This window comes from Mycobacteroides immunogenum (assembly GCF_001605725.1).
GTDB lineage: Bacteria > Actinomycetota > Actinomycetes > Mycobacteriales > Mycobacteriaceae > Mycobacterium > Mycobacterium immunogenum.
Genome location: NZ_CP011530.1, coordinates 5,178,722 through 5,291,454, shown reverse-complemented (window position 1 = coordinate 5,291,454; position 112,733 = coordinate 5,178,722). Strand labels below are relative to the sequence as shown.

The 112,733-nt window shown below is 63.7% G+C and carries 117 protein-coding genes, 2 pseudogenes and 1 riboswitch (2 of these 120 running past the window's edge); of the genes and pseudogenes, 75 read left to right on the top strand and 44 right to left on the bottom strand.

What is annotated here, in order from left to right; translation table 11 throughout:
* The 8 genes in view from ABG82_RS26180 to ABG82_RS26145 are tightly spaced (at most 23 nt apart) and all read left to right on the top strand, a layout consistent with a single transcriptional unit that may run on beyond the window.
* Positions 1-55 carry the 3' portion of a LuxE/PaaK family acyltransferase gene (locus ABG82_RS26180; RefSeq protein ID WP_043080251.1) on the top strand. It extends 1,103 nt beyond the left edge of the window, so 55 of the gene's 1,158 nt are visible here — the last part of the coding sequence; its start codon lies off the left edge, out of view; the stop codon is at positions 53-55.
* On the top strand, positions 55-456 hold the full coding sequence (locus tag ABG82_RS26175) for an iron-sulfur cluster assembly scaffold protein (protein WP_043080250.1): 402 nt from the start codon (positions 55-57) through the stop codon (positions 454-456). Before ABG82_RS26180 ends, ABG82_RS26175 begins: the two co-directional genes overlap by 1 nt.
* Positions 431-1,621, top strand: a complete 1,191-nt coding sequence (locus tag ABG82_RS26170; RefSeq protein WP_043080249.1) for a cysteine desulfurase family protein — start codon at positions 431-433, stop codon at positions 1,619-1,621. The genes ABG82_RS26175 and ABG82_RS26170 overlap by 26 nt, the downstream gene beginning before the upstream one ends.
* Entirely contained in the window at positions 1,618-2,724 is a 1,107-nt protein-coding gene (locus tag ABG82_RS26165; RefSeq protein ID WP_043080248.1) for an ABC transporter permease, read from the top strand. The genes ABG82_RS26170 and ABG82_RS26165 overlap by 4 nt, the downstream gene beginning before the upstream one ends.
* Positions 2,725-2,729: 5 nt before the next feature.
* Positions 2,730-3,443, top strand: a complete 714-nt coding sequence (locus ABG82_RS26160; RefSeq protein WP_043080274.1) for an ABC transporter ATP-binding protein — start codon at positions 2,730-2,732, stop codon at positions 3,441-3,443.
* A complete protein-coding gene (locus ABG82_RS26155; RefSeq protein WP_043080247.1) occupies positions 3,440-3,745 on the top strand; it encodes an acyl carrier protein in 306 nt (101 codons plus the stop codon). Before ABG82_RS26160 ends, ABG82_RS26155 begins: the two co-directional genes overlap by 4 nt.
* A 23-nt stretch (positions 3,746-3,768) precedes the next feature.
* A complete protein-coding gene (locus ABG82_RS26150; RefSeq protein ID WP_043080273.1) occupies positions 3,769-5,406 on the top strand; it encodes an AMP-binding protein in 1,638 nt (545 codons plus the stop codon).
* A gap of 10 nt (positions 5,407-5,416) precedes the next feature.
* Positions 5,417-6,490, top strand: coding sequence for a flavin-containing monooxygenase (locus ABG82_RS26145; protein WP_043080272.1), 1,074 nt, complete (start codon positions 5,417-5,419; stop codon positions 6,488-6,490).
* Here ABG82_RS26145 and ABG82_RS26140 read toward each other — a convergent pair.
* On the bottom strand, positions 6,451-7,344 hold the full coding sequence (locus ABG82_RS26140) for an amidohydrolase family protein (RefSeq protein ID WP_043080246.1): 894 nt from the start codon (positions 7,342-7,344) through the stop codon (positions 6,451-6,453). The two genes, ABG82_RS26145 and ABG82_RS26140, sit on opposite strands and share 40 nt — an antisense overlap.
* Before the next feature lie 141 nt (positions 7,345-7,485).
* On the opposite strand from ABG82_RS26140, the gene ABG82_RS26135 reads away from it, so the two are divergent.
* The 3 genes from ABG82_RS26135 to ABG82_RS26120 all read left to right on the top strand — a co-directional run bounded on the left by ABG82_RS26135 (position 7,486) and on the right by ABG82_RS26120 (position 10,067).
* Complete coding sequence (locus tag ABG82_RS26135) at positions 7,486-8,199, top strand: DUF1326 domain-containing protein (protein WP_043080245.1); 714 nt, start codon at positions 7,486-7,488, stop codon at positions 8,197-8,199.
* A gap of 63 nt (positions 8,200-8,262) precedes the next feature.
* Entirely contained in the window at positions 8,263-8,685 is a 423-nt protein-coding gene (locus ABG82_RS26130) for a PPOX class F420-dependent oxidoreductase (RefSeq protein WP_043080244.1), read from the top strand.
* Positions 8,686-9,278: 593 nt separating this feature from the next.
* The gene (locus ABG82_RS26120) at positions 9,279-10,067 is read left to right on the top strand and encodes an SDR family NAD(P)-dependent oxidoreductase (RefSeq protein WP_043080243.1); all 789 of its coding nucleotides are present in this window, start codon (positions 9,279-9,281) and stop codon (positions 10,065-10,067) included.
* Positions 10,068-10,140: 73 nt separating this feature from the next.
* Here the strand turns inward: ABG82_RS26120 and ABG82_RS26115 are convergent, their stop codons facing one another.
* Together ABG82_RS26115 and ABG82_RS26110 are read right to left on the bottom strand one after the other, a co-directional pair.
* Positions 10,141-10,425 (bottom strand): hypothetical protein, encoded by a 285-nt coding sequence (locus ABG82_RS26115; protein WP_043080242.1) that lies wholly within the window; start codon positions 10,423-10,425, stop codon positions 10,141-10,143.
* Positions 10,426-10,589: 164 nt separating this feature from the next.
* A complete protein-coding gene (locus ABG82_RS26110) occupies positions 10,590-10,904 on the bottom strand; it encodes a hypothetical protein (RefSeq protein WP_043080241.1) in 315 nt (104 codons plus the stop codon).
* Positions 10,905-11,049: 145 nt separating this feature from the next.
* On the opposite strand from ABG82_RS26110, the gene ABG82_RS26105 reads away from it, so the two are divergent.
* Positions 11,050-11,670 (top strand): CGNR zinc finger domain-containing protein, encoded by a 621-nt coding sequence (locus ABG82_RS26105; protein ID WP_043080240.1) that lies wholly within the window; start codon positions 11,050-11,052, stop codon positions 11,668-11,670.
* A 3-nt stretch (positions 11,671-11,673) separates the two neighbouring features.
* Here the strand turns inward: ABG82_RS26105 and ABG82_RS26100 are convergent, their stop codons facing one another.
* The 3 genes from ABG82_RS26100 to ABG82_RS26090 form a co-directional block, all read right to left on the bottom strand.
* On the bottom strand, positions 11,674-12,333 hold the full coding sequence (locus ABG82_RS26100; RefSeq protein WP_078343613.1) for a DedA family protein: 660 nt from the start codon (positions 12,331-12,333) through the stop codon (positions 11,674-11,676).
* A 73-nt stretch (positions 12,334-12,406) separates the two neighbouring features.
* Positions 12,407-13,027 (bottom strand): phosphoribosyltransferase, encoded by a 621-nt coding sequence (locus ABG82_RS26095; protein WP_043080239.1) that lies wholly within the window; start codon positions 13,025-13,027, stop codon positions 12,407-12,409.
* A complete protein-coding gene (locus ABG82_RS26090; protein ID WP_043080238.1) occupies positions 13,017-14,021 on the bottom strand; it encodes a LysR family transcriptional regulator in 1,005 nt (334 codons plus the stop codon). The genes ABG82_RS26095 and ABG82_RS26090 overlap by 11 nt, the downstream gene beginning before the upstream one ends.
* Positions 14,022-14,169: 148 nt before the next feature.
* Between ABG82_RS26090 and ABG82_RS26085 the strand changes: the two genes are divergently transcribed.
* Entirely contained in the window at positions 14,170-14,943 is a 774-nt protein-coding gene (locus ABG82_RS26085) for an SDR family oxidoreductase (RefSeq protein ID WP_043080237.1), read from the top strand.
* On the opposite strand, the gene ABG82_RS26080 is transcribed toward ABG82_RS26085, so the two are convergent.
* The 5 genes from ABG82_RS26080 to ABG82_RS26060 all read right to left on the bottom strand — a co-directional run bounded on the left by ABG82_RS26080 (position 14,944) and on the right by ABG82_RS26060 (position 18,074).
* Complete coding sequence (locus ABG82_RS26080) at positions 14,944-15,357, bottom strand: hypothetical protein (protein WP_043080236.1); 414 nt, start codon at positions 15,355-15,357, stop codon at positions 14,944-14,946.
* Positions 15,354-16,283, bottom strand: coding sequence for a metallophosphoesterase family protein (locus ABG82_RS26075; protein ID WP_043080235.1), 930 nt, complete (start codon positions 16,281-16,283; stop codon positions 15,354-15,356). The genes ABG82_RS26080 and ABG82_RS26075 overlap by 4 nt, the downstream gene beginning before the upstream one ends.
* Positions 16,280-16,474 (bottom strand): plastocyanin/azurin family copper-binding protein, encoded by a 195-nt coding sequence (locus ABG82_RS29355; protein WP_236737595.1) that lies wholly within the window; start codon positions 16,472-16,474, stop codon positions 16,280-16,282. The genes ABG82_RS26075 and ABG82_RS29355 overlap by 4 nt, the downstream gene beginning before the upstream one ends.
* Before the next feature lie 353 nt (positions 16,475-16,827).
* Complete coding sequence (locus tag ABG82_RS26065) at positions 16,828-17,523, bottom strand: QcrA and Rieske domain-containing protein (protein ID WP_043080234.1); 696 nt, start codon at positions 17,521-17,523, stop codon at positions 16,828-16,830.
* Entirely contained in the window at positions 17,520-18,074 is a 555-nt protein-coding gene (locus tag ABG82_RS26060) for an RNA polymerase sigma factor (protein WP_043080233.1), read from the bottom strand. Before ABG82_RS26060 ends, ABG82_RS26065 begins: the two co-directional genes overlap by 4 nt.
* Before the next feature lie 124 nt (positions 18,075-18,198).
* On the opposite strand from ABG82_RS26060, the gene ABG82_RS26055 reads away from it, so the two are divergent.
* The 3 genes from ABG82_RS26055 (at position 18,199) to ABG82_RS26045 (ending at position 21,011) form a co-directional block, all read left to right on the top strand.
* Positions 18,199-19,398: a CaiB/BaiF CoA transferase family protein gene (locus tag ABG82_RS26055; RefSeq protein ID WP_043080232.1), complete on the top strand. Its 1,200-nt coding sequence runs from the start codon at positions 18,199-18,201 to the stop codon at positions 19,396-19,398.
* Complete coding sequence (locus tag ABG82_RS26050) at positions 19,395-20,297, top strand: hydroxymethylglutaryl-CoA lyase (RefSeq protein WP_043080231.1); 903 nt, start codon at positions 19,395-19,397, stop codon at positions 20,295-20,297. Before ABG82_RS26055 ends, ABG82_RS26050 begins: the two co-directional genes overlap by 4 nt.
* Before the next feature lie 159 nt (positions 20,298-20,456).
* The gene (locus ABG82_RS26045; RefSeq protein ID WP_043076135.1) at positions 20,457-21,011 is read left to right on the top strand and encodes an SRPBCC family protein; all 555 of its coding nucleotides are present in this window, start codon (positions 20,457-20,459) and stop codon (positions 21,009-21,011) included.
* Here ABG82_RS26045 and ABG82_RS26040 read toward each other — a convergent pair.
* The 9 genes from ABG82_RS26040 to ABG82_RS26000 form a co-directional block, all read right to left on the bottom strand.
* A complete protein-coding gene (locus tag ABG82_RS26040) occupies positions 21,001-21,621 on the bottom strand; it encodes a TetR/AcrR family transcriptional regulator (RefSeq protein WP_052510916.1) in 621 nt (206 codons plus the stop codon). The genes ABG82_RS26045 and ABG82_RS26040 overlap by 11 nt on opposite strands.
* An 80-nt stretch (positions 21,622-21,701) precedes the next feature.
* Positions 21,702-22,286, bottom strand: a complete 585-nt coding sequence (locus ABG82_RS26035; protein WP_043076137.1) for a TetR/AcrR family transcriptional regulator — start codon at positions 22,284-22,286, stop codon at positions 21,702-21,704.
* Positions 22,283-23,212: an oxygenase MpaB family protein gene (locus ABG82_RS26030; RefSeq protein ID WP_043076378.1), complete on the bottom strand. Its 930-nt coding sequence runs from the start codon at positions 23,210-23,212 to the stop codon at positions 22,283-22,285. Before ABG82_RS26030 ends, ABG82_RS26035 begins: the two co-directional genes overlap by 4 nt.
* A gap of 103 nt (positions 23,213-23,315) precedes the next feature.
* The gene (locus ABG82_RS26025; RefSeq protein WP_043076138.1) at positions 23,316-23,540 is read right to left on the bottom strand and encodes a hypothetical protein; all 225 of its coding nucleotides are present in this window, start codon (positions 23,538-23,540) and stop codon (positions 23,316-23,318) included.
* A 19-nt stretch (positions 23,541-23,559) separates the two neighbouring features.
* Positions 23,560-25,215 carry a sodium:solute symporter family protein gene (locus ABG82_RS26020; RefSeq protein WP_043076139.1) on the bottom strand — a complete coding sequence of 552 codons (1,656 nt, stop codon included), beginning with the start codon at positions 25,213-25,215 and terminating at the stop codon, positions 23,560-23,562.
* The gene (gene galK / locus ABG82_RS26015) at positions 25,212-26,306 is read right to left on the bottom strand and encodes a galactokinase (protein WP_043076140.1); all 1,095 of its coding nucleotides are present in this window, start codon (positions 26,304-26,306) and stop codon (positions 25,212-25,214) included. The genes ABG82_RS26020 and galK overlap by 4 nt, the downstream gene beginning before the upstream one ends.
* Complete coding sequence (gene galT, locus ABG82_RS26010) at positions 26,303-27,346, bottom strand: galactose-1-phosphate uridylyltransferase (RefSeq protein WP_043076141.1); 1,044 nt, start codon at positions 27,344-27,346, stop codon at positions 26,303-26,305. Before galT ends, galK begins: the two co-directional genes overlap by 4 nt.
* An 86-nt stretch (positions 27,347-27,432) precedes the next feature.
* Positions 27,433-27,849: a nitroreductase family deazaflavin-dependent oxidoreductase gene (locus ABG82_RS26005; protein WP_043076142.1), complete on the bottom strand. Its 417-nt coding sequence runs from the start codon at positions 27,847-27,849 to the stop codon at positions 27,433-27,435.
* Positions 27,846-29,039 (bottom strand): NADH:flavin oxidoreductase/NADH oxidase family protein, encoded by a 1,194-nt coding sequence (locus ABG82_RS26000; RefSeq protein WP_276049369.1) that lies wholly within the window; start codon positions 29,037-29,039, stop codon positions 27,846-27,848. Before ABG82_RS26000 ends, ABG82_RS26005 begins: the two co-directional genes overlap by 4 nt.
* Before the next feature lie 181 nt (positions 29,040-29,220).
* Between ABG82_RS26000 and ABG82_RS25995 the strand changes: the two genes are divergently transcribed.
* Positions 29,221-29,811, top strand: a complete 591-nt coding sequence (locus ABG82_RS25995) for a TetR/AcrR family transcriptional regulator (RefSeq protein WP_043076144.1) — start codon at positions 29,221-29,223, stop codon at positions 29,809-29,811.
* Here the strand turns inward: ABG82_RS25995 and ABG82_RS25990 are convergent.
* Positions 29,808-30,881, bottom strand: coding sequence for an NAD(P)H-dependent amine dehydrogenase family protein (locus tag ABG82_RS25990; protein ID WP_043076145.1), 1,074 nt, complete (start codon positions 30,879-30,881; stop codon positions 29,808-29,810). The two genes, ABG82_RS25995 and ABG82_RS25990, sit on opposite strands and share 4 nt — an antisense overlap.
* Before the next feature lie 12 nt (positions 30,882-30,893).
* Positions 30,894-31,685, bottom strand: coding sequence for an SDR family oxidoreductase (locus tag ABG82_RS25985; protein WP_043076146.1), 792 nt, complete (start codon positions 31,683-31,685; stop codon positions 30,894-30,896).
* Between the two features lie 92 nt (positions 31,686-31,777).
* Here ABG82_RS25985 and ABG82_RS25980 point away from each other — a divergent pair, with 92 nt between their 5' ends.
* Positions 31,778-32,635 (top strand): helix-turn-helix domain-containing protein, encoded by an 858-nt coding sequence (locus ABG82_RS25980; RefSeq protein WP_078343618.1) that lies wholly within the window; start codon positions 31,778-31,780, stop codon positions 32,633-32,635.
* On the opposite strand, the gene ABG82_RS25975 is transcribed toward ABG82_RS25980, so the two are convergent.
* Entirely contained in the window at positions 32,632-33,297 is a 666-nt protein-coding gene (locus ABG82_RS25975; protein WP_043076380.1) for a VOC family protein, read from the bottom strand. The two genes, ABG82_RS25980 and ABG82_RS25975, sit on opposite strands and share 4 nt — an antisense overlap.
* 51 nt (positions 33,298-33,348) lie before the next feature.
* On the opposite strand from ABG82_RS25975, the gene ABG82_RS25970 reads away from it, so the two are divergent.
* A complete protein-coding gene (locus ABG82_RS25970; protein WP_043076147.1) occupies positions 33,349-34,446 on the top strand; it encodes an LLM class flavin-dependent oxidoreductase in 1,098 nt (365 codons plus the stop codon).
* A gap of 7 nt (positions 34,447-34,453) precedes the next feature.
* On the opposite strand, the gene ABG82_RS28790 is transcribed toward ABG82_RS25970, so the two are convergent.
* Positions 34,454-34,822 (bottom strand): hypothetical protein, encoded by a 369-nt coding sequence (locus tag ABG82_RS28790; protein ID WP_043076148.1) that lies wholly within the window; start codon positions 34,820-34,822, stop codon positions 34,454-34,456.
* Between the two features lie 150 nt (positions 34,823-34,972).
* On the opposite strand from ABG82_RS28790, the gene fadD8 reads away from it, so the two are divergent.
* Positions 34,973-36,562 (top strand): fatty-acid--CoA ligase FadD8, encoded by a 1,590-nt coding sequence (fadD8, locus tag ABG82_RS25960; RefSeq protein ID WP_043076149.1) that lies wholly within the window; start codon positions 34,973-34,975, stop codon positions 36,560-36,562.
* On the opposite strand, the gene ABG82_RS25955 is transcribed toward fadD8, so the two are convergent.
* Both ABG82_RS25955 and ABG82_RS25950 read right to left on the bottom strand, forming a co-directional pair.
* Positions 36,559-37,146 carry a TetR/AcrR family transcriptional regulator gene (locus tag ABG82_RS25955; RefSeq protein WP_043076150.1) on the bottom strand — a complete coding sequence of 196 codons (588 nt, stop codon included), beginning with the start codon at positions 37,144-37,146 and terminating at the stop codon, positions 36,559-36,561. The two genes, fadD8 and ABG82_RS25955, sit on opposite strands and share 4 nt — an antisense overlap.
* On the bottom strand, positions 37,136-37,555 hold the full coding sequence (locus ABG82_RS25950) for a PaaI family thioesterase (protein WP_043076151.1): 420 nt from the start codon (positions 37,553-37,555) through the stop codon (positions 37,136-37,138). The genes ABG82_RS25955 and ABG82_RS25950 overlap by 11 nt, the downstream gene beginning before the upstream one ends.
* 75 nt (positions 37,556-37,630) lie before the next feature.
* Positions 37,631-37,854, top strand: a riboswitch (cobalamin riboswitch).
* A 135-nt stretch (positions 37,855-37,989) separates the two neighbouring features.
* On the opposite strand from ABG82_RS25950, the gene metE reads away from it, so the two are divergent.
* Entirely contained in the window at positions 37,990-40,260 is a 2,271-nt protein-coding gene (gene metE, locus ABG82_RS25945; RefSeq protein WP_043076152.1) for a 5-methyltetrahydropteroyltriglutamate--homocysteine S-methyltransferase, read from the top strand.
* A gap of 100 nt (positions 40,261-40,360) precedes the next feature.
* The gene (locus ABG82_RS25940; protein WP_043076153.1) at positions 40,361-41,260 is read left to right on the top strand and encodes a mycobacterial-type methylenetetrahydrofolate reductase; all 900 of its coding nucleotides are present in this window, start codon (positions 40,361-40,363) and stop codon (positions 41,258-41,260) included.
* 11 nt (positions 41,261-41,271) lie between these two features.
* Here ABG82_RS25940 and ABG82_RS25935 read toward each other — a convergent pair whose 3' ends face one another.
* Entirely contained in the window at positions 41,272-41,958 is a 687-nt protein-coding gene (locus tag ABG82_RS25935) for a GntR family transcriptional regulator (RefSeq protein WP_234707969.1), read from the bottom strand.
* A 119-nt stretch (positions 41,959-42,077) separates the two neighbouring features.
* On the opposite strand from ABG82_RS25935, the gene ABG82_RS25930 reads away from it, so the two are divergent.
* From ABG82_RS25930 to ABG82_RS29110, 3 genes and pseudogenes are all read left to right on the top strand, one after another.
* Complete coding sequence (locus ABG82_RS25930; protein ID WP_043076154.1) at positions 42,078-42,920, top strand: isocitrate lyase/PEP mutase family protein; 843 nt, start codon at positions 42,078-42,080, stop codon at positions 42,918-42,920.
* A 66-nt stretch (positions 42,921-42,986) separates the two neighbouring features.
* Positions 42,987-43,517: a GNAT family N-acetyltransferase gene (locus ABG82_RS25925; protein WP_043076155.1), complete on the top strand. Its 531-nt coding sequence runs from the start codon at positions 42,987-42,989 to the stop codon at positions 43,515-43,517.
* A gap of 97 nt (positions 43,518-43,614) precedes the next feature.
* Positions 43,615-44,151: pseudogene (locus ABG82_RS29110) on the top strand (DUF6578 domain-containing protein); the annotation flags it as partial.
* 71 nt (positions 44,152-44,222) lie between these two features.
* On the opposite strand, the gene ABG82_RS25915 reads toward ABG82_RS29110, so the two are convergent.
* From ABG82_RS25915 to prpD, 3 genes are read right to left on the bottom strand one after another with little or no spacing between them, the layout of a single operon-like run.
* Positions 44,223-45,344, bottom strand: a complete 1,122-nt coding sequence (locus ABG82_RS25915; protein ID WP_005101425.1) for a bifunctional 2-methylcitrate synthase/citrate synthase — start codon at positions 45,342-45,344, stop codon at positions 44,223-44,225.
* Positions 45,344-46,258, bottom strand: coding sequence for a methylisocitrate lyase (prpB, locus tag ABG82_RS25910; protein WP_043076156.1), 915 nt, complete (start codon positions 46,256-46,258; stop codon positions 45,344-45,346). Before prpB ends, ABG82_RS25915 begins: the two co-directional genes overlap by 1 nt.
* Entirely contained in the window at positions 46,255-47,760 is a 1,506-nt protein-coding gene (gene prpD / locus ABG82_RS25905) for a 2-methylcitrate dehydratase PrpD (RefSeq protein WP_043076382.1), read from the bottom strand. The genes prpB and prpD overlap by 4 nt, the downstream gene beginning before the upstream one ends.
* 118 nt (positions 47,761-47,878) lie before the next feature.
* Between prpD and ABG82_RS25900 the strand changes: the two genes are divergently transcribed.
* Positions 47,879-49,300, top strand: coding sequence for a short-chain fatty acyl-CoA regulator family protein (locus ABG82_RS25900; RefSeq protein ID WP_043076157.1), 1,422 nt, complete (start codon positions 47,879-47,881; stop codon positions 49,298-49,300).
* On the opposite strand, the gene ABG82_RS25895 is transcribed toward ABG82_RS25900, so the two are convergent.
* Genes ABG82_RS25895 through ABG82_RS25880 form a run of 4 tightly spaced genes read right to left on the bottom strand, consistent with a single transcriptional unit; the run spans position 49,291 to position 52,316 of the window.
* Positions 49,291-50,502: an MFS transporter gene (locus ABG82_RS25895; protein WP_043076158.1), complete on the bottom strand. Its 1,212-nt coding sequence runs from the start codon at positions 50,500-50,502 to the stop codon at positions 49,291-49,293. The genes ABG82_RS25900 and ABG82_RS25895 overlap by 10 nt on opposite strands.
* Positions 50,490-51,218 (bottom strand): alpha/beta fold hydrolase, encoded by a 729-nt coding sequence (locus ABG82_RS25890; protein WP_043076159.1) that lies wholly within the window; start codon positions 51,216-51,218, stop codon positions 50,490-50,492. Before ABG82_RS25890 ends, ABG82_RS25895 begins: the two co-directional genes overlap by 13 nt.
* Positions 51,215-51,892: a class I SAM-dependent methyltransferase gene (locus tag ABG82_RS25885; RefSeq protein ID WP_043076160.1), complete on the bottom strand. Its 678-nt coding sequence runs from the start codon at positions 51,890-51,892 to the stop codon at positions 51,215-51,217. Before ABG82_RS25885 ends, ABG82_RS25890 begins: the two co-directional genes overlap by 4 nt.
* Before the next feature lie 46 nt (positions 51,893-51,938).
* Positions 51,939-52,316, bottom strand: a complete 378-nt coding sequence (locus ABG82_RS25880; protein ID WP_016887713.1) for a DUF427 domain-containing protein — start codon at positions 52,314-52,316, stop codon at positions 51,939-51,941.
* A gap of 187 nt (positions 52,317-52,503) precedes the next feature.
* On the opposite strand from ABG82_RS25880, the gene ABG82_RS25875 reads away from it, so the two are divergent.
* Complete coding sequence (locus tag ABG82_RS25875; protein WP_016887714.1) at positions 52,504-53,685, top strand: acyl-CoA dehydrogenase family protein; 1,182 nt, start codon at positions 52,504-52,506, stop codon at positions 53,683-53,685.
* Between the two features lie 91 nt (positions 53,686-53,776).
* Here ABG82_RS25875 and ABG82_RS25870 read toward each other — a convergent pair whose 3' ends face one another.
* Positions 53,777-55,036, bottom strand: a complete 1,260-nt coding sequence (locus ABG82_RS25870; protein ID WP_043076161.1) for a KasA/KasB family beta-ketoacyl-ACP synthase — start codon at positions 55,034-55,036, stop codon at positions 53,777-53,779.
* A 369-nt stretch (positions 55,037-55,405) separates the two neighbouring features.
* Here ABG82_RS25870 and ABG82_RS25865 point away from each other — a divergent pair, with 369 nt between their 5' ends.
* The 16 genes from ABG82_RS25865 (at position 55,406) to ABG82_RS25790 (ending at position 71,830) form a co-directional block, all read left to right on the top strand.
* Complete coding sequence (locus ABG82_RS25865) at positions 55,406-56,323, top strand: class I SAM-dependent methyltransferase (protein ID WP_043076162.1); 918 nt, start codon at positions 55,406-55,408, stop codon at positions 56,321-56,323.
* Entirely contained in the window at positions 56,320-57,270 is a 951-nt protein-coding gene (locus ABG82_RS25860; protein ID WP_043076163.1) for an SAM-dependent methyltransferase, read from the top strand. The genes ABG82_RS25865 and ABG82_RS25860 overlap by 4 nt, the downstream gene beginning before the upstream one ends.
* Positions 57,271-57,426: 156 nt before the next feature.
* Positions 57,427-58,845 carry an aldehyde dehydrogenase family protein gene (locus ABG82_RS25855; RefSeq protein WP_043076164.1) on the top strand — a complete coding sequence of 473 codons (1,419 nt, stop codon included), beginning with the start codon at positions 57,427-57,429 and terminating at the stop codon, positions 58,843-58,845.
* Between the two features lie 55 nt (positions 58,846-58,900).
* Positions 58,901-59,767 (top strand): SDR family oxidoreductase, encoded by an 867-nt coding sequence (locus tag ABG82_RS25850; protein WP_043076165.1) that lies wholly within the window; start codon positions 58,901-58,903, stop codon positions 59,765-59,767.
* Positions 59,764-60,729 carry an NADPH:quinone oxidoreductase family protein gene (locus ABG82_RS25845; protein ID WP_043076166.1) on the top strand — a complete coding sequence of 322 codons (966 nt, stop codon included), beginning with the start codon at positions 59,764-59,766 and terminating at the stop codon, positions 60,727-60,729. Before ABG82_RS25850 ends, ABG82_RS25845 begins: the two co-directional genes overlap by 4 nt.
* Entirely contained in the window at positions 60,729-61,175 is a 447-nt protein-coding gene (locus tag ABG82_RS25840; RefSeq protein WP_043076167.1) for a MaoC family dehydratase, read from the top strand. The genes ABG82_RS25845 and ABG82_RS25840 overlap by 1 nt, the downstream gene beginning before the upstream one ends.
* A gap of 361 nt (positions 61,176-61,536) precedes the next feature.
* On the top strand, positions 61,537-62,403 hold the full coding sequence (locus tag ABG82_RS25835) for an MlaE family ABC transporter permease (RefSeq protein ID WP_043076168.1): 867 nt from the start codon (positions 61,537-61,539) through the stop codon (positions 62,401-62,403).
* Between the two features lie 9 nt (positions 62,404-62,412).
* The gene (locus ABG82_RS25830) at positions 62,413-63,273 is read left to right on the top strand and encodes an MlaE family ABC transporter permease (RefSeq protein ID WP_043076169.1); all 861 of its coding nucleotides are present in this window, start codon (positions 62,413-62,415) and stop codon (positions 63,271-63,273) included.
* Between the two features lies 1 nt (position 63,274).
* Complete coding sequence (locus tag ABG82_RS25825; RefSeq protein ID WP_054173140.1) at positions 63,275-64,798, top strand: MlaD family protein; 1,524 nt, start codon at positions 63,275-63,277, stop codon at positions 64,796-64,798.
* On the top strand, positions 64,795-65,847 hold the full coding sequence (locus tag ABG82_RS25820; protein ID WP_043076171.1) for an MCE family protein: 1,053 nt from the start codon (positions 64,795-64,797) through the stop codon (positions 65,845-65,847). Before ABG82_RS25825 ends, ABG82_RS25820 begins: the two co-directional genes overlap by 4 nt.
* Positions 65,844-66,869: an MCE family protein gene (locus ABG82_RS25815; RefSeq protein WP_043076172.1), complete on the top strand. Its 1,026-nt coding sequence runs from the start codon at positions 65,844-65,846 to the stop codon at positions 66,867-66,869. Before ABG82_RS25820 ends, ABG82_RS25815 begins: the two co-directional genes overlap by 4 nt.
* Complete coding sequence (locus ABG82_RS25810; RefSeq protein ID WP_043076173.1) at positions 66,866-68,005, top strand: MCE family protein; 1,140 nt, start codon at positions 66,866-66,868, stop codon at positions 68,003-68,005. The genes ABG82_RS25815 and ABG82_RS25810 overlap by 4 nt, the downstream gene beginning before the upstream one ends.
* Positions 68,005-69,198 (top strand): MlaD family protein, encoded by a 1,194-nt coding sequence (locus tag ABG82_RS25805; protein WP_043076174.1) that lies wholly within the window; start codon positions 68,005-68,007, stop codon positions 69,196-69,198. The genes ABG82_RS25810 and ABG82_RS25805 overlap by 1 nt, the downstream gene beginning before the upstream one ends.
* Positions 69,195-70,553 carry an MlaD family protein gene (locus ABG82_RS25800; RefSeq protein WP_043076175.1) on the top strand — a complete coding sequence of 453 codons (1,359 nt, stop codon included), beginning with the start codon at positions 69,195-69,197 and terminating at the stop codon, positions 70,551-70,553. Before ABG82_RS25805 ends, ABG82_RS25800 begins: the two co-directional genes overlap by 4 nt.
* A gap of 43 nt (positions 70,554-70,596) precedes the next feature.
* Positions 70,597-71,337: a hypothetical protein gene (locus ABG82_RS25795; RefSeq protein ID WP_043076176.1), complete on the top strand. Its 741-nt coding sequence runs from the start codon at positions 70,597-70,599 to the stop codon at positions 71,335-71,337.
* Between the two features lie 13 nt (positions 71,338-71,350).
* A complete protein-coding gene (locus ABG82_RS25790) occupies positions 71,351-71,830 on the top strand; it encodes a DUF456 domain-containing protein (RefSeq protein WP_043076177.1) in 480 nt (159 codons plus the stop codon).
* A 15-nt stretch (positions 71,831-71,845) separates the two neighbouring features.
* Here ABG82_RS25790 and ABG82_RS25785 read toward each other — a convergent pair whose 3' ends face one another.
* Positions 71,846-72,676 (bottom strand): tyrosine-protein phosphatase, encoded by an 831-nt coding sequence (locus ABG82_RS25785; RefSeq protein ID WP_043076178.1) that lies wholly within the window; start codon positions 72,674-72,676, stop codon positions 71,846-71,848.
* Positions 72,673-73,941, bottom strand: coding sequence for a nucleoside permease (locus ABG82_RS25780; RefSeq protein ID WP_043076179.1), 1,269 nt, complete (start codon positions 73,939-73,941; stop codon positions 72,673-72,675). Before ABG82_RS25780 ends, ABG82_RS25785 begins: the two co-directional genes overlap by 4 nt.
* Positions 73,942-74,055: 114 nt before the next feature.
* Here ABG82_RS25780 and ABG82_RS25775 point away from each other — a divergent pair, with 114 nt between their 5' ends.
* The 14 genes from ABG82_RS25775 (at position 74,056) to ABG82_RS25710 (ending at position 87,039) form a co-directional block, all read left to right on the top strand.
* Positions 74,056-75,150, top strand: a complete 1,095-nt coding sequence (locus tag ABG82_RS25775) for a phosphotransferase family protein (protein WP_043076180.1) — start codon at positions 74,056-74,058, stop codon at positions 75,148-75,150.
* A 47-nt stretch (positions 75,151-75,197) separates the two neighbouring features.
* A complete protein-coding gene (locus ABG82_RS25770) occupies positions 75,198-75,956 on the top strand; it encodes a crotonase/enoyl-CoA hydratase family protein (RefSeq protein WP_043076181.1) in 759 nt (252 codons plus the stop codon).
* Between the two features lie 242 nt (positions 75,957-76,198).
* Positions 76,199-77,131 carry a class I SAM-dependent methyltransferase gene (locus ABG82_RS25765; protein WP_043076182.1) on the top strand — a complete coding sequence of 311 codons (933 nt, stop codon included), beginning with the start codon at positions 76,199-76,201 and terminating at the stop codon, positions 77,129-77,131.
* Between the two features lie 2 nt (positions 77,132-77,133).
* Positions 77,134-78,042 carry an SAM-dependent methyltransferase gene (locus ABG82_RS25760; RefSeq protein ID WP_043076183.1) on the top strand — a complete coding sequence of 303 codons (909 nt, stop codon included), beginning with the start codon at positions 77,134-77,136 and terminating at the stop codon, positions 78,040-78,042.
* A 1-nt stretch (position 78,043) separates the two neighbouring features.
* On the top strand, positions 78,044-78,970 hold the full coding sequence (locus tag ABG82_RS25755; protein ID WP_043076184.1) for a class I SAM-dependent methyltransferase: 927 nt from the start codon (positions 78,044-78,046) through the stop codon (positions 78,968-78,970).
* An 11-nt stretch (positions 78,971-78,981) separates the two neighbouring features.
* Positions 78,982-79,908, top strand: a complete 927-nt coding sequence (locus ABG82_RS25750; protein WP_043076185.1) for a class I SAM-dependent methyltransferase — start codon at positions 78,982-78,984, stop codon at positions 79,906-79,908.
* A 77-nt stretch (positions 79,909-79,985) separates the two neighbouring features.
* Positions 79,986-80,282 (top strand): hypothetical protein, encoded by a 297-nt coding sequence (locus ABG82_RS25745; protein WP_043076186.1) that lies wholly within the window; start codon positions 79,986-79,988, stop codon positions 80,280-80,282.
* Between the two features lie 12 nt (positions 80,283-80,294).
* A complete protein-coding gene (locus tag ABG82_RS25740; protein ID WP_043076187.1) occupies positions 80,295-81,875 on the top strand; it encodes a hypothetical protein in 1,581 nt (526 codons plus the stop codon).
* The gene (locus ABG82_RS25735; protein WP_043076188.1) at positions 81,872-82,546 is read left to right on the top strand and encodes a hypothetical protein; all 675 of its coding nucleotides are present in this window, start codon (positions 81,872-81,874) and stop codon (positions 82,544-82,546) included. The genes ABG82_RS25740 and ABG82_RS25735 overlap by 4 nt, the downstream gene beginning before the upstream one ends.
* A gap of 41 nt (positions 82,547-82,587) precedes the next feature.
* On the top strand, positions 82,588-83,613 hold the full coding sequence (locus ABG82_RS25730) for a glutathione S-transferase family protein (RefSeq protein WP_043076189.1): 1,026 nt from the start codon (positions 82,588-82,590) through the stop codon (positions 83,611-83,613).
* A 99-nt stretch (positions 83,614-83,712) separates the two neighbouring features.
* On the top strand, positions 83,713-84,801 hold the full coding sequence (locus tag ABG82_RS25725) for a Re/Si-specific NAD(P)(+) transhydrogenase subunit alpha (RefSeq protein ID WP_043076190.1): 1,089 nt from the start codon (positions 83,713-83,715) through the stop codon (positions 84,799-84,801).
* Positions 84,802-84,803: 2 nt separating this feature from the next.
* The gene (locus ABG82_RS25720) at positions 84,804-85,121 is read left to right on the top strand and encodes an NAD(P) transhydrogenase subunit alpha (protein WP_030097415.1); all 318 of its coding nucleotides are present in this window, start codon (positions 84,804-84,806) and stop codon (positions 85,119-85,121) included.
* Positions 85,118-86,563: an NAD(P)(+) transhydrogenase (Re/Si-specific) subunit beta gene (locus ABG82_RS25715; protein ID WP_043076191.1), complete on the top strand. Its 1,446-nt coding sequence runs from the start codon at positions 85,118-85,120 to the stop codon at positions 86,561-86,563. The genes ABG82_RS25720 and ABG82_RS25715 overlap by 4 nt, the downstream gene beginning before the upstream one ends.
* An 89-nt stretch (positions 86,564-86,652) precedes the next feature.
* Positions 86,653-87,039 carry a hypothetical protein gene (locus ABG82_RS25710; RefSeq protein WP_043076192.1) on the top strand — a complete coding sequence of 129 codons (387 nt, stop codon included), beginning with the start codon at positions 86,653-86,655 and terminating at the stop codon, positions 87,037-87,039.
* Here the strand turns inward: ABG82_RS25710 and ABG82_RS25705 are convergent.
* Complete coding sequence (locus ABG82_RS25705) at positions 87,036-88,187, bottom strand: low temperature requirement protein A (protein ID WP_043076193.1); 1,152 nt, start codon at positions 88,185-88,187, stop codon at positions 87,036-87,038. The two genes, ABG82_RS25710 and ABG82_RS25705, sit on opposite strands and share 4 nt — an antisense overlap.
* A 161-nt stretch (positions 88,188-88,348) precedes the next feature.
* Between ABG82_RS25705 and ABG82_RS25700 the strand changes: the two genes are divergently transcribed.
* From ABG82_RS25700 to ABG82_RS25690, 3 genes are read left to right on the top strand one after another with little or no spacing between them, the layout of a single operon-like run.
* Entirely contained in the window at positions 88,349-89,023 is a 675-nt protein-coding gene (locus tag ABG82_RS25700; RefSeq protein WP_407661845.1) for a TetR/AcrR family transcriptional regulator, read from the top strand.
* A 13-nt stretch (positions 89,024-89,036) separates the two neighbouring features.
* Positions 89,037-89,954 carry an alpha/beta fold hydrolase gene (locus ABG82_RS25695; protein WP_043076195.1) on the top strand — a complete coding sequence of 306 codons (918 nt, stop codon included), beginning with the start codon at positions 89,037-89,039 and terminating at the stop codon, positions 89,952-89,954.
* A gap of 4 nt (positions 89,955-89,958) precedes the next feature.
* A complete protein-coding gene (locus ABG82_RS25690; protein WP_043076196.1) occupies positions 89,959-90,441 on the top strand; it encodes an SRPBCC family protein in 483 nt (160 codons plus the stop codon).
* A gap of 18 nt (positions 90,442-90,459) precedes the next feature.
* Here ABG82_RS25690 and ABG82_RS25685 read toward each other — a convergent pair whose 3' ends face one another.
* Positions 90,460-91,137: a GntR family transcriptional regulator gene (locus ABG82_RS25685; RefSeq protein ID WP_043076197.1), complete on the bottom strand. Its 678-nt coding sequence runs from the start codon at positions 91,135-91,137 to the stop codon at positions 90,460-90,462.
* A gap of 104 nt (positions 91,138-91,241) precedes the next feature.
* Here ABG82_RS25685 and ABG82_RS25680 point away from each other — a divergent pair, with 104 nt between their 5' ends.
* From ABG82_RS25680 to ABG82_RS25645, 8 genes are all read left to right on the top strand, one after another.
* Complete coding sequence (locus ABG82_RS25680) at positions 91,242-92,051, top strand: enoyl-CoA hydratase (protein WP_043076198.1); 810 nt, start codon at positions 91,242-91,244, stop codon at positions 92,049-92,051.
* 8 nt (positions 92,052-92,059) lie between these two features.
* Entirely contained in the window at positions 92,060-93,652 is a 1,593-nt protein-coding gene (gene fadD5, locus ABG82_RS25675; protein WP_043076199.1) for a fatty-acid--CoA ligase FadD5, read from the top strand.
* 239 nt (positions 93,653-93,891) lie between these two features.
* Positions 93,892-95,424 carry an MlaD family protein gene (locus ABG82_RS25670; RefSeq protein ID WP_043076383.1) on the top strand — a complete coding sequence of 511 codons (1,533 nt, stop codon included), beginning with the start codon at positions 93,892-93,894 and terminating at the stop codon, positions 95,422-95,424.
* Positions 95,421-96,476 (top strand): MCE family protein, encoded by a 1,056-nt coding sequence (locus tag ABG82_RS25665; protein ID WP_043076200.1) that lies wholly within the window; start codon positions 95,421-95,423, stop codon positions 96,474-96,476. The genes ABG82_RS25670 and ABG82_RS25665 overlap by 4 nt, the downstream gene beginning before the upstream one ends.
* A complete protein-coding gene (locus tag ABG82_RS25660) occupies positions 96,469-97,527 on the top strand; it encodes an MlaD family protein (protein WP_043076201.1) in 1,059 nt (352 codons plus the stop codon). The genes ABG82_RS25665 and ABG82_RS25660 overlap by 8 nt, the downstream gene beginning before the upstream one ends.
* A complete protein-coding gene (locus ABG82_RS25655; RefSeq protein WP_043076202.1) occupies positions 97,524-98,657 on the top strand; it encodes an MCE family protein in 1,134 nt (377 codons plus the stop codon). Before ABG82_RS25660 ends, ABG82_RS25655 begins: the two co-directional genes overlap by 4 nt.
* A complete protein-coding gene (locus tag ABG82_RS25650; protein ID WP_043076203.1) occupies positions 98,657-99,862 on the top strand; it encodes an MlaD family protein in 1,206 nt (401 codons plus the stop codon). Before ABG82_RS25655 ends, ABG82_RS25650 begins: the two co-directional genes overlap by 1 nt.
* Entirely contained in the window at positions 99,859-101,112 is a 1,254-nt protein-coding gene (locus ABG82_RS25645) for an MlaD family protein (RefSeq protein WP_043076204.1), read from the top strand. Before ABG82_RS25650 ends, ABG82_RS25645 begins: the two co-directional genes overlap by 4 nt.
* Positions 101,113-101,134: 22 nt before the next feature.
* Here ABG82_RS25645 and ABG82_RS25640 read toward each other — a convergent pair whose 3' ends face one another.
* The 3 genes and pseudogenes from ABG82_RS25640 to ABG82_RS25630 form a co-directional block, all read right to left on the bottom strand.
* A complete protein-coding gene (locus ABG82_RS25640) occupies positions 101,135-101,881 on the bottom strand; it encodes a pirin family protein (RefSeq protein ID WP_043076205.1) in 747 nt (248 codons plus the stop codon).
* A 101-nt stretch (positions 101,882-101,982) separates the two neighbouring features.
* Entirely contained in the window at positions 101,983-103,107 is a 1,125-nt protein-coding gene (locus ABG82_RS25635) for an NDMA-dependent alcohol dehydrogenase (protein ID WP_043076206.1), read from the bottom strand.
* Positions 103,108-103,285: 178 nt separating this feature from the next.
* A pseudogene (locus ABG82_RS25630) lies at positions 103,286-104,845 on the bottom strand (long-chain-fatty-acid--CoA ligase); the annotation flags it as partial.
* Positions 104,846-104,946: 101 nt separating this feature from the next.
* On the opposite strand from ABG82_RS25630, the gene ABG82_RS25625 reads away from it, so the two are divergent.
* The 6 genes from ABG82_RS25625 to ABG82_RS25600 all read left to right on the top strand — a co-directional run bounded on the left by ABG82_RS25625 (position 104,947) and on the right by ABG82_RS25600 (position 109,661).
* A complete protein-coding gene (locus tag ABG82_RS25625) occupies positions 104,947-105,630 on the top strand; it encodes a DUF3137 domain-containing protein (RefSeq protein WP_043076208.1) in 684 nt (227 codons plus the stop codon).
* Positions 105,631-105,639: 9 nt separating this feature from the next.
* Positions 105,640-106,248, top strand: a complete 609-nt coding sequence (locus ABG82_RS25620) for a LemA family protein (protein ID WP_043076209.1) — start codon at positions 105,640-105,642, stop codon at positions 106,246-106,248.
* Positions 106,249-106,944 carry a hypothetical protein gene (locus tag ABG82_RS25615; protein WP_043076210.1) on the top strand — a complete coding sequence of 232 codons (696 nt, stop codon included), beginning with the start codon at positions 106,249-106,251 and terminating at the stop codon, positions 106,942-106,944. It begins immediately after the preceding gene.
* Positions 106,941-107,630, top strand: a complete 690-nt coding sequence (locus tag ABG82_RS25610; protein WP_043076384.1) for a hypothetical protein — start codon at positions 106,941-106,943, stop codon at positions 107,628-107,630. The genes ABG82_RS25615 and ABG82_RS25610 overlap by 4 nt, the downstream gene beginning before the upstream one ends.
* A 70-nt stretch (positions 107,631-107,700) precedes the next feature.
* Positions 107,701-108,102 (top strand): VOC family protein, encoded by a 402-nt coding sequence (locus ABG82_RS25605; RefSeq protein ID WP_043076211.1) that lies wholly within the window; start codon positions 107,701-107,703, stop codon positions 108,100-108,102.
* A 74-nt stretch (positions 108,103-108,176) separates the two neighbouring features.
* Positions 108,177-109,661, top strand: a complete 1,485-nt coding sequence (locus tag ABG82_RS25600) for a M1 family metallopeptidase (RefSeq protein ID WP_043076212.1) — start codon at positions 108,177-108,179, stop codon at positions 109,659-109,661.
* Here the strand turns inward: ABG82_RS25600 and ABG82_RS25595 are convergent.
* Entirely contained in the window at positions 109,658-110,635 is a 978-nt protein-coding gene (locus tag ABG82_RS25595) for a sigma-70 family RNA polymerase sigma factor (protein WP_043076385.1), read from the bottom strand. The genes ABG82_RS25600 and ABG82_RS25595 overlap by 4 nt on opposite strands.
* A 33-nt stretch (positions 110,636-110,668) precedes the next feature.
* Positions 110,669-112,339: a DUF3556 domain-containing protein gene (locus ABG82_RS25590; RefSeq protein ID WP_043076213.1), complete on the bottom strand. Its 1,671-nt coding sequence runs from the start codon at positions 112,337-112,339 to the stop codon at positions 110,669-110,671.
* Positions 112,340-112,462: 123 nt separating this feature from the next.
* Between ABG82_RS25590 and ABG82_RS25585 the strand changes: the two genes are divergently transcribed.
* On the top strand, positions 112,463-112,733 hold the start of the coding sequence (locus ABG82_RS25585; protein ID WP_078343640.1) for an alpha/beta hydrolase. 548 nt of this gene lie beyond the right edge of the window; the window shows 271 of its 819 coding nt (coding positions 1-271); its start codon is at positions 112,463-112,465; the stop codon falls past the right edge of the window.

Here is a 112,733-nt window from a genome sequence, read left to right as displayed (position 1 = left end):
CGTCGCCGAATGTGAGCTGGTAGCAGCCGGTTCCACTGAAGGATTGGGCGCCTAGTGCCCCGTTTCAGCGCCACAGTGGTCGATCACTTCACCAACCCGCGCAACCCCGGTCGTTTGGATCAGGCCGACGTCACCGCCTTCATCGGAAATCCGGTGTGTGGTGACCAGATCTTGTTGAGCGCTCAGGTCCGCGACGATGCCGTGGCCCGGATCGGCTTCGAGGCATACGGGTGTTCGGCGTCCCTGGCCGTGGCTTCTATTCTCACCGAGCGCCTCAGCGGGATGCCGGTGCACGATGTAGCGGCGATAGAAGCGGCGCAGGTCGCCGAGTGGTCTGGGGGGCTTTCTCCCGAGCAGCAGCACGTCGCGGCGCTTGGTGCCGACGTAGCGCAGCGTCTAGCCAACAACTACCGCAACGGAATTCACGAAGATGTCAGCACCCTCCCAGGTTCTTAACCCATCCACACAGGCAACGCCGACCGAGATCTATCTGGACTATGCGGCCACCGCACCGCTGCATCCACGTGCGGCGCAGGCGGTACTGAGTGGACACCAGCTGGTGGGCAACCCCTCCAGCCGCCATGGTGCCGGCCGTGATGCCGCGGAGGCACTGGCCGAGGCGCGCGAGACCATGGCGCAGATGCTCGGAGCCGATGCCGAGGAGGTGGTTCTGACTTCCGGTGGAAGCGAGGCGAACACCCTGGCCTTGTGGGGGACCTTCGCGGCCTTGGGTTTTCAAGGTCACCTGGTGACCTCGTCCATAGAGCACCCGGCGGTGCTGGCGAACGCCCACGCATTACGTGACCTGGGTGTCGAGGTCACCTTCGTGGACCCCGCGCCGACGGGGCATGTCGAATCCGCCGACGTGGCCCGCGCGTTGCGGCCCGATACCGCGCTGGTATCGGTGATGCACGCCAACAACGAGACCGGTGCCATCCAGCCAGTCGTGGAGATCGCGGACCTGGCCAGGCAGTCGGGCACTGCGTTTCACACCGATGCGGTGCACACCGCGGGCAAGCTTGACCTGACAGTTGTTGGCGCCACCATGATCTCGGTATCGGCGCATAAGTTCGGCGGCCCGCGGGGAGTGGGTGCGCTCTATGTTCGCAGCGGTCATCGGCTCTTGCCGGTGATGCGCGGGGGACCACAGGAGAACCGCCTGCGGGCGGGCACCGAGAACGTGCCCGGGGCACTCGGCATGGCCGCGGCAGCAGACGCATGTGCGCGCACGGTGACGATGGGCTACCGGCTGGGTATGCGCGATCGCCGTGAGCAGTTGATCGACGGGTTGCGCGCGGTCGGCGGAGTGCACCTCAATGTGACCGAACCGGTCTTGGAGGAGACTCTGAGTGTGCGTTTCGACGGCGTTCGTGCCGACACCCTTGCCGATGACCTCGACATGCATGGCATCTACGTATCCACCGGATCTGCTTGCCACGCTGGGGAAGACACGGTATCGCACGTGCTGCGGGCCATGCGGCTGAGCGAGGAACAGGCGCGTGCCACCGTCCGGTTTTCTCTGGGCCCAAACGTGTCACCGGCGGATGTGAACACCGTGGTCGCGGTGACCACACGATCGGTGCGCAGACTGCGCGCCATGGCAGGAGGGATGGCCCGTTGATTGTCGCCGTCAAAAACCTTGTCGCAGAGCGCGCCCGTTTCGTCCTGTCGGTGATCGGGGTGGCGGTGGCGGTCATTCTGGTGTTGGTGATGTCGGGCATCTTCGTCGGCACCACCAACCAGGTGACCACCTACATCGATCACTCGAAGGGTGCGGTGTGGGTGGTCCAGCCGGGCGTTTCGCAGATGTTCCGGGCCGTGTCGTGGCTGCCGGGCGACGGTAAAGACCGCCTGCTGAAGGTTCCGGGTGTGCGGTCGGCAGACCCAATCCTCGGTCTGCCTTCAGATTTCGTGCATAACGGGGCACACACCGCCTACTTCGTGGTGGGATATGACACCGCCACCGGAGTGGGTGGTCCGTGGTCGCTCTCGGAGGGGCGCAATGTTGCCGGTTCCCGTGAGGTGGTGCTGGACCGGGTGCTGGCGAAGAAGAACAAGATTCATGTCGGCGACACGGTTCAGCTCGTGGACGGCGACTTCACTGTCGTGGGGCTGTCCAATCAGACTGCCGCTGTTGGTAATTTCTATGCCTTTATCTCTCTTGAGGATGCCGCGCGTCTATTGAGGGCCGGAAATCGCGTGTCCTACTTCCTTGTTCAGCCCTCAGACGGGTACACCGGTGATCAAGTGGTGGATTCGGTGCGAAAGTCGGCGCCTGGAATGGATGCGCTGACCTCGGAAACTTTCGCCGCCAACAGTCGTGCCATCGTGATTTCGATGATCGGGCGCCCACTCAAGACGATGATCGGTATCGCAGCCCTGGTCGGCGTGGCGCTGGTGGGCTTGACAGTCCTCGCGGTCACCACCGAGCAGATGGGTGACTTTGGAGTATTGCGGGCCCTGGGCGTTCGACCAGGGCAGCTGTGCCGCACCGTCATTGCCCAAGCAGCGTTGATTGCCGGACTTGGGTATCTGTTGGGTGCCGGGATCACCTACGGGGTGCAGTTCCTGGTGAAGGACCGGCTAGGAGACGTCACGGTGGAGGTGACACCGGTAATGCTAGGCGCGATGGCCGCCGCGACCGGTGTCATGGCGGTCATCGGCTCACTGATACCGGTGCGGCGGGTGACGCGGATCGATCCCGCTCAGGCGTTCCGGAGGTGAGCACGATGAACAGTACTGACAACAATGTTTCACAGGATCCGGTTCTGCAGCTCGAGGGCATCGAGCATCAGTACGGCTCCGGAGATGCGGCGGTGCGTGCGCTGCGGGGTCTGGACTTGACGGTCAATGCCGGTGAGGTGGTGCTGGTTGTCGGCCCCTCGGGTGGCGGTAAGACCACCGCACTTTTGGTCATGGGGTTGCTGCTGACCCCGGGCGCGGGTGTGGTCAGGATCGGCGGCCAGAACGTGGGTGACCTGAGCGAGCGGGAACGCGCCCGGATCCGTTTGGAGAAGCTGGGATTCCTGTTTCAGGAGTACAACCTGTTGAACGCGTTGACGAGTGCGGAGAATGTGGCTCTGCCGTTGCGTTACGCGGGGGTGAGTAAAGACGACGCGATGTCCCGCGCTCGGCGACTTCTGACCGAGCTCGGATTGGCTCATCGGACCGGCCATCGCCCGCCGGCGCTCTCGGGTGGCGAGAAGCAGCGCGTCGCCGCGGCACGGGCGCTGGTCGCCCGCCCAGGCTTGGTTCTAGCCGATGAACCAACGGCAAATCTGGATTCGGCCACCGGAAAGAAGGTGGCCGAGCAGCTCGCAGATGCCGCCAGAAGCCAAGGGGCAGCAGTGGTGATCGTGACCCACGATCTGCGCCTGACAGATATCGCGGATCGTGTGCTGCACCTCGAAGATGGTGTACTGCTAGAGAAAGAGGGCCAATGACCGGCACCGTGGTAATTCCGGAAGACACCGAGATCATCGGCGTGCTGCGTGACGCACTGAGCAAGCTGCTCCCGCCGGAAGATCTGGCGCAGGTAGACCTCGCTGCCGTGGAGGCCGGTACTGCGCTGCTCAGTCTTCCTATCGACTCGGTGGTGCTGATGGCGCTGATGAACGAATTGGAAGATCAGTTCGCGGTGTTCATCCCGGAAGAGGAGGCATTTGCCTTCACTGTGGTGGGCGACATCGGTGCGTTCATTCGTCAGCGTCTGCGCGATAAGGCGAAACGCCGCCAACAGGCATGAGTGCTTCCGAGGTTCGTCAGCATGTGGAGGCCAACGCACCGGCGATGGTTTCGGGGGCGATCGACTATCCGGCGCTGCTCCGCCTGGGGCTGGAACAGATCGATTTCTATGATTCACGAAGCCATCTGTATGCGCTGCCGGGCGCAGATATGGTTACTGCCATACGGATTCGTGCGTCTGAGTTGACCAATCGTGGCCTGCGGCGCGGTGACCGGGTGGCGATGATTGCCACCAGCGACGAAGAGTACCTGGCCACACTGCTGGCGGTGCTGTTGTTGGGCGCCGTACCGTGCGCCATCGCGCCTCCGCCCACTCCCTCGCGCCCGGAATCGGCCGGAGTGGCGCATCTGCACGCCGCGCTGGCAGTGTTGAAACCGGTCATGGTGATAACGCAGGCGCGGGGCGCGGCGGCAGTCGAGCATCCAAACGTGGTGCTGTACGACGAGTTGACTGATGCCGATCCGATTGATTGGCAGCTACTTTCGCCGGCCGGACCCGGCGACATCCACCACATACAACTCACCTCGGGCTCGACATCCGCTCCGAAGGCAGTGATGTTGACCCACAGCAATGTGGCGCATAACTCTTGCGCAATCGCCTACGGCACGAGGGCATTGCGTGGGCGAGACCGGGTGTTCAGCTGGCTGCCGTTCTATCACGATATGGGCTTTATCCAGGTGTTGTCCGCGCTCCTTTACGGTCTGCGGGTGGGGGTGATGACCCCGATGGGATTTCTGCGGGATCCGACATCCTGGATACGGCACATGTCTCATCATGGATCGACCCACACGGCGGGCCCGCCATTCGCCTATCGAGCCGTATCGGACGCGCTCGGTCGTGCCGATATGCCTGCCGGCGTGGACTTATCCTCCCTGCGTCACGCGTACGTGGGCGCCGAACCCATTCCCTACGCAGTGATGCGCGAGGTTGCCGAGCGGCTTGCCCCGCTGGGATTGCGGGCAGACGCACTGGTGCCGTGCTATGGCATGGCGGAGACGGTACTCGCGACAAGCATTGCACTGCAACCGCATCCGCTGAGCCGGACGGCGTTCGGGCGAGTGTTCGGGCGGGCGAATCCAGACGACGGTCAGCTGGTGGTGTCTTGCGGCCGGGCGGTGGACGGCCTGCGGCTACGCATCCTTTCACCCGCAGGTGAATTGCTTCCCGATGGTGCCGTGGGCGATATCCAGGTGAGTGGACCGTCTGTGATGCTCGGCTACCTGAATCCTGACGGTGGGGTGGCCACGCCTGAGGACGGATGGCACGACACCGGAGATCGTGGTTATCTGGCTGCCGGGGAACTATTCGTCGTGGGCCGACGCAAGGAAATGCTGATCGTGCGGGGGCGCAACTTGCCGCCCTATGACGTCGAGCGTGAGATTGACGGTCTGTCCGGTGCGGGTGGCGTATCCGTGGTGTTCTCCCTGCGAGATGATCAACGTGGCCGCGAATCGGTTATCGCCGTTGTCGGCACCCGGGTAGCCGTGGAGGAACACGAGGAACTACGTACCCGCATCACCGGTGGTGTCCGCGCGGTGTTCGGCTTCTCGCTCGACGACGTCGTCATGGTGCCGGCGCGTACGATCCCCCGGACCACCAGCGGAAAACGACAACGCCTCACGGTGCGTAAGGCGTATCTGGCGGGGCAGCTGGGAGACTGACGTGCCGCAGATGTGTGACGCCGTGGTCATTGGTGCCGGGCAGGCGGGTCTCGCGACTGCGAAAGCATTGGTCGACAAGGGAATACGCCCGGTTATCGTAGAGGCGGGCAGCGAGCCGGGTGGTGCGTGGCAGCACTACTACGACAGCCTCGCCCTGTTCAGTCCGGCACGATACTCCGGCCTGGTGGGTTCGCCGTTCCCAGGCGACCCCGATCGCTATCCGTCGCGGGATGAGGTCGTCGTGTACCTGCGCGACTATGCGAAGCGGCTCGACGTGGACATACGAACGAATTGCCGCGTGCTAGGAGTCCGTGGGGAGACGCATGGCTATGGTGTGCTGACCGGCGGCGACATGTTTATCTCGCCGATGCTGATCGCGGCCACGGGTACCTATGGAAGCCCTTTTATCCCAAGAGTTTCTGGAGCTGACACGTTCTCTGGTGGCCAGTTGCACGCGGCGCGGTATCGCGCGGCAGGGGCTTTCGCCGGCCAACGTGTGGTGGTGGTCGGAGCGGGAAATTCTGCGGTCCAGATTGCGGCCGAACTCGCGGAAACGGCGGTGGTCACGTTGGCCAGCCGCCGTTATCCACGTCTGGTGCCGCAACGACCGTTGGGGTTCGACATGCATTTCTGGTATTCGCGGACGGGTCTCGATATCGCGCCGGTGGGGCCATGGTTGCCGCGCCGCCCGAATGCGCCGGTCTTCGACGCCGGCGTGTACCGCGAAGCGCTCGAATCAGGGCGCCCGGATTGGCGAAAGATGTTCACCCGCATGGACGGCGATTCGGTGGTGTGGGCGGACGGCAGCACAGAATCTGTCGATACCGTCATCTGGGCGACGGGTTATCGGCCGGACTTCGGCTACCTGGCAGGCTTGGGCGCGGTTGACGCCAGGGGCGTCCCGAGCCACCGCAACGGGGTGTCGACCACGCAACCGGGTCTGGGATTCGTCGGGTTGGAATGGCAGCGATCCTTGTCCTCGGCGACGCTGCGGGGTGTGGGCCGAGACGCTGCTTTCGTCGTCGACCGCTTGTCTCGCCGGTGCTATCCGTCAATGCCGAACAGCGTTGCGCCGTTGCCGTAGAGGACTGCCCGCATCCAGTTGTCGTCGATTCCGGGGAGCCCCCGCAACGCGGTGATCGCCTCGGCGTACCCGTACGGGATGTTGGGGAAGTCGCTGCCGAAGTAGATCTTGTGGCCCAGCTCGACGAGGCGCGGATAGTCGGATTCGGGGAAGGGCGCCTTTTCGTTGGAGAATGCGGTGAAGGCCATGGTGGTGTCGAGCCGCACCTCGTCATACTGCTCGCAGAGATCGAGGAACTCGCTGTACTCAGGCATGCCCATGTGGGCGATGATCAAGCACAGTCGTGGGAACTGCTTGAGCAGCGCTCTGATTCGATCGGGGCCCGTGAAATCGCCGGGTGCCGGGCCAGAACCGCAATGGATCACCACCGGCACGGCGGCCTCCTCGATGAGACCCCACACCGGGGCCAGCAGAGGGTCGGTGGGGGAGAAGGCGCCGACCTGAATATGGACCTTGAAGACGCCGGCTCCCGAATCGATCGCCGCACGTACGTATTCCGCGGCCCCGGGCTCGGGGTAGAAGGTGGCGGTATGGATGCAGTCCGGGGTTTGCGCCGCGAACTGGCCGGCCCACTGGTTCAACCACGCGGCCATATGAGGTTTGTGTGGATAGACCAGTGAGGTGAAGCGCAGGACACCGAACTCGCGCAGGGTGGCGACGCGCTGGGACTCTTCGGCGCGATACGTGATGGGCCAGGGGCGCCCGACCAGCGGTCCTGCTGAATCGAAGTAGGCCCACACCTTGTCCATGACGGATTTGGGCATGAAGTGGGTGTGCACGTCCACGATCCCGGGAATTCCGAGCTGCTGCCAGATCTGTCTGACGGGTTCGGAATCGAAGGCTGATAGGGGCATATGCCTATCTATATCAATCGATCGGTCGCAGGTATCAATCGCCCGGAAATATACCCCCATGGGGTACTTGTCGGCAGGCGTGGCGCACTGCTACCTTGGGTTGGTCAGATACCCCCATGGGGTATGGAAAGGAATGGACAAATGACAGCGACGGAAACCTACGACTGGAACCTGAAGGGTGACTGGTTCGATGTGTGCAGTTGCAAGCTGCCGTGCCCGTGCAGCTTCGCGCAGGAGCCGACTCACGGTGACTGCCTGTTCACCCTGGTGTGGCATGTCAGTGAGGGACATTGGGGCGATGTCGATTTGAGTGGCCTGGGCGTGGTTGCTCAGGGTGAGTTTCAAGGCAACATGTGGATCGGTGATCCGGACGCGACGATGAAGTTGATGTTCTACATCGACGAGGATGCCGACGCCCGTCAGCGCATCGCGCTCGAACGGATCTTCACCGGTAAGGAAGGTGGCTGGCCCGCCGAATTCGCAAGTCTCATCGAGGAGCTACGCGGCATCGAGTACGTACCGATCAACTTCGCCAAGGCCGACGATCTCGCGAGTTGGAGCGCTGAGATTCCTGGCAAGGTGGATCTGCGCGTCGAGGCGTTGACTGGTCCGACTGCCGACCCGAGTCGCCGGGTCACCACCGTGAACGCGCCGGGAGCGGAGGTAGGTCCGGGACAGACCGCGACGTGGGGTGTGGTGAAGAAGGACCACTCCGTCGGATTCGAATGGTCACACGAGCACCGCGGCGCCTCGAGCAAGCACTTCCCCTTCGATTGGCGCCCCGATGGCACGGTGCCAGCGGGCGCGAAGGAGTCTGCCCAGGCTCAGCAGGGTGGATGCTGCTGCTCGCATTAGGTCGCGGGGGCGGCCGCATCGAGGCTTGATCTCAAGTTAAGTTGAGGATCTACCGTTACGCACATGGCCTTCAGACCCGATGAGATCGCATTCATGCGTCAAGCCGACCTCGGTAGGCTTGCCACCGTCGGACCAGACGGCTCGCCTCAGGTGAGTCCGGTGGGATTCGCATACAACGAGCAGCTGGGCACCATAGACATATCCGGCTATCGGATGAGTCGAAGCCGTAAGTACCGCAACATAATCCACAACAACAGGGTGGCTTTTGTGGTGGATGATATCCCATCGCGAGCACCCTGGCGGGTGCGCTGTCTGGAGATTCGCGGTACGGCCCAACCTGCTGTGTCTCCGGCGGCACGGGGTGCCGCCGGAGACGAGTTGGATACCGCGATCATCCGGATTACCCCTGGTCGGATCATCAGCTTCGGTATCGATGACCCGGACACAGACCCGCACTTGCTTGCGGCCGACAACCGCGACGTCTAAGCCGAAAACCTACGGACCAGGCTCAGGTAGCCATCCTTGTCGACAGGCCCAACAGGCGGCGAAGAATCACTACGCGGAGCCCCCAACGATGCGGGCGGGCAATCGATCCCGTGATGAAGCGCTCGATATTGTCAAGAAGTTGCTCAACAACCGCATTGTGTGCGGGGATCACGACGGCAGTGAGTTTGATCCAGTCGGCCGTCGACGGCACTGCCGTTCACGTCGTCAAAGGTGAGTTCAGGAAGCCGGGCCGGAATATGCGCGGTGCATGTGTACCGGATCTTGCCGTGCCCGCCGCTTGCTCCTACGGTCAGATTCCGATCCAGAACCATTGGGCTCCAATCAGTTTTTGGCCAGAATCGATCGTCCGGTGTCCCTAGTGTCGCGAACAACTCCGCGGTGTACTCAGGGGCGGTTCCGGGGAAGAGTCGTTCGTGGACGTTTCGGACTCGCCAGCTGGGGACGGCGCTGCGGCCAGTCCAGCGGACCCATGGCCGGTGCGACGTAAGCATCTGCTCAGTGAAGCAGCCCGCCCGACGTGACCTGTCACACCCAGGGAATGAAGTCGGGGGTGATGGGTCTTCAATGGATACGTGAACATCGACCTGACGGGTAAGACAGCGCTAGTAACGGGATCCACACAGGGCATCGGGCTGGAGATTGTCCGGCAGCTCGCGGCTAGCGGAGCGCGCGCCGTGGTCAACGGGCGTTCCCAAGAGCGTGTTGACGCCGCGGTCGCTGAGGTGGGGCTTCAGCACGGCAGCGTTGTCGGGGTGGCGGCTGACGTTTCCACCGCCGAGGGTGTGGATGCGCTTCTCGCGCAGCTGCCAGCGGTGGACATCCTGGTCAATAATCTGGGCATCTTCGGCGCTACACCGGCACGTGAGATCACCGATGAACAGTGGCGGAACTACTTCGAGGTGAATGTGCTTTCCGCGGTGCGCCTCATTCGGGCATACCTGCCGGGGATGATCGATACGCAATGGGGCCGCGTCATTCAGATCGCCAGCGATTCCGCGATCGTCATTCCGCAGGAGATGATCCACTACGGCGTCTCCAAGACTGCGCTGTTGGGAGTGACGCGTGGGTTTGCGAAGGATGCCGCGGGTACAGGTGTCACGGTCAACTCGGTGATCGCTGGTCCCACACATACCGCCGGTGTCGAGGACTTCGTCTATCAGCTCGTCGACAAGTCGCTGCCATGGGATGAGGCGCAGCGCGAATTCATGAAAAAGCACCGACCGCAGTCTCTGTTGCAACGCTTGATCGAGCCGGTGGAGATCGCGAACCTCGTGGTGTATCTGAGTTCCCCGCTGGCATCGGCGACCACCGGCGCCGCGGTACGTGCCGACGGCGGTTACGTGGACTCGATCCTGCCCTAGGGCGACGGGCTTCCTTCACAACGAATGGGCTGCTTCCGGAGATTGATCCGGAAGCAGCCCTTTGTATTTCTGCTCAGTTGATGCCGCCGATGTACTGGCCACTGGGTGGTGCGGTGTAGCGCATTTGTGGGCCCGAGTTGTTCATCGCGTACTGGCCGGTGCCGAGCCGGGCGTGATCCCGGTTGCCGCCCCCGTTGCCGTTGTTACCAGCGCCGGCGACCAGCGACGACGAGGGGCTCGTCGCCAGTTCGATGGCGGCATACGTGGGCGCCAGGATCGCCAGACCGATACCGGCCGCGGCGACAACGCGTCGAACGTTGGTGGAGAGTGCCTGCGAGGTGGCGGTGATGGCGGTCATTTTGTTTGCGCTCCAATACTTTTAAAGATCCTCGTGCGATGTCTCTAACAACAGAGGCGCCAGCTGTTGCCATCCTGAAATGCCTGTGATAAGCCAGTCAGTCCGTTGCGGAATAAACCGGACGGCTCGGTTCGTTCGGTATTGCAAGACAGGCGTTGGATAGGTCAGTTGTATGCGGGGCAGGAAATGTCGACGTAGACCGTCGAAAACGCGGTAGCTCCGCGCAATCCCTCGATACCGGTCACCACGCATTCGGATAGGGGCGCGGTCGGAATGCCGTTGAGCTGGACCGTGTATCCCTGCGCCTGCAGCTTGTCCACGGTGTCGGACGCGGACGATCCACCGCCACCGGCAGCAGATGCCTGGGCCGAGAGGCTGAGGGAAGCCACGGCCATGGCGCCGAGCGCGGCGAGGGCGACCAGGAACGAAACTGCCGACCGGATGGCCGATCGAGTGAAGGAGGTGATGGGGGTGGGCATGGCAGTTTCCTTGTCGTGAGGTAGAGCAATGAATTACTAACGCTTGAGGCAACTCGCAACCATTAGTCGATATTTCCCTCTTCACCGTTAGATAGGTCACATGGTTACAAGTGGCAATATCCATTAGGAAAGTTAGAGTCGGGGGATGGGTACCAGCAGCTCCGGCACGATTGCGGCCGTTTTGGGTGAGCCGCTTCCGGTAGAGCTGATGAACACGATTCGTGGTGGTCGTGGTGACGTTCGGGATGCGCTGGACAGCGATGAGTCCGTCCATGAGTGGCTCAAGGTGATGGCAGATCGAATCTTGGCCGAATCGGGTGCGCACACCATTTCCTTCTCGCTGGAAGATGCGCGTGTGGTTGCCGCTGATCTCCGGGCGCTGCGAGATGCGCTACGCAGCCTGGCCGCGGAAATCACAGCGGATCCACGGCCGGCGACGTCCGGGGTGAATCACATCCAGGCTGTCGCGACCATCAATGCACTGGCAGATGCCCGGGCCGAGCTGGTGTGGCCGGTGGACGGGGCGCCGATCCGGGCGGCGACGGTGCACGGATCTCAGGCACGGCTGGCGGTCGGCTTGATCGCGCGTCAGGCTATTGACTTCTTCGGTGGCCCGCCCCGGCATCAGTTGCGAGCCTGCCTGGCCCCGCACTGCGTGCTCTACTTCGTCAAGGAGCATCCCCGGCGGGAATGGTGCACACCGAAGTGCGGCAACCGGGCGAGGGTCAAGCGGCACTATGACCGCCAAACTGCGGGCAGTTCCTAACGATTAGCCGTTCTCGGTGACCGCGCGCCGCTTCTCCAGATAGACCTTGGCGGCTGTCGCGGCGGCGGGCAGGGTCGAAAGGACGGCGATGATGAGGATGATGATGTCCAGGTGTTCGCCGACGAACGCGATGTTGCCCAGGAAATAGCCGACAATGGTCAGTCCCACGCCCCAGGCAGCGCTGCCAATAGCGTTGTACAGCAGGAATATTGGGTAGCGCATGCCGGACATGCCCGCGATGACGGGGGTAAATGTACGTACCACCCCGACGAACTGAGCTATGAGCAGCGTCTTGGGTCCGTGTCTGTCGAAGAAGTCGCGAGAGGCGGTCAGATAGCGCTGCTTGAAGAACCGCGCGTCTTCCTTCTTGAACAGTGCTGGGCCGAGGCGGCGTCCGATGAAGTAGCCGCATTGGCTCCCGAGTAGCGCGGCAAGCGCGGCGCAAGGTGCCAACACCTGGATCGAGACGGGGGAATTGGGCTGCGCGGCAATCAGTCCTGCGGAAAACAGCAAGGTGTCCCCGGGCAAGAACGGAAAGAGCAAGCCGGTTTCGATGAAGACGATGACCATGACACCGGCCAGAACAGCGCCACCGAACAGGCCGCCCTCGCCCAGCCAATACATCGGATCCATGACGTCCGTGGGCGCCAGACCCATGTCCATGGCTGGAAGCTAGCTACGCAACATTGCTGGACAGGAAACAACACGAGAACCCCACCTGGCGAGAAGTGCTCCGTCATGCCGAGAGCAGTGCGCGCACCTCTTCGTCGGAGATCTGGTGAAAGTCTTGGTAGGCGTCGCCCACTGCCTGAAATCGAGGCGGGCACGACGCGACAACGAAATCGTCTACCAGGGAAACGAATCGGCGGAACGCCGATCGCGGGGCAACCGGAACGGCTGCCACCATCCGCGCGGGGAATGCCTTCCTGATCGTCATCAACGCCACGCGCATTGTTGCGCCGGTCGCGATCCCGTCATCGACCAGGATGACTGTCTTGCCATCGATTTCCACGCCGCGGTGAGTCAGGTACATCCGCTCGCGCCGGGCCAGCTCGAGCTTTTCGCGGTTCGCTACGTCTCTGAACTGCGGCGCAGTGATTCCCATGGTACGCACGATGTTGTCATCCACTACCACTTCGCCGCCGCTGGCGATGGCTCCCATGGCATATTCTTCATGCCCCGGCACGCCGAGCTTGCGCACGACCAGAACCTCTAACGGGACATCAAGGGCGGTGGCGATTTCCCGTCCGACAGGAATTCCGCCACGCGGTAGCGCCAGGACCACGGTGTCTTGCATGCGGTAGGGCGCGAGGATGTCTGCCAGCACGCGGCCCGCGTGCCGGCGATCACTGAACATCCGATGTGTGTGCGACATGGGAATGTCTCGGGCTGGTTGTCTGGGTATCTCCATCTTCCGTCCGGGCCGGTGTGCTGACAACAGCTGATCTCTGCACGGATTCGAACAGTGTGGTGCGAATGGTCGACACCGAATGGGGAAGCCAGACGGCTTGCACGGGAACCAATGGGGGATTGACGATCTCTATCACCCGCACCTTGTGGTGATAGACCTGCCCAGGGTCGTCGGTGACGAACGCGCAGTGACCGGGATGCGCGAGCACCGCCGTGTACGGCGGAGTGCCCTGGACCGGATTGACCAGCAAGCGGGGCTCGAAACCGCTTCGGCGGCAGTGCGAAACCAGCAGGTCGGTGTAAAAGGAATGGCGCGGGGGAGCCCACACCACAATGGGGTATTCGGCGATTTCGGCAATGTTGACACACTCCTGCGCGGCGAGCGGGTGGGATTGCACGACGGCGATGCGCAGTGGTTGATAGAGCAGAGTATCGGTGGCCAAGTCGGCGGGCATGTCGATTCCGCGACGTAGTGCCAGGTCCAGGGACCCGTCGAGGAGGCCGTCGCGCATGGTGCTCGGAAAGACCTGCCGCACCGTGATCGACACCGTGGGGTCGGCGGTCACGGCAGGCTCGATGATCCGATAGACCTCTTCGCCCGAGATCGCGGGTGAATGCCCGATGACAAAGGCACGCTGCGGGTCCGAGAGGTTACGTGTCGCGTTGGCGAGCACGCGTATCCCGGCGAGAAGCGGTTTTGCGCCGGTGTACAGCTCGTGGCCGGCGTCGGTCAGCTGCAGGCTGCGTTGCGCGCGCGAAAACAGCTCGACGCCGAGATCGCGTTCCAGTTGGCGTATCGCCGATGACAACGCCTGCTGGGTGATGAATAGCTGCGCCGCGGCAGCCGCCAGCGTCGGTGCCTCTGCGGCCACGACGAACTGAAACAATCGCCGGGAATCCAGCAAGTCAGCCAGCGAACTACCCTCGGTTATCCCGCTCATCTGCAATAACAACTCCTAGTTGTGCTTATACAAGAATAATGTGGTTTTCCCTTGTGCTATCCAAACCTACGATTTTGGATGGAGATGTGGGTAATCATGGAGCCCACTCGCAAAGGATGGCTCCACGCAGGCAAAGGGAGATAATCGAGTGACGGATCATTCGCTAAATGGTAAGACAGTACTCATCACAGGTGGTGGTAAGAATCTGGGTGGACTGATCGCTCGGGATCTCGCCGCCAACGGAGCCGGGGCAGTCGCGATCCACTACAACAGCCCGTCGAGCAAGGACGCCGCGGACGAGACGGTGGCTGCGATTCAGGCGACCGGCGCCAAGGCGGTGGCATTCCAGGGCGACCTGACCACCGGAGATGCGGTAAGCAAACTCTTTGCGGACACCGTCGCGGCCGTGGGCCGGCCCGATATCGCCATCAACACGGTCGGCAAGGTGATCAAGAAGCCGTTCACCGAAATCACCGAGGAGGAGTACGACTCGGCCAGTGCGGTCAACGCCAAGTCGGCGTTCCTGTTCCTCAAGGAGGCAGGCAAGCACGTCAACGACAACGGCAAGATCGTTACGCTCGTGACATCGCTGCTGGGCGCGTACACCCCCTTCTATGCGGCATACGCAGGTACCAAGGCGCCCGTCGAGCATTTCACCCGCGCCGCCTCGAAGGAGTACGGGGAACGCGGTATTTCGGTGACAGCCGTAGGCCCTGGTCCGATGGACACGCCCTTCTTCTATCCCGCGGAGGGTGAGGATGCCGTGGCGTACCACAAGACGGCCGCCGCGCTGTCCCCGTTCTCCAAGACCGGACTCACCGATATTGAGGACATCGCCCCGTTCATCCGGTTCCTCGTCAGCGACGGCTGGTGGATCACCGGGCAGACCATCCTGATCAACGGCGGCTACACCACCAAGTAGTCACCGTTGCGATAGTGACTCCGTCCGGGACGTCGGAGTCGCGGGAACTGGCCGCCGTACGTACTTGGCGAGTAACACACTCGCCAAGACGACGGCGGCCAGTTCTGTCAGCACGCTGATCGCCGCATATGGGGCCGGGTCCCAACCGCGTTCGGAGAAGCCGAACAGGCCAACGGTGCGGGACAGGGCGAATGCCACGAGTGCCGCGGCCGAGCCCAGTCCTGCCGCGGCGACCATCCAATCGGGTGCACCCACCACGATAAGGACGGCCATCGCGAAGAAGGCGGCTGCCTGCACCAGGAAAGCGGGCCCGATGGTCGGAATATGTTGGTAACCATGCATGTACAGATGGGCATGGGTGTATCCGCTGACAGCCAATGCCACGGCTAGCGCGAGACGATATGTGATGTTCATGTCAGCGTGTCCTCCTTGATGGCAAGGGCCTGGCTGCCCTTCACATAACTCACCTCGCGGATCCCGAGGATGTCGTGCAATTGGCCGGCGGGCAGTGTCACCGGCTTGGGGGCCGGGCCGTCACCCGGTTTGGGCAAGGGATACGCCGTTGTGGTCCCGCTGTAAAAGGTGATGTTTCCTTCGGTCTTAGTAAACAATTGGTGCACATGACCGTTCAGGCATGTGACTGACGCGAACCGTTTCATGTAACTCAGTGCCTGAGCGGAATCATCAGTACCCCAGCCCCATTCGGGATACATGGCGAACAGTGGGATGTGGCTGAACACGATGATCGGGGTATCCGAAGACAGGGGTGCAAGGTCTCTTTCGATGAATTCCAGCTGGTCGTTGCCAAGATGTCCGAGCTTCTTCAGATTGAGGGTGTTCACCAATCCGATGACATGGACCCCCGCGATGTCGAAGCTGTACCACCCGTCGCCGCGGGTGCCACTGCCGAATACGCCGCGATACCGCTGCCCGGCGTCGTCGACCGAATCATGTTCTCCCGGAACAGTGAACACATGAGGGGTGCTGAGCCCGGACATCATCTGCTTGACCTGATCGAACTGTGCGTCGGTGGCCAAATGCGTGAGATCTCCGGTGTGAATCACGAAATCCGGTGTGTAGCCAAGGTTGTTGATTTGGTTGATGGCATGGCCGAAGGAATCGGCGACGTTCGAATTGGCGGTCCCGGTGAAGCCGATGTGACTGTCACTGATCTGTGCGAAGCGCAGCGTGGGGCGTGCGGTTGCCGCTGCCGCCGAACCGGCCACCTGCGAGATCACTTCTCCGCCGGCAACTGTCAAGGCAACGGCGGCGCCGAACCAGGCGGTGTGCCGAATCAGTTGGCGCCGGGACATGTGCTGCGGGTCTTGTTCGTCGGTCATTGCACTACCACCGTCGCCTTCATGAATGGATGAATCCCGCACACGTACTTGTAGGTGCCGGCCTTGGTGAACTGGTATGAGAAGGTGCCCTGGGCGTCCATTCCGGGCGATCGGAACGCTCCGTCCTCGGACACCACGTTGTGGGGCTCTTCGTCTTTGTTGGTCCACGTGACAGTGGTTCCCGCGGGCACCGTCAAGGTGGGGGGATTGAAGGCAAAGTTCTCGATATTGACGGCGGGCCCGGCGGGGGCCGGTGCGGTGGGAGCGCCTGCGGTGGTCGGCATGGATGTCATGTCCGGCATCCCCGACGTGGCATGACCCCGCATGCCGGGCGTGCCGCTGACATCGGAGGCGACCGTGATCGACAGCGGCGTATCCGAGGTAGCGCCTGTTCCACCGGAGCACGACGCCAGTGGGATCACCAACACCGCGGCCAGCGCGGCGCGGGGTAACGAAGAGAAACGCATGGGGCCCCTTTCCATGAACGAGTCCGCGGCGAGTCGCGGACCACCGCACAGAGATAGGGGCGGGGGTTACAGGTGGACTACACCGGACGGTCGGGTGCGAACACCTCGATGTGGCCGTCGGCCTCGCGGACTTCCAACGTGGGCAGCGGCTTTGGTGCGATGGGTAACTGGTGTGTGATCACCCGTCCATCGGTGGTGAACGAGGTGGTGTGGCATGGGCACTGCAGCCGGTCATGGGCCCCGTCGAACCAGAGTTTGCATCCCTGGTGCGTGCAGACACCGGACACCGCCTCGACCCGGCCACTCACCCGCCGCACGAACCCGTTGACGAACCCAAGGTCGAAGGGATGGACCGCACCGTCCGGGACGGCGCTGCTGGCAGCCACCCGCTGCCAACTTCCGGTGTTGGGAACGATCTCGCCCGACGCCTGCTGGGGGTCGGTCTCCGGCGTGGGGGCCAGTAGATGGTCTGCGGTGACGGCGACCGCAGCCGCCGCGGCGGCCGCGGAAGTACCGACGAGAACGGTCCGCCGATTGGGTGCCTGCCATCGCTTCTGTTCGGATGGTGCGGGCGTGTCACCCATCTGCTCGGCGAGGCGTCCTCGTAGATCGGTGAGAAATTCTTGGCTGGGTACGTCATTGCCGGCTTGACTGGCGCGCAGCTCAATCGCGGTCCGGATCTGTGCCGCCTCAAAATCATCGGGGCGGAAGGCCTTGGGCCGGCGATCCCGGAGCAGATCCTCGATGTAGCGGCGCAGCCCACGCGGATTCATGACACGTCCTGTTCGTTGATCTGGGCGGCTAGGCGCAATGCCCGATGCTGCAGCACCTTGGCGTTGGCGACGGTGACACCCATCGTGGCGGCGGACTCCTTGATCGAACAGCTCTGCAGGAAGCGCAGTTCCAGAATTCGACGATAGTTGTCCGGTAACGCCTCCAAGACCGCTTGCGCATGTTGCGGCGCGGTGCTGATGGACTCCTCGGCTTCGGGCTGTCGGCCGGCGATGTCCTGCATATCGGGGATAGAAGTGATCTCGCGCCCCAGGGTCTCGCGCCAGTGTGCGGCGAGGACTGTGCGCGCTGTCGCCCGTAGATAGGCCCGCACCTCGGCCTTGGTGACGGTAAGGCGCAGTGGGCGCAGCGCGGCCAGAAAGACCTCCGCCGTCAGGTCCTCGGCGTCGGGTTTGTTACCCACTCGCGCGTAGATGGTGCGGTAAACCCATACGGCGTTGTCTTCGTACACGGACTGCCAGTCCGCATAGTGATCGCCACCCGTCGGCACAGCCCGCAAGCCGCGCCGGGCGGTGGGATCACGCTGTGTCATCACCCTCGGTTGTCCCGTCCCGAAAATGTCCGTCGAGGGCAGCCGGATGTCTGTCCCTGAAAGAAGTAGCGCCGGTGGTTACACGATGTCGACGGCCGTTTGGTTCGCCGGTAGCGTCACGGGGATGACGGGTGCTCTCGATGGGATCCGGGTGCTGGAGCTGGGCACCCTGATCGCCGGGCCTTTCGCGGGCCGCTTACTCGGCGATATGGGCGCCGAGGTACTCAAGATCGAACCGCCCGGGGCGCCGGATCCACTGCGAACGTGGGGCCAAGCGGAGGTCGACGGGCACCACGTGTTTTGGACGGTGCACGCACGCAATAAGAAGGCGATCACCCTGGACCTGCGGACCGGGGCAGGACGCGCGCTGTTCCTCGATCTGGTCGAGAAGTCGGACCTGATCGTCGAGAATTTCCGGCCGGGCACCTTGGAGAGATGGGGTCTGGGCTACGACGTCCTGGCACAGCGCAACAAGGGCATCATCCTGGTACGAGTGTCCGGCTATGGGCAGACCGGACCGGATGCACATAAGGCCGGATACGCGTCGGTGGCCGAGGCCGCGAGTGGTCTGCGGCATCTCAACGGGTTCCCCGGTGGACCACCGCCCCGGATGGCGCTGTCGATCGGTGACACGCTGGCCGGTATGTTCGCGGCCCAAGGTGCGCTTGCCGCGCTGTACCGGCGGACCGTCACCGGCCGGGGACAGGTGGTCGATGCTGCGCTGACCGAGAGCTGTTTGGCGGTGCAGGAGTCCACCATTCCCGACTATGACGTGGGTCAGGTGGTCCGGGGTCCGTCGGGCACGCGGTTGGAGGGCATCGCGCCGTCGAACATCTATCAAAGCGCCGACGGGAGCTGGGTGGTAATCGCCGCCAACCAGGACACCGTTTTCCGCAGGCTGTGCGAGGCCATGGGGCAGCCCGAACTCAGCTCCGACGAACGATTCGTCAATCATGTTGCCCGAGGACGTAATCAGGACGAGTTGGACGCGATCATCGCGCGGTGGGCGGCGCAACGGCTGCCCACGGACATCATCGACCTGCTCAGCGCGGCGGGGGTGATTGCCGGCCCTATCAAGACCGTCGCCGAGGTGGTGCAGGACCCACAGCTCAAGGCGCGAGAGATGCTCGTTGAGCACTTCGATGAACGACTGGGCCGTTCGGTGCTGGGGCCGGGCGTGGTGCCGGTGCTCTCCGAATCACCGGGTGGTGTCCGCAATGCCGGTCCGGCATACCCCGGACAGCACAACGACGACGTCTATGGAGGACTGCTCGGTATGAGCGTCCACGATATCGAGCGGCTGCGGACGGAGGGGGTGTTGTGAGCCTGCCCGGGCACGTCACCATCCGCGAGGTACTGCTACGGGACGGATTGCAGCTAGAGGCGCCAATCACGTTGGCGGATAAACGCAAACTGCTCGATGCCGTCGCGGCCACGGGGGTGCGTGAGGTCGAGGCCACCGCGTTCGTGTCACCCACCAAGATGCCGGCGCTGGCCGATGCCGCCGAACTTGCGGAGCAGTTGCATCACTATCCGGACATCGAATTCTCGGCACTCGTCGCCAGTCCCAATGGTGCCAAGCGTGCGCTCGCGGCCGGATTCTCCTCGTTGGAGTATGTGGTGTCGGCCGCGGATGGTCACAGCCGCGCCAACGTCGGCACCAGCAGCGCGGAGGCCACCGCGCGTATCCAGGAGATCGTGACGCTGGCGCGCGATGCGGACGCGACGGTGGAGGTGATCATCGCGTGTTCCTGGGACTGCCCTTTCGACGGTCCGACCGCCGAGAACCGGGTGCTCGATATCGTGGGGCGGGCTCGCGATTGGGGCGTCGACCGCTACGCGCTGGCCGATACGATCGGCACCACCACACCCCGTCGCGTAGCGAATCTTGTTGCGGCAGTGCGTCCGATTGTGGGCAACGCGCCGCTCGGCGCGCATTTCCACAACACCCGCGGATCCGGCCTGGCCAGCGCGTATGCCGCCGTGCAATCCGGAGTGACGCGACTCGACTCGTCGATCGGTGGACTGGGCGGCTGTCCGTTCGCGCCGGGCGCGACGGGCAATATCGCGACAGAGGATCTGGTCTATCTGTTGCGCGATAGCGGTATCGACGTCGACGTCGATCTGGACGCCGCGATAGCAGCGGCGCGCATAGTGCAAGAGGTAGTCGGCCATGAAGTCCCGAGCGCTTTGCTGCGTGCGGGCGATCGGTTGTTGAACTAGCGCATCGTGGCATGCGGGGGTCGGCCCCAGATAATTGATGTCCAGGCTGGGCATCGTCACTAATTTCGCCGGATTCTCTTCTGTGGGCGCAGGTAGGTGGTCTAGCTTGCTAACTGACTCGCGAGTCAGTTAGCGACTGATTCTTACTCAAGGAGGAGTATGTCCACACCGGTGCTGGTCGGGATCATCGTGGGAGTGTTGGCCATCGGAGGCTTGCTGGGGGCGGCGGTGTTGTTCGCTCTGGCTGCCGGCGACAATGGGCCGCGCCGGTTCGGAGTAACCATGCCGGACCCGGACTTCTTCGACAATGCGGCCTCATTCGCGGTTACCGCACAGGTCAGCGTGCCCGGTCCGGTCGAGCGGGTGTGGGCCCAGGTCTGCGAGGGGGGTTACTTGGATTCGATCCCTTTCATCTCCGGGCCGGTGTGGTCGGGAGACCGAGTGGTGACCCGCTCGCCGCTGTTTGCCTTCACCGAGAAGGCAGTGCACAGCGAGGAGGGCCGCAAGCTCGTCACGATCGGGACGGGGGTGTCGATCCCGCTGGTGCTCAATGCCTTTGGTGAGCGATGGGAATTCGCCGCGGAGGGAAACAAGGTCCTGGTGCGGTGGACCGTGGCCATCACGCCGAAATGGGTGGGCTGGTTCCCGCTGCGCTGGACGGCATTCGCGGTGCGCCCCTTTCAGCGTGCGCTCTTGGCTCTGGCTATCCGTTAGCAGCCGTACGTGACAGTGGGACGTCGCCGAGCACGATCCCACTGAACATGGTGGCGATCGTGTCGGCGACTTCGGTCATTGTTGTTGCGGGATCGGCTGATTCGGCGATGATGCTGTTGGCCGTGACGAACATGGTCATGAGCATCCGGGCGGCCATGTGGGTGTGCACGCCGGCCTTGAGCTCACCTCGGGCCGCAAGGGTCTCCATGAGCGTGACCAAGGGCGGCAACACGATCGTCTCGTCGATATGACGATAGGTCTCCTCGCCGAGCACCATCGGTGCCTGGCGCATGAGTTCCCGGTATGTCCTGTCGTGCAGCGATCTGGACAAATAGACCCACGCGGAAGTCGCCGCGACCTGCGGCCCGTTCGCGCCAGGCTTGTCCAAGAGCCGGATACCGGTGGTGACGGTGTCGGCGGTCTCGGTGAGGCATTCGGTGAGCAGGGCGGTGAACATGGCCTGTTTGTCGGAGAAGTGGTAGTAGAACGTGCCCTTGCTGACCTCGATACTGCTGACGATGTCGTCGACGGTCACGCTGTTGTAGCCGGTGGTGGTGAAGTGCCGACGCGCGGAGTCCAGAAGATCGGAACGAGTCTGTTCTGCGTACATCTGCCGCCGGGTAGCCATGCGGGCAGTTTAGTCAGATCCCGACCCATAGTCAGTTTCTGCACTATTGGGCGCAGGCCCGCTCACCACACCAAGCGGGCCAGGTACGTCTCCGTATAGCGCCTGACGGCGGCCGTGTCGGTGATGTCGAGAACACCGGCGCGGTTGGTGAGCAGTGAACCGACGAGACGCACAAGTATTTCCGATACCGCGAGCACGGCATCATCGGGCATGGTGGCGCCGCTGTGCCGCAGACTGGATGCCACCAGTGCGCTGGCGCGCACGATGGCTTTGTCCCCGGAGGGGGTATTCAGCCCGATGACCAGCTCGGGCTCGTTCTCGATGATGGTGCCCGCCAACCGACTTTCCGTGATCAATCGCATGGCCAGGGTGAAGCACTCGACGATGGCGCCCTGTGCGTCCTGACCCTTGGCGGCGACGGCCAGGTGGCCGAAGATGACGATGCTCTCTGCCTCGATGAGATGCTCGAACAGCGCTTCTTTGGTGGGGAACCGGCGATACAGGGTGCGGCGACTCACTCCGGCCCGCCGGGCGATGGCGTCCATGTTCGCCCGGCGCATGCCGTGCCGCTCGAACTCGGTGCGCGCGGCATCGAGAACGGCGTCTGTGGGCGGGGCGCTGGTCGTCACCCCCATGAGTGTGGTCATGCCGCCCGGTTGTAGAGCGGCCGGGGGTCCACTCCCTCGCGCTTCCAGCCTTCGGCGGCCCACGGCAGATACAGCCAGCGCACCGGAAGCCGGTTGAACACGGGGTTCAACGCGCGCATGACCGCCGCGAACCGCTGGAAATTGCGTTCCTTCTTGTCATTCCATGCCAGGCGGCAGACGTCCTTCATCTGTGGCGGTAGCGTTCCGACCACGACCGTGCGGATGAAGGCATTCAGCGGCGCCGACAGCACCCTCCACACCGGCTTGGGAATCTGCCGTGGTCCAGGCAGGCCCTGACGGATGTAGCCGGTCGCATAGAGGATGGTCTTGGTCGGGACGAACCGGTCGAACATGCCCTCCATGTAGGTGACGAATTCGTCGTATGTCTGGGGCTGGTTGCGGGCGCTGACGCCGTACAGGCTGTACCAGATCTTGCTCTCTTCGAAGATCCGCACCTTCTCTTCGTAGGAGAGCCGGCGGATGAAGGTGTCGGTGATGTAGAGCACCTGGTCGACGAAAGTCGCATGGGCCCAATAGAAGAGCTCGGGATTGAGCGCGTGGTAGCGAGTGCCGTCGCTGATGGTTCCGCTGATCGGCTTGTGAAAGTCCCGCACCATCCGGCCCCACTTCTGTGGGTCGGCCGAGTAGATGGTCTTCATGATGGGTGGACCGGAGCGGCGTGCCCGGCCGATGGTGTCGGTGAAGATCACCGAGTGGTCTTCGACGGCCTTGCCCAATTGCTCGATGCAGTTCTCGGTGCCGGCCAGCCGCTGAAATCCAAGGACACCGCGGACGTCTCCGTAGAACTTCCAGACCAGGGAATCGGCGCCCAGGCGCGGGGTCTGTGGGGTGATGTCGTCGTCGACGGGCATGGGGATGGCCTCGCGAAGCCCTTCGTCCAGCGTGAGGGCACTCTGATCGACCATGATCGCCTCCTGGCTCGTTGGCACAAAGTTGTGAACTTGTGCCAAACGGTACCACGGCGTGGTCGCGGCGCAAGGCCTGAACGCGGGCCGCTGAGGCAGGCGACTAAATGTCGTCGGATTCGTCGGTGTGCACCGGTCGCCGCAGTGCCCAGATCACGAAGACGGCGGCGATGAGCACTAGCGCTATACCGGTCCACAGATTGACATTGCCGCCGGCCTTGGCGAGGTTGTGGGCTGACGCGTCGTGGATACCGACACCGATGAGGATCAGGCCGAAGACGCCCAGTAGCGCGGCGATGACGTTACGTATGTCAAAAACGTTGCGCATGGCCGTCCTTCGATGGTGGTCAGTGGAAGATCAGGTTCAGGGCTACTACCAGCACCAGAGCCGCCGTCGCCAGCTTGCCCGGCTCCCGATACCACGCCGAGGCGGGGTCGTCACCGGAGAAGGCATGGGGCGTCTCGGAATACACCAAACCCGCCAGCTCGGAGACGGGCTTGGGTTCTGTCACCAGGCTGACCGCCACACTCACCACGATGTCTACGGTGAAGGCGACACCGGCCTCGATGAAATTGGAACCTTGCCCGGAGAGGGTGAATACCCCTGCTTCAAAAAGTGACCATATGCCCACGGCGGCAAGGGTTCCGGAAACCAGGCCGGCCCAGCCCGCGGTGGCGGTCATCCGCTTCCAGAACATACCCAGGATGAATGTTGCGAACAGTGGTGCGTTGAAGAAGGCGAACAACGTCTGCAGGTAGTTCATCACGTTGTTGTAGTTGGCCGCGATGAAGGCGGTACCGATGGCGATGACGGTGGCGCCGAAGGTGGCCAGTTGACCAACGCGCAAGTAGTAACCGTCGGGACGGTCCTTTCGGATGTAGCGCTGCCACAGGTCATAGCTGAAGACCGTGTTGAAGGCCGAGACGTTGGCCGCCATCCCCGCCATGAAGGAGGCCAGCAGGCCGGTGATGGCGACCCCCAGCACACCGGTCGGCAGCACCTCTTTCATCAGATACAGCAGCGAATTGCTGTACGTCAGGTTGGGGTCGCTGGTGGGCTGCCCTGCCTTGTAGGCGGCCATCTGCGGAACCAGCACCGCACAGATCATCCCGGGGATCACCACAATGAAGGGGATGAACATCTTTGGGAAAGCGCCGATGATCGGGGTGCGCCGCGCGGCCGACAAGGACTCGGAGGCCAGGGCGCGCTGTACCTCAACGAAATTGGTGGTCCAGTACCCGAACGACAGGACGAACCCAAGTCCGAACACGATGCCGATAACCGAGAGCAGATTGTTGGAGAACCCGCTGAGCTCATTGCCGGGCCACGAGGACATCTGCCCGGCGGCAACCTTGTCGCGCAGTCCCTGCCATCCACCGACCTTGTTGAGACCGACGATGGTGAGCGGCAACAGTGCGGCCACGATGACGAAGAACTGCAGCACCTCGTTGTAGATGGCGGCCGACAGGCCGCCGAGGGTGATGTAACACAATACGATGACGGCCGCCGCGATGACAGACACCCACAACGGCCAGCCCAACAGCACGTTCACGATGGTGCCCAGCAGATACAGGTTGACTCCGGCGATGAGCACCTGCGCGACGGCGAAGCTGATGGCGTTGACCAAGTGTGCGCCAACCCCGAAGCGGCGCAACATGAATTCAGGAACGCTGCGTACCCGCGAGCCATAGAAGAACGGCATCATGATGACGCCGAGGAAAAGCATGGCCGGCACCGCGCCGATCCAGAAGTAGTGCATGCCGACCATGCCGAACTGCGCCCCGTTGGCGGACATGCCCATGATCTCGACAGCGCCCAGATTGGCCGACACAAAGGCCAGGCCCGTCACCCAGGCGGGGAGGGAGCGTCCCGAGAGGAAGAAGTCGATGCTGGAGGAGATCCCGCGCCGCGCCAGGAGCCCGATACCGAGAACGAACACGAAGTAGATCGCGATGAGAACATAGTCGACGACACCGGCGTCCAGGCGTAGTGAACCGGTCATCGCACCCGCCGCGCACCGTCGGACGGTTCCACCACGAAAACTTGCGGGCCAGTCCAGCCGTGTGCGGAGAAACGTTGTGCCACAGCCTTGCCGATCTGCGCCGACGAGCCGGCGTCGGCCAGCGCAATCACACTGCCGCCGAACCCGCCGCCCGTCATCCGCGCACCGTAGGCACCCGCTTCGCGGGCGGACGCGGCTGCCGCGTCGAGCTGTGCCGTCGACACCGCGAAGTCCTCGCTCAGCGAGATGTGCCCACGCGTCAGGATGGGACCTATCGATCGCGGATCGCTGCCGGCCCGAAGTATCGCGACAACCTCTCGTACGCGGGCGTTCTCGGTCGCCACATGCCGCGCGCGTGCCCGCAGGACCGGATCGGTGAGTAGGTCGACAGCGCTGGCGTCGGTGAGGGCGCCCAGTGAGTGAACGCCGAGCAGGTGCGCCGCCTCCTCACATTGTCGGCGGCGGGTGGCGTACTCACCGGTGGCATGGTCGTGTGGGGTGCCGGTGTCGATGACCACGAGCTCAAGGCGCGCTGCTGCCAGATCGAAGGGGACATCCGCATGGACACCGGTCGCGGCGTCAAGGATCAGGGCGTGGCCGGCGGTGCAGAGCATCGATGCGGATTGATCGAGCACCCCGGTGGGGGCACCCACAAAATCGTTCTCGGCCCGGTGCGTGATGTCGATCAGCTCGAAGTCAGAGACTCCGGGTGCAAAGGTATCCCGGATAGCCACCGCGACAGCGCATTCCACGGCGGCGGAGGACGATAACCCGGCTCCTACCGGTACGTTCCCGTCAAGCCGGAGATCCATGCCGCCGATGTTGTGCCCACGCTTGAGGAATTCGTGCGCGACGCCGAACGGGTACCGCGCCCAGCCCCCGATATCGCTGTCGGCCAGCCGGTCCAATGGCAGCCCGATCCAGTTCTGGCCGTGTTGTTGCGAGGCGACGTGTATGGCCGCGTCCTGGCGCGCTGTCAGTGTGCACAGGACGCGCTGGGGGATGGCGATTGGTAGCGATAGGCCACCGTTGTAGTCGGTGTGCTCACCGATGATGTTCACCCGGCCGGGTGCGGCCCAGACCCCTGTCATGTGACGTTCCGAAGCTCGGCGGCGACCTGCTCGGGGGTGGTGTCGCTGATGAACGCTCCCATGCCGCTTTCCGACCCCGCCAAGTACTTGAGCTTGCCGGGTGCCCGCCGGAAGGAGAACAGTTCCAGGTGCAGCCACCAATCGTCTCGGTTCGCGCTGGAGGTGACCGTGGGCGCCTGATTCCAGGCCGCGATATACGGCATCGGGGTGTCGAAGCGACGGGCAAAGCGTCGCAACACATTCAGATACAGTTCGGCGAAGGCCGTGCGTGCGGCATCGTCGAGGTCCGGGATGTCGGCGACCCGCCGGTGAGGATAGAGCGAAACCTCATACGGCCACCGCGCAAAGGACGGCACAAATGCCGTCCACTCGTCGTTCGCGGCCACCACCCGAGTGCCTTCGGCTTGTTCTGCGGCAAGAATCTCTCCGAAAAGATTGGTGCCGTGCTGTTTTCGATGTGTCTCGACGTTGGACAGGATGCGCGCGGTCTTGGCGGTGATGAACGGGTACGCATAAATCTGCCCGTGTGGATGCGCCAGTGTGACGCCTATCTCCTCACCGTGGTTCTCAAAGCAATAGACCTGTTGGATTCCGGCGGTTCCGCTCAGCTCCGTTGCGCGCTGGGCCCATACATCGACAACGAGTCGCGCACGATCGGGCGTCAGCTGCGCGAACGAGCTGTCGTGGTCGCTGGTGAAGCAGACCACCTCGCAGCGCCCGAATCCCGGGCGTGCGGGCGCCGTGGGCGCCTGTGCGTGCAGCGACAGCGAGGGGAAGCGGTTCTCAAACGCCACTACTTCGTATGCGGGTTCTGGGATCTCGGTAGGGCGCTCAGGTGTGGACGGGCACAAGGGGCAGAGATCGGTCGGTGGGAGAAACGTGCGCGTCTGCCGATGAGAGGCGAGCGTGACCCAGTCGCCCAACAACGGGTCAAACCGTATCTGGGACTGCGTGGAAACCGGGGGCAGGTCGCGCTGGTCCACGGCAACCCGCTCGGTGGGCGAGGAGTCGAAATACAGAATCTCCCGGCCGTCGGCCAATTCCCTCCGGGTCCGCCACACGGCGACGAGCCTAGAGGCTTTGCCTGGTAGCAGGCTGGGAATCGGTGCCGTTCGGGCTGCCGGTCCTAGTCGGTGAAGTCGATGCGCACCGAGATGGGTGTGGTCTCTAGCGCCTTCACGACGCGTGCGCCGATGACCCCGAACTTGCGGCCCCGCGCGACGACGTCGTCATCGGGCCGAAACTGGGCGGTGCCGGTGCGCCACCGATTGCCCTGCTTTAGGCGGACGTTCGGGTTGGCGGCGATATTGCTGCCCCAGCCCGAGCGGGTGCCGTGCTGGCTGATCAACCAAGCCCCGGTCGCATCGAACTGCACGGAGACGGGGACCCGCCGCAGCTGCCCGGTCTTGCGGCCCGTGGTCTCCAACTCCGAGGCAAGCGCCGTGCGCAGGCCAAGCTTCGTCAGCGCGGCGACCGTGGGGTTGAGCAGGTAGCGGCCCATGGCGCGCTCCCTACGGAACTTGCGCAAGGTCTTGTCGGTCATGAACTTCTCCTTCTGCGAAATGCGTCGACACCATTGTTTTTGAGGAGCCGGAGCGCGGTGATCCAGGGCCCCACCGTGGGGTCGGGTTCGGCGCCCGCCCCCAGCCGGTGCAGCTGAGTGTTGTGCCACTGGAGTTCCAGTGCGCTGAGAAATGACTTCGCCCTGCCGGTTCTGGCCAGCCAGCCGGGCATGGGCAGGGATGCGTCGGGGACCGTGAGCTTGTCCCGACGCGCGGTGAGCACAGTGTCGGCGGCCTCGGGATTCACGGTGGTGGGCCGACCGAGTCCCACGACATCGCAGTCGCCCGATCGCACGGCCTCGGACATGGCCGCTGCTGTGCGAAATCCGCCCGTCACGGCGAGTGGCACATCGCCCGCCGCCTCGCGAGCGGTGCGGGCGTATTCCAGGAAGTAGGCCTCGCGCGCCCGCGTGGACGCCGATGTCACCAGCGGCCGGCCTTCCATCGCTGGTGATTCGTAAGTACCGCCGCTGATTTCGATGAGGTCGACCTCCTCGGAGGCCAGCGCGGCAATGACGGCTCGCGATTCCTCCTCGGTGAAGCCCCCACGCTGGAAGTCCGCGGAGTTGAGCTTGATGGCCACCGAGAACCCGGGGCTCACGGCGGCGCGGGTGCGCCGGACAACTTCGAGCGCGAACCGCATGCGTCGCTCGGGGTCGCCGCCCCAGTGATCGGTGCGCAGGTTGGTGCGCGGAGAGAGGAACTGTGCCACCAGATAGCCGTGCGCGCCGTGGATCTGCACGCCGTCGAACCCGGCCGCATCGGCGATCGAGGCAGTGGTGGCGTACCTGTCGATGATCTTCTCGATCTCGTCGTCGGTGAGCTCTCGCGGCGCCTGCCAGCCGGGGACGTTCATCTTGATCGCCGACGGTGCCACCGGTTGAGATGCGGTGGCCAGGGGGTTGGCTTGCCGGCCTGGATGGTTCACCTGCATCCAGATCAGCCCGCCACCGTCTTTGGTCGCCTTGGCCCACCGGGACAAGCCCTCGAGATGCCGGTCATCCTCGATCACGACGTTTCCCGGCTCGCCGAGATGACTGCGGTCGACCATCACATTGCCGGTCACGACCAGCCCGAATCCGCCGGTTCCCCAGCGGCGGTACAGCTCGACGAGCCGATGATCCGGGCCGTGGGTGGTGTCGCCAAGCCCCTCGCTGAGGGCCGATTTCATGAGTCGATTGCGCAGCACCTGGCCGGAAGCCAGTGGAAGGGGTTCTTGTAGGTCTGCCACGAGGAGGACGGTAGTACACCGATCGGTATACTGCAATATGTCGAATATCTGCCCACGTCGGAGGCGCGTCGGTAGACTGAGCGGTATAGCTAACACCTGACATGATTGGAGGCAGTACGCGATGTCGGCACGGGACACCTTGCTCGCCAGCGTGACTGGTCTGGTGCGGCGCAGGGGTGTGGCGGGGACGGGTCTCAACGCACTCTTGGAGGACAGCGGTGTCTCGCGTCGCACCATCTATCTGAATTTCCCTGGCGGAAAGCAAGAACTGGTAGCCGAGGCGACCAGGCTGGCGGGGAACGAACTCACGGCCATCATCAAGGCGGCCGGCGACGACGTCGACCCCGCGCGCGGAATTCAGTTGTTCATCGAGCTCTGGAAGGCGCAGCTCGCCGAGACCGAGATGCAGGCCGGTTGCCCGGTGGTGGCGGCGGTGCTGGGACGCACCGAGGCGCCCGAGGCCGCCGCGGTGGCGGCGGACGCTTTCGAGAGCTGGCAGAAGATTCTCACTGACCGGCTGGCGCGCTACGACGTGGACGGCGAGACCGCCCGGTCGCTGGCCAGGACGATGATCGCGGCGATCGAGGGTGCCGTCATCATGTCGATCGCGGCCCAGTCGACCGAGGCTCTCGATGACGTCGGGGAGCGGCTGGCGGAGCTGGTGCGGCTATACGTGCCGGCCGGCGCGAAGCCGCGACCGGGCATCGACTAACCCGCGCGCCCCTTGCCGGTGATCAGCGGCAGATCCAGTGTGGTGCGGATGCCTGCTTCGGCTGCCACCACAGCGGGTACCGCGTTGACCACCCGCATCGCGGTCGCGATCAGATTGGCGTGGTTGTGGTCGCCGTGTGCGCTGAATGAACCGAGATCCAAGACGTAACTGGGTTCTCCGGTGATTTCGACGCGGTAGGTGCCCCCTTCGTGTGCCGGTTGCGGCCAGTCCGGCGCGAGGTCCTCGCGCAGCCGGGTGAAGTGCTCCAGCACCGTCACCACCTTGCCGTCCTTGACGCCCTGCACTTGGAAGTGCAGGGCGGCCATTGTCCCTGCGGGAATGTGCCCCGATGAGATATCGAAGTCTTCTGGGGCAGGTAGCTTTTCGTAGTTCTCCGTGACCGCGTCCAGTTCGACGCCGAGGCCGGCCGCGAGTTGCCGTACCACCGAGCCCCAGGCCAGGGACAGCACTCCCGGCTGCAGCAGAAGAGGCGTCTCATCCAGCGGCTTACCGAATCCCATGACATCGAACATGACTGTCGCGCTGTCGTAGGTGGCGTAGTCGACGATCTCGATACAGCGCACCTGGTCGATGCGTTGGCAGGTGCCCATGAGTGCCAGCGGCAGTAGATCGTTCGCGAACCCGGGGTCGATACCACCGACGAAGATCGACGAGTTACCTTCTCGTGCTGCTGTTTCAATCGGATCGAGCATGTTCTCCGGCAGCACACCCCAGGGGTACTGCAGAAACACCGGCGCGCTGGCGGCGACGTTGATTCCCGCGGCCAGGATCGACCGCAGGTCCTCCAGTGCCTCCATCAGGCGGTTGTCGGTCATGGCCGTGTACACGACACAGTCGGGCTTGAGTGCCAGGATCTCCGCGGCGTCGGTAGTGGCAGTCACCCCGGTGGCGAGGTCTAGCCCGGCCAGTTCACCGGCATCCTTGCCCGCCTTCTTGTTTCCGGAAACCCATACCCCGACCAGCGCCATATTGGGGTCGCTGATCACTCCGGCGAGCGCATGTTGGCCGACATTGCCTGTGCCCCAGACGGCTACCCGTGTTTTCGTCATATCAGCTCCCGGCTAGGCGAGGTCGGGTAGTGGGATGTCGAGGTTGGGGGCGATAAGACCACCATCGACCTCGAGTACCTTGCCGGTGAGAAAGCTGCCGGCCGGTGAGGCCAGATAGACCGCTGCCGCTGCGATATCGGTCGGATCGCCCAGCCGGTGCAGGGGCGTGTTCTTCTCCAGCGTGTCGCGGACCTCGTCGTTACCCGCAACCACCTCCAGGGCGGACGTGAGGATGGAACCCGGAGCTATGCCGTTGACGCGGATTCGGGGGCTCAGATCCATTGCAGCAGTACGTGTGTAGTGCGCCAGCGCACCCTTGGCGGTGCAGTAACCCAAGAATGCCCGACCCGGCAACCGGCCCATGGTCGAGGTGATGTTGATGACCGACGCGTTGTCCGACTTGAGTAGATGCGGTACGGCCGAGCGCAGGAGTGCGTGCCCGTTGAGCACATTGAAGGAGAACGCCTCGGCAAGATCTTCGTTGGTGGTGTCCAGGAAGGGTTTCGGCATAGTGCCGCCCACGTTGTTGACGACGATGTCGAGTCGCCCGAACCGGTCGACTGCCTGCTGCGCCAGGGCCGCGGAGGCTTCGGTATCGGAAAGATCTGCGACGACGACCTCGGCCTGTCGTCCCGCCGCCGCCACCTTTTCGGCGACCTCCCGGAGCTGGGATTCGGTGCGTGAGGCGATCAGCACGTCCGCGCCCGCCTGCGCGAAGGCCTCCGCTATGGCCGCGCCGAGGCCTCTGCCCGCGCCGGTGACGACGGCGACATTGCCGTCAAGTCTGAAACGGTCCAGGATCATGGGTTCCTCCGTGTCGAATATTCGACTACCTTGGGGCGAATAGTCGATGCACTGTAGACCTGCGTCGTGTGTCACGCAAGAGGGGAGAATCGATGCCGGCCGGCTCACCACCGACAGCGCGTGTGGTCCAGATTATCGAAATGCTCGCAGCAGCAACACAACCCAAATCGATCAGCGAAATTGCGGGGAACACCGGTATTTCCCGCGCCACCGCAACCGCCGTGGTGAACGAGCTGGAAACAGCGGGCTGGGTGGCACGCGACGACCAGCTTCGCTATCGGATCGGTTCGGCATTGCCGCGTGCGGCCGAGACCACCATGCCCCGGGAGGCGCAGAATCTGCTGGCCCGCGTCGCCGCAGAGGCACAGGCGGGTGCGACGGTCAGTCGTATCAGCGCCAAGGCCTTGACCGTGGTCGCCAAGGCGCAGGCGGGGCGCCGGGCCGTTACCGGATTCGCTGTGGGCCAGAGTATTCCACTGGCATTTCCGGCAGGATCGGCGGTGATGCCATGGCGTTCCGCCGCGGAACGTGCCCAGTGGCTGGGTACCGCGGCGGGGCTGAGCGCGCGCTCCGGCCAGCGGCTCCTGCAGCAGGTTTCGGACTGTGGATACGTGGTTTACCGCCCCGATCACGATGACACCGGAATGGTCGACCTGCTCTCGGACCTGCTCGGTTCGGTGGGCTCGGAGGTGATGGAGATGGCACTGCGTGAGCGGCTGTTGCGGCAGTTGGCCCGCCTCACCTCGCGCCCCTATTCGCGCGATGAGCTGGCATCTGACGAGGTGTTGCCGATCAGTTATCTGGCGGCACCGGTGTTCGATGGCGCCGACGCCGCATACGAGCTCCAGCTGGGTCCGCTGCTGCCCCGAGCGACTCGCGTGGTGCGAGAGGCGCTGATCGCCACACTGACGCGGGGAGCGCGTGAGCTGTCGGGGGTGTTGGGACCCTAGCGTTGTTCGATCAGGATGGTGGGGACCGCCAGGGCGCGATCTTTGACGGTGGCGACCCGCGTTCCCGGCTTGTGGCCGTTGCGAATAGCGCTCAGCGTCACGCCCGCGTCCGTCAAGCGTGCGTGTGAGGCATCGATATCGGAGGTGCGCCAGGCGATCCCCCACAGTGAATCCGGGCCGGTGGGGTCGTCGTCACGCAGCACAACCTCGACCACCAGGCCGGCGCACCGGAAGAACAGTTGGTGCACGCCCCAAGACTGCACGCGGTCCAGGCGCAGGTCGAAGCCGAGCCGTCCACACAATGTCGCGATGATCCTGTCGCGGTTGGGCGAGAAGAGCACCAGGTGGTCAATCTGGCCGCTGTCGCCGTCCGTCTGAGTCGGTGCCATCGGCCGCCCGGTCAATCCGAGGGTGAGTCCGTGGGCCTCGCCCGCGGCGAGATCTCCGTGCGCGGTCAGCCGGAGGCCGCGGCGATCGGCGGTCCGGGTCGCGGACGGTAAATCGTCGACGCGAAAGAGCATGCCGGGATGCGCTGCCCAGTCGGGGAGCCCGAGATTCAGTTGAGGGTGTGGCGCGGAGGTGTCGAACAGCCGCGAGTACGCGGCCTTTGCCTCAGTGAGATTTGGAACATCGAGAAGCACCGAGTCCAGTTCGGTGATCAGCACGGCTCATCCTCCCTGCCGGACCGGGGTCCGCTTAGGCATACTGGCACTATGCGCTTCCAGCTTCTCGACATTGTCTTCTATCTGCCCAACCCTGCGACGGGCGAGTTGGCCCCGGCGGCGGAGCGGCTGAATCGCGTGGTTGAGACCGCAGAGCTGGCCGAGAGTCTGGGATTCGATTCCTTTGCCGTAGGGGAGCGGCACGCCGGCGACGTCCTTTCCTCGGCGCCCACCGTGCTGTTGGGTGCGGTGGCCGCCGCGACGAACCGAATTCTGTTGTCCACCGGCGTGACCGTGCTATCCCTGCTGGACCCGGTGCGCGCGGCCGAAGACTTCGCCACCATCGACCAGCTGAGCCGCGGGCGTCTCGAGATCGTCATTGGGAAGGGCAATGAAGACCGGCAATATCCGTTGATGGGGCTGGACATCGCCAAACAGTACGAATACCTACAGGAAAACTACGAGCTGCTCCGGCGGCTGCTCCGCGAGGAACACGTCGACTGGTCCGGATTGCACCGGCACCCGCTCACCGATGCGACCACGCTGCCCCGGCCGTACGACGGACCGTTCCGGATCTGGCACGGCTCGGCCACCTCGACGTTCGCCGTTGAGCTCGCCGCCAAATGGGGCGACCCGATAGTCACCGCAAACGCCCTGCAGCCCAAGGAGAACTATCGGGTGCTGATCGACAGATATCGCGACCTGTACGCACAGCACGGCCATGATCCGGCGCACCTGCACGTGGGCGCCGGGTCTGGCGGGTTGTACCTGGCGGATACGACAGAACAGGCCATCGCCCAGTACCGGCCCATCTACGAGGCGCGGCTGGCGCAGATGGCCAAGCTCAAGGACCACCCCAAGGCTGTCGGCAAGTTTCCCTCCTTCGAATCCATCGAGGATGCGGCAGAACGTGGGCCCGTGCTCGCCGGTTCACCGCAGCGAGTGGCGGAGAAGATCCTGGAATGGCATGAGGCGTTCGGGCACGAATTCCAGTCGATCTCACTGAGTCCCGAGGCCGACTTCGAGGAGCAGAAGGACACCCTGCGTCGTTTCGCCGAGGAGGTGATCCCGCTGGTCAAAGCGGAGACCGAGTCCACGCTGTGGGGCCCGCGAGATGCGCTGCGGGCAAAGGGATTTACCGCGTCCTAAGGGCGCGTCAGGGCTGACCTGGACGGTTCATCGGGTTCAGCGGGCTGGCGGGGTTCGCGGGGTTGTTCGGATTCAGGGGGCTGGCGGGATTGGCCGGGTTGTTGGGGTTTAGTGGACTTGCCGGGTTCGCGGGGTTGTTGGGGTTCAGTGGGCTAGCTGGGTTCGCGGGGTTGTTGGGATTCAGGGGGCTGGCGGGATTTGCCGGATTCGACATGCTGTTCGGGCCGTACGGCCCCACATTGCAGACGGCATTGGCGTTGCCAGTGCAATCGGCGGGGTTGAACGGATCGGGGTCTGCCGGGTCGGCGTTCGCGAAAGCCGGGGCAAACAGCGTCAACGCGATAAACAGTGCGCCAGTTGGCATTGACCCGATCATTTTATGAGCGTAGCAAGCCTGTCGAGCGATTCTCTGGGGATGGGCGGGGGAGCTGCGTAGCGGGTGAGCGCCGTGCTTCTTGCCCAAAACTAGAACATGTTCTAACGTCGAGCGAAGTGCCTGATCGGCGACCATTCATTGAGGAGCGCGATGCCTGATCCATTCGACCTGCTGCACGGGTCCATTAACTCCGGGCACCTGTTGGTATCTGCCCTCAAGCGGAACGCGGATGCCCCCGCACTGGTGCTTGGCGACGTGACCCTGACCGGTGCGCAGATGGCCGATGAGATCAGCAAGTACATCCAGGCCTTCGCGTCGCTCGTGCCCGATCCGACCGACGGCCAGGGCATGCTGGCACTGAACCGTCCCGAGGTGCTGTTGGTGATCGGAGCCGGGCAGTTGCTCGGCACCAGACGTACGGCGCTGCATCCACTCGGCTCGCTGGACGATCATGCCTACGTGCTGGCCGATGCCAAGATCAGCACCCTTGTCATTGACCCCACACCGCAATTCATCGAGCGCGCCGCTGCGCTGGTGGACAAGGTGCCGACACTGACCCGGGTGCTCACACTCGGACCGGTTCCGGCGGAGCTGGCAGAGGTGGGTCATGATCTGATCGCCGCGGCCGCGAGCTTCCGGGCCCGGCCGCTTGCGCCGATCAATCTGTCGCCGGACCACATCAACGGCCTCACCTACACCGGTGGCACCACCGGTAAGCCCAAGGGCGTCATCGGCACCTCACAGTCCATTCTCACCATGACGCAGATTCAGCTGGCCGAATGGGAGTGGCCCGAGCGGCCCAAATTCCTTATGTGTACCCCGCTTTCGCATGCCGGTGCCGCATTCTTCATGCCGACGCTGATGAAGGGCGGCTCGATGGTGGTGCTACCGAAATTCGACGCGGGCGCCGTGCTGGCGGCGATCGAGGAGCACAAGATCACCGCCACCATGCTGGTGCCGTCGATGATCTACGCACTGCTGGATCACCCGGATTCACACACGCGCGACCTGTCCTCGCTACAGACCGTCTACTACGGAGCATCGGCCATCAACCCGGTGCGGCTGGCAGAAGCCATCAAGCGATTCGGTCCGATCTTCGCCCAGTATTTCGGGCAATCCGAGGCGCCTATGGTGATCAGCTACCTGGCCAAGGGGGACCACGATGCCAAGCGGCTCTCCAGCTGCGGCCGGCCCTCGGCGTTCTTGCGCACCGCGCTACTTGACGAGAACGACCGGCCGGTCGAGCAGGGCGAGCCCGGAGAGATCTGTGTGGCGGGTCCGTTGGTGGCGGGCGGCTATTGGGGTCTGCCCGAGCAGACGGCGGATACCTTCAAGAATGGGTGGTTGCGCACCGGTGATGTCGCCCGCGAAGACGAGGACGGCTTCTGGTTCATCGTCGACCGCACTAAGGACATGATCGTCACCGGCGGCTTCAACGTCTTTCCGCGCGAGGTGGAAGACGTTGTCGCCGAGCATCCTTCGGTTGCTCAGGTCGGGGTCATCGGAGTGCCCGACGAGAAATGGGGCGAGGCGGTGACCGCGATCGTCGTGCTGCGGGCCGATGCTTCATCGGATGAGGCGGCAGTCGCGTTGATGACCTCAGAGATTCAGTCCGCGGTCAAGGAACGCAAGGGTTCGGTGCAGTCGCCCAAGCACGTGATCATCGCCGACTCATTGCCGCTGACCGCGCTGGGCAAGCCCGATAAGAAGGCGCTGCGCCAGAAGTACGCCACGGTCTAGTTCTGCGCCAAGAGAGTGTGGGCGCTGCTGCGCACGAACTCGCGCAGCCATGGCGCGGGTTCGCCTTTGTCGGGTAGATGCCGGCGCACGGCGGCATACGGCATGTCGATCAACGCGAACATCACCTTGTCCGTCAGTTCGGGAGTGACTGCGCCGTAACGGCGCTCGGTGTACTCACGCAGCGCCTTTCGTACGCGGGAGTTGAGCGACTTGAGATCGGTGGCAAGAGTGTCGGGCCAGTGCGCGACCAGATCTGCCTTCTCGTACTGCAGCAACAGCAGTGCCTCGTTGCGGTTCTCTGACGTCCAATCGAAGGCGTGACTGATCGCGGCGCCGAGGGCGTCGTCGGGATCGGGCCAGCCGAGCGCACTGAGGATTCCGTCCTGGTAGCGGGCGATGGAACGCAGCCACAGTCGGGCCATGAGTTCGTCGCGGCTGGAGAAACGGTGATAGATCGAACCCGAGGGGGCACCGAGGACGCGCCCGATCGCGGTAGCCGTGGCGGCTGACGGACCGCCGGCGGCCACCAGGCCGAGCGCGGCATCCAGGATGTCGTCGGCACTGTATTGCGGCTTACGCCCCACGGTGCCGCAGCATGCTCGTGCCCTGGGCCACCGCGACCAATTTGCTACTCCCGTCATGGTCCTGGATGGAAATCTCGCAGCGGCCCAGAGCCTTGGTGCGTCCGGCGCTGACCAGGGAGGCATCGGCGAGAAGGCGCACGCCATCGCGGGCAGGCGAGACGTACTCGATGGTGTATCCGCTGGTCACGATGTCGGCACCAAGTCCGAGGCCGCAGGCATAGGTGATGGCGTTGTCGGCGAGATAGCTCAGTACGCCGCCGTGGATGAATCCGCTCTGCTGGCGTAACTCATCGCGGATGTCGAGCGAGAGCTGAATTCCGGTTTTGTCGACCCGGGTGATCGAGGCCCCCAGAAGACGGCTGAAGGGCTGCGCATTCAGGACCTGTTGAGCCTGGTCAAGGGTGATCATGATATTAGAGAGTAGTCACTAATATTTGTATTGGCGAGGGTGCATATGATGTAAGGCGCAGCTGGTCTGCCAGTGGTGACTTCGGTTGGCACTGGCATCGAGTGGCGGGCCTCACGGGGCTCGTCACGAGAGGGAACCCGGTGAGAATCCGGGACTGTCCCGCAGCGGTATGCAGGAACGATCGCCGTCATAAGCACTGGGAAAGCCACCAACGATCCTGGGAAGCGACGGCCCGTAGGAAAACCTGAGCCCGGGTAATGCCTGCAAGTCCGAAGACCTGCCAGTTGTGTCGGGTGCGCCGCGCCCGACGGATCATCGCCTCGCGGAATGGGCGTATGGCCGAATCGGTTTCAACCAGCACATTGCGTGCTGGTTACTCGGGCTCGGCTTGCTTGTCCTGGGCGGTGGCCACGACGCCGTAGACAGAGGACAGCATGACCACTCAACCATTGAAGGCAACCACGCTCGGTTCGGCGCGCATCGGCCCGCGCCGTGAGCTCAAACGGGCTACCGAAAGCTACTGGGCCGGCCGTACCAGCCGCGAGGAACTGGAGACTGTCGCCGCCGGGCTTCGGCGCGACAACTGGACCGCTCTGGCGGCCGCCGGACTCGACTCGGTCCCGGTGAACACCTTCTCCTACTACGACCAGGTGCTGGACACCGCAGTGCTGTTGGGCGCGCTCCCGCCCCGTGTCTCGGGCATCGCTGATGACCTCGATCGGTACTTCGCCGCCGCACGCGGCAACGCCGACGTGACGCCGCTGGAGATGACCAAGTGGTTCGACACCAACTACCACTACCTGGTGCCGGAGATCGGGCCGGACACCACGTTCGAGCTCAACCCGGCGAAGCTGTTCGGTGAACTGAAAGAGGCTCAGGCGCTGGATATTCCGGCACGACCGGTCGTCGTCGGACCGATCACCTTCCTCGCGCTGAGCAAGTCGGTCGACGGCGCCGGTGCGCCTATCGAGCGGCTCGACGAGGTGGTGGCACTGTACGAGCAGCTGCTGGTGCAGCTCGCCGAAGCCGGCGTCGGCTGGGTCCAGATTGATGAGCCGGTGCTCGTCACCGACATCCTGCCCAACGGTCCGGAATTGGCCGAGCGGGTGTACGGCCGTCTGGGCACGGTCGCCGACCGCCCCGCCATCTTGGTCGCCAGCTATTTCGGTGAGCTGGGCGCCGCGCTGCCCGCGTTGGCGCGTACCCCGATTGAGGCGATTGCCGTGGATCTGGTCTACGGGTCAGCCTCCGCTGTGGCATCGGTGCCGGAACTGGCCGGTAAGACCCTGGTCGCAGGCGTTGTCGATGGCCGCAACATCTGGCGCACCAACCTGCAGTCGGCGTTGAGCACGCTTGCCTCGCTGCTGGGAAGTGTGGAGTCGGTGGCTGTCTCCACGTCCTGCTCGACATTGCATGTGCCGTACTCGCTGGAGCCGGAAACCGAGCTCGACGACCAGCTGCGCAGCTGGCTGGCTTTCGCCGACGAGAAGGTCAAGGAAGTCGTCGTATTGGCGCGGGCGCTGAGCGAAGGCCGCGAGGCGGTAGCCGATGAGATCGCCGCGTCGAACGCGGCCGTCGAGTCACGCAAGACCGACCCGCGTCTGAACAATGGCCAGATTCGTACCCGGTTGGATTCGATTCTGGCGGCGGGTGTTTCGCGTGGTGATGCTGCCGAACGCCGTCGCAGCCAGGACGAGCGGCTGAACCTGCCCGAGCTACCCACGACAACCATCGGATCGTTCCCGCAGACCGTCGAGATCCGTAAGGCTCGTCAGGCCTTGACCAAGGGTGAGATCGACGACGCGGAGTACGTGCGGCAGATGCGTGCCGAGGTGGCCGATGTCATTGCGCTGCAAGAGAAGCTGGGACTGGACGTGCTGGTGCACGGTGAGCCCGAGCGCAACGACATGGTGCAGTACTTCGCCGAGCAGCTGGATGGCTTCTTCGCCACCCAGAACGGCTGGGTGCAGTCCTACGGCAGCCGCTGCGTGCGTCCGCCGATCCTGTACGGCGATGTGGCGCGCCAGCAGCCGATGACCGTCGAGTGGGCCACCTACGCCCAGTCGCTGACCCAGAAGCACGTCAAGGGCATGCTGACCGGACCGGTGACGATTCTTGCCTGGTCGTTCGTGCGGGATGATCAGCCGTTGGGCGACACCGCAAATCAGATCGCCCTGGCGATCAGGGACGAGACGGTGGACTTGCAGGACGCCGGCATCGCCATCATCCAGGTGGACGAGCCCGCACTGCGCGAGTTGTTGCCGCTGCGTGATTCCGAGAAGCAGGCATACCTGGATTGGGCCGTCGGCGCGTTCCGGCTGTCTACCTCCGGCGTATCGGATGCGACGCAGATCCACACGCACCTGTGCTACTCGGAATTCGGTGAAGTAATCGGTGCGATCGCCGATCTGGACGCCGATGTCACTTCTATCGAGGCGGCGCGTTCGCATATGGAGGTGCTCGATGATCTCAACGCGATCGGGTTCTCCAACAGCGTGGGCCCGGGTGTCTATGACATTCATTCGCCTCGCGTGCCATCGACCGAAGAGATGGCGACATCTCTGCGTGAAGCACTGAAGGCCGTTCCCGCTCAGCGTCTTTGGGTCAATCCGGACTGTGGCCTGAAGACCCGGAAGGTCGATGAGGTCACCTCATCGCTGTCCAACCTGGTCGCCGCGGCCGCTGCGGTACGTGCGGGCGCCTAGTTCCTGATGAGCGCGTGAGCAGTCCCCCTTCGCGGGGGACTGCTCACGCGTGAATCTAATTGGTGTATAAACCATTAGCGAGACTAATCGGAGGTCCTTGGTGTCCATGAATACCGTTGCGTTGGAGCTGGTGCCTCCCAACGTCGAGGGCGGCCACGAGAAGGCGGCGGAAGAGCTGCACAAGCTGCGCCAGTTCTCCGCGGAATTCGGTATTGATGAGCGCATCGATCACGTGATGATTCCCTCGATGATTGCTGAGGACAGCGATCGGCCGCTGGAGATGAAGCCGAAACTGGATGTTGTCGACTATTGGTCGATCATCCGTGCGGAACTGCCCGCGATGCGCGGGCTGTGCACACAAGTCACGTCGTTCTCGGATGAGACATCGCTGCGCGGCCGGCTGACGGATCTGACCGGTGCCGGCATGGACGGCGTGATCTTCGTCGGTGTGCCGCGCACCATGGCCGATGGTGACGGCGCCGGCATCCCGCCGACCGATGCGCTCTCTAAGTTCGACGACATCGTCACGAACAGGGGAGTGATCCTTATCCCCACTCGGGCCGAGGAGCAGGGGCGTTTTTCGTTCAAGTGTGACAAGGGCGCGACCTTCGCCATGACGCAGCTGCTGTATTCGGATGCGGTGGTGGGCTTTTTGCAAGAGTTCGCGCGCGCGAGCGATCACCGGCCGGAGGTTCTACTCTCCTTTGGCTTCGTTCCGAAGCTGGAGTCCAAGGTCGGTCTCATCGATTGGCTGATTCAGGATCCCGGTAACGAAGCAGTCGCCCGTGAGCAGGATTTCGTCAAGAGATTGGCGGCCTGCGAGCCCGAGGCCAGGCGGCCGCAGCTCGTCGACCTCTATAAGCGGGTCATCGATGGCGTCGCCGATCTGGGCTTCCCGCTGAGCGTGCATTTCGAGGCACCGTATGGCCTTGCCAGGCCTGCTTTCGAGACTTTCGCGGAGATGCTCGGGTACTGGTCGCCCGCACGCGGGACGGATTGAGACGATCGCCGTCAGCGCGGTGTGCCGGGTATGCCGGCATCCGCCGCGATGACGCCCAGGATGTTGTGAAAGCTGTTGTTGATATGTGCGGCGGTGGCTTTGGCGGCCTGGTCTTCGTCACCCGCATGGATCGCCTGGCAGATGGCCAGATGTTCTTCGATGGTCGCCGCCATGCGGACCGGTGTGCGTCGTGCTATCTGGCGAATACGTCGGAGATTCCGTCGCATGGCTCGGGCGGCTTCGTCGAGGTACGGGTTGACGATCCCGTCGTAAAGCGCCGCGTCCATCCGCGCCACCAGTGCGTAGCAGTCGTCGATGTGGTCCTCGATCCTGCGGGCCGTTCTCAGGATCGTTTGTTGTGCTTCGAAATCGGCACGGAGCCCCTCAAATTCGCTGCGGTCACCGGCTCGGGCGTGCAATCGTGCGATATACGTCTCCAGGGCTTCGCGCACTTGAAATAGGTTGGCGATCTCGCTCAGTGTCAGCTCGCTGACGAATGCGCCCCTACCCGGGGTCGTCTTGACCAAACCTTCCAATGTCAGGCGCTGGATCGCCTGTCGCAGGGGTGTCCGCGATACGCCGAGGCGCTCGGCGAGTGCGACCTCACTGAGATGAACGCCGCCGACCAGCTCGCCCCGGATGATCTCCTCCGACAGCTGCTCGTAGGCCCGATCAACCTGGCTCTGTTCGGCTGGCACCACTTCCACCTGACTTCCTGCGCTCCCGTGCATCTTTGCATGCACAGCGTTGTACTAACTGCATACACGCTGTATACAATTTGTAGATCGCGGGAGTTCATACTGAGAGAGGGGGCCGGATGAGTCGCACTACACGTCTTCGCAAGCTGGTGGAGGGAGACGGAATCCATGTCGCACCAGGGGCATTCGACGGACTGACAGCCCGACTGGTCGAAGAGGCCGGGTTCGATCTGATCTACGCCAGTGGTGGTGCCATTGCGCGTAGCGCCGGCCTTCCTGACATCGGCCTGCTGAGCTTCACCGAAGTTTGTTCACGGCTGGAACAGATGGTGGCGGTGACAAACGCTCCCATCATCGCCGACGCGGACACGGGATTCGGCAACGCCGCCAACGCACGTCGCACCGTTCAGGTATTCGAGCGGCTGGGCGTTGCGGGCATGCACATCGAAGATCAGTCGTTTCCTAAGCGCTGTGGTCACCTTGACGACAAGAGTTTGGTATCGACGGACGAAATGGTGCACAAGATTAGTGTCGTCAAGGAGGCTCAGCGGGACCCCGACTTCGTCCTCATAGCAAGGACAGACGCCATCGCCACCGAAGGGCTCGACGCGGCCCTGGACCGGTCACACGCGTACTTATCCGCCGGGGCCGATGTGATCTTTGTTGAGGCGCCGGAATCGGTTGAGCAGATCCGGATTATCGCGCGCGAAATTCCCCAGCCCAAGCTGATCAACATGTTTCACAGCGGGAAGACTCCCATCGTCCCCACCGACGAGCTCCGGAGTCTTGGTTACCGTCTGGTCATCATCCCTTCGGACTTGCAGCGTGCGGCAATCACCGGCTGTCAGCGGGTTCTCCAGGCCATTCGTCGTGATGGCAACAGTGTGACGTTCGCCGACAACATGGTGTCCTTCGCCGATCGTGAAAGCATCGTGGGAACCGCTGAGTATCTGAGTCTGTGACGCTGATGGGCGGGCGCCACGGGGAATTCCGTTGACTCTGCTGCGATGCCGCTCGACACTGGTCGGATGGAACCCGTTGAACTGCAGACGGACCGGCTGGTGTTGCGGGCCGTCACCGGCGACGACGAGACGGCCATTGTGAACGCATGCAACGATCGGGAGATCCTGCACTACCTACCGCTGCCGGTGCCGTACACCGCCGAGGCTGCCGGCAACTTCATCGCAACATCCGCGCAGGAGTGGGTCGACGGCTCCCGATATGGTTTTGGATTCTTCCTAGCGGACACGGGCGAACTGGCCGGTACCTGTGCGCTGAAGTCGATCTCCCTCGGCGTGCTGGAGGTTGGATACTGGTCCGCGCCGCGGCATCGCCGAAAGGGGCTGGCAGCGGAAGCAGTGAGAAGATTATGCCAGTGGGGATTTGATGAACTGAGTGCCCATCGCATCGAATGGTGGGCGGTCGTCGGCAACGATGGCTCGCGTGCGGTGGCAGAGGCGGTCGGGTTCGAGATGGAGGGGCTGCTGCGCCGACGTTCCTATCGTCGAGACGAGCCCGCCGACTGGTGGGTGGGTGGGCTGTTGCGGCGGCCCGAGTGAAGGGTGTTGACGCGGGGCGTGATGCTGGCTAACCTTTGGCTCGGTACACCGGGTCCGGAGCCGTCGCGCTCCGTCCGTCTAGCACCCGGTGCGTTAAGTGATCAACAGAGTTCCCATTCGGAACGAATCTCTTGTCTATCTTGGTATCTCACAATGGGAGTATCAGTGCTGCGGCAGGACTCCTGAAATAGGCCAGTCCGTCGACTGGCAGGTACAAGCCGCTCCTGATCAGTACGGCTTCTTACTGGCGGCGGCTTCCGCCGTCAACTGGGATAAAGATCGAGAGATCATCAGATTTCCCCACGGTTGCGCGGGCTGGGATCACGCGCTTGGCGATCCTTCTCAGAGGCTGGTAACCCTCAGGGCCACATGGCATGAGAGTAAGAGCTGGCCTCGTCTGGCCGGTGTCGTAGAGGAGCTGTACGACGTGTCGGTGGTGACGTTCCTAGAGTCCGGCTGCGTGCGCTGGCGGCAGTCGTCATTCCAGTACAGGCCTGTCGAACTTGCGACGCGGTGGCCGAAAGAATCGTGTCGGGCAGAACCCGGTCGTCGTGTCAACGCGGGGTGCGTGGTGGGACTGCGCGTTATGTCAGTGGCAGAGCGAACCGATGGCGACATCGGGGCTCATCCCGACTATGGCGAGTGTGCGGTTTGTGCCGAAAATCAGTGAGTTATCGACACAAACCGCACACTCGCGGGGTTGAGCTAGGAAGCCAGTGAGCGCTGGGGCTTGCCGGAGTAGTCGCTCAGCGGACGAATCAGGGCGTTCGCCGCGGACTGTTCCATGATGTGAGCGGTCCACCCCGTTATCCGGCTCATCACGAAAATCGGTGTGAAACTGGGGATATCGAAGCCCATGAGGTAGTAGGCCGGACCGGTGGGAAAGTCCAGGTTGGGCTTGATGCCGGTGGCCGCATTCATCTCGGCCTCGAGAACCTTGTAGATCTCCAGCCACTGGCGACCGTCGCGAACCCGGGCGACATCGCCGAGTGCGGCACGCATTGTCGGCACCCTGGAGTCGCCGTTCTTGTACACCCGATGCCCGAATCCCATGATCTTCTCTTTGCGAGCCCGCTTGCCGTGCAGCCACTCCGCGGCCTTGGACGCGTCGCCGATCTCGATCATGTCGTGCATCACGGCCTCGTTCGCGCCGCCGTGCAAGGAGCCCTTGAGGGCGCCGATGGCAGCGGTGACCGCACTGTAGATATCCGACTGCGTCGAGGTGACTACCCGTGCGGCGAACGTGGAAGCGTTGAAGCTGTGCTCGGCGTACAGGACCATCGACTGCTCGAATGCCTTGACGATGACCGGATCGGGAACCTCGCCGAAGCACATCCGTAGGAAGTTCGCCGAGTAGCCCAGGTGGCTGTGCGGCTGAATGGGATCCAGCCCGCGCCGGCGGCGCATATCGGCTGCGACGATCGTCGGCAGCACCGCGAACATGCGAAGCGACTTGGCGTAGTTGGCATCCGGTGAGCTGTCATCCTCGGAGGGATCTTCGGCACCCAGGAAGCTGATGGCGGTACGCACCACATCCATGGGGTGGCAGGTTTCCGGCAATTTGGCCAGCAGCGCCATCAGGGACCTGTCCAGGCGACGCTGGGCGCGCTCGCGCTGGTTGAAGAGCGCAAGCTCGCCCTCGCTGGGGAGCTCGCCGTGCCACAGGAGGTAGGCGACCTGTTCGAAGCTGCAGTTGGCGGCGAGCTCCTGCACCGGATATCCCCGGTAGGTCAGCGAGTTTGTCTCGGGGACGACCTTGGAAATCGCGGTGGTGTCCACCACTACGCCGGCAAGACCCTTGTGAATGGTCGGTGTTGCGGTAGTCATCATTGACCTCCATTGAGACTGAAGTTGAAGATCTCGGTGTCGAACTGGTTGTATTCGGAATAACGGAGCAGCTCATAGAGACGGCTGCGGTGCTGCATCTGGTCCAGTAGCCCCGACTGTGTTCCGGCCGAATCGATTTCACGTAGGCCCTGCTCGACCGCGAACATCGCCAGGCGCAGGGTCGTCACCGGGTAGATGACGACGTTGTATCCGACCTCACGGAGCTGGCTGGCCGTCACAAGGTCGGACTTTCCGAACTCCGTCATGTTGGCCAGCAGCGGAATATCTACTGCGGCACGGAATTTCTCGAACTCACCGATATTGCTGAGTGCCTCGGTGAAGATGAGATCTGCGCCCGCGTCGGCATAGGCCTTGGCCCGGTCTATGGCCGCGGGCAACCCCTCGATGCCCGCCGCATCGGTGCGGGCGCAGATCACGAAATTGGGGTCGCGCCGGGCCGAAACCGCCGCACGTAACCGCCGAACCATCTCGGCGGTCTCCACGACGGCCTTACCGTCAAGGTGCCCGCAACGCTTCGGGTTCACCTGATCTTCGAAGTGGCAGCCGGAGAGTCCCGCGTCTTCGAGGACGGTCACTGTCCGCGCCGCACTCATCGGCTCGCCGAAGCCGGTGTCGGCGTCGATAAGGGTGGGCAGGTCACTTACTGCGGCGATTTGACGGCCGCGGGCTGACACCTCGGTGAGCGTGGTCAGACCAATATCGGGGAGTCCCAAGTCTGCGGACAGTACGGCGCCCGAGACGTAGATGCCTTCGAAGCCGATCTCTTGAATCAGCTTGGCCACCAATGGCGAGAACGCGCCCGGAAATCGAAGTAGCTCACCGGAAGACAAGCCCGCGCGGAACGCGGCCCGCTTGGTGGCCGCGTCCGTAGCGGAGGCAAGAAGTGAGCTCACCGGAAGATCCCGTCCGGAGTCGTCGGCGCCTTGTCCAGGACAACGGCGTCCACGAGCGGGTTGAGCTCGCTGAGGGAGCCGGGCTTGAGATCGGCCAATCCCTGCGCCACCGAGAGGAATCGCTCCTGCTCCTGCGGATCGATGACACCCTCGGACAGCACCGTGAACTTGTTGACGTAGTTGTCACGGGCGAACGGGCGGGCTCCCAGCGGATGGGCGTCTGCGATCGCCAACTCGTCGGTGATCACCTCGCCGTTCTTGAGGGTGACAACGGCCTTGCAGCCGAAAGCCTTCTCGTCGGGGTTGCTCGAGTGGTAACGACGGGTCCACTCCGGGTCTTCGACTGTGCTGATCTTGTTCCACAGCTCGATGGTCTCGGGACGGTGCGCGCGTTCCGGGGCATACGAACGCTCGTGATGCCAGGTGCCGTCCTCCAGTGCGACGGCGAAGATGTACATCACCGAGTGATCGAGTGTCTCGCGCGAGGCGTCGGGATCGAACTTCTGTGGGTCACCCGAGCCGGTACCGATCACGACATGGGTGTGGTGGCTGGTGTGCAGCACGATGGTGGCGATTTGAGAGAGATCACCGATGCGCTCGCGCATCCTGCGGGCCAGGTCGATGGGCGCCTGGCTCTGGTACTCGGCGGAATGCTCCTTGGTGTAGCTGTCCAAGATGGCGCGCTTCTCCTCGCCGGGGCCGGGCAGCGGCACCTCATAGACCTTCTCGGGTCCGCCGAGCAGCCAAGCGATGACGCCGTCCTCGCCTTCCCAGATCGGGGAGGGTGCACCCTCGCCACGCATCGCCCGGTCAACGGCTTCGATCGCGACCTTGCCGGCCCATGCCGGGGCGTAGGCCTTCCAGCTGGAAATGAGTCCCTTACGGGATTGACGGGTCGCGGTGGTGAGGTGCAGGGCCTGTCCGATGGCCTGGTAGATGGTCTCGGTGTCGAGCTTGAGCATGGTGCCCAACCCTGCGGCCACCGAGGGACCCAGGTGCGCGACGTGGTCAATCTTGTGCTCGTGCAGACAGATTCCGCGGGTCAGGTTGATCTGGGTCTCGTAGGCCGTGGCCAGACCGCGAATCAGGTCGGTACCTCCGACGCCCAGCTGCTGTGCGACAGCCACCAGCGGGGGGATGTTGTCGCCGGGGTGGGAGTAGTCGGCGGCCAGGAATGTGTCATGGAAGTCGAGCTCACGTACTGCAACGCCGTTGGCCCAGGCGGCCCACTCGGCGGAGTACCCGCCACCGATACCGAAGACGTTGGCGCCCGGTGCGGCGGCATGTGCCTGAGCCTGGCGGCGCGCCACCGTGACCGGGCGGCGGATGACCGAGGCAGCACTGACGGCGGCGTTGTCGATGACGCGGTTGATCACCATCGCCTCGGTGTCGGCGGGAACGGCGACGGGGTCTGATGCGACCTCGGCGATCTTCCAGGCGAGGTGCTGGTCGCGGGGGAATTCTTCGGCGCTGCGGCGGGTGCGTACGGAGTGAACGTGCATGATCCGCACATTACGCACGCTTTTTGGCGAGCAAAAGACCATGTAAATGCGTATTTCTGTATCCTTAGTTCGCATATCTTGCAAACATTGCGAACATGTGTGGAGTTATCCTGACGCTATGTCCAGACCGTTCGCCGGAGTGCGGTTGCGGAGGCTGCGTGAGGAGCGCGGCCTGACGCAAGCGGCGCTCGCGCGTGTCTTGGACCTCTCGACGAGTTACGTCAATCAGCTGGAGAACGACGCCCGCCCGGTCACGGTCGCGGTATTGCTGCGGCTCACTGAACGCTTCGAGCTATCGCCGCACTACTTCTCACCGGACTCCGACGCCCGACTCGTGGCGGATCTTGGCGAGATATTCACCGAGGCAGCGGTCGGCGAGGTCAGCGACCTGCAGCTCGAAGAGCTGGTGGCGCGCATGCCTTCAGTGGGTCAGACCTTGGTCGGTATGCACCGCAGGCTGCGGGATGCCACCGCGGAGCTGGAGAGCTACCGGGCCACCGAGAATGCCGCAACGATCGGCGACTCGATCCGGGAGCCTATGCGCCCCATGCCCTTTGAGGAGGTGCGTGACTTCTTCTACGACCACAAGAACTATCTGGGTGAACTCGACACCGCTGCCGAAGACCTGTTCGAGCATTACGGGCTGCACATCGGTGGGCTCGACGTTCAGCTGGCGACGGTGTTGAAGCAAGATCACGGCGTCACCGTCGCGGTGGATAAGGGCGGCTCACTGTCGGATTCGTCGAAACGTCGTTTCGATGGCGACGCCGGAGTGCTGCGCGTCGCGCATTGGCTTACCCCCGGTCAGCGCGCCTTCCAGATGGCTACCCAGCTCGCGTTACTGACGCAGACCGAAACCATGGCGGCAATCCTTTCGGGTGCCGAGCAACTGAGCCCCGAAGCTATCGGCGTCGCCCGCATCGGGCTGGCCAACTACTTCGCCGGTGCGTTTCTTCTGCCGTACAAGCAATTTCATCATGCGGCCGAGTCCAGCCGATATGACGTGGACATTCTGGCCCGGCAGTTCGAGGTCGGACACGAGACGGTATGCCACCGGCTGTCCACCCTGCAGCGCCCGTCCATGCGAGGGGTTCCGTTCATCCTGGTGCGCACCGACCGTGCAGGGAACATCTCGAAACGACAGTCCGCTACGGCATTTCACTTCTCCAGGGTGGGCGGCAACTGCCCGCTGTGGGTGGTGCATGAGGCCTTCTCGAATCCGGGGAAGTTTGTCACCCAGGTGGCCGAGATGCCCGACGGGCGTACTTACTTCTGGGTTGCGCGCACCAGCAGCACGTCCACCGGCGGCTTTCTCAGTACGCCGAAGTCCTTCGCGATTGGGTTGGGTTGCGATATCGCTCACGCGCATCGGCTGGTCTACTCGACGGGAATCGCGATCGATGACCCTTCGACCGCGGTGCCGATTGGGCCGGGCTGCAAGGTGTGCGTGCGTGAATCATGCGCCCAGCGCGCATTTCCGTACATCGGGCGCAGCGTTCACGTTGACGAAGACGCCAGCAGCGGTCTGCCCTACACCTGATCGGAGTGTCGCAGGATAGTGGGCGCGGCGGCGACCAGCGCGACCAACTGAATGACGCCGACCACGGCGACCAGCATCGGAATCGACACACCGTACAGGTACCCGGTGAGCGCTCCACCGATCGCCGTCGCGGTGCCGAGCACTGCTGCGTACACCCCATACGCGGTGGCGCGTCGCGGAGCGGGTACCAGATCGGCCACCACCGCGCGCAGCGTCGATTCCTGGATACCGACGGCCGAACCCCAGAGCAGCGCACCCAAGACAATCCCGATAAGCGAATCGGTGAAGGCGAGCATCGGCACTGCCGCGCCCACAATAGGAAGGGCCACCAGAGATTTCGGCCCGACACGGTCATAGGCCCACCCGGATAGCAGCGCGGCCACCGCGTCGGCGGACATGGCGGCGGCATACACGAGCGGCACCGCGGCGACCGGCAGAACTCCCCGCTGCACCATGTGGAAGGACAACACCCCGAACGTCGCGAAGCCGACCATGGTTATCGCGGTGAAACCTGCGTACAGCCAAAAGGGAAGCGGTAGTGAGAGCTTGGGTGCGGGGCCGGACGGGCCTTCGGTAGCGGCGCGTCCTTCGTACTGCTCGGGATGCGGTACGCGCCGGCGCAGCCAGAACAGCAGGATGAGGGCTGCGGCGCCGGGGATGGCCAACACCGCGAAGGTAGGCAGATAGTTGACATGAGTCAGCGCGAGCATGCCTGCCACCACGAGCGGGCCGGTGATGGCGCCCACCTGGTCCATGGCCTCGTGCACGGCAAATCCCTTGCCGCGACCGGTCACCGCGGTCGCGTGGGACAGCAGAGTGTCCTTGGCGGGACTGCGTACTGCCTTGCCTACGCGTTCGGCGATCACCAATGTCGCGGCGATCCAGAGCACGCTGGACGCGCCCAGGAAGGGGACGGTGATCACCGTCAGCGCGTAGCCGGAGATGGTCCACGTCCAGAATCTGCGGCTGCGGTCGGTGAGGGGACCGGAGACCAGGCGCAGCACGAGCGCGGCGGCCTCGCCGATACCGGTCACTACACCGACGACGAGTGCGGTGGCTCCAAGAGAGGCCAGCAGCGGTCCGGTGATGGAGCGCGCGCCCTCGTAGACGATATCGGCGAGCATGCTGATCACACCGAAGGTGGTGACGAACCGCCAAGCTGAAAGACGTTGTGGCACAATCGGTGAATCTAGCCGATCCATTGCTTCACCTGCTCGGCGATCCAGGCGCCGTCGTCGAGGGGAATGTCATGCCCGGCGGTGGGGTGTACGGCGATGGGGGCGCCGTACCTGCCGGCAATGGTCCGTGATGCGGCGGAGCTCACGAGCCGGTCCCGCGTCGCGGTCAGCACCAGCAGCGGGGTGTCGATGTTTGCGGGCATCCGAAACCTGACGGCAGCGGTGATCTGACGGATGATGCTGCTCCCTAATGGACGCTGAGTCTGCAGGTAACTCGCCCAGCGCTCGGCGAGTGCGTCGAGATCGAGAGCAGGGTTGTTGGCCGTCTGCTCCAAAATCGCCCGCTCACGCGGCACGTCGGCGCGGAACCGGCCCAGCACCAGGTTGGGGATCGACGATGGCAGAAATCGTTGCCATATCGGGGTGGCGGCGGTGCTCGAATTGATGATGACGGCGCGCTCGAAATCTCCGGGATAGCGGGAACACCAATCGAGGCCGATCATGCCGCCGAGGGATATCGACAGCAGCGACCAGCTTTCGCCGTGGCGATCGAGCCGGGACCGGATATCGTCGGTGATCGCTGAGATCGCCGCGGGAGACACGCGATCGGACTCGGTGCCGAATCCGGGCGCGTCAAGGCATTCCACTTGTACGCCAAGCGATTCGGCGAAGACCTGCGGGAATTGTTCCCAGTGGCGCTTCTCGCGGCTCAGGCCGCGCAGCAGCAGCCACCGCGTCATCGTCTGATGCCCACCGTGAGGCGGTCGAATTCGATGAACGGAATGGTGAATGGGTGATGCACCGGCCGCTGCACGGCGACCTCGAACCCGGCGTCCTGGAACATCTGCCGCATCTCGGCCTTTGACGGCACGCTCGCGGGCACCCTGTCACCGAATATGCGGCGCAGGATCGGCGCCGAGGTGCGGTCCGGCGTGAATGTCGTGATCGCCGCGAACCCGCCCGGTGCCAGCACGCGATGGAACTCCGCGAGGGCGGCGGGCTGGTCGAAGAAATGGAATGCCGATGTCGAGACCACCGCATCGAGCGCACCGTCGTCGAAAGGCAACTGCTCCGCAGGTGCGAATTGCCAATCGACCAGCGACGAGCGGGCCTTCGCCTGGGCGAGCATGCCCTCGGACATGTCCACCCCGTGTACCTGCTCGGGCTCGAGTTCCTGCTGAATGCGGGTTGCCAGAATGCCTGTACCACAAGCGATGTCGACGATGCGCTGTGATTTGTGTTGACGCAACTGGGCAATCATCTCGTCTTGTGCGGGACGGTACACCCATTGCTGTAACGGTGCCCAGTCGTATGCTCTGGCCGCGCGGCCCCAAAACCGTGTCACCTGGTCATTGAAGGCACGCCGGTGCACGGGGGATGGGCCGCTTGAGTGAAGACCGTCAGCAGTCGTCATGGGCACAACGTACGCCAGCAACTTGGGGGCCGCCAGATGGGTGCGGTCACTGTGCGGTGATGGTGACCCGGTCCGGATAGAACGCCAGGTGCCGCGCGATCTGGGCGACCTCCGGGAACGGATCCTCGTATGTCCACACGGCGTCTTCCACGATGCCATCGGCTGTCTGCACCGAGTAGTACGACGCCTCGCCCTTGTAGGGGCAATAGGTGTGGGTATCGGTGCGCCGCAGCACCTCCCAATTCGCGGAGTCGGGCGGGAGGTAGTGCACCGGCGGGTAGCTGGCCTCCTGTAGTCGCAGTGCGTTGGTGGAGTCGGCGATCGTGGTGTCGCCCGCGGCGACGACAACGCGTGTGCCAGAGGCCGTGATGTCGATGGGGTGGTCCGGGCCGGGAACCAAATGTGGCCTGTCGGGGGTGGACATGTCTCCGAGGGTAGGCCCATTTCACAGGCAGACGACGACGCTGCGGGAGCTGTTCACGTCGTCGATCTGAAGTGCAGGTCAGGTGTTACCCGGCCATGGCTAGGCTTGCCTGGCTGTGCCGCTTCGAAGGGCCGTACCGCTGCAGTTTCTCGTCGACACCCGGCCCCAGGGCGCTAGGGTCTGCGACATGGCTACCGATGCTGCCCCCACCAACCCTGACGAGCTGTTCGGCATCGACGCGCTGCTCAGCGATGAGGAGCGCGCGATCCGCGATAGCGTGCGTGCCCTGGTCCAGGCGCGTGTGGTGCCCAATGTTCAGCGTTGGTACGAACATGGTGATCTGCCGGTGCGCAAGCTTGCGCTGGAACTGGGCAAGATCGGTGTGCTCGGCATGCACCTGCACGGTTACGGATGTTCCGGAACATCTTCTCTTGCATACGGACTGGCTTGCATGGAGCTGGAGGCCGGCGATTCGGGGATCCGGTCATTGGTCAGCGTGCAGGGATCGTTGGCGATGTACGCCATCTATGCGTATGGCAGTGACGCGCAGAAGCAGAAATGGCTGCCCAGAATGGCGACGGGCGAGGAGCTGGGGTGTTTCGGACTGACCGAGCCCGACTTCGGCTCCAATCCCGGCGGAATGCGCACCCACGCCCGACGCGATGGTGGCGACTGGATCCTCAACGGCACCAAGATGTGGATCACCAACGGATCCATCGCCGATGTCGCGGTCATCTGGGCGCAAACCGACGAGGGCGTGCGTGGCTTTCTGGTGTCGACCGATTCTGCGGGCTTCAACGCCCAAACCATCCATTCCAAGATGTCCCTGCGTGCGTCGGTGACCGCCGAACTGAATCTCGTCGATGTACGGGTGCCGGAGAAGAACCGGTTGCCGCTGGCCATCGGGCTCAAGGCCCCGCTGTCCTGTCTCAACGAGGCGCGCTTCGGCATCATTTTCGGTTCCATGGGAGCGGCCCGCGAATGCTTGCGCACCGCACTGGAATACGCGCAGACGCGGGAGCAGTTTGACCGTCCGATCGCGGGCTTCCAGCTGACTCAGGAGAAGTTGGCCAACATGGCGCTCGAGTATGGCAAGGGGGTCCTGCTGGCGCTGCATCTGGGGCGCCGCAAGGACGCGGACACGCTCGCGACACCGCAGGTCAGTTTGGGCAAGCTCAACAACGTGCGTGAGGCCATCGAGATTGCCCGGACCGCGCGCACAATCCTTGGTGCCAATGGTATTTCGGGTGAGTACCCGGTGATGCGGCACGCCAACAACCTGGAGTCGGTGCTCACCTACGAGGGCACCAGCGAGATGCACACGCTGGTGATCGGTCAGGCGCTCACCGGGATCGCGGCATTCCGGTAGGTCGCTCACCCGAACGCCGACACGCCGCCCAGTGGCGGACTCGTGCGATACGAATCCGCCGCCAGACGGCGTGTCGGGGAAGAGAAGTGGATCAGTACTTGCCGAGGGCGATCGCCACGTTGTGGCCACCGAACCCGAACGAGTTGTTGATCGCGTACTTGTAGTCGCCCTTGCGGGGCTCCTTACTGACGATGTCGAGATCGATCTCGGGGTCCGGCGTCTCGTAGTTGAGGGTGGGCGGAATGATGCCCTCCTGCAACGACTTCACCGTGATGATGGCCTCGACGGCGCCGACCGCACCCACCGAGTGTCCGAGTGCGCCCTTGGGGGCGTAGACCGCGGCGTGCTGCAGACCGGACTTGTGGATGGCCTTGCCCTCGGCGACATCACCGACGCTGGTGGCGGTGGCGTGTGCGTTGACGTGGTCGATGTCCTTGGCATCGAGCCCAGCGGTCTCCAAGGCCCGGTTCATGGCCTTCGCTGCCCCGATGCCATCCGGATGCGGTGCCACCACGTGGAATCCGTCCGACGTGATACCCGCACCGAGCAGACGCGCGTAGATCCGGGCGCCGCGTGCCTTGGCGTGCTCCTCGGTCTCGATGACCATGAGCGCGCCGCCCTCGCCGAACACGAAGCCGGTGCGGTTCTTGTCGAAGGGCCGCGATGCCCCGGCAGGGTTGTCGTTGTCGGTGGACATCACGATGCGCATGTTGGCGAAGGCGGCGATGGGTGCCGCCTCGATGGCGGCTTCGATACCACCACAGATGGCGATATCGGCGTCGCCGTAAGCGATCTGACGCCAGGCGTGCGCGATGCCCTCGTTACCCGAGGCGCACGCCGACACCGGTGTGATGACGCCGCCGCGTGCCTTGCGCTCCAGGCCGATGACGGCGGCTGGACCATTGGGCATGAACATCTGAACAGTAAGGGGGGAAACGGCTTTCGTGCCCCGGGCGCGCATCTCGTCGTAGGCCTCGACCAGCTTTTCGCCGCCGCCCAGACCAGTGCCCACCGAAACCGTCAGGCGCTCCAGATCGATGTCTTCGGGAGCGCCCGCGTCCGCCCAGACCTGACGGCCCAGGATCGCGGCCAGGCGCTGGACGTAGGACAGACGGCGAAGCTCGATCTTCGTCATGTCCTTGTCGAAGTCGCGGACCTTGAGGTGCCCACCGATCTTCACCGGCAGGTCGTACTGCGTGACGAAATCGTCGTCGAGCACGCGGATGCCGCTCTCGCCGGCGAGCAGCCCCTTCCAGGTGCCCTCGACGTCGGGTGCGAGCGACGTCGTCATGGCCATGCCGGTCACGACGATGCTCGGAAAGCCACCATTTGCGGTAGATGGTTTAGCCATTACTGACATCCCCCCATGGACATGTACGTGGCAAGCACGTTCTATCCCCTTTCGAACTCTTCTCTGAGCTATCTGCTAGATCGAATTTTAGTGAGTTGTCTGCTAGCGAACTCCGTCCGGGTGGGTAACCCGGCGGATTCGATGATGAACCTTATGCGAAATTTGTGTAGGAACTGCACAAATCCACTAAGTGTGTCCGGACGGTTGACGCTCTTGCGTGATCGGCAACACCGAGGGCGGGCAAATAAGAGACGAACGGGGTAGTGGGGCCCGACCAGGGCGAACGTGACCTGTTGCACAGCACCCGCCACGGACGGAGATCTGTAGCATTGCTCACTATTGGGTCTAGTTTGCCTAGAGAGGACCGGAATGCGCGTCGATGGAGACACCTGGGACATCACCTCCAGCGTGGGAGCGACCGCCCTTGGAGTGGCGGCGGCACGGGCCACCGAGACGCTGCGCGCCGACTCGCTGATCCATGATCCGTTCGCGCAGATACTCGTCGACGCGACCGGCAAGGCGACGGGTTGGGAGCGGCTGGTCGCCGGGGACATTGACTGGCCCGATCCGGAGGCCGGCCGGATCTATAGCCGGATGGTGGACTACCAGGCCACCCGCACACACTTCTTCGACGCGTACTTCGTGGCCGCGGCCGAGGCGGGTATCCGGCAGATCGTGATCCTGGCTTCGGGCCTGGACTCCCGCGCCTACCGGCTCGACTGGCCCGCGGGCACCGCCGTCTACGAGATCGATCAGCCTCAGGTTCTGCAATTCAAAGCGTCCGCGCTGGCCGCCCATCAGCCGACAGCGCAGCGACGCGCGGTGGCCGCCGATCTACGTGAGGACTGGCCGGCCGCGCTGCGCGCGGCAGGGTTCGACTCCGCGCAACCCACCGCGTGGCTTGCCGAGGGCCTGCTGCCGTACCTGCCGCCCGACGCCCAAGACAGCCTCTTCGTCAACATCGGTGCGTTGAGCGCACCGGGAAGCCGGATCGCCGTGGAGGGATACGTCGGGAAGCTGATCCTCGAGGAAAACGAGGAAGAGGCGGCTCGCCGGGAGCAAGTCCGCGCCGCTTTCAAGACGGCTGTCGATGTCGATGTGACCATCGAGAACCTGATTTACGAAGACGAGAATCGGGCCGACCCGGCGGAATGGCTTGAAGCGCATGGGTGGTCGGTAACCCAGACCGATGCGCATGACGAGATGGCGCGACTGGGCAGGCCGGTGCCCGCGGATGTCGAGCAGGGAACCTTCCGCGGCCAGCTGATTGCGGGAGAGCTGCGATGACCGACACCGCGAACGCACGGTCCGACGACGACAGCTGGGATATCGCCAGCAGCGTAGGCGCCACCGCTGTAATGGTGGCTGCCGCACGTGCTGCCGAAACCCGCAGTGCGACACCGCTCATCAAGGACCCCTTCGCGCAGCTGCTGGTGGAACGTGCGGGGTCGGGCGCCTGGTCGGTGATCGCCAGCGACGGTCTGCGCCAGCAGTTGGCAGAGCTGGATCCGGCAGCCGATCGCCTCATGCAGTACGCGGTGGACTACCAGGCGGTCCGGACCAGATTCTTCGACGGGTTCTTCGAACAGGCGTCGCGTGCGGGCATCACCCAGGTGGTGATCCTGGCCGCGGGGCTCGATTCACGCGCCTATCGGCTGGATTGGCCGACCGGCACCACCGTGTACGAGATCGATCAGCCGCTGGTGCTGCAATACAAGCGCCAAACCCTCGACGAGCATGACGTGCGCGCCGCGTGCCTGCGCCGTGAGGTACCCGTCGACCTGCGACAGGACTGGCCGGCCGCATTGCAGCGCGAGGGATTCGATGTCGCGGAACCGACGGCATGGCTGGCCGAAGGCCTGCTCATGTATCTGCCGACCGAGGCGCAGGATCGGCTCTTCGAGCTGATCCTGGACCAGAGCGCGCCGGGCAGCAGGATCGCGGTGGAAGCTGTCGGACCCGATAACGACAAGCGGCAAGAATTCCGCAGCAAGATGCGCGAACACTTTGACAGGGCGCGCAAGCTGGCGGGGATGGACGGCGAGTCCCTCGACGTCGGATCACTGATGTACCACGACGAGAACCGCACCGACGTTCCTCAGTGGCTGGCCGGACGCGGATGGACGGTGCGCGCGGTACCCGCTGAGGTGGCGATGGCCGAAGCGGGACGGCCGGGTTACGTCGAAGAGGACCTGCGCGGGAACATCCTGATCGAGGCCAAGCTCAACGGTTGACCGGGCGTGGCGCTCAGGGGTGCGGGGTTCTCAGGCCCCAACTAGTTGGTTACCATCGGTGATACAGCTCACTTAGCTGCCACCGCTAGTCCGCGCACACCTGCGTGACCTGCGGAGATGCGCTCAATGCTGAGCCTGCTATCGAGAGGAACGGATATGACCACCGAGATCTCTACGCCTGCCGACCAGCACGCTGCGTCCGAGCCCTCACGCATCCCGGGGATCGTGCGGGGTCTGCGGGAGACGTTCGCGACCGGCCGCACTCGCGACTACCACTGGCGCAAGGCACAGCTTGTCGGCTTGGAGCGGCTGTTCTCCGAGAACGAAGCCGCCATCGCCACCGCACTGCACGATGACTTGGGCCGTTCCTCGGCGGAGGCCTGGATCGCCGATGTTGTCGGCTCGGTCGTCGAAGTTGTGTATGCCCGTAAGAATCTGCGCCGTTGGATGCGGCGCAAGCGGGTGCGCGGACTCCCGCTGGCGCAGCAGCCGGCGAAGGCCTGGTCGGTACCGGAGCCATACGGCACGGTCCTGGTCATCGGCGCCTGGAACTTCCCGCTGTACCTCACGCTGGGGCCGGTAGTCGGTGCACTGGCGGCGGGCAACACGGTGGCCATCAAGCCTTCGGAGATCGCACCGGCCTCGTCGGCGTTGATGGCCAAGCTCATTCCGCAATACCTGGACCCGCATGCCGTGGTGGTTGTCGAGGGCGACGGATTGGTCACGCAGGAGCTGCTGGCCCAAGGATTCGACAAGGCGCTCTTCACCGGCGGTACCGAGATCGGCAAGCGCATCCTGGAAGGTGCCGCGCCGCATCTGACCCCGGTCGCGCTGGAGCTCGGCGGCAAGTCGCCGGTCTACGTCGCGGCCGATGCCAACATCGAGGTGGCCGCCCGCCGCATCGGGTACATGAAGGGGCTCAACTCGGGTCAGGTTTGTCTGGCTCCTGACTACGTGCTCGTTGATGCGGCAGTTCGTGACGAGCTGGTGGAGAAGATCGCGGCCGCGTGGGCGGAGTTCCAGGCCGACAAGGAATCCAAGGGATTGCGGGTGGTCAACCAGCGGCAGTTCGATCGGCTGGTCGGGTACCTGGCGGCGACCGAGGGAGAGGTTGCGGCAGGCGGCGGTTCCGACGCTTCCGCGCTCACCATCGAGCCGACGATCGTGGTCGATCCGAGCGCGGACGAGCCTCTGATGCAGAACGAGATCTTCGGGCCGATCCTGCCGGTGCTGACGGCGGACTCGCTCGATGACGCCATTGACTTCATCAATTCGCGGCCGAAGCCCTTGGCGGCCTATGCCTTTACCGAATCGAAGAAGACGGGTAACCGGTTCATCGACGACGTCCCCGCGGGCGGCACGGTGATCAATCATCTGCTGTATCACGCCGTGATCCCGAACTTGCCGTTCGGTGGCGTGGGCGCCAGCGGTATGGGCGCCTACCACGGTAAGGCCGGTTTCGATGAGTTCAGCCATCTGAAGTCCACGCTGTACAAGAGCACCAAGATGGATCTGAAACTTCCGTACCCGCCGTACCTGGAGAAGAACCTGAAGCTGATGAAAAAGCTTATGTGACAAAGCTTTTAGTTTCACTCAACCCAATGAAGTGTCAAGTGAATAGGAGTTCTGCATGCCGGGAGTGCAAGACCGGGTAATTGTCGTGACCGGAGCCGGAGGGGGGCTGGGCCGCGAGTATGCGCTGACTCTCGCCGGTGAGGGTGCCTCGGTGGTCGTCAACGACTTGGGTGGCGCCCGCGACGGGTCCGGTGCCGGATCGGCGATGGCCGACGGTGTGGTCGATGAGATCAAGGCCGCCGGCGGCCGGGCGGTGGCCAACTACGACAGCGTCGCCACCGAAGAGGGTGCGGCCAACATCGTCAAGACCGCTCTCGATGAGTTCGGGGCCATTCACGGTGTGGTGAGCAACGCCGGCATCCTGCGGGACGGCACGTTCCACAAGATGACGTACGACAATTGGAATGCGGTACAACAGGTTCACCTGTACGGCGGATACAACATCACCCGTGCGGCCTGGCCGCATTTCCGTGAGCAGGGCTATGGCCGGATCGTGGTCGCCACCTCGACCAGCGGTCTGTTCGGCAACTTCGGCCAGGCCAACTATGGCGCGGCCAAGCTCGGCCTCGTCGGGCTCATCAACACCCTCGCGCTGGAGGGTGCCAAGTACAACATCCACGCCAACGCGATCGCGCCGATCGCTGCTACCCGCATGACAGCCGATATCGCCTCCGAGGCAGTGCTGGACCAGCTGCCGCCGGCATTCGTATCGCCGGTCGTCGGATACCTATGCACGGAGGAAAGTGCCGACAACGGGTCAGTTTTCGTGGTGGGTGGTGGCAAGGTGCAGCGCGTGGCGCTGTTCGAGAACGCCGGTGCCACCTTCGCCTCGCCGCCGACAGTTGATGAGGTCGCCGTGCGGTGGAGTGAGATCGAGGATCTCTCCACCGTCACCAAGGCCGGCCCCCCTTCGCTCGCATGAAAGCGATCCAGGCGCAGTCGCTGTCGGGTCCGGAAGGGCTGGTGTACACCGATGTGGAGACACCGGGCGCCGGCCCCAACGTTGTCATCGTGGACGTCAAGGCCGCCGGAGTCTGCTTTCCCGACTACCTGATGACCAAGGGTGAGTACCAGCTGAAAATGGAGCCCCCCTTCGTCCCCGGAATCGAGACCGCGGGGGTGGTGCGGTCAGCGCCCGAGGGTTCCGGCATCAATCCCGGCGACCGCGTGATGGCCTTCAATTTCATTGGGGGATATGCCGAACGTGTCGCGGTGGCGCCGTCCAACATCCTGCCGACGCCGCCACAGCTGGATGACGCCGAGGCCGTCGCGCTCATCGCGAACTACCACACCATGTATTTCGCCTTCGCCCGCCGGGGTCAGCTACGGGCGGGTGAGACGGTGCTGGTGCTCGGTGCCGCCGGTGGTATCGGGACCGCGGCAATCCAGATCGCCAAGGGCATGGGTGCCAAGGTCATCGCCGTGGTCAATCGGACTGCCGCAACAGAATTCGTCAAGAGTGTCGGGGCCGATATCGTGCTGCCGCTGGAAGAGGGCTGGGCCAAGGCCGTGCGCGAGGCGACCGGCGGTGTCGGCGTCGACATGGTGGTCGACCCGATCGGAGGACCCGCGTTTGACGATGCGGTGCGCACGCTGGCCTCAGAAGGCCGCCTACTGGTCGTCGGGTTCGCTGCCGGCGGGATACCGACGATCAAGGTGAATCGCCTACTGCTGCGCAATGCTTCGCTGATCGGCGTGGCTTGGGGCGAGTTCCTGCGCACGCATTCTGACTATCTGTATGAGACGCAGGCCGGGCTGGAAAAGCTGGTGGCCGAGGGGATGCGCCCGCCGGTGAGCGCGCGGATCCCCCTGTCGGAAGGCCGTCAGGCCCTGCAGGACTTCGCCGACGGCAAGGTGTACGGAAAGATGGTGTTGGTGCCGTAATGTCCAAGATCTTCAACGGAATCGACGAAATCACCACCGGCGAGGTGGGCACCAGTGACTGGTTGCTGATTGATCAGGAGCGCGTGAACACCTTCGCCGATGCGACCGGCGATCACCAGTGGATTCACGTCGACCCGGAAAGAGCCGCCGACGGTCCGTTCGGGGGCACCATCGCACACGGACTGCTCACATTGTCGCTGTTGCCGCACTTTCAGTTCGAGCTGATCCGCGTCGACAACATCTCCATGGGAATCAATTACGGCTACAACAAGGTTCGATTCATCAATCCCGTCAAGGTGGGATCGAGGCTGCGGGCCCGGGCCGAGGTGACCAACATCGAGCAGAAAGCGGGCGCAGTGGACGTGACCATCGTGACCACCGTTGAGATCGAAGGTGCCGACAAGCCAGCCTGTGTGGCGGAGTCGATTTCGCGCTACATCGCGTAACCAATTCGGGGTGGCGCCGCGGTGACGGGTGCAGGGCATGTCGGCCTGTACCCCACCAGGCGTAGTAACAGCAAGGTGGCAGATGTGATATCCATTCTTGCCCAATGAAATCGCGACCTGCGATTTGTCAATGGTTTAGACACCGCCCAGTACAGGGTGGCGAAAATCTCATCGTGATCTACGACGATGTGTACATCACGTCAGTCAGGTGTTATGTTACTGCTCAGTTCGGGCCCTGCTTTCTCTGTGACCAGCGAAGATAGTGGGCCCGAGAGGTTTGGACGAGAGGGCATCACGTGGGTCAGCCAGCACGCGGACGTGTTGCCCTGGGGCATTCGATGCGTTCGGTGGTGAGCGCCCGATGACCACATTCGAGGGAACAAGCCCAGCGCGGCCGGCCACACCGTCGCGCGACGCCGTCTCGGGTGCCCTTAAAGAGTACGTACGCAAGCACCCCGTGCAGGCGGTGGAAACCGCGGGCAGCCAGATCGTCCTCGGTGTGCGGACGATGCAGTACATGTTCACGGACATCGCTCAGCGTGCCTTCCCCTGGCGGGAGTTCATCCACCAGGGCGCGTTCATGGCAGGCAGTGCCGTGGTGCCGACGCTGCTGGTGGCCATCCCGATCGGCGTTACGCTCTCAATCCAGTTCGCTCTGTTGGCGGGCCAGGTCGGTGCTTCCTCGCTGGCGGGCGCGGCAAGTGGTGTCGCGATCGTGCGGCAGGGCGCTTCGCTCGTCGCCGCGGTACTGATGGCCTCCGCTGTTGGTTCGGCCATCACCGCCGACCTGGGGTCGCGGACCATGCGCGAAGAGATCGACGCCATGGAAGTGATGGGCGTATCGGTGATTCGGCGTCTGGTCGTCCCGCGTGTCGCCGCCGCCGTCCTCGTGGGTGTCGGGCTCACCGGTACCACGTGCTTTGTGGGCTTCCTGGCGAGCTACTTGTTCAACGTCTACTTCCAGCACGGAGCACCCGGAAGCTTCGTGGCGACCTTCGCCTCGTTCACCCGGGTCGACGATCTGGTCCTGGCGTTGCTCAAGGCAATCCTCTATGGACTCATCGTGGCGATCGTCGCCTGTGACAAGGGCCTGACCACGAAGGGCGGACCGGCCGGTGTGGCCAACTCGGTCAATGCCGCGGTCGTCGAGTCGATCCTGGTGCTCATGCTGATCAACGTGCTCGTCAGCCAGGTCTACGTCATGGTCTTCCCCAGGCACGGAATATAGGGGCGCACCGTGACCATCTCTACCTACCGCCCCAAGGGCGTCCAGCCGATCATCGACGCCGGGCATCGGATCGCGCAGTCGATACGCCGGCTCGGACACATGCTGGCCTTCTTCGTGGAGGCCATCGCGTCCATCCCGAACGCTCTGCGCTACTACTCCAAGGAGTTCTTTCGGCTACTGGCCGATGTCACCTGGGGTAATGGCTCGTTGGTCACCGGCGGCGGGACCGTCGGTGTTGCCGCGGTACTGGGCGCGACCATCGGTGCCCTGATCGGTATCGAGGCCTACAACCTGCTGAACATCATCGGCCTGGGGCCGGCCACCGGATTCATTTCCTCGCTGGTCTCGACACGCGAGTTGGCGCCCGTGATGGCGGCCCTCGCGTTCGCGATGCAGGCCGGCTGCCGCTTCACCGCGCAGCTCGGTGCGCAGCGCATCAATGAGGAGATCGACGCGCTGGATGCCCTGGCGATCCGGCCCATCCCGTACCTGGTCACCACCCGCCTGATGGCCTCCACCGTCGCCGTGGTTCCGCTGTACCTGCTGTGCCTGGTGATCAGCTACATCACCTGCCGCCTCCTGGTTGGAATCTCCAGCGGCGGATCGATCGGCGGTGCCTACAACCACTACTTCACCATGATGCTGAGCGGCACGGATGTCGTGTACTCGGTGATCAAGGCCGTCGTGTTCGTGTGGATTGCCTCGACCATTCAGTGCTACTTCGGATTCAACGCCTCGGGCGGGCCCGAGGGCGTGGGTGTGGCCGCCGGGCATGCGATGCGCGCGGCCATCACCGTCGTGATCATCGTGAACATGCTTCTCACCATGGCGTTGTGGGGAGTCGATGCCGGCGCAAGGTTCGGTGGTTGACGTGAGCGGTGGTTCGTTCTCGGCAAGCGGTCGTGGCTGGTCCGATCGTGCCCTGCTGTTGGCAGGCATTGCGGTGCTGGCGATCTTGGGCCTGGTGACCGGACTGTTGCTCGCCAAGTCCAAGGGTTATCTGGAAGACACCGTCCAGGTCAACGCGCAGCTCATGAACGTCGGTGACGGGCTGCCCGAGCGTGCCGACGTGAAGTTCCGCGGCATGCTCGTCGGCGCCGTCACCTCGGTGACGCCCGCCGAAGACGGCAAGCCGAACATCGTGCACATCGACCTGAAGCCCGAACACGCCAGTGGGATTCCCAGCACCGTCACCGCCCGGGTGGTCCCGAGCAATGTGTTCGCGGTGTCTTCAGTGCAGCTGGTAGACAACGGAGACGGCGCCCCGGTCCGTAACGGTGCGGTGATCACCGAAGACACCAAGCTGCCGACCGTCCTCTTCCAGACCACCACCAACAAGCTGCGTGAGGTACTCGCCGCCACCGAACGGCAGCGGGGCGACCCGCCCGTCGGTCTGATCGGCGTGTTCGGCGAGGCGACCCAGGGCCGCGGCGACAAGCTGCTCAGTTCCGGGGCGCGGCTGCGGGCAATCCTCACCGAGTTCAACGCCATGGTCACCGCTAGCCCCAACGATCCGTCGACGATCGCGGCGCTGGAGAAGGTGTCGGATGCGCTGAGCTCCACGTCGCCGCGACTGCTGGACAATCTGGAGAACGCCCTGGTGCCGCTGCGCACCCTGGCGCAGAAGAAAGATGATGTGCGCGGCTTACTTTCGGCAGGGTTGCACACCACCGGGACCACCGCGACCGCCATCGACAACCACATCGACCAGATGATCGGTATCGGCACCCACCTGACCCCGGTGGTCGGTGTCCTCGCGCAGAACGCCGACAAGTTCGTCCCGATCGGAACGCGGGTTCGCGCATTGTCTGACGCCGCATTCGCCAACGGCTGGGATCCCGGCCGCCAGGTCATCGGCCTGAACCTCATCCTGTCGTTCAGCCCGGCCTGGACTTACGTGCGTGATGACTGCCCGCGGTACGGCGAGTTGGCCGGACCGAGCTGCACCACGGCACCCGAGACCCGCCAGTGGATCGACATTCCCGAGGTGTTGCAGCCCGGCAGCTACAAGCCGCCGCCGGACATCGCTCCGCCGGCGGGGACGATGTTCCCGCCGCCCGCCGCCGACATCATGTTGCACGGCGCGGGTCCCAACCCGCAGGAAGTCGACAGGGCCGCGAACCCGGTGCTGCCGCCGTTCGGTCCGCCGCCCAACCCGGCACCCGCCGGCGTGGCGCCGGCGTCGTTCGGCGGAAACGTCGGACCGGTGGGTAGCGCGGTCGAGCGCGAGCAGCTCGGCAAGGCGCTGGGCGGCGACGCGAGCACCTCGCAGCAGCTGCTCCTCGGCCCGGTGGCCCGCGGAACGACGATCTCGGTCAGCCGGGATGAGCCGGCCGCCGATGCGGGCCAACCCAATTCGGTACAGCCCAACGCGGCCCAGGGAGGCGGACGATGAAGAACTTCCGGGCCGCGGCGATCGGACTGTCGTTGTTCGTCGTTTTCGCGATCGGCGTGACGACGCTGGTCTACGGCACCCTGCGCCGTGACACCACGGGCTCGACCAAGAACTACACCGCGATCTTCACCGATGTCACCGGCGTGCGTGTCGGTGACGATGTGCGCATCGCGGGTGTACGGGTGGGGCGTGTTGACTCGATCGAGCTGGATGGCTCACTCGCCAAGCTCAAGTTCCGGGTCAAGAGCAACCAGAACCTGTACGGCAACACGATTGTCGCCGTCACCTACCAGAACATCATCGGTCAGCGCTACATCTCACTGTCCCGCGGTATCGACGGCAGCCCCGAGCGGCTGCCCGAAGGCAGTGTCATCCCGGTGGAGCGAACTGAACCGTCCTTTGACGTCGGTGCGCTGCTCAACGGGTTCGAACCGCTGTTCACCCTCCTGGACCCGAAGCAGGTCGACAACCTGTCCAATGGACTCATCGATGCGTTCGCCGGTGACCGCGGTGCGTTGGCCCACGTTGTCGCGCAGACCACCGAGATCACCAAATCCTTTGCCGGGCGCGATCAATCGCTGGGCCAACTGATCGACAACCTCAACACCGTTCTCGACAATGTCGCCAAGCAGAATGACAACCTGGACCAGCTGGTGATTCAGGGCCAGAACGTGATCGGCGAGCTGGACGACCGGCGCCAGAGCCTGGTCTCCTCGATCGGTTCGGCAACGCACGTGGTGAGCCGCATCCAGACCATCGGCGACAATGTCTACCCGCAGATGCAGGAACTCGTCTACCGCGAGCCGGGTACCGCCGCGCACATCCTTGCCAACAAGGATCAGTTCGCCTTCCTGGGCTCCAACCTGCCGCTGCTGCTCAAGGGCCTTGCTCGCACGACCCAGGATGGCGCGTACGGCAACTCGTACGCGTGCCAGCTGAACATCAACGGATTCTTCCCGGGCCTCAACGATCTGGTGCCCGAAATCGTCAGGCGCGCCACTCATGGCAATGTCGCGAAGTACACACCGAAATGCCGAGGGATCGAATGAGCCCCCGTGAACGCAAGCTAGAGGATCGCAGCAAGTTCTGGATCGGCATGATCGCGGTGGGTGTTGTCACCGCGATCATCGGGTCGATGCTGCTGTACCGCCAGATCGGTTTCGGGTACACCCGGTACCAGGCCGAATTCGCGCAGGCCGCCCAGCTCAAGAAGGGCGACTACGTCAGTGTCGCCGGCGTTGACGTCGGCGAGGTGAAAAGCGTTGTGCTCGACGGCACCAAGGTGCTGGTCGACATGCGGGTGCGCGATGAGGTGAAGCTGGGCGCCGAGACGCAGGCCGCGATCAAGACCACCACACTGCTGGGTTCTCGCTACATCGAGCTGCGGCCCCGTGGCGCCGGGGTGATCCCGAACAAGCGAATCGCGTTGTCGCACACCGAGGTGCCCTACGACCTGCAGGCGCTGCTGGCCGATACCGCGGCGACCTACGAGCAGGTCGACGCGACGAAGCTGGCCCAGTCGATTGACATCCTGGCCAAGCAGCTCGAGGGGCTGCCCGAGGCGCTGCCCGAGGCCATGAGAAATCTGAAAGAGCTTTCGGGGATCGTCTCCACCCGGCGCACTCAGATCGGTGAGCTGCTCAAGAGCGCGTCCACCGTCACCGCGACACTGCACCGGCAGCAGGCCAACCTCGGGCACCTTGTCTTCCAGGGCCGCGACCTGTTGGGAGAGTTCGTATCCCGCAAGGCATCGTTCCAGCGTTTGATGGCATCGATCACCAAGGTCGTCGATCTGCTGAGCAAGGTCGTGGTCAAGGACCGGCCGGCCTTCGAGAAGCTGTTGCAGCAGCTGCGAGATGTCACGGCAATGGCCAGCGATCATGACGACTACATGCGAAATCTGCTGCAGATCCTGCCCGTTCCGCTGCGTAACTTCACGAACGCGACCGGCTCGGGGTACTCCATGGGTATCAACCTGACCAACGGTCTGATCGTGGATAACTGGATGTGCGCCATCAGTAGCCGCGCGCAGCAGTGGGGCATGATCGAGTACTTCAAGGACTGCGCATGAGCATCAACGTGACCCAGCAGGGTTCCAAGGCGCGCCGGGTGTTCATGGTTGGCGTGGTATCGGTACTGGTCGTATTGGCGTTGGTCGGCGGCTACTTCGGCCTGCGCAAGGCCGGAGTGGTGGACGACAAGATCACCGTCACCGCCCAATTCGATGAAGGTTCCGGCCTTTTCGTCGGCAACGTGGTGGAAGTGCTGGGCCTGCCGGTAGGGGCGATTGAATCTGTCGAGGCCAAGGGCACCTATGTCGAGGTCAAGTTCAACGTCGACAAGGACGTCAAGGTCCCGGCGAACGTCATCGCCGCCGCCTTCACCAGCTCGGTGCTCACCGACCGGCACGTCGCGCTGAGTCCGCCCTACACCGAGGGCCCGGTACTCAAGGACGGCGACCTCATTCCGCTCGATCGCACTCGTACACCCGTCGGTTTCGACCGGGTGTTGGCCACCGTCGACAAGCTCGCCTCGGCGATGAAGGGCGACGGGAAGGGCGGCGGTCCTGCCGCCGATCTGGTGAACATCGGGGCTCAGGCCGCCGCGGGTAACGGCGAGCAGGTCAAGACCGCTCTCGACGAGCTGTCGAAGGCACTGAAGATGACCACCGATGGCGCCGAGACCAAGGACCAGCTGACCACGATCATCAAGAGCGTGAGCTCGTTGGTCAACGCAATGAACGAGAACGACAAGGCAATTCGACAGTTCGGCTCGGCCGTGCACGGGACCGCCGACGTGCTCGCCGCCGAGCGTTTCGGCACCGGGAACACCGGCCGCAAGGCCAACGAAGCCCTGAAGAGCACCGCCGAACTCCTCGATAAGAACCGAGACGTCATCAAGGGCCTGCTGGGCAACAGCAACGTCACCCTGCAGACGTTGAGCGACAACCAGCGTGAGCTCAAGGAGACACTGGACTTGTTGCCGTTGCTGCTCGACAACGTCGACCGGTCGATCGATCCGGTCAACGGGTCGCTGCGCCTGCATCCGATGCTGGACAAGCTGCTTTTCGAGAGCCAGTTCACCAAGGACATCTGCAACCTGATGGGTCTGCGGCAGCTCGGATGCAGCACCGGAACGATGGCCGATTACGGTCCCGACTTCGGGCTGACCTACATGCTCGACGGCATGGCCAGGATGGGGCAGTGATGCGCGCGTCGAAGATTTCGAAGATCAGGCTCGTGGCGCTGGCCGCTGCCGGGGTTCTCGCCGTATCTGCCTGCACCCCACCGGGACTCGACAGCCTGCCGCTGCCTGCCCCCAACATGGGTTCGCAGTCGTACAAGCTGACTGCGCGATTCGCCAACGCGCTCAACCTGCCGGCGAAGGCGAAGGTGCGCCTGGGCGGCGCCGACGTCGGGGAAGTCGAGTCGATGGACGCCGTCGACTACGTCGCAGTGGTCCAGTTGCGCATCCGCGAGGGTGTGCGGCTGCCCGTCGGGACCACCGCGCAGCTGCGTACCGCGACCCCGTTGGGCGATGTCTTCGTGGCTGTCACCCCGCCGGCGACACCGAGTGGTCAGCTCCTCAAAGACGGCGGCACATTGGATCTGGACAACACCTCGTCGGCCGCGACGGTCGAGGGCGTGCTCGCCTCTGCGGCGGTGCTCGTCAACGGTGGTGTGATCCGGAACCTGACGCACGTGGTGAACGGACTCGGAAAGTCCTCGGGCGGTAACGGCAGCAACGGCCTCGTGTTCGGCGACATCGTCAAGCAGTCCGATCAGCTGATGGGCACCCTCAACGGCCGGTCCACGCAGATCCAGAACTCGTTGGACAAGACCTCACAATTGGCCTCGACACTCTCGGCGCGGGAGAAGACGATCAACGACCTCTTGGAAGCCGGCGCGCCGGCCCTGAAGGCGATCGATCCTCACCAGGTGACCGACCTCGCGAACACCGCCGGTCACATCTCTGATCAGCTGGCCAAGTTCCCGTCGATCCAGGGCACCGACAGTCGCAGCATGATCACCGATTTCAACACGATCGCGCGTGGGTTCAACGACGTCACGGTCAGCCCGGACACCAGCCTGGTCGCGCTGAACCGGTTGCTGCCGATATTGATCAAGGCCAACGCCGGTAGTGCACTGGCCGTCGACGCCAACATGGCCAAGCTGGCGCTGGGTAACTGGCCCGATGCCGGGTACAAGGGCGACCCGACCTTCCACGGCCCCAAGCAGGCTGACTGGGGCTACCTCGTCGGTAGCTTCAAGTACTCGCTGTACAGGCTGCAGGAACGTGTCGTGGGTCAGGGACCGAATCCCCCGGCACCAGCACCGGCCGCCCAGCCGGAACCACAACCCGCACCTGCTCCCGCCCCCGAGCCAGGACCCGGCCGATGAGCGCCCCCGTACAGTCCGGCGGCGTGCTGGAATCTGCTTCCAGAGGATTGTTGGCCATCGGCGACGTCTTCAAGCGCAGCTGGAAATGGCTGTCCATTGTCGGCCTGGTGGCGATCCTCGTCATCTGCGTCGGCTACGTGATGTTCGGGACGTTGAAGGTCAACCCCATCGAGTCCGAGTATCAGGTGAAGGTGCAGCTGCACGAATCAGGTGGGTTGCTGCCCAATCAGGAAGTGACGCTGCGCGGGGTACCGATCGGCCGTGTGGAATCGGTCAACCTGGAGAAGGGCGGCGTGGTCGCGACCGCTTCGATCAACGGTTCGGTGAAGCTGCCGGTCGACAGCGAGATCCGCGTTTCCGGCCTGTCGCCCGCGGGTGAGCAGTACCTCGATTTCCGGCCGACGACCAATAACGGCCCGTTCTTGGGGAACAACAGTGTCGTCGCGCTCGGCCAGGCGACCACTCCGATAACCCTGGCGCAGGTGCTGGCTGATTCTGACGGCCTACTGGCGCAGCTCGACACCAAGAAGTTGAGCACCCTGCGCAAGGAGCTGGGTGTCAGTGCGCAGGGCCCGGAGAAGCTCGCCGACATCCTCGATGGCGGCACCTTCCTCATCACCACTCTCGATGGCGTGCTACCGGAAACGGTGACGCTGCTGAAGTCCAGCAAGGTGACCTTCTCGACGCTGGTAGACCTCAATTCGGGTCTGGATGCCACCGGTCAACAGTTGGGCAGCACTTTCGCCGGACTGAAGAAGATGGACGGCGGTTTCCGGACGCTGCTCGGGCGGGCTCCGCAGACCCTGCACAGTGTGGACAACCTCTTCACCGACAACTCGGACACGATGGTGCAATTGCTGGGCAATCTGGCCACCGTGGCGCAGCTGAACTACCTGCGCGTCCCTGCCCTCAACGCGCTGTTCCCGGGGCCCGAGGTGCGCGGATCGATGCTGGAGAGCGCCGCGTCGATCTTCCACGACGGTGCCGTCTGGGCGCTGGGTGATCTGCTGTACCCGCGGCCCACGTGCGATTACGTGACACCGCGTAAGCCGGTTTCGGACGCCAGCTTCTACGAACCGGCGTTGTACTCCACGTACTGCGCCAACCCCGATCCGGCGATGCTGGTGCGTGGCGCTCGCAATGCACCTCGCCCCGCGGACGACGACACTGCCGGCCCGCCGCCCAACGCGGATCTGGCCAAGGTGTCGGACCCGACGCCTCGGGGTAAGTGGAGCGTCCCCACGCCGTATGGTGGACCGCAGTGGCCCCTTCCGATCCCCGGCGATGCACCGTTGCCTCCCGACGCGCCTGCGCCGCCGCCCGGTTTCGGTAATACTCCACCTACCGGACGCTAGGCACCCGGACAGGCACCCCGTAAGACGCGCAAGGAGCACAACCATGGCAGACGACGCTGCCGACAAGGACGCCAAGAACACCGACGCCAAGAACACCGATGAGTCTGCGGTGACTCCGGACGCGGAAAAGGCCGAGTCGACGGAAGCCACCGCGGACGAAGTCGCGGACTTCGACGCGGAGGTGTCTGCGAAGGATGCCAAGGACAGCCCGGATGCTCCGGATGCCAAGGACACCGACGAGTCCGACGAATCCGATGACGAGGACATCAGCCTCGAACCGGATGAAGAGGAGCGCCCGAAGGGCATCACTGGGCGCGACTGGGCTTTGACCGCGGCTGCGGTGGTGGCTATCGCAATCGTCGCGGCGGCGGTCATCATCGGGCGGCTCTACGAGGAACAGCGCATCGAGGACCGGTCGTCTCGTGAGGCGTTGGCGGCGGCGCAGGAATTCGCCAACATCATGATCAACGTGGACAGCGCCAAGCTCGACGAAAGCTCCAGTAAGACGTTGGACAGGTCCACGGGTGACTTCAAGAAGAAGTACTCGGAGTCCAGCACCACATTGCGTCAGGTCATGATCGAGAACAAGGCCAAAGCAACGGGTGTCGTTGTGGATTCCGCGGTGAAGTCGGCGACGCCGGACAAGGTCGAGGTGCTGCTGTTCATCGATCAGGCCGTATCAAATGTCGCGATCCCCGATGCACGCATGGACCGCAGCCGCGTTCAGATCACGATGCAGAAGGTCGACGGCCGCTGGCTTGCCAGCGATGTCGAACTGACCTAAGCGCTCTTATCCGATGAGTGTCGGCGGGCTGCTGCTGGTGGCACTGGGTATCGCCATCGGCATGGTCGGCATTGTGGTCCCGATGGTTCCCGGTACCGGGCTCGTGGTCCTTTCCATTGGGGCGTGGGCGCTGGTCGAATCGACAACGAAGGCCTGGGTGGTGCTGGGCATCGTGGTGGCATTGGCCGCCGCGACCATCGTGGTGAAGTACGTATGGCCGGCGGCGCGGATGCGTGAGGCAGGTGTGCCCACGCTCAGCCTGGTGCTGGGCGGGATCGCCGCGATCATCGGCTTCTTCGTGATTCCGGTGGTGGGCCTGGTGATCGGTTTCGTGCTGGGCATCTACCTCGCCGAGTTCATCCGGCGCCGCAGCCAAGGGCAGGCATGGGCGGCGACGGTGACCGCGGTGAAAGCGGTGGCGACCTCGATCGGTATCGAGATGGTGGGGGCCATGGTATCGGCAGGCATTTGGCTTGGGGCCGTGTTGGTTTGACCTACTCGGCAGATCCTAGGTAAGCGCAGAGCGCAACGCCGTCAAGCCCTCGGCATCCACTCCGGCTGCGTTCAGCATCGCCTCGGGTGACCCGAAAAGGTTTGCGACTTCACGGAATCCGGTTTCGAGGTATTCCTCGCGCACTCCCAGCACCTCGTCGGAGAGCATGGCGGCCATGGTCTGGGCGAGCTCGGGCTCGGCCGCCTCCATCTGAGCGGAGATATGGGCCCGCATCGCACCGATAGCCGCATTACTGCGCAGGTAGTCGGCGGCGATATCCGCGTAGCCGATACCGACCGAACTCAGCACCAGTCCAACGAGAAGGCCGGTTCGATCCTTACCTGCCGCACAGTGCACTAAAGCCGTTGCACCGCTGGAGAGTTGATCGGCGACCGCCCGGAGTGCGACCAGGGTGCCGGGAAGTTCGGGGAACCGCCGGTACTCGGCCAGCATGAACTCCACCTGCGACGCCGGGTCCGGGCCGCGGCCCGCAGTCATGCTGGCGAGCATCATCTGCCGGTAGGCGATCTCGTGCGGCGCGCGTTCCTCGCCTGCCGCCGGGGTGGCGAACGGAACCTCGTGCACCCGGATTCCACCGTCCACTCTGTCCGACCCGGTGCGGGCGATCTCGGTGGGGCTGCGCAGGTCATACAGGTCGGTGACACCGAGGCCGCGCAGCGTCTGGGCGCCGGTCGGGGTCAGACCGCTGAGCTCCGAGGACCGGAAGAGCACCCCGGGCCGGATGGTGACGGGGGAATCCGCTCCACCGACGTCCCGGAAGTTCCAAATACCCTCGACGGGATTGTCTGCGGAGGACGCCGTCGACTCGGCGCTGGAGATCGTCACACCCCCACGGTAGCGGTCTGCTTTTCGGCGATGTTCTCACCCGGTTCGGGGCGGAACAGCACGAAGAACGCGACCGCGACCACCAACGCGTATCCGGCGAAGCTCAGCCAGATGCCGTGCCAATCCTTGCTGCTGTCGGGATAGGTGAAGAAGTGCTCGATGACCGCTCCGCTGATGAGGCTGCCGAGCATGGCGCCCACCCCGTTGGTCATGAGCATGAACAGGCCCTGCGCACTTGCCCGGATCGTGGGGCCGCACTGATCTTCGACGAACAGCTGTCCAGAGACATTGAAGAAGTCAAAGGCCATGCCGTAGACGATGCAGGACAACACGATCATCCAGAGCCCGTCGCCGGGATTGCCGTAGGCGAAGAGGCCAAATCGGAGTGTCCACGCCACCATGCTCATCAGCATCACCGTCTTGATTCCGAAGCGGCGCAAGAAGAATGGAATGGCCAGAATGAACAGGGTCTCGGAGATTTGCGAGATGGACATGATGATGGCCGGATGCTCGACCGCGAAGAGGCCCTGGTATTCCGCGACGTTGGCGAAGTCATGCAAGAAGGTGTCGCCGTAGGCGTTGGTGAGCTGCAGCGCGCCACCGAGCAGCATTGCGAAGAGAAAGAACACCGCCATCGTGCGGCGACGGAACAGCGTGAAGGCGGTGAGCCCGAATCTGTCGGCGAAGGTGCCGCTGTGCGCACGATCTAGCTTCGGAGGGCATGCGGGCAGGGTGAACGCGTACAGACCGAGGATGACTGCCGCCGTGCCGGCCACATAGAACTGGCCGGCCGAGGTTTCCAGGTTCAGCAGACTCACGGTGTGCAGTGCGGCGATGAATCCGATGGTGCCACACACGCGGATCGGCGGGAAGTTGATGACGGTGTCTTTGCCCGCGTCCTTGAGTGCGTTGAACGCGACCGTGATGGCCAGCGAGAGCGACGGCATGTAACACAGCATGTTGAGCAGCAGAACCCAGAAGAAGACGGTAGGGCTTGTCACCAGAGGCAGGCTGAAAAGCGCCGCTGCGCCGCCCAGATGCATGATGCCGTAAAGCTTTTCGGCGTTGATCCATTTGTCGGCGATCACACCCATGATGGGCGGCGCGAGAATCGCGGCGATGCCCATCGTCGAGAAGGCGGCACCGAAGTGCGCGCCGGACCAATGTTTGTTGTTGAACCAGTACGCCCCGAGCGTCAGCAGCCATGCTCCCCACACGAAGAATTGGAGGAAGTTCATGACGACGAGGCGGACAGAAAGGTTCATCGGCTTCTCATACTGGAGGACATCGGCCCAGTTGGCAGCGCAACCGAGTGGTGAATAGGCAAAGAATGTCCCCGCCCCTCGCTTGCGGTATATGTCGTCAGGTAAACATGACCCATGCACAAGGATGTGTCTTCTGGCTCTGACGGCGCCACCGGTGATGCGGCATCCCTGGATGCCGACGCCATTCCCGCGAGCCTGCTGCAGTACCTCGGCCGGAAGCTGGGGGAGGAGGTCAGTGTCCGGCGGCTTTCGGCGGGGCATTCGAATCTGACCTACGTGGTAACGGGAACCTCTGGTACGCAGTGGATTATGCGGCGCCCGCCGTTTGGCCGTCTGCAGGCGGGTGCGCACGATGTGATGCGCGAGTATCGGGTGCTCGACGCCCTCAGCGCCGCGCAGGTGCGGGTGCCGCGCGTGACCCTGGCCAGTACCGATGCCGAGATCTTCGGCGCCCCGTTCTATCTGATGGAGCGGCAGGAAGGCGAGGTGATCCGGGACGTCTCGCCGGAGTGGTTCGTGGGTCCGGCCCGGCGTGAGCTGGTGCTGGATCTGGCGGTGGCTCTGGCCGAGATCCACAACGCTGACCCGACGCGGTTGGTGGAAGCCAAGTTGGGGCGTGAATCCGGTTACTTGGCTCGGCAATTGAAGACTTGGGGCGGGCAGTGGGAGTCCATCAAAGAACTGCCCACCGGTCGCGATCTGGAGGATCACACGGCCATCACCACGTGGCTCACGCAGAACTATCCAGGGGACCGTCCGGCGGCGGTGGTGCACGGCGACTACAAGTTGGACAACGTGCTGGTCGATTCGGCAACGGCGCGGATCACCGCGGTGCTGGACTGGGAGATGGCGACCGTCGGCGATCCGTTGGCCGACCTGGGATATTTGCTGTACATGACCCCCGAACCCGGCGGTGAAGTCGCGATGTCCGAACTCACCGGATCGGTGACCGCCCAGGAGGGCTGCCCGTCGCACGCCGAGATCGCCGTGGCCTACCGCCAGGCCCGCACGGGCGATCAAAGCTATTGGACACCAGAAGATTTGACCTACTACCAGGTGCTGGGCGGGTGGAAGCTCGCCACCCTGCTGGAGGTGTCGTATCAACGGCATCTCGCCGGAACCACCGACGATCCGTTCTTCGCCGAGCTGGATGAGGGCGTCCCCCGACTACTTTCGGTGGCCCGCAGCCTGATTCCGGCCGCTGATTAGCATCAAGAAACAAAATCATCCGCTCACTCACTACGCAGAGGAATGCAATGGCCGACGAAGTCCTGATCGAACAGCGTGACCGTGTCCTATTGATCACCATCAACCGTCCGGACTCGCGCAACGCGGTGAACAGGGCCGTCAGCCAAGGGCTCGCGGCTGCCGCGGACCAGTTGGACAGCTCCGATGATCTTTCTGTCGCCATCATCACCGGTGCGGGCGGAAACTTCTGCGCTGGAATGGATCTCAAAGCATTTGTGAGCGGCGAGGCAGTGTTGTCCGAGCGGGGTCTCGGTTTCACCAACGTGCCGCCGCGCAAGCCGATCATCGCCGCGGTTGAAGGGTTCGCACTGGCGGGCGGTACCGAGCTGGTGCTGTCCTGCGATCTTGTGGTTGCGGGTCGCAGCGCCAAGTTCGGCATCCCCGAGGTCAAGCGCGGGTTGGTGGCGGGTGCCGGCGGCCTGCTGCGTCTGCCGAACCGGATTCCGTACCAGGTGGCCATGGAGCTGGCGCTTACCGGAGAGTCCTTCACCGCGGAGGACGCCGCCAAGTACGGGTTCATCAACCGGCTCGTCGACGACGGGCAGGCCCTGGATACCGCGCTGGAACTGGCCGCCAAGATCACCGCGAACGGTCCGTTGGCCGTGGCAGCCACCAAGCGGATCATCATCGAGTCGGCCAGCTGGGCGCCCGAGGAAGCCTTCGCGAAACAGGGTGAGATCCTGATGCCGATCTTCGTGTCCGAGGACGCCAAGGAAGGCGCGAAGGCGTTCGCCGAGAAGCGCGCACCGGTCTGGCAGGGCAAGTAACCCCCCACCTGTTCCCGCGAGCGCGACGTTGTGCACGCCATTCTCGGCGTGTTTCGGGGCGCAACGCCGCGCTCGCCGGGGTGGGTGACGGGGACGCCAGATGCCCCGAAAAGAGACCAGTGGCACTCCCAGCCAATCGGCGTACTGTAGTTAGTTGTGCGAACTTGTCATAGGTAAAACGCCTTGACCTGCACATTTAAATGTACGCACGCCTGACATGCGCATTTGATGGGAGACCTGCCGTGACCAGAACCGACGGTGACACCTGGGACATCGTGACGAGCGTGGGCGCCACGGCGCTCATCGTTTCGGCGATGCGCGCGATCGAGGCCCGAAAGCCTGATCCGCTGGCACGCGACGACTACGCGCAGCATTTTGTTGCCGCCACCAAGACGGAGGCGCCGATCTTCTCGGAGGTGCTGGAGGACCCCGCGGCCGCCCAGGAACCCGATATCCAGCTGTTCTCGAGCTACCTCGGCGCGCGGACCAAGTACTTCGACGAGTTCTTCCTGGCTGCCGGTGACGCCGGTGTCAGGCAGGCGGTGATCCTTGCGTCCGGTCTCGATGTACGTGGGTACCGGCTGCCCTGGGCCGACGGCACCACGGTCTACGAGCTAGACCTCCCGAAGGTGCTCGAGTTCAAGAAGCGGGTGCTCGATGAGCACGGTGCGCAGACCACCGCGACGGTCCACGATCTGCATATAGACCTGCGTGACGACTGGCCGGTAGCGCTCAAGGCGGCGGGATTCGACGCCACCCGGCCCACGGCATGGCTGGCCGAAGGCTTGCTGCCCTTCCTTCCAGGCGCGGCACAGGACCTGCTGTTCCAGCGCATCGCCGAACTATCCGCGCCCGGAAGCCGGGTTGCTGTAGAAGATTTCGGCGCCCCGGGCAACCAGGCGGACCGCATGTCGAACGCGATGGAAAACGAAGAGGGCGCGCTCCAGCGGATCTTCAAGAGCATCGTCGAGGACGATGCGGCTCCCTCGAGTCTGTGGTTCGGCGATGAACGTGAGGACCCGGCACTGTGGCTCACCAGTCACGGATGGACAGTCGAGGCCACCACGGCCGGTGAACTGCTGCAGCGGTACAACCGGGCGCCGCTGGCAGGCGAGCATGAGCTCACCGACGCCATCGGGCAGAGCCGCTACTTCACCGCGGTGCTCGGCGCGTAGGCATGGTGCGTTCCGAGGGAGACTCCTGGGACATCGTCACCAGCGTCGGCCATACGGCGCTTGCGGTGGCAGCCGGACGGGCGCTCGATGCGAGGCTGGATCCACCACTGGCACATGACGATCACGCGGCGGCGTTCGTGGCGGCCGCGGGCGCGCCCGAGCTGGCTGCTGCGGTCGCCGCCGGAGATATGACCAGCTCGGCGGCGTTCAACGCTCAATGGGTGGGCGTGCGGACGCGATTCTTCGACAACTTCTTTGCCGACGCCGCCGGCGCCGGTGTGCGGCAACAGGTGATTCTGGCCGCCGGATTGGATTCGCGCGCATACCGATTGCCGTGGCCCGCGATTACCACCGTCTTCGAATTGGATCAGCCGAAGGTGCTGCAGTTCAAGGAAGAGGTCTTGCGGCGGTCCGGGGCACAGCCGAGCGCCAGGCGGGTGCCGGTGGCGGTTGACCTGCGCGAGGATTGGCCTGCCGCCTTGCGGGTGGCGGGTTTTGACGCGGGCCAGCCGACGGGGTGGATTCTGGAGGGCCTGTTGCCCTATCTGCCGGGTGCGGCACAGGACGCGCTCTTCGAAAGGTTGAACGTGTTATCGGCGCCCGGTAGCTGGGTGGCCGCCGAGCTGGGTCCGGAACCCGGCGAGCTGGATCGCCTCGCGTCTTCCATTAAGACCGCCGTCGACGACACCAGTGACGGTGGGACACAACCGAATCTGCGTGACCTGTGGTTCGACGACCCGCGGGCGGATACCAAGGCCTGGCTGGGCGGGCATGGCTGGACGGTGACCCCGGCCAACCTGGTAGAGGCGGCGATCACCTATGGGCGGCCACTTCACGACTTGCCACAAGCATTTGAAACATTCCTGAGCACCAAGTTTTTCACCGCTGTTCGAGACCATCCGAGAGGCTGAGATGACAAGTACAGACCAGGGAAACTGGACCCGTAGCGACGGCGACTCCTGGGACATCGTGTCCAGCGTGGGGTACACCGCATTGGGTGTCAGTGCGCAGCGTGCCGTCGAAACCGAGCGCCCGGACGCGCTGATCGTCGACCCGTTCGCCAAGCATTTCGTGCTCGCCGCGGGCGAGCCGCATCTGATCGAGACCATCACGAAACGTGATGCGCCGCAGGCATCTCCGTTTGAGTATCTGCGGGGCATGGGAATGCGCAGCAGATTCTTCGACGAGTTTTTCCTTGACGCGTCGGCTTCCGGGATCAAGCAGGCGGTAATTCTGGCTGCGGGGCTGGACGCACGGGCACACCGGCTGGTCTGGCCCGCCGGTGTGGCGGTGTACGAGTTGGATCAGCCCCAGGTCCTCGCCTTCAAGGATGGGGTGTACGCCGAGCAGGGTGCGGCTCCGACCTGTGATCGCCGTGCCGTGGCGGTCGACCTGCGTGATGATTGGCCCGCCGCACTCAAGGAAGCCGGATTTGATCCCGGACAGCCCACTGCGTGGTCGGCGGAAGGACTGTTGCCGTATCTGCCCGCAGCGGCGCAAGAACTGCTGTTTGAGCGGATCGCCGAGCTTTCCGCTCCGGGGAGCCGCGCCGCGATCGAGGGCCCGACGGGCACGTTGGGGATGAGTCAGTTCGCGAAGGTCGAACAGAAGTACCGGTCCGAGAAGGACACCTTCGGCAAGATCGATATCACCGAACTGTTCTATGACGAGGAGAAGACGCCGCCGATCGAATGGTTCTCGGCCCGCGGATGGGACACCGAGGGGCTGGATATGTTTGATCTGGCCGCCCGGTACGGCGTGCAGCATCCCGAAGTCCCCGAGGACATCAAGGAACTGGCTGGCGCCATGCATTACCTGACCTGCACCCTGCCCGCCTGAAAGGAAACGCAATGACCGATATCGCTGACAAGGACTGGTCGCGCAGCGAGGGCGACTCATGGGACATCGTCTCCAGCGTCGGATTCACCGCGTTGGGAGTGGCGGCCGCGAGGGCGGTCGAGAACAGGCAGGCCGAACCCTTGGTGCGTGATCCGTATGCGGAACACTTCGTGCGGGCCGCCGGCGAACCGAATCTGATCGGACTTTTGGATAGTCCTGAGCCGCAGGCCCCCAACCCCGGGACCACGCCCCGGCATATCGGCTTGCGTAGCCGGTTTTTCGACGAGTTCTTCGTGAACGCAACGAATTCCGGGTGTGGACAGGCGGTGATCCTGGCCGCCGGCCTGGACGTGCGAGCGCACCGGTTGCCGTGGCCGGAGGGCACCAAGGTGTTCGAGCTGGATCAGCCCCAGGTGCTGGAGTTCAAGGACCGGGTGCTGGCCGAGCACGGTGCCGCCCCGACCAGCGACCGGCGCGAGATCGCCGTGGATCTCCGGGACGACTGGCCCGCAGCGTTGCTGGCCGCCGGCTTTGACCCTGACGTTCCGACCGCTTGGTCGGCCGAGGGCCTGATCATCTACCTGCCCTCTGCGGCACAAGATCTGCTGTTCGAGCGAGTGGTCGCGTTGTCGGCGCCGGGCAGTCAGGTGGCAGTTGAGGCCACCCGGGGAAGGCCCGACATCGCCAAATGGGGCGCGATGCAAAAGAAGTACGCCGACGAGAGTCACCCGATGTCGAAGGTGGACATCACGTCACTGTTCTACGACGAAGAGCGCGCCGATGTCGCCGAGTGGTTCGCGGCACGCGGATGGACGGTCCAGGGTGCCGACGCCCTCGAACTGGCCGCCACGTACGGGGTGGAGATCCCGGAGCTGCCGGAGGACGTCGTCGAGGTGGTGAAGCAGGGCAACTACGTCACCGCCGTTTTGCCGAGCTAGAGCTCTATCCCCAGGAGGCTGGCTGGGTTCGGTATTCCGGGCTAACATGCGGAAGGGGCATGTTCAGAGGGGGATGCATGAAGATCGACCCGGTAGCGACGGAAAAATGCGCGGCACAACTCGATGCGACCGATACTCATGTCGAGTTCGCCAAGGGAAGGCTTCGCGCCACCGAGGGCAAGGACTTCGGTGATCTGACTGGGGCGATGAACGCCGCACGTGACCGGGTATCGGGTGCGCTTGGCACGGTTTCGGCTGTGCAGAAGGAGATTTCGCAGAACATCCGCGCGTGCACCAAGGCGCTCGTCGAGATGGATCAGCGCAACGCCGGGAACCTCAGTGACACGGGGATCAAGTTCCCGGTGCTTGGCTAGGGCCGGTGTCCGATGACACTGGGTGACACGCAGAAGCAGCTGGAGCAGGTAGTCGCCGACCTCCGGCAGATCGGCGAGATCACCATCAGCACCGTCTGGCCGATTGCCAAGAAGGTCGTCGCAGCGGTCCGCAAGGTCATCTCGGTGGCCACCGAACCCCCGCCGCCCGACCCCGCGACGGTGCGGGAGGTGGCGGCGCGCTGGCGGGAAATGGCTCCTGCGATGGGGGAGTGGCACGCCAACGATGTGCAGCAAGCGCAGAACACCATCCCCGAGACGGTGTGGGGGCGCACCCCCGGTGATGCATACGGCGAAACAACCGGGGACAAGGCGCGCACCAGTATCGCGAACTTCAAGACGAGATCTACCACGATCGGCCCGGCCGCGACCGCGGTCGCGAGTTCCCTCGACACCTTCGCCGGGTCGATGGACAAGGCGCGTGATCGGTGGCACAACGCGTTCGCGTCACTCAAGGACGACGTCGACTGGAACAACATCCCGAAGAATCCCTTCGACGCGATCCCGTATGTGCGCAAGCTCGTGGGTGACGTGGTGCATGGGGTGGAGGAGCTCGCGGGTGCGTACGGCGACGCCGACAAGGCGGTGAATACGGCCAAGGGCGAACTCGGTAAGGCGGTGGATGGCATCACCTTGCCCGACCACACGTCGGTCGCGGCGGGCGCGATCGGCTCGGTGAACAACTGGTCGGATGTCAAGAACGATCCGGACGGTCACAAGGACGGCACCGGCCTGCGACCGGGAGTGCAGGAGCGTGCCGATGCCAACCTGGCGGCGATGAGTCCGGAGGATCGCGCCAAGGCGCAGGCGATGCTGGACAACGCGAAGGACGACGCCCGACGGAACTGGATCATCGCGGCGCTCGCGCGGGGTGGGGATGTTGGTACTTTGCAACGCTTCTCGGAAAAGCTAGCGCTCATGGACGATCAACAGGTGCGTGAGCTTGACCCGGTGGAGTACGCCAAGAATCACCCGGGCGTGCTGGTGCAGCCCGATGGCACAACCTGTGGATCGTCCTCGCTCGTCGTCGCCAAGATGATCAATGACCCTGTGTATGCCATGAAGATGCTTACCGGGTACGACGCGGGGGATTCCGCTTCGCCTCAGCCGGGACAGTCGATAACGACATCCGAGGTCACGTCCAGGTTCGCGGACGAAGCAAAGAAGATGCACGATTCGACGAACAACGCGATCGTTCCCGGCTGGGGTACTACCTGGCCCGAGACATTCGGTACCCCGCCGTATGGCGCGGCCGACGAGATGGGCAAGCCGGGTGGACCGGGCGTCCCGGGGAGTGCGTATCAATTTGAGGTGGCGAATCCGCTGGGTCCTTCCGGGGACTATCAAGCGATCAGTTCGGCTGTTCAGTCCGGGCAGTCTGTTCCGTTGTTCGTCGGCAGCGGAGTCAACGGTCACATTGTCTTGGTCACCGGAATGCAGGGTGACTCGCTGGAAATCTACGAACCCTCCTCGGGTCAGAAGATGACGATCCCGAAGGATGACTTCGTCAACAACCGAATATCGTTCGGTGGCGAGACGCGCTATCGGCCCTGGGGTGAGGTGGTCCCGAAGTGAAAGGCCTAAGGCTTTCCTCGGTGCTATTGCTGGTATTCGTGCTGGCCGCGTCGTGTCCTAAGCACCCCGAGATATTCGAGCCCAACGATGTGGACGCGGCACGATCTCAGCGGCTGGCGGCCGACGCCTGGCTGGCGCCCGCGGAGCCGCACCACAGCTCGTACAACGGGCTGAACAACATCTCGCGCGAGTCGGTGGTCAGGATGGCGTCGTTCACACACAGTGATCCATTGGACGTTGTCACCCGAGAAACAGAAAAGGCCCTGCGGAACGGATGGGTACTGACCTATGCCCACTGCGGGTCCGTGGCGCGGCCCATGTCGTCGGCCAGTGCACCCCAGACCCTGTCTGGTGTTGAAGTGAATCTCGAGAAGTCGCCGACCGACCCGGAGAATGCCGCCATGGCACAGCTGACGGCCTATCGGGTGGAGCCCGACCCGGAAGGACAGGGGATGGTCAACATGGAGATCAACGCTTTCGCCCGGTATCACTCGGATAAGGGTTGGCCGAATCTTCCGGGCGTCGCGATTGACACCACGTGCCTGGTGGTACCTGGCGCGCGCGCCGTCGGCCTCAGTGCGACATCGGCATTTCCTTCAGGAATTGTCCAGGGCATTATGAGCGGCCAGCCGTTGAACGAGAAGGGCGAACCTGACGGATCGGTGCGCTGAAGGGAGTTGCCTCAAACACCGACGGTGCCAGACTGGTGTGTGTGAGCCAGAACCCGGAGAACACCAAGTACGTCGAGCCCGGTGAGTTCAAGCGGGATACCAACTACATAAATACGCGGATCACCGCTGACGGGAGCGATGGCTATCCCGTCGAGCCCGGCAGATACCGACTTGTTGCGGCACGTGCCTGTCCCTGGGCCAACCGGACGCTCATTGTCCGCAGGCTTCTCGGTTTGGAAGATGCTCTGTCGCTTGGTCTTTGCGGGCCAACTCATGACAAGCGCAGCTGGACCTTCGATCTTGACCCGGGCGGCGTCGATCCCGTGCTGGGTATTCACTTCCTGCGCGACGCCTACCTCAAGCGGTACCCGGACTATCCGCGTGGCATCACCGTGCCCGCGATAGTCGAAGAAGCCACGGGTGAAGTTGTCACCAACGACTATGCGCAGATGACGCTGGATTTCTCCACGGAATGGGCCGCGTATCACCGTCCGGGCGCGCCGCAGCTGTATCCCGTGGACTTGCGGCCGGAGATCGACGAGGTGAACCGTCGCGTCTACACCGAGGTGAACAACGGCGTCTATCGCTGCGGTTTCGCGGGTGATCAGGACGCGTACGACGCCGCCTACGACCGGCTGTTCACCGCGCTGGATTGGTTGTCGGAAAGGCTTGCCGGACAACGCTATCTGGTGGGTGACACCATCACCGAGGCCGATGTGCGATTGTTCACCACGCTGGCTCGCTTCGATCCGGTCTATCACGGGCATTTCAAGTGCAATCGGGAGAAGCTGAGCGAGATGCCGGTGCTGTGGGCGTACGCGCGCGATCTGTACCAGACGCCGGGCTTCGGCGATACTGTCGATTTCGGGCAGATCAAGGAGCACTACTACGTAGTGCACGCCGATATCAATCCCACCCGAGTGGTCCCCAAGGGGCCGGATTTGAGTGGTTGGAGCACCCCGCACGGACGCGAGGAGTTGGGTGGTCGCCCGTTCGGTGATGGCACTCCGCCGGGGCCGCCGCGAGAGTCGGAACGCGTGTCAGATCACGGTCATTGCCCTGGTTAACGACCTTTGCAGCATTTACAAAAACGGAAGACTTGTTAACAAGCATGCCTTTCCTTAGTATCCGTCGGCATGCTGCACCACAGGGTGAAGGGCGAGTAGATGACCGATCAACCAGTCACTATCGGAGTTGTCCGAGAGTCAGGTGAGGACGAGCGCCGCGTCGCGCTGGTCCCGAAGGCGATCGCCGGCCTGATTGGCAAGGGTGTGAACATCGTCATAGAAAGTGGCGCGGGAGAGCGTGCGCTGCTGCCTGACGAGCTGTACACCGAAGCGGGTGCGAAGGTGGGCGACGCCTGGTCCGCGGACGTCGTGGTGAAGGTCGCGCCGCCCACGGCCGCCGAGGTCGCTCGCCTACGTCAAGGGCAGACCCTCATCGGCTTCCTGGCGCCGCGCAATGCCGACAACAGCATTGGCGCGCTCAAGAGCGCCGGTGTGCAAGCCTTTGCGGTGGAAGCCATTCCGCGCATCTCGCGCGCGCAGGTGATGGACGCGCTGTCCTCGCAGGCCAACGTGGCCGGATACAAGTCCGTGCTTGTGGCGGCCTCCGAATCCACTCGCTTCTTCCCGATGCTCACCACCGCCGCCGGGACCGTGAAGCCGGCGCTGGTGCTGGTTCTGGGTGTCGGCGTCGCGGGTCTGCAGGCGCTGGCCACGGCCAAGCGCCTGGGTGCTCGCACCACCGGCTACGACGTGCGCCCGGAGGTCGCCGATCAGGTGCGCTCGGTGGGTGCCCAGTGGCTCGATCTGGGTATCGACGCCGCAGGTGAGGGCGGCTACGCCCGCGAGCTCACCGACGAGGAGCGCCAGAAGCAGCAGCAGGCCCTCGAAGACGCCATCAAGGGATTCGATGTCGTCATCACCACCGCGCTGGTTCCGGGACGTCCGGCGCCGCGTCTGGTGACCGCCGCCGCCGTGCAGGGCATGAAGCCGGGTTCGGTGGTTGTCGACCTCGCCGGTGAGACCGGCGGCAACTGTGAGCTCACCGAGCCAGGGCAGACCGTCGTCAAGCACGGCGTCACCATCGCCTCGCCCTTGAACCTGCCGGCCACCATGCCCGAGCACGCCAGCGAGTTGTACGCCAAGAACATCACGTCCGTTCTCGAACTCCTCATCAAGGATGGCGCCCTGGCGCCGGACTTCGATGACGAGATCGTCGCGGGCTCCTGCGTCACCCGGGAGGTCTCCTAGACATGTACGGACAGTTATTGGCCAACATCGCGATCCTGGTGCTCGCCGGGTTCGTCGGATTCGCCGTTATCTCCAAGGTGCCCAACACCTTGCACACACCGCTGATGTCGGGCACCAACGCCATCCACGGCATCGTGGTGCTCGGCGCGCTGATCGTGCTGGGCAACCTGCCCGCCGACGCCAGCTGGGGCACCCGGATCATCGCGTTTGTCGCGCTGATCTTCGGAACCCTCAACGTGATCGGTGGCTTCTTGGTCACCGACCGCATGCTGGGCATGTTCAAGTCGAAGAAGCCTGAGCAGAAGGAGGCGGCCAAGTGAGCACCGAAAGCCTCAACTACATCGTCGATGTTCTCTATATCGCCGCATTCGCCCTTTTCATCTACGGCTTGTCCGGACTGACCGGACCCAAGACCGCGGTACGTGGCAACTGGATTGCCGCCGTCGGTATGGGCATCGCGGTGCTGGCCACGCTGATCAAGGTCAGCGAGACCGCCACCACGCTGGACTGGGTTCTGATCGGTGCGGGTCTGGGCATCGGTGTCGTGCTGGGCATCCCGCCCGCGCTGAAGACCAAGATGACCGCGATGCCGCAGTTGGTGGCGCTGTTCAACGGCGTCGGCGGTGGCACCGTGGCACTTATCGCCTGGTCAGAATTCATTGAGACCAAGGGTTTCTCGGAGTTCAAGCCGGACCAGTCGCCGACCGTCGCGTTGGTGGTGGGATCGCTGTTCGCCGCGATCATCGGCTCGGTCTCCTTCTGGGGCTCGCTGGTGGCCTTCGCCAAACTGCAGGAGTCCATCCCGAAGAACGTCGAGAAGCGGCTTGTCGCGTCGGCCAAGATTTTCCAGGCCTCCAACATCGTGCTGCTGCTGGCCGCCGTCGGTGCCGCTGTGTACATCGGGTTGCACCCGGGCCTGCCGGTGTGGTGGATCGTCGCGGTGCTGGCGTTCGCCGGCGTGATGGGTCTGTTCGTGGTGTTCCCGATCGGTGGCGCCGATATGCCGGTGGTCATCTCGCTGCTCAACGCGATGACCGGTTTGTCAGCTGCCGCAGCAGGTTTGGCGCTGAACAACACCGCCATGATCGTCGCCGGCATGATCGTCGGCGCCTCCGGTTCGATCCTGACCAACCTGATGGCCGTGGCGATGAACCGCTCGATTCCGGCCATCGTGTTCGGTTCGTTCGGCGGCGGTGACACCGCCGCTGCGGGCGGTTCGGCCGAGCAGGGCACCGTCAAGGCCACCTCGGCTTCCGATGCCGCGATCCAGATGGCCTACGCCAACCAGGTGATCGTGGTGCCCGGCTACGGCCTGGCCGTCGCGCAGGCCCAGCACACCGTCAAGGAGATGGCGGATCTGCTGGAGAGCAAGGGTGTTGAGGTCAAGTACGCCATTCATCCGGTCGCGGGCCGGATGCCCGGACACATGAACGTGCTGCTGGCCGAGGCTGATGTCGAGTACGACGCCATGAAGGAAATGGACGACATCAACGGCGAGTTCAACCGCACCGATGTCACCATCGTGATCGGCGCCAACGACGTCACCAACCCGGCGGCGCGCAACGATCCGTCCAGCCCGATTCACGGCATGCCGATCTTGAACGTGGATGAGTCCCGCTCGGTGATCGTGCTGAAGCGTTCGATGAGCTCGGGCTACGCCGGTATCGAGAATCCGCTGTTCTTCCAGCCGCAGACCTCGATGCTCTTCGGGGATGCCAAGAAGTCGGTGTCCGCGGTCATCGAGGAACTCAAGGCGCTGTAGCCCAACCTCATCGCCATCGAGTGGGAATCTCACGCGGAAATCCGGCCGGAAATCCGCGTGAGGTTCCCACTCGGCGTATGAAGGGGCTTATGCGTGGGCTGCTGGGCGGTTTTGTCGCGGGGGCGGCGCTGCTGGCCCCGGTGGCCACCGCCGAGCCGCATGACTGTGCCTCGGTGGATCGGGCGCGCGTGCAGATTCGGCAGCTGTCACAGGAAAATGGGGTAGCCGTGCGGCAGACCGCTGTCGCACGCAATCGGGCGATAGCCGTGCTGCTTCGGACCGCGGCGGGCGACACCTCGGACCCGACGGTGCGTGACCGCGCGCTGGAGGCCGGGGCCGCCGCGGAGCGCTATGCCAACGTGATGGCCGCCGCGACCTCCGTGGACGGTGTGCTGGAGCCACCCGGTGACGAGATGTCCCGCGCCGTCAACACCATGGCCGCGCTGGAACGGGTGTGCCCGATCTCCGGGCGCTAGGACTCGGTGTCCTCGACGCGGCGCCACGTCACCAATCCGGCGGCCAGTGCCGCCAGCCCCGCGAGCCAATACAGTGCGTGCGGCAGGGAAGAAATTGCCAATGCGGCAAGGGAAATCGCGGGTAGCCCGATGTTCAAGATGACATCCCGGCGTTGCATCAGCAGCACCAGCCAGGCCAGCGCGAGGTAGATGGCGAACGGCACGGTGATGGTGAGCGCGGCGATTCCGGGACTCAGATGGCTCTTGCCCAGGCCCTCGTCGACGGTGATCTCGAAGCCGGCCGACAGCGCGGCGACGGACGCGAAGATGAAGTAGTGGCTGTAGCCCCACAGCACGGTCGCGCGTAGCGAGACATCTTTGCACTCTTGTTCTTCGTCGAAGTAGATCCACCAGACCGAGGCCACGATGATCAGGGCGGCTACCGCGATGCCGATCATGGTGCCGGAGTGGTCGGCCTCCTCGACGCCGCCGATGATCGAATTCGCCGATGCCAGAATGGATTCGCCGAGCACGATCAGCGTGAACAGCCCGTAGCGCTCGGCGATGTGCACGGGGTGCCAGGTGGTCGGGGCGACACGCTCGGCGAACAAGGGCACCGATATGTCGGCGAGCATGATCACGATGAACAGTCCGAAGCGCAGATTCTCAGGTGCGAAGATGCCCCACCACACCCACGCCGCCTGCACGATCACGATTCCCGTGACATAGCGCAGGCAGGTGGCGCGCATGGCCGGGTCGCTGACCGCGGCACGGACCCACTGGCTTCCCGCGGCGATGCGCATCAGCACGTAACCCGCGATGACGATCCCGAAGTCGGCTTGTGTCATCGCCCGCTCGACGCCGGCGGCGATGGTCAGTGCGCCGGCCATCTGGACCAAGGTCGTCAGTCGGTACAGCCAGTCGTCGGTGTCGAAGGCGCTGGCGAACCAGGTGAAGTTCATCCACGCCCACCAGATGGCGAAGAATCCCATCGCGTATCCGACGAGCCCCTGGGCGAAGTGACCCTCCGCCCAGAAGTGGTGCAGGCTCCCGGACGCACGGGATACCGCCACCACGAAGACGAGGTCGAAGAGCAGTTCGAGTGGGGTGGACGCGCGGTGCGGCTCTGCCGGATCGCGGGACACCATGGCCTTGAGGCCACCGATCATATGGTTACCTACAGGTCTAGGAGGTGGCGGCGGACTTCGGCAGCTTAACGTGCAAAACCCGCTCAAGCTGGCGAACCTCCCGGCCGGGTAACCCAACCAGTTGATCGGGATTCCGTCCGCGAACAGAACCCCTACGCATATAGTGAGGCACCATGCAACCGGTGACCGACACTAAAACAGGCGGCTCTTCGCAGCGCCGTGCCGGTCGCCGCGAGGAACTGGTGGCGGTGGCATCCAAGTTGTTCGCGGCTCGTGGATATCACGGCACCCGTATGGATGACATCGCCGATGTCGCCGGCCTGAACAAGGCGACGGTGTACCACTACTTCGCGTCCAAGGCGCTCATCCTGTACGAGATCTACTTCAAGGCGGCCGAAGAGACTCTGGCCTGCCTGCAGGACGATCCGCGATGGTCAGCGCGTGAAGCGTTGTATCAATGCACGAGCCGGATGCTGGCCCTCATCTTCTCGAACCGGGAGCAGGGAGCCGTCTACTTCCAGGAGAACCCGTTCCTTTCCGAGTGGCTCTCACCCGAGCAGGTGGCCGAGATCCGCAAGCGCGAGGACATGGTGCAGGAGCGCGTTCAGAACATCATCGAGCGGGGTATATCCAGCGGTGAGTTCGTCGAATGCGATTCGCACGTGATGGCGCTCGGCTACATCGGCATGGTGCTGGGTTCGTACCGCTGGCTCAACCCGAGTGGCCGCCGTAGCGCTCAGGAGATCGCCGTGGAGTTCAGCACCACGTTGCTGCGCGGGCTGATCAGGGACGAGGCAACCCGGATCAATGATCCGTTGGGCGTCGCGTCGGCGACGGCCGCTGACGGTGCGCCGTAGCGATGGATCTGTAGTGGCCGCTGACTCCATCCTGACGCTGGACTTGCCCAACGTCAGACTGCAGGCGCTGTCCTGGGGGCCGCAGGACGGTCCGCTGGTGATCTGCGGCCACGGCTTCCCCGACTCCGCTCACACGTGGCGGCTGTTGGGGCCCCGGCTGGCCGCCGATGGTTGGCGCGTCGTGGCCCCGTTCACCCGCGGCTACTCACCCAGCGAAATACCGTCCGACGCCGAGTACGGACTGGGCGCATTGATGCGGGACGTCCTCGACATTCATACGTTGCTGGGTGGCGACGAGCGCGCGATCTACATTGGCCATGACTGGGGAGCCCTGGTCGGCAATGCGCTTGCCCGTAGCGGTCAGTCTCCCTTCGCGCGCATCGTCACCATGGCGGTGCCGCCTTTCGAGGTTCTCGGCTCGAATCTCGCGGCGATCGGACCCGCGGGCTGGCCTGGAGTGCTCGGGCGGCAGCTACTCATGAGCTGGTACACGTTGTTCCACCAGATACCGGTGCTGCCGGAACTGCTGTTGCCTTGGCTTCTTCGTATGTACTGGCGGCGGTGGTCGCCCGGATACGACGCACGTGCGGACCTGCTGTACACCGATGAGGCGATGCTCCAGAAGGGGAATCGCCGGGCCGTCATCGGCTACTACCGGGCAAACATTCGGCGTGCCTTGCTGCCGTCGCGAAAGTACTGGCAGACCCAGCGTTCGCTGTTGGACGGAGCGCGTACGCCGGTCTTGTATCTACATGGCCGTCGGGATGGATGCATGACGTATCGGCTGGTAGATTCTGCGCGCCCGGATCTGCCCGATCGCAGTGTTGAAATCATCAATGGCGGTGGACATTTCGTGCATCTGGAATGCCCGGACGTGGTGTACGAGCGCGTGCGTGAGTTCCTGGGCCCGCCAACTTCAAAGGTAGAGTGAACCAATGCCAGTCGTCAGTCAGACCGTCGAGGTGGCCGCGCCACCGCAGGTGATCGTCTCCATCGTCACCAACTACGAGGCGTACCCCGAATGGAACAAGGAGATCGCCAGCGTCGACATTCTGCAGCGACTCCCGGACGGCCGCCCACACATCGTGCGGCTGAAGGTGGAGACCTCCGGTATGTCGTCGACGAATGTCGCTGAGATCGCCTACCTCAATGCCGCTCAGGTGGCCACGCGTCTGCTGGAGAGCGACATCTTCGAGAAGCAGGAACAGACCTTCTCGATCGTCCCGATGGGGCAGACCTGCCTGCTCACCGTGGACATGGACGTCGAAACCAAGCTCCCGATCCCCAAGCCGATGGTGAAGAAGCTTGCCAACCAGGTGCTCGAGCACCTGGCCGAGGGACTCAAGGGCCGCGCCGAAGCGATCGCTTCCGGCCAGCTGCAGCCTTCGCCGGTGCAGCAACCACCCGCGCAGGCCTAGCGCCCGGCCGGTTCGCTCCTACTCTCCGGACCACATCCCGGAGCTGTCCAGGTATTCGATGAGTCGGCGTGCGCCGTCGATGAACTGCACTTCGGTGTGGGTGATCACCTCGGCGATGTCACCCGCACGTAGCGCTGCGATGAGTTTGTCGTGTGCTTCCGTCGCGGGTCCGATCCAGGTCGGATCCGCGGCAAACAGCTGATGCGGCGTGTACCGCACCGCCTGCAACAGAAACCAGGCCAACTTGGGCCGATCGGCCACATAGTTGAGAAGACGGTGGAACTCGAACTCCGCGGACGCTATTTCTTCTGGTGAGGTGGCATTCCGAAGTGCGTCGTTCTGTTCGGCCAGGGCATTGGCCTGCTCGGGAGTGATGCGGGCCGCGGCAGCCTTGGCCAGCTCGACGGCCAAATGCGACTGCAGCGCGAAGATGTCCTCGACATCTCGACGGCTGAGCGGGGCCACCGCGTAGCCACGGTGCGGAACCGCATTCACCATGCCCTCGCCGCGCAGCGTCAAGAGCGCCTCGCGCACCGGGGTGACGCTGACACCGAGCTGAGCCGCCGTCTCGTCCATCCGGATGTATTCACCGGGCCGCAGCTCACCGGTCATGATCGCTGCGCGGAGCCGGCCAGCAACCTCCTCGGATAGCTGGGGCCTACGGATTTCACGAGCCTGGGCCCGGGGAGTGCTCATCCGATCTGCCTGCCATTTCCCTGTGTGGTGACGCTCTTGCATCTAAAGTCATATCAAATATATTTGACGCGGCGCGACGAAGCGACAAACCAGGAGGCAGCGAGTTGAGTCCCGATGAACCTGTCGGTGCACCCGATGTGACCGTCGACGGCGGCATCATGCGGATCACGTTCACCAGGCCGGACCGGATGAATGCGCTCAACGCGCCAGCCACTGCCGGACTGATCGCGGCCCTCGAGTCGGTCTCCGGCCGCCAGGACGTGCGCGTTGTTGTCATCAGTGGTGGGGCGCCCGGGAGTGCGTTCACCGCGGGCGCGGATGTCGCCGAGCTGGCGGCGGGCACCGGCGATCTGACTCCGCAGCAGGCCGCGGAATTGACCATGGACAACGCCGAGCGCTTGGTGCGGGCCGTGCTGAACTGTCCGGTGCCCACGATTGCCGAAGTCACGGGCGCGGCGGCCGGGATCGGCGCCTCGGTGGGTCTGGCCTGTGATCTGATCTACGCCGCCGACACGGCCTTCTTTCTGTTGGCATTCGCGAACATCGGCCTGATGCCCGACGGCGGATCGAGTGCATTGGTCTCGGCGTCGATCGGCCGGGTGAAGGCCAACGCGATGGCGCTGCTGGCTCAACCGCTCAGTGCCGCAGATGCTTTCGCGTCCGGACTGGTAAATGAGGTGGTGCCGGGAGATCGGTTGCGTGAGCGGGTCGACAAGTCGGCGCGCAGGCTTGCGCATGGCTCCCGCCGCGCGATGCAGTTGACCAAGGAGGCCATGAACGCGGTCTCGCTCAAGCTGTTCGACGAAGCCATCGGCCGTGAACGTGAGGGCCAGATCGAGCTGTTGACCTCGCCCGATGCCCAGGAAGGCTTCGCCGCCTTCCTCGAGGGCCGACGTCCCAACTTCAGTCAGTAGGAGAGTCCGTGACCGACACGATCGATGCGAGCATCCAGTCCGCCGGCCTTGAGCAGCCGTACCGGGCGCGGCGGCAGAACTGGTGTAACCAGCTGTCCCGCCACGCGCTCATGCAACCCAACGCCACCGCCATCCGATATCTGGGGCGCAGCATCTCGTGGGGGGAGCTGAATCAGCGAGTGCAATCCCTCGCCGATGCGTTGTCCCGGCGCGGTGTCGGGTTCGGGGACCGGGTTCTCATTCTCATGCTCAACCGTCCCGAGTACGTCGAATCTTGGCTCGCCATCAATGAACTCGGCGCCATCGCGATCCCGGTGAACTTCCGTATGACACCGCCCGAAGTCGCGTTCCTGGTGGAGAACAGCGGGGCCAAGGTCGCCATTACCGAGACAGTGCTGGCGCCGGTGGCCGCCGCCGTGCGCCAGCAGGTACCCGCGTTGGAGACGGTCATCGTGGCCGGCTCGGAATCCGGGGACGGCGCGCTCGGCTACGAAGAAGTGATCGCTGAAGAGGGGGAAGCACACGCCGAGGTGGATCTGCCGGGCGATACCCCCGCCCTGATCATGTACACCTCGGGCACGACCGGACGCCCGAAGGGCGCGGTGCTGACGCATCTCAATCTGTCTGGTCAGGCGATGACCTATCTGTTGAGCACCACCGTCGACCTGAGCTCGGATGTCGGGTTCATCGGGGTTCCCATGTTCCACATCGCCGGTGTGGGCAACATGATTACGGGGTTGCTGCTGGGGTTGCCCACCGTGATCCACCCGCTGGGCGCATTTGATCCCGGAGCCCTGTTGGATGTCCTGGAGGCCGAAGGTGTCACCGGAATCTTCTTGGTTCCGGCGCAGTGGCAGGCGGTCTGCGGAGCCCAGCGAGCAAATCCGCGCGAGATCAAGCTCAAGACCCTTTCCTGGGGTGCGGCGCCGGCCAGCGACGTGTTGCTGCGGACCATGTCCGAGACGTTCCCCGAGGCCAGGATTCTTGCCGCTTTCGGGCAGACCGAGATGTCACCGGTGACGTGCATGCTCATGGGAGAGGACGCAATCCGGAAGATGGGCTCGGTCGGCCGGGTGATTCCAACGGTCTCGGCACGTGTCGTCGACGACAACATGAACGATGTGCCCGTGGGCGAAGTCGGCGAGATCGTGTACCGCGCGCCGACCCTGATGCGGGGGTATTGGAACAACCCGGAGGCTACGGCCGAGGCGTTCGCGGGCGGCTGGTTCCATTCGGGCGATCTAGTGCGCCAGGACGCAGACGGTTTCGTGTGGGTGGTGGATCGAAAGAAGGACATGATCATTTCCGGCGGGGAGAACATCTACTGCGCGGAGGTGGAGAACGTGCTCGCCGAGCATGAGTTGATCACCGAGGTGGCGGTGATCGGCAGGCCGCACGAGAAGTGGGGGGAGGTGCCGGTTGCGGTCGCGGCAATCCATGGCGACGCACTGACGATCGGTGAACTCGACGACTTCCTCACCGAAAGGCTGGCGCGGTACAAGCATCCCAAGGACCTCGTGGTCGTGGATGCGCTGCCGCGTAATCCGTCGGGCAAGGTCCTCAAGACCGAGCTCCGGCAGCGGTACGGCTCGTCGGCGTGACCAGCACTGCAGCCGCAGTAGCAAATATGAATCTGGATTCAGAAAAGTTTGGTAAAGCGTAATACATAGAACTGTACGTCCTGTACATTCCTGTAATCGGCGTCACATCGGAGGGGATGCATGACCGATCCCGCGGCTAACGCGGGTCGTGTTTGCTGAGGAAAGGGACCAGGTGGTGCATCGGATCGCGGTGTGGCGCTGCACCGACACGCGGATGAGTGGTGTCGGAGGAGGTCGGCGTGCCGAACTCGTTTGAGACCGACGGCCGGGGGCCATCGGACCGGCAGTTACTCCTGTGTGGTCTGGCGCTGGCCGTGGTGGCTGCTCTGGTCGGCACTGCGCTGATCGTCAAATCGACGGGGCGATTCAACGACTACGTACGCGTGGTCGCCGAACTGACCAACGTCGGTGACGGACTGCCCGCCAAGTCCGACGTCAAATACCAGGGTGTGTTGGTCGGCTCGGTGAACGACCTCACGCCTTCACAGCGCGGCAAACCCAATGTCGTGCATATCGATCTGAAACAAAATCTGGCACATACGATTCCACGTTCAGTCACGGCCAGGGTGGTGCCCAGTAACGTTTTCGCGGTCTCGTCGGTGGAACTGGTCGATCACGGACCGGGCGCCGCGATCACCGATGGGACGGTGATTCCCGAAGAGACCGAACTTCCCACGGTGCTGTTCCAGACGACCATCAGCAAGTTACGCGACATCCTGCTGGCCAACGGTCGTGGTCGCGATGACGATTCGGTGGGCATCTTCGCGGTGATCGCCGCGGCCACCGAGGGGCGGCGTGCCACGCTACTCAACGCCGCCGGGCAATTGACTCGGATCATTGATCAGCTCAACGACATCGTGGCCACCGATACTGGCCCGTCGACTCTCTCCGCGCTTCTCGACGCGACCAAGGGCCTGCAGACCACGGCGCCCGAACTCGTCGACGCGTTGCATCAGGCCATCAAGCCCATGCAGACTTTGGCCGAAAAACGCGAGCAATTGCAGAGCCTGCTCAACGCCGGCCTGCACACGACGGGCACGATCCGGCAATCGCTGGACAATCAGACCGACCGGATGATCGACATCACGACCAAGCTGACCCCGGTCGTTGGTGTGCTCGCCAAGAACTCAGTGCATTTCCTGCCCATGGCGACGCGCCTGAAGGTGTTCTCCGACAAGTTTTTCAGCGACGTGTGGGATTCGGAAAGGGACGTCGTCAATATCCGGGGAATCCTGTCGTTCACCCCGTCGACGATGTACACCCGCGCTGACTGTCCACGATACGGGGAGCTGAAGGGACCGAGCTGCTTTACCGCCCCCGAGCTCGTGGTCCGTCCCGATCTTCCGGAAACCCTGCTCCCACAGAATTTCAAGCCCCCGCCCGATCTGGCGCCACCGCCGGGCACCGAGGTAGGGCCGGACGGAAACCTGATTGTCACCGGTCCTCCACTGCATAATCCCTATCCGAACCTGCAGGACCCGAATCCGCCGTTGCCATGGTGGCAGCCCAACCCCTCGCCGCGGGTGCCCGGCAGCGCGGACCCCGGAGACCTGGAACCCCCGCCGGGCAGCCCCGGCATGCCGCTGCCCAGTACCGCACCTGCCTCGTTCGGTGGTGCGGTGGGGCCGGTGGGCAGCAAGACCGAACGTGACCAGTTGGGCATGATCACCGGTGGCGAGGCGAACTCGTCCACTCAGTTACTGCTGGGACCCGTCGCTCGCGGTACCAAACCCGTAGTCGCACAGCAGGCTTCCGCAGGAGGCGCGCGATGAAGTTTCGTGGTCCACTGGTTGGGTTGTCGGTGTTCATGGTGATCGCGTTGGCGATGACCTGGCTGGTGTACGCGACGTTGCGGCGAGATGTCGCGGGCTCGACGAACAACTATGCCGCGATGTTCACCGATGTCACCGGGTTGCGCGACGGGGACGATGTGCGCATCGCGGGCGTGCGGGTGGGTCGCGTGGAGTCGGTGGCGATCGACGGCGACCTGGCCAGGGTGGACTTCCGGGTGGAGACAGATCAACCGTTGTACGGCAACACGATTGCGACTATCACATATCAAAACATCGTGGGCCAGCGCTATCTCGGGCTGTCCTTGGGCAAGACGGGTAGCACGGAGCGCCTCAAACCGGGCAGCGTGATTCCGCTGGAGCAGACCGAGCCCTCATTCGATATCGGCATGCTGCTACACGGATTCGAGCCGCTCTTCAGCGTGCTGGATCCCAGCCAGGTCGATAACCTCACCGACGGCGTGGTCAAATCTCTCCAGGGAGATACCGGCTCCATAGTCGGATTGGTCGATCAGACGTCACAGCTCACCGAGACCTTCGCCGGACGCGACAAGGTGCTCGACGAGGTGATCACCAACCTCAACGGTCTGACCAAAACCCTTGCCGGGCAGAACAAGAATCTCGACAGCGTGCTGACGCATACCCGTGAGATGGTGGCGGTTCTGGATAGCCGGCGTGCGGCTCTGGTCGATTCGGTCGGCTCGACCGGGTTTGCGGTGCGCCGACTGTCCAACATATCGGACACGGTGTACCCGCAGCTGAACGAGATATTGCACCGGGAACCAGGTTTCGTGAGCCACCTCAACACCGTGGAACCGCAGCTCGCGTTCGCGGGTGACAATCTGCCGCTGCTCCTCAAGGGTGTTGCGCGGACCACCCAAGAGGGCGCCTTCATCAACGGCTACGTCTGCGATCTCAATATCACCGGATTCTTCCCCGGTCTCAATGACGTCGTGCCGATCATCGTCAATGCCGCGACCCCCGGCAACAAGGCCCAATACACCCCGAAATGCAGGAACCTGGCAGATGGCTGAAAACACTGCGTGGCAATCGTTATGGCGGAGAATTTCAAAGCGCCCCGTCGAGACGTATAACAAGACGTGGTTGGGTGCGATAGCGCTGGCGGTCATCGGGTCGCTGGTGGGGGCGATGCTGCTGTTCAAGGCGGTCGGTATCGGATACCAGCACTACACCGGCGAGTTCCTGCAGGCGGCGTCATTGCAGCCGGGGGCCAATGTGTCGTACGCGGGGGTGCCGGTGGGCAACGTCACCAGCGTTGAGCTGGTCGGTGACCGCATCGAGGTCGGCATGCGAGTGCGCGACGACATCACCTTGCGCAAGGATGCGAGGGCGTCGATCAAGATCACCACGATTCTGGGCAACCAGTATGTGGAGTTGCGCAACGGCGGCGACGGGGTTTTGCCCAACCGGCGAATAGACCTGGCGCACACCGAGGTTCCCTATGATCTGCAAGCGACACTGCAGGATGCCACGTCGACGTTCGAGCAGGTGGATGCGGACAAGATCGCGGAGTCGACGGCAATTCTGGGCAAGCAGCTGGAAGGGCTGCCCGCGGTGCTACCGCAGGCGATGGAGAACATTCAGACGCTGTCTTCGGTCATATCGCACCGCCGCGACCAGCTGGGAACATTGTTGGCCAGCACCGAATTGGTGTCGGGCACGCTGTATCGCCAGCAAGGGGACATTGGGAAGCTGATCGTCCAGGGGCGCGATCTACTTGGCGAATTCGTGTCTCGGCAGGCGAGTTTCCACTCGATGATGCGCGCGGTGACCGAGCTGGTGAATGTGCTGAACAAGATTGTGGTCAAGGACCGGGGTGCCGTCGACAAACTCATCGCCGACGTCAAGACGTTCAGCAATTTGATCGGCGGTCACGATGACCTGTTCCGCAGCCTGCTGCAGGTCACGGCGGTCGCGGCTCGCAACTTCACCAACCTGACGGGGTATGGCAACGCACTCGAGCTGAGCGCGCCTGGTGGTCTCGCCGTGGACTCGTGGATGTGCGCGATCAGCGGAAGAGCCAAGCAGTTCAACATGATCCCGTACTTCAAGGACTGCCAATGAGCACACCGCTGAGCACCGGGACGCGACGAGTCATCTGGATCGTGGGAGCACTGGCATTGGTGGCCGCGGTGGTGGTCGCGGCCGTCGGATGGACCTATCTGCGTGAGCGAAACAGCAGGATCACCATCACCGCACAGTTCGAGTCGGTTTCGGGTCTGTACCCGGACAACAAGGTGTCGGTGTTGGGGATGCCCATCGGCAAGGTCACCAAGATCACCTCACGCGGCACCTACATGGAGGTGGAGTTCACGGTGGACTCCAAGGTCAAGGTGCCGGCCGACGCCAAGGCAGTCACCGTGTCCTCGTCGATCCTGACCGACCGGCACATCGAATTGACACCGGTCTATCGCGGCGGACCGACGTTGAAGAACGGCGACATCATCGGCCTGGATCGCACCAAGACGCCGGTGGAATTCGATCGGGTACTGGCCATGATCGACAGGCTCTCCAAGGCCATGAAGGGCGACGGTAAGGGCGGCGGCCCGCTGGCAGATGTCGTGAACAACAGCGCGAATGCGCTGTCCGGGAACGGCGAGTTAATGAGGTCGTCCCTGGACGAGTTGTCCAAGGCGTTGCGTTTGAGCGCGGATGGCGGTGCGATGACACGTGACCAGTTGACCAAGATCATCACCCGCCTCAGCTCCCTTTTCGAGGCCACGGCACGTAATGACCAGAACATTCGTGAGTTCTCGTCCACGGTGCGGCAGCTGTCGCAGGTGCTCGACCAGGAGCAGCTGGGATCGGGTACCACCGGAAAGCAGCTGAATAATATTCTGCTGCAGGCGGGTTCACTGCTGGAGCAGAATCGCGAAGCCATCAAGCAATCGGTGGGCAACTCCAGCCAAATCGCTCAGGCGGTATACGACAACCGGCGTGAGTTGTCCGAAGGTTTCGATCTACTGCCGCTGATGGCGGACAACGTCTACAACATCATCGACCCGGTCAACAATGTGGTGCGTGCCCACGTGCCCGCCGACAGACTGCTCTTCGACACCCAGGCGGCCAAGGAGATCTGCAACTTGATGGGTCTGCGTCAATTGGGATGCAGTACAGGAACATTGCAGGACTACGGACCTGATTTCGGATTGACCTACGTGTTGGATGGTCTCGCGGCGATGGGGCAGAAGTGATGGGCATACATAGACTCGCGGCACCCGTGGTGGCCATGGGCGTGCTGCTGACCAGTGGTTGCGGCACCAACGGCCTTGCGAGTCTGCCGCTGCCGGCACCGGGCATGACGGGCGGCTCCTATGGCTTGACCGCGGTGTTCACCAATATCTTGAACTTGCCGTCACGCGCCAAGGTGAAGCTGGGTGGCGCCGACGTCGGCGAGGTCGACTCGATGAGCACCTCCAATTACACCGCCGTGGTCACCATGCGGATCCGCTCGGACGTGGAGATTCCCAAGGGCACCACCGTGGAACTGCGCACCGCGACGCCACTGGGCGACGTCTTCGTCGCCTTGAAGCCACCACGGCCGGTGGACCCGAGTGCGCCGTTGCTGCGGGACGGAGACACCTTCGGTCTCGAATCGACCACCGCGGCGGCCACCGTGGAGGCGGTGCTGAGTTCGGCGGCGATCATCGTCAACGGCGGTGCCGTGCGTAACCTCACCGGCACCGTCAACGGGCTCGGCCGCGCGACGGGAACCAACGGTCAAGCGTTCGGCGATCTGATCGGCAAGTCCAACCGGCTGCTGGGCACGCTGAACGCGCGCTCCGGTCAACTGGATTCGGCGTTGCGGGACACCGCGCAGCTCGCAGCCGAGATGAACACCCGGCATGAGACGCTCTCGGAGTTGTTGGTCGACGCGGCACCCGCCACGGACACGCTGTCCGCCAACGCGTCTCACATCGCCGATCTGGCAGACCAGGTTGGCCTGGTGACCAAGCAGCTCGCCAAATTCCCCTCGATCGCGGGTACCGATACCAGTGGCCGCAGTGTCATCGCCGACTTCAACACGCTGTCGGCTTCGTTCAATGACATCGCGGTCAGCCCCGACACCAGCCTGGCCGCGCTGAATCGGCTGATGCCGCCGATCATCAAGATCATGGCGGGTTCGGCATTCGCGGCCAGGGTATCGATCGACAAGATCGCGCTCGGGTCGATTCCGGATATCGGTTATCAGGGTGATCCGGGATTCCACGGCCCGAAGCGCTACGACTGGGCCAAACTCGTCGGCTCGTTCAAGTACACGCTGTGGCGCCTGCAGGAGCGTGTCGTCGGCAAGGGGCCCGACGCTCCGGCGATTCCGATGCGCCCCAGCCCGACAGAGCCGGGTGTCATCGAACCGGTGCCGGGCGCCGTCCCCGCGCCGCAGGAGCCGCCGCGATGATCACCACGCTGGCGAACACGGTGGTGAACGCCGTGAAAATGGGACACCGCAACCGCTTCTGGTTGTCCGGGTTGGCGCTGTTGGCCACCTTGTTGGTGGCGTGCGCCTACCTGGCCGTGGGTGCCTTGCGGGCCAGGGCATTCGGGTCGAGCTATGAGGTTTCGATCGAGCTTCCCGAATCAGGTGGATTGATCCCCGATCAGGATGTGGCCTTGCGTGGCTTGCGCATTGGCCGCGTGGAGTCGGTGACGCCGTCGCCGCGGGGACCCGTGGCGCTGATCAATATCGAATCCGGGGTCAAGATTCCGGTCGGAACTCCGGTACGCGTATCGGGGCTCTCCCCGGCAGGCGAGCAATACGTGGACTTCGCCCCCGTGACCACTGCCGGCCCGTATCTGACCAACGGCAGCGTGATCACCCGCGGCGAGGCCACGGTGCCGGTCTCGTTGTCTCGATTGCTTGCCGATGCCGATGGTGTGCTGGCGCAGGCGGACACAAAGAAACTGGAGATCATCAAGAAGGAGCTTCATCTGTCGCGTGAGGCGCCGCGCAAGATGACCGACATCATTGACGGCGGCGTGTTCCTGCTGTCGACCCTGGATTCGGTGCTGCCGGAGACGGTGAGCGTGCTGAAGAAGAGCCGCGTGACCTTGTCGTCGTTCGCGGAGATGAACAAGGGCCTTGTCACCACGACGCAGGCGCTCAATCGGTCGCTGAACGGTGTGGCACGCATGGACGGCGGCTTCCGGACGCTGATCGACCGCGTGCCGGGACCGTTGGCCACGACCGATGCCGTCATTGCCGATAACTCCGACAACATGGCGCAGCTGCTGGGCAACCTCACCACGGTGGCGCAATTGTCCTATGTGCGGGTACCCGCGCTCAATGCGCTGTTCCCGACCTATCGCGGGTCGGTGATCGAGGCTGTCGGCAACACCTTCTACGACCACGGCGTGTGGGCCATCGCCGACATCTATCCGCGGTACACCTGTGACTACGGCTATCCGCGCACCGCGGTGTCGGCCGCCGACTATCCGGAGCCGTACTTGTACGCCGGCTACTGCCGTGATGACGACCCCGCGGTGCTGATTCGTGGTTCCAAGAACGCTCCCCGGCCGGCGGACGACGACACGGCTAGCCCGCCGATGGGTGCGGACTTGGGAAGGGTCGCGGACCCGACTCCCAAGGGGCGCTTCACTATTCCGACTCCGTACGGAGGTCCCACGCTGCCGATCGAGCCGCCGCGATAGGTGTTGCGCGGGTAACTCCAGGCTATCCGCCCAGGGGAGTATGCATTTCCCACACCAAGATCTCGGCGTCGGTCAACGCGCTGACGCGGACCGCACCAACATCGGTGAGCCGTACGGCGTCCCCCTCGGTGAGTTCGCCAACCGCCTCGACCGTGACAGCCCCGCGGGCGACGAAGAGATGGACGAACAGGGCGGCGGGGAGCTCGACGCTGTCGCCGGCGACGATGCGTGCCGCGTGCAGTGCGGCATTCTTTTGGGCGATGGTGATCGCCGTCTGATCCCGGTGCTGTGGCATGCCGGAGGCCACGGTCACCAGTTGACCGTTGAACAGCTCGTTGTCGATCTCGAGTTGTTGATATCCGGGATCGATCCCGGATTCGTCGGGGGTCACCCACATCTGGACAAAGCGCACCGGATCGGAATGCCGCTCACCGGAAAGTCGCCACGAGTCGTTCTTTTCCGAATGCAGGATGCCGGTACCTGCCGACATCCGTTGTGCCAGACCGGGGTAGATAACTCCGGCATTGCCCTCGGAGTCCTGATGCACCAGGGAGCCTTGCATCACCCAGGTGACAATCTCCATATCGCGATGGGGATGGGTCTCAAAGCCCGCGCCCGGCAGCACGATGTCGTCGTTGTTGACCAGCAGCAGCCCGTGGTGGGTGTTGTGCGGGTCGTAATGCTCGCCGAAGGAGAATGAGTGCTTGGAATCCAGCCAGGAGATCTTGGTCCTGGCCCGGTCATCCGCGCGCCGCACGTCGATACCCATGGCACCAGTATGCCGGGGCTTCTAGTCCACCGACACGCCGCAAAGTGCGCCAACGTGCGAGTAGGTCACACAAAACGCGGCGTGTCGGCGAACGGGAGGGCTTACCAGTCGGCTTCGGTGTACTTGATGACGCCGCGGATGTTCTTGCCGTCGAGCATGTCCTGGTAACCCTCGTTGATCTGCTCCAGGCTGTAGGTGGTGGTGATCATCTCGTCGATCTTGAGCAGGCCCTGCTTGTACAGGCCGACCAGACGCGGGGTCTCGGTGTGCGTGGTGCCACCACCAAAGATGTTGCCCTTCAGCGTCTTCTGCAACATGGTGAACAGGAATAGGTTGAACTTCACGTCCACGTCGACCATGGCGCCCATGCCGGTGACCACGCAGGTGCCGGTCTTGGCAGTGAGGATCATGGCCTCTTCGATGTACTCGCCCTTCATCTCGCCGACCGTGATGATGGTCTTCTGCGCCATGATGCCCCAGGTCAGGTCCATAACGGGCATGATGGCCTCGGCCATCGACGCGTAGACATGGGTGGCGCCGAACTTGAGGGCCTGCTCACGCTTCCACGGCACCGGATCGATCGCGATGACGTAGCGGGCACCGGAGACGACGGCGCCCTGCAGCGCACTCATGCCGATGCCGCCGACGCCGATGATGATGACGTCCTCGCCGGGCTTGACCTCGGCGATGTTGGTGGCCGAGCCGAACCCGGTGGGCACGGCGCAGCCGAGCAGTGCGGCCGACTCAAAGGGCACACTGTCGTCGATCTTGACCACGGAATCCTCGTGGACCACGGCGTAGGGGGAGAAGGTGCCGAGCAGGTTCATCGCGGACACTGGGGTGTTGCCCGCATGGATGCGGTTGGTCCCGTCGGCAATGGCTTTGCCGCCCAGCAGGATTGCGCCACGGTCGCACAGCGACCGGTAGCCGCGCATACACGGCGGGCACTTACCGCAGGCGGGGATGAACGCGAAGATGACGTGGTCGCCCTCTTGTACGGAGGTGACACCCTTGCCCACCTTGGTGACGATGCCCGCGCCCTCGTGACCGGGCAGCACCGGCAGCTCCATCGGGGTGGCGCCGGTCAGCACGTGGTAGTCGGAATGGCACATACCCGCGGCGTGCAGCTGGACCTGGACTTCGCCCTCGGCCGGGTCCCCGAACGTGATTTCTTCGACGACGATCGGCTTGTTGAGCTCGCGAATCAGCGCGCCTTTTGTCTTCATTGACTCCGCTAGTCCTTCCAGATACACGTGAACCAGATCACTCTCGTGGACGAGGATAGCGGCTCTTGCGGAAAAGTGAAACGCGTTCTAAAAGTGCGTGGTCAGGACGTCAACAATGGCCTTGACTACGATCTATGCGCAGCTATGAGGTCTTGTTATCCGTGTCGAGTGCGTCGGGTTAGGACACCCCGGCGTCGCGGGTTTCCCAGTACTTCTGACGCAGTACGCGCTTGAGGATCTTGCCCGCACCGGACAGTGGGAGCTCGTCGACGAACTCGAAACTGCGTGGCACCTTGTAGTTGGCGATGTGTTCGCGACAGTGCTCCTGCAGGTCGCCATCGCAACATTCGGACTGCGCCTGCTTGACGACGACGGCGTGTACGCGTTCGCCCCATTGGTCGTCGGGAATGCCGATCACCGCGCAGGCGGCGACCGCCGGGTGTTTGGCCAGCGCGTTCTCCACCTCTGCCGAGTAGACGTTCTCGCCACCGGTCACCACCATGTCCTTGATGCGATCGACGATGTACACGTACCCGCGATCATCCATTCGCCCGGCATCGCCGGTATGCATCCATCCACCGCGGATGGCCGCCGCCGACTCGTCGGGCAGCTCCCAGTAGCCCAGCATGACGTTGTCGCCCTTGACGATTACCTCTCCGATCTCGCCTCGCGGCACATCGTTGTCATCCGGGTCGACGATGCGCACCTCGCAATGTGGGGCCGCGCGGCCTGCCGAGCGCAGCAGGGCGGGGTTGTCGTGATCGTCGGGAAGCAGCAGCGTTGCCACCGGCGACACCTCGGTCATGCCATAGGCCTGCGTGAATCGGGCGTTGGGGAACACGCGCTGGGCGCGTTGTAAGACAGACTCGGAGATCACCGACGCTCCGTAGGTGATGCCGCGGATTCCGCTGAGGTCCAGCTGCGCGGCTCCGGGATGGTCGACCAGCATCTGAATCATGGTGGGCACCAACAACATGTCTTGCACATCGTGCTCGACGACCGCGTCCAGCACTCCATGCGGTGTGAACGAGGGGACGATCACATGGGTAGAACCGGACAGGTTGCCCGCCAGCACCGCGCTGAAGTCGGCCATGTGAAACATCGGTGCCGAGTGCAACAGGCGGCCACCCCGGGTCAGGAAGTTTCCGGTGGACAGCGACCCCATCGCGGATGTCAGCACATTGTTATGAGACAACATGACGCCCTTGGGATTTCCGGTGGTACCACCGGTGTAGAAGACGCCGAGCAAACTGTCACCGCCCGTGTGGGTGTCCGGGGTGGGGTCGTGCGCGGCGAGCAGATCCTCGTATCCGATCATGTCCTCGGGTACGGACCCGTCGCCGCAGTAGATGATGGTGTCCAGGCAGGCGCAGGCCGCTCGCAACGGTGCGGCGGCGGCTTTGAACGCGTCATCTAGCAGCAGCACTCTGGTGCCGGACTCGCGTAGCGAGTAGCCGATTTCGGCAAGGCTCCACCGGATGTTGACGGCGTTCAAAGCGGCACCCAACCACGGCACCGCACTGAGGTATTCGACGTAGCGGTCGGAGTTCAGCGACAGCATGCCCACCCGGTCGCCGGGCTGGACACCATTGGCCCGAAGTCCCGCGGCCAATCGGGCTACGCGGTCGGCGAATTGCTCCACGGTGCGTTCCCGGCCCTGGTAGATCGTGATAGGGCGGTCCGGGTACTGCTGTAGCGCGCGGTGCAGCCACTGGGTGAATTCCATAGGTCGATCCTGCCGTTCCGGGCGAGCTGGGGTGGAGGTTTCGTCGAGCTAACGGACAACATCCAGTGTCCCGGTACGATGTGTGCAGGGGCAACAGGTGGCGAGGGGGAATCGTGTCTGACGGTCTGCCGATGTGGGTGGGTCTTCTCTTGTTCGCGGCGGTCTTTGGCGGGCTGTGGTTTCTGTTGGCCAGGGCGCGTAAGAAGCGGATCGCCAAGCTGGCAGCCTGGGCTGGGTCGTGCGGCTGGACGTATGTCCCCGAGGATCGGAGCCTGTTGGGGTTATCCGAGGGTGAGCCGTTCGGGCAGGGGCACAGCCGCACCGCCCAGGACGTCTTCAACGGCACCATCGGCGGGCATGATTTCGTGTCCTTCCAGTACTCGTACAAGGTGACCACCGGTTCCGGCGAACAGCAGAGCACACAGACCTACGAGTTCATGGTGACGTGCATCGTCACACCGCCGTCGTCGTACCGGCTGGAGATCAAGCCCGAGGGCGTCTTCGCGGGACTGGCTCGTGCTGTTGGCTTTACGGATCTGGAGTTGGAGTCCGACGAGTTCAACAAGAAGTTCAAGGTCAAGGCCGCGCCGGAGCGGTTCGCCTACGACGTATTGAACCCGCGCACCATGGAACGGATGCTGAACGACCAAAGATATTCACAGCCTGTGAGATTCGAGAACGGGCGATTGTTGACGTGGCGCCGGGGCAAGCTCGATGAACAAAGAATCTCTGGTGAGGTGCAGTACTTGATAGACACCCTTGAACCGGTCCCCGCGTACGCGTGGGAACAACATTAGGAGAAGGAAATGGCCCCTGCGCTGATTGTGATTGTCATCGCGATATTCATTGCCCTGATCATCGGTTTGTGGTTGCTGACGACGTACAACGGCTTTGTCAGGATTCGCAATCTGGTGCAGGAAGCATGGAAGCAGATCGACGTGGAGCTGCAGCGTCGACACGATCTCATCCCCAACCTCATCGAAACAGCCAGCGCGGCAGCACAGTTTGAACGCGATACGTTGCAACAGGTAACCGCGGCCCGGAATTTCGCGCGAGATGCTTCGGCAACACATCAAGGGGTGGCGGCGCAGTCGCAGGCTGAGCAACAGCTGTCCGGCGCGTTGGGACGGTTCTTCGCCGTCGCCGAGAGTTACCCGCAGCTGCAATCCATCCAGAACTTCGTGGCATTGCAGCACGAGCTGGCCAACACCGAAGACCGCATTGCCGCGGGCCGGCGGTTCTACAACGGGAATGTGCGCGCGCTCAACACCAAGGTGCAGACGGTGCCGTCCAATCTCGTCGCGCGATGGTTCGGATTCACCGAGGCCGAGTACTTCGAACTCGACGATCCGCAGGCGCGGAACGCGCCCACCATCCGTGGGGCATTTGATCGCCTGAACCCACCGCCGCAGTAGATGGTGGTACTGCTGGCCGTGCTGGGTGTGGGCGCGGTCGTGGCGGTTCTCGGTGCGTTTGTGATGCTGGCGATATGGCTGGTCAGAACCGCACAACGCAACCGCCACCGGCGATCGGCCTGGCTCTGGTCATTCGCCTCCAGCCGTGGGTGGAGTTTCGCCGAAAGTGAACCCGGTCTGGTCCGGCTTTCGGCGCGTGCGCCTTTCGGTGTGGGGCACGCACGCGCCGCGACCGACGTGATTCGTGGGGCAATCGACGGTGTGCCATTCGTGTCCTTCACCTACACCTATCGGACGGGTGACTCATCGGAGAACTCCGAGGTCACCCACACAGCCATGGTGACCTGCGTTCGAACGCCGCCGTCACCGAACATGCTGCTGGTCACGCCCGAAGGTGCACTGTCGGGTCTGATGGACGCAATCGGCCTCGGCGATCTCAAACTGGAGTCCGAGGACTTCAACCGGCGCTTTAACATCCGCACCAACAACGACCGGTTCGCCTACGACGTACTGAATCCCACGACGATGCACCGCATGCTTACCGACCGGCGATTCCAGCTGCCGATGCGATTCGACAACTCGAACCTGTTCACCTGGCGCTGGGAGGCGCTGAAACCTGAGTGGGTTGAGCCGCACGCCCGGTACTTGATCGATGTTCTGCGCGCCGTTCCGGACTATGCGTGGGACCGGCGATGAGTTTCTGGGCCGAGCTCGGCTCCTACGCTGGTGCCGCTTTCGCGGTGATATGGCCGCTCCTGGGATTTGGCTTGCTCATCCACAGGCTCTTCCGAAAGAAAGACCTGGGGAGTTCGCCGCTGGCCCAGCACGCGGCCGGCCAGGGCTGGCATTTCGTCGCCGAGGACGACAGCGTGCTGCGCCAGGTGGGCTATGCGGACACATCTTTTGCGGTCCCGTTTCCTGGGGCCTGCAATGTGGTGCGTGGTCAGTACGACGGTAGGCAATTCCTGGCATTCGAGGCGTACTCCAAGGCCGAACGCGTCGCCGCAGAGCAAGAGTATGAGGTCAAAAGGACGGCGGTGGTGGCCATCGCGATGCCGGCATCACTCCCGAAGTTGCAGGTGTACCCCGAGAATCTGCTGACCAAAGCCCTCGGCGATATCACCTTTGAATCGGACGATTTCAATCGTCGTTTTCGGGTGGTGGCCCAGGACACGCGCTTCGCCTACGACGTGATCAATCCCCAGAACATGGCACGAATGCTGAAAGATCCGCGATACGCGAAGCGTCCGTTCCGGTTTGACGGAGCGTGGCTTTGGACGTGGCAGTTAGGTGACCTGGGGCCGGACCTGATCGACGATCAGCTGCGGTTCCTGTCGGACACGCTGGCGGCAGTGCCCCCATTTGTGTGGGACCGGCGATGAGTTTCTGGGCGCCCCGTTGTCGATACCGGTGAACGGTGGAAGTACCGCCGCCCCACACCGAGGAGACCCGATGTCCCGCATGCTGTTCGTCAACATCCCCATCGCAAACGCCGCGGCAAGCCGCAAATTCTTCGATCACCTGGGTTTCTCCTTCAACGATCAGTTCTGCGACGAGAACACCCTCTGTATGGCGATCAACGAGCAGAGCTGGGTGATGATGCTGGAGGAGGATCGTTTCCGCGGATTCATCGCCGACGACATTGCCGATACATCAAAGAATCGCGAAGTGCTGCTGTGTGTTTCGGTGGACAGCCGGGAAGGCGTAGACGAGCTGGCAGACGCGGCGCTGGCCGCGGGCGCGGTGGATTGGATGCCCGCGCAGGAGCTGGGCTTCATGTACGGGCGCTCGTTCCGCGACCTGGACGGCCACGTGTGGGAGGTCAGCTGGATGGACCCGGCACACCTGCAGTAGCTACGCACGATCGGTGACGCCTTACGTAGAGTCTTCATCTGGAGTCAGACCGGCTCGCTCTACGTAAGGTTCACATGACACACAGGATTCTTGGGATCCCCGCCGCTGTCGCGGTGCTCCTGCTCGGCGGCAGTGCCGTCGCGGCGCCCGCCTACGCGACGGACGTCTTCACCCCTGGCTCGCCCAACGGTATCGACAGTTACTTCCCGCAGGACGGCAACGGCGGCTACCGCGTCACCCAATACGACCTGACGCTGCGTCTGGACCCCGAGACCACCGATGTCGGCGGCACCATGGTGATCAAGGCGGCCGCCACTCAGAACCTGTCGAGCTTCAACCTGGACTTCTCGGAGCTGGGAACCGTGACGGCCGCGGTGGACGGCAAGCCTGCGGCCACCGAGTTCAGCGGCGAGCACGAAATGACCGTCACCCCGGAAAAGGGGATCCGTACCGGAAGTGTCTTCACCACCACCATTACTTATGCGTTCAACGAGCAGCAGGAGGCGCAGAAGCGCGGACTCGGTGCGCTGCACGGCTGGGTGCGTAGCACCAGTGGTGGATACGCCAAGGGCGGGGAACCCGACGGTGCCGAAAACTGGTACCCGTCGAACAACACCCCGGTGAACAAGGCTCCGTTCACGCTCACCGCGTCTGTCCCGTCTTCGTGGATTGCGGTGGGCGGCGGCCGGGAAGGCAAGGCCGTCGAGTCCGGCGGATGGACCACCAAGACCTGGACCGAGCCGAATCCCGTCGCCATGTACCTGGTTCCCTTCGCGGTGGATCATTTCGCGGTGTTCCGGTCCACCCTGCCCAGCGGCACGCCGGTGGTGAGCGCATTTGCGCCCGATGCCGGTTCGGGCAATGCCGAGGCGCGGTTGCCGGAGATACTGAGTTTTCTGGAATCCAAGCTCGGCAAGTACCCGCATGTGGCAGCCGGCGGCATTTTCGCTGACCCGATTCGTGAGGACATCGCGTTCAGCGCCTTGGAGACTCAGACCCGCCCGTACTACACGTTCAGCCGGGATGTCGAGGACGACAAGCGCCTCGCGGTGGTGGTGCACGAGAACACCCACGAGTGGTACGGCGATGTGGTGTCGGTGCAGCAGTGGCGTGACATCTGCTTGAACGAGTGCTTCGCCTCCTACCTGCCATGGATGTGGTCGGAGGAGAAGGAAGGCAAGTCGATCGACAAGCACTACCACGACACCGTCCAGAAGATCTGGGACGACGACAAGGTCTGGGGAAACCTGCTCTACGACATGTGCCCAGGCGGCGCGGAATGCAGCGCGGACGAGGTGTTCAACCCGCTGGGCGTGTACGGCAAGGGACCGTTGGCGCTGCACGCGCTGCGACGCACCATCGGCGACAAGGCATTCCTGGAGATCCTGCGTTCATGGCCCACCGTGCACAAATGGGGCAACGCCACCTGGCCGCAGTTCGAGGCGTATGTGCAGAAGGTGGCGGGCAAGGACCTCTCCGGGTTCTTCACCGCCTGGTTCCACAGCACCACGCGCCCGGAGGACCAGTACCTTTTCCCGGGGAGTCTGGCGCAGCGCTAGTCGGTGAGTGTCTCCGGTAGTTCCGAAGGGAGACCGAACTTCTCGAATAGTGAGAGGTCGAAGAAGCACACCACATGCGCCACCCCGTCGGGGGTGACGTCCAGGACATGCATCTGGAACGGCCGGTGCACGCCGTCGCCTTCGCGCATGTAGAGCCCGATGGCGGGCTGCCCGTTGGCCGAGGTCTCCAGGAGACGCATATCGCCGGCCCGCTCGGCGGGGCACTGTTCCTTGATGAGCGCGGCGATGCTCGGACCGCCCCGGTACCAGCCGGTGAACGGGGGCATCTCCCAAATGGCCTCGGTAGTGAACATTTTCGCGATGGCATCGACGTCATAGCGCTCGAACGCGCTGATGTACTGGCGCAGCTGCTCGCGCAGCATGGGGTCTTCGGGCTCCAACAGGTTCTCTTCTTTTGGCGACACCTGCTGCAGCTGCGCGCGGGCCCGCTGCAGCAGGCTGTTCACCGCGGCGGTGGTGGAACCGATCGCCTCGGCGACCTCCTGCGCCTTCCACTGCAACACCTCACGCAGCACCAGCACCGCGCGCTGCTTGGCAGGAAGATGCTGCAACGCCGCGACGAAGGCCAAGCGCACAGATTCCCGAGAACCCACAATGCTGGCGGGATCGGTGGTGTCGTCGGGCAGCGGCTCCAGCCACGGGATCTCGGTGCGTTCATCCAACTCAGCCAGAGGATCGGCGCTGGGCGCTCCCAATCCCGTCGGCAAGGGGCGGCGCTGCTTGCCCTCCAACGCGGTCAGACAGGTGTTGGTGGCGATCCGGTACAGCCACGTTCGCAGCGACGACTTGCCCTCAAACCGGTCATAGGCCTTCCACCCGCGCAGGTAGGTCTCCTGTACCAGGTCTTCGGCGTCGTGGATGGACCCCGTCATCCGATAGCAGTGGGCCAGAATCTCACGTCGATATTGTTCGGTGAGCGAAAGAAATTCATCGTCGATGGCTTGTGCCGTCACGGCCGCGAGAATAGTCCCGTCGACCGACACATGTCAGCTGTTGACGTGCACCGGTAGGCCGTCATCCCAGGGTTGGCGGTTGACCATATCGGCCACCCGCACGTAGCCGCTCTCGAATTTGCCGGTGGCAGCGTCGACAAGCCGGTATTGCTGGGTCTGCCGATGAATGGGCTGGGCATCGAGCAACACGACGCGTACCTCGCCCGGCTCGAAGTGGCAGCGTTCCTGCAGCGCGGCGATCAGCTGTTCGTTGTGCATGTGCCCGTCACCGAAGTTCCAGCCGATGGCGGTGCTACAGATGCGCTCGCCGTCGGTGATGACGTACTCGCTCTCGTCCTGGCCGGCCATCGCGCGGTGCGCGAGGGTGAACATGGCGCGGCCATGGGTGTTCATGGCCCGGAATGCGTAGCCGATGTACAACAGCAACGGTGCCTGTTCGGTGCCGTAGTAGCGCTCCATCTGCGCCTGCGGCATGCTCGCGATGGCGACGATGCCCTTCTCGATCTTCGCGCTGGCCGACGGTTTGACACACCACAACGTGGTGTCCCAGTTGCCCGCGTAATAGCGCATGCCGGGCAGGAAGGAAACCTTGCGGGGTAACAGGTTTCCGGTTATCACCACGCCGGCGCTGACCGCGAATAGCAGCAGCACCGGAATCGGGTGTTGCAGATCGCTCAGGCCGACATTGGCGTGTGCGACGAACAACGACAGCACGCCGAAGATCATGAAAACGTTCCATTCCAGCGGCACACCCATCGGGATGGCGGTCAGAATGCCCAAGTGGAAGATCACCATCGCGGTTGCGGCCACGGTGGTGACCCAGCCGCCGTGGCTGAAGAACAGTGCGATGGGCACCAATCCCTCGACCGCGGTGCTCACGTGGGCGACGAGCCGGGACAGCCGTCCCGGCCGTAGATCGTCGGGGAACTTCTCGAAGAACGCGCGCTTGAGCCGCCGCGCGCGGATGAGCGGGTTGTTGGACATCATCGTCGAAATGACAAAAGGGAAGTGGCGGTTGAGCTTTGAGGTTGCCGCACCGATCCAGATGACAAGGAAGATGAGCTTGGCGGCCATGATCATGTCGGCTCCGGTAAACAGGAACGTCACGGTGAGCGCGCCGTACACCTCGCCGCGCGCGGCCAGGAAGATCACCTTGTCGCGCAGGCCTGCGATGGCCAGCAATCCGAGGACGGCCGCCGTCTGCCAGCTGGGCAGCAGACCGGTCGCGGCGGGCTTGGACAGCAGCGCGAACAGCACCATGCCCAGGAAGGCGGCGTAGAGCACGACATCGGCAGGTGTGCGCGCCGAGCCCTTGGTGAGCGGGATGCGCGGCCACGGCGGTAGCCGAATAGTGTTGGGCCGCAACCAGTACAAGATGGAGCCCAGGGGTGGGAAGAAGCGGTTGTTGAGCGGCCCGAAGCCGCAGCCGAGGCCGATGACCTCGAAGAGCATGGTGTAGAGCACCACCTTCTGGAACACGATGGGCGCGCCCCAATCGGAGGCGCCCGTTGCCACCATGGCGAACAACCAGCCGCCCAGGATGTACAGGCCGATCTTCAGCACATAGAACAGGTGCAAGGCCACCGGCGTCCCGAAGCCCACTTCGGCCCAATGCCGGGCCATCGGACGGATCTTTTCGGCACGAGTGCCCTTGCCCCATTCGGCGATGTCGACGACGGGCAGCGTGGGCTTGAGGAATCCCATGCGCCCACACTAGAACGTGTTCTAATTCCCCGTGATGCGATTTCGGTGCAAATGAGTGCGCTGAGCGCACGCAAGTGCACCGAAATCGCGGCACGTAGGGTTTGGCGTGTGAGCGGAACTCGGGTGCAGCGCGCCTTCGACGGCGCCGATAACGTGCGGATCGTCTACGACACCTGGACGCCGGAAGGGACACCGCGCGCGGTGGTGGTGCTCTCCCATGGATTCGGCGAACATGCGCGCCGCTACGACCACGTGGCCCAGCGATTCAACGACGCGGGTTACCTGGTGTACGCGCTGGACCATCGTGGACATGGCAGGTCGGGAGGCAAACGCGTCTACCTGCGGGACATCTCCGAGTACACCGATGACTTCGGCACCCTGGTGGATATCGCGG

Coding starts and splice junctions, on each gene's coding strand:
- ABG82_RS26170 (WP_043080249.1), top strand. CDS start 431: ATGTCAGCACCCTCCCAGGTTCTTAACCCATCCACACAGGCAACGCCG.
- ABG82_RS26160 (WP_043080274.1), top strand. CDS start 2,730: ATGAACAGTACTGACAACAATGTTTCACAGGATCCGGTTCTGCAGCTC.
- ABG82_RS26155 (WP_043080247.1), top strand. CDS start 3,440: ATGACCGGCACCGTGGTAATTCCGGAAGACACCGAGATCATCGGCGTG.
- ABG82_RS26145 (WP_043080272.1), top strand. CDS start 5,417: ATGTGTGACGCCGTGGTCATTGGTGCCGGGCAGGCGGGTCTCGCGACT.
- ABG82_RS26140 (WP_043080246.1), bottom strand. CDS start 7,344: ATGCCCCTATCAGCCTTCGATTCCGAACCCGTCAGACAGATCTGGCAG.
- ABG82_RS26135 (WP_043080245.1), top strand. CDS start 7,486: ATGACAGCGACGGAAACCTACGACTGGAACCTGAAGGGTGACTGGTTC.
- ABG82_RS26130 (WP_043080244.1), top strand. CDS start 8,263: ATGGCCTTCAGACCCGATGAGATCGCATTCATGCGTCAAGCCGACCTC.
- ABG82_RS26115 (WP_043080242.1), bottom strand. CDS start 10,425: ATGACCGCCATCACCGCCACCTCGCAGGCACTCTCCACCAACGTTCGA.
- ABG82_RS26110 (WP_043080241.1), bottom strand. CDS start 10,904: ATGCCCACCCCCATCACCTCCTTCACTCGATCGGCCATCCGGTCGGCA.
- ABG82_RS26105 (WP_043080240.1), top strand. CDS start 11,050: ATGGGTACCAGCAGCTCCGGCACGATTGCGGCCGTTTTGGGTGAGCCG.
- ABG82_RS26100 (WP_078343613.1), bottom strand. CDS start 12,333: ATGGACATGGGTCTGGCGCCCACGGACGTCATGGATCCGATGTATTGG.
- ABG82_RS26095 (WP_043080239.1), bottom strand. CDS start 13,027: ATGTTCAGTGATCGCCGGCACGCGGGCCGCGTGCTGGCAGACATCCTC.
- ABG82_RS26090 (WP_043080238.1), bottom strand. CDS start 14,021: ATGAGCGGGATAACCGAGGGTAGTTCGCTGGCTGACTTGCTGGATTCC.
- ABG82_RS26080 (WP_043080236.1), bottom strand. CDS start 15,357: ATGAACATCACATATCGTCTCGCGCTAGCCGTGGCATTGGCTGTCAGC.
- ABG82_RS26075 (WP_043080235.1), bottom strand. CDS start 16,283: ATGACCGACGAACAAGACCCGCAGCACATGTCCCGGCGCCAACTGATT.
- ABG82_RS26065 (WP_043080234.1), bottom strand. CDS start 17,523: ATGAATCCGCGTGGGCTGCGCCGCTACATCGAGGATCTGCTCCGGGAT.
- ABG82_RS26060 (WP_043080233.1), bottom strand. CDS start 18,074: ATGACACAGCGTGATCCCACCGCCCGGCGCGGCTTGCGGGCTGTGCCG.
- ABG82_RS26055 (WP_043080232.1), top strand. CDS start 18,199: ATGACGGGTGCTCTCGATGGGATCCGGGTGCTGGAGCTGGGCACCCTG.
- ABG82_RS26045 (WP_043076135.1), top strand. CDS start 20,457: ATGTCCACACCGGTGCTGGTCGGGATCATCGTGGGAGTGTTGGCCATC.
- ABG82_RS26040 (WP_052510916.1), bottom strand. CDS start 21,621: ATGTACGCAGAACAGACTCGTTCCGATCTTCTGGACTCCGCGCGTCGG.
- ABG82_RS26035 (WP_043076137.1), bottom strand. CDS start 22,286: ATGACCACACTCATGGGGGTGACGACCAGCGCCCCGCCCACAGACGCC.
- ABG82_RS26030 (WP_043076378.1), bottom strand. CDS start 23,212: ATGGTCGATCAGAGTGCCCTCACGCTGGACGAAGGGCTTCGCGAGGCC.
- ABG82_RS26025 (WP_043076138.1), bottom strand. CDS start 23,540: ATGCGCAACGTTTTTGACATACGTAACGTCATCGCCGCGCTACTGGGC.
- ABG82_RS26020 (WP_043076139.1), bottom strand. CDS start 25,215: ATGACCGGTTCACTACGCCTGGACGCCGGTGTCGTCGACTATGTTCTC.
- galK (WP_043076140.1), bottom strand. CDS start 26,306: ATGACAGGGGTCTGGGCCGCACCCGGCCGGGTGAACATCATCGGTGAG.
- ABG82_RS26005 (WP_043076142.1), bottom strand. CDS start 27,849: ATGACCGACAAGACCTTGCGCAAGTTCCGTAGGGAGCGCGCCATGGGC.
- ABG82_RS26000 (WP_276049369.1), bottom strand. CDS start 29,039: ATGAAATCGGCCCTCAGCGAGGGGCTTGGCGACACCACCCACGGCCCG.
- ABG82_RS25995 (WP_043076144.1), top strand. CDS start 29,221: ATGTCGGCACGGGACACCTTGCTCGCCAGCGTGACTGGTCTGGTGCGG.
- ABG82_RS25990 (WP_043076145.1), bottom strand. CDS start 30,881: ATGACGAAAACACGGGTAGCCGTCTGGGGCACAGGCAATGTCGGCCAA.
- ABG82_RS25985 (WP_043076146.1), bottom strand. CDS start 31,685: ATGATCCTGGACCGTTTCAGACTTGACGGCAATGTCGCCGTCGTCACC.
- ABG82_RS25980 (WP_078343618.1), top strand. CDS start 31,778: ATGCCGGCCGGCTCACCACCGACAGCGCGTGTGGTCCAGATTATCGAA.
- ABG82_RS25970 (WP_043076147.1), top strand. CDS start 33,349: ATGCGCTTCCAGCTTCTCGACATTGTCTTCTATCTGCCCAACCCTGCG.
- ABG82_RS28790 (WP_043076148.1), bottom strand. CDS start 34,822: ATGATCGGGTCAATGCCAACTGGCGCACTGTTTATCGCGTTGACGCTG.
- fadD8 (WP_043076149.1), top strand. CDS start 34,973: ATGCCTGATCCATTCGACCTGCTGCACGGGTCCATTAACTCCGGGCAC.
- ABG82_RS25950 (WP_043076151.1), bottom strand. CDS start 37,555: ATGATCACCCTTGACCAGGCTCAACAGGTCCTGAATGCGCAGCCCTTC.
- metE (WP_043076152.1), top strand. CDS start 37,990: ATGACCACTCAACCATTGAAGGCAACCACGCTCGGTTCGGCGCGCATC.
- ABG82_RS25930 (WP_043076154.1), top strand. CDS start 42,078: ATGAGTCGCACTACACGTCTTCGCAAGCTGGTGGAGGGAGACGGAATC.
- ABG82_RS25925 (WP_043076155.1), top strand. CDS start 42,987: ATGGAACCCGTTGAACTGCAGACGGACCGGCTGGTGTTGCGGGCCGTC.
- ABG82_RS25915 (WP_005101425.1), bottom strand. CDS start 45,344: ATGACTACCGCAACACCGACCATTCACAAGGGTCTTGCCGGCGTAGTG.
- prpD (WP_043076382.1), bottom strand. CDS start 47,760: ATGCACGTTCACTCCGTACGCACCCGCCGCAGCGCCGAAGAATTCCCC.
- ABG82_RS25900 (WP_043076157.1), top strand. CDS start 47,879: ATGTCCAGACCGTTCGCCGGAGTGCGGTTGCGGAGGCTGCGTGAGGAG.
- ABG82_RS25895 (WP_043076158.1), bottom strand. CDS start 50,502: ATGGATCGGCTAGATTCACCGATTGTGCCACAACGTCTTTCAGCTTGG.
- ABG82_RS25890 (WP_043076159.1), bottom strand. CDS start 51,218: ATGACGCGGTGGCTGCTGCTGCGCGGCCTGAGCCGCGAGAAGCGCCAC.
- ABG82_RS25885 (WP_043076160.1), bottom strand. CDS start 51,892: ATGACGACTGCTGACGGTCTTCACTCAAGCGGCCCATCCCCCGTGCAC.
- ABG82_RS25880 (WP_016887713.1), bottom strand. CDS start 52,316: ATGTCCACCCCCGACAGGCCACATTTGGTTCCCGGCCCGGACCACCCC.
- ABG82_RS25875 (WP_016887714.1), top strand. CDS start 52,504: ATGGCTACCGATGCTGCCCCCACCAACCCTGACGAGCTGTTCGGCATC.
- ABG82_RS25870 (WP_043076161.1), bottom strand. CDS start 55,036: ATGGCTAAACCATCTACCGCAAATGGTGGCTTTCCGAGCATCGTCGTG.
- ABG82_RS25865 (WP_043076162.1), top strand. CDS start 55,406: ATGCGCGTCGATGGAGACACCTGGGACATCACCTCCAGCGTGGGAGCG.
- ABG82_RS25860 (WP_043076163.1), top strand. CDS start 56,320: ATGACCGACACCGCGAACGCACGGTCCGACGACGACAGCTGGGATATC.
- ABG82_RS25855 (WP_043076164.1), top strand. CDS start 57,427: ATGACCACCGAGATCTCTACGCCTGCCGACCAGCACGCTGCGTCCGAG.
- ABG82_RS25850 (WP_043076165.1), top strand. CDS start 58,901: ATGCCGGGAGTGCAAGACCGGGTAATTGTCGTGACCGGAGCCGGAGGG.
- ABG82_RS25845 (WP_043076166.1), top strand. CDS start 59,764: ATGAAAGCGATCCAGGCGCAGTCGCTGTCGGGTCCGGAAGGGCTGGTG.
- ABG82_RS25840 (WP_043076167.1), top strand. CDS start 60,729: ATGTCCAAGATCTTCAACGGAATCGACGAAATCACCACCGGCGAGGTG.
- ABG82_RS25835 (WP_043076168.1), top strand. CDS start 61,537: ATGACCACATTCGAGGGAACAAGCCCAGCGCGGCCGGCCACACCGTCG.
- ABG82_RS25820 (WP_043076171.1), top strand. CDS start 64,795: ATGAAGAACTTCCGGGCCGCGGCGATCGGACTGTCGTTGTTCGTCGTT.
- ABG82_RS25815 (WP_043076172.1), top strand. CDS start 65,844: ATGAGCCCCCGTGAACGCAAGCTAGAGGATCGCAGCAAGTTCTGGATC.
- ABG82_RS25810 (WP_043076173.1), top strand. CDS start 66,866: ATGAGCATCAACGTGACCCAGCAGGGTTCCAAGGCGCGCCGGGTGTTC.
- ABG82_RS25805 (WP_043076174.1), top strand. CDS start 68,005: ATGCGCGCGTCGAAGATTTCGAAGATCAGGCTCGTGGCGCTGGCCGCT.
- ABG82_RS25800 (WP_043076175.1), top strand. CDS start 69,195: ATGAGCGCCCCCGTACAGTCCGGCGGCGTGCTGGAATCTGCTTCCAGA.
- ABG82_RS25795 (WP_043076176.1), top strand. CDS start 70,597: ATGGCAGACGACGCTGCCGACAAGGACGCCAAGAACACCGACGCCAAG.
- ABG82_RS25790 (WP_043076177.1), top strand. CDS start 71,351: ATGAGTGTCGGCGGGCTGCTGCTGGTGGCACTGGGTATCGCCATCGGC.
- ABG82_RS25780 (WP_043076179.1), bottom strand. CDS start 73,941: ATGAACCTTTCTGTCCGCCTCGTCGTCATGAACTTCCTCCAATTCTTC.
- ABG82_RS25775 (WP_043076180.1), top strand. CDS start 74,056: ATGCACAAGGATGTGTCTTCTGGCTCTGACGGCGCCACCGGTGATGCG.
- ABG82_RS25770 (WP_043076181.1), top strand. CDS start 75,198: ATGGCCGACGAAGTCCTGATCGAACAGCGTGACCGTGTCCTATTGATC.
- ABG82_RS25760 (WP_043076183.1), top strand. CDS start 77,134: ATGGTGCGTTCCGAGGGAGACTCCTGGGACATCGTCACCAGCGTCGGC.
- ABG82_RS25755 (WP_043076184.1), top strand. CDS start 78,044: ATGACAAGTACAGACCAGGGAAACTGGACCCGTAGCGACGGCGACTCC.
- ABG82_RS25750 (WP_043076185.1), top strand. CDS start 78,982: ATGACCGATATCGCTGACAAGGACTGGTCGCGCAGCGAGGGCGACTCA.
- ABG82_RS25745 (WP_043076186.1), top strand. CDS start 79,986: ATGAAGATCGACCCGGTAGCGACGGAAAAATGCGCGGCACAACTCGAT.
- ABG82_RS25740 (WP_043076187.1), top strand. CDS start 80,295: ATGACACTGGGTGACACGCAGAAGCAGCTGGAGCAGGTAGTCGCCGAC.
- ABG82_RS25725 (WP_043076190.1), top strand. CDS start 83,713: ATGACCGATCAACCAGTCACTATCGGAGTTGTCCGAGAGTCAGGTGAG.
- ABG82_RS25720 (WP_030097415.1), top strand. CDS start 84,804: ATGTACGGACAGTTATTGGCCAACATCGCGATCCTGGTGCTCGCCGGG.
- ABG82_RS25710 (WP_043076192.1), top strand. CDS start 86,653: ATGCGTGGGCTGCTGGGCGGTTTTGTCGCGGGGGCGGCGCTGCTGGCC.
- ABG82_RS25705 (WP_043076193.1), bottom strand. CDS start 88,187: ATGATCGGTGGCCTCAAGGCCATGGTGTCCCGCGATCCGGCAGAGCCG.
- ABG82_RS25690 (WP_043076196.1), top strand. CDS start 89,959: ATGCCAGTCGTCAGTCAGACCGTCGAGGTGGCCGCGCCACCGCAGGTG.
- ABG82_RS25685 (WP_043076197.1), bottom strand. CDS start 91,137: ATGAGCACTCCCCGGGCCCAGGCTCGTGAAATCCGTAGGCCCCAGCTA.
- ABG82_RS25665 (WP_043076200.1), top strand. CDS start 95,421: ATGAAGTTTCGTGGTCCACTGGTTGGGTTGTCGGTGTTCATGGTGATC.
- ABG82_RS25660 (WP_043076201.1), top strand. CDS start 96,469: ATGGCTGAAAACACTGCGTGGCAATCGTTATGGCGGAGAATTTCAAAG.
- ABG82_RS25655 (WP_043076202.1), top strand. CDS start 97,524: ATGAGCACACCGCTGAGCACCGGGACGCGACGAGTCATCTGGATCGTG.
- ABG82_RS25650 (WP_043076203.1), top strand. CDS start 98,657: ATGGGCATACATAGACTCGCGGCACCCGTGGTGGCCATGGGCGTGCTG.
- ABG82_RS25645 (WP_043076204.1), top strand. CDS start 99,859: ATGATCACCACGCTGGCGAACACGGTGGTGAACGCCGTGAAAATGGGA.
- ABG82_RS25640 (WP_043076205.1), bottom strand. CDS start 101,881: ATGGGTATCGACGTGCGGCGCGCGGATGACCGGGCCAGGACCAAGATC.
- ABG82_RS25635 (WP_043076206.1), bottom strand. CDS start 103,107: ATGAAGACAAAAGGCGCGCTGATTCGCGAGCTCAACAAGCCGATCGTC.
- ABG82_RS25620 (WP_043076209.1), top strand. CDS start 105,640: ATGGCCCCTGCGCTGATTGTGATTGTCATCGCGATATTCATTGCCCTG.
- ABG82_RS25615 (WP_043076210.1), top strand. CDS start 106,249: ATGGTGGTACTGCTGGCCGTGCTGGGTGTGGGCGCGGTCGTGGCGGTT.
- ABG82_RS25610 (WP_043076384.1), top strand. CDS start 106,941: ATGAGTTTCTGGGCCGAGCTCGGCTCCTACGCTGGTGCCGCTTTCGCG.
- ABG82_RS25605 (WP_043076211.1), top strand. CDS start 107,701: ATGTCCCGCATGCTGTTCGTCAACATCCCCATCGCAAACGCCGCGGCA.
- ABG82_RS25600 (WP_043076212.1), top strand. CDS start 108,177: ATGACACACAGGATTCTTGGGATCCCCGCCGCTGTCGCGGTGCTCCTG.
- ABG82_RS25590 (WP_043076213.1), bottom strand. CDS start 112,339: ATGGGATTCCTCAAGCCCACGCTGCCCGTCGTCGACATCGCCGAATGG.